113 protein-coding genes and 1 riboswitch (2 of these 114 cut by a window edge) are annotated in these 115343 nt (G+C 38.5%); of the genes, 71 read left to right on the top strand and 42 right to left on the bottom strand.

What is annotated here, in order from left to right; genetic code table 11:
• A protein-coding gene (locus tag ACZ5L8_RS04395; protein ID WP_462598649.1) for a DEAD/DEAH box helicase crosses the window boundary here: on the bottom strand, positions 1–516 show its 5' end (the start). It extends 1011 nt beyond the left edge of the window; the window shows 516 of its 1527 coding nt (coding positions 1–516); the start codon lies at positions 514–516; its stop codon lies off the left edge, out of view.
• Between the two features lie 249 nt (positions 517–765).
• Between ACZ5L8_RS04395 and ACZ5L8_RS04390 the strand changes: the two genes are divergently transcribed.
• Positions 766–1137 carry a hypothetical protein gene (locus tag ACZ5L8_RS04390; protein WP_464440081.1) on the top strand — a complete coding sequence of 124 codons (372 nt, stop codon included), beginning with the start codon at positions 766–768 and terminating at the stop codon, positions 1135–1137.
• 54 nt (positions 1138–1191) lie between these two features.
• Here ACZ5L8_RS04390 and ACZ5L8_RS04385 read toward each other — a convergent pair whose 3' ends face one another.
• From ACZ5L8_RS04385 to ACZ5L8_RS04335, 11 genes are all read right to left on the bottom strand, one after another.
• Positions 1192–2007 carry a prohibitin family protein gene (locus ACZ5L8_RS04385; protein ID WP_464440079.1) on the bottom strand — a complete coding sequence of 272 codons (816 nt, stop codon included), beginning with the start codon at positions 2005–2007 and terminating at the stop codon, positions 1192–1194.
• An 8-nt stretch (positions 2008–2015) separates the two neighbouring features.
• Positions 2016–4049: a vWA domain-containing protein gene (locus tag ACZ5L8_RS04380; RefSeq protein ID WP_464440077.1), complete on the bottom strand. Its 2034-nt coding sequence runs from the start codon at positions 4047–4049 to the stop codon at positions 2016–2018.
• A gap of 15 nt (positions 4050–4064) precedes the next feature.
• The gene (fabG, locus tag ACZ5L8_RS04375) at positions 4065–4811 is read right to left on the bottom strand and encodes a 3-oxoacyl-[acyl-carrier-protein] reductase (RefSeq protein WP_462598653.1); all 747 of its coding nucleotides are present in this window, start codon (positions 4809–4811) and stop codon (positions 4065–4067) included.
• 116 nt (positions 4812–4927) lie between these two features.
• Complete coding sequence (gene sucD / locus ACZ5L8_RS04370) at positions 4928–5800, bottom strand: succinate--CoA ligase subunit alpha (RefSeq protein ID WP_464440074.1); 873 nt, start codon at positions 5798–5800, stop codon at positions 4928–4930.
• A 60-nt stretch (positions 5801–5860) separates the two neighbouring features.
• Complete coding sequence (locus ACZ5L8_RS04365; protein ID WP_462598655.1) at positions 5861–6274, bottom strand: nuclear transport factor 2 family protein; 414 nt, start codon at positions 6272–6274, stop codon at positions 5861–5863.
• Positions 6271–7209, bottom strand: coding sequence for a UDP-3-O-(3-hydroxymyristoyl)glucosamine N-acyltransferase (locus tag ACZ5L8_RS04360; RefSeq protein ID WP_464440072.1), 939 nt, complete (start codon positions 7207–7209; stop codon positions 6271–6273). Before ACZ5L8_RS04360 ends, ACZ5L8_RS04365 begins: the two co-directional genes overlap by 4 nt.
• Positions 7210–7776 (bottom strand): elongation factor P, encoded by a 567-nt coding sequence (efp, locus tag ACZ5L8_RS04355; protein ID WP_462598657.1) that lies wholly within the window; start codon positions 7774–7776, stop codon positions 7210–7212. It abuts the gene before it with no gap.
• Between the two features lie 36 nt (positions 7777–7812).
• Entirely contained in the window at positions 7813–8598 is a 786-nt protein-coding gene (gene lpxA / locus ACZ5L8_RS04350) for an acyl-ACP--UDP-N-acetylglucosamine O-acyltransferase (RefSeq protein ID WP_462598658.1), read from the bottom strand.
• A gap of 2 nt (positions 8599–8600) precedes the next feature.
• The gene (locus ACZ5L8_RS04345; protein ID WP_462598659.1) at positions 8601–10010 is read right to left on the bottom strand and encodes a bifunctional UDP-3-O-[3-hydroxymyristoyl] N-acetylglucosamine deacetylase/3-hydroxyacyl-ACP dehydratase; all 1410 of its coding nucleotides are present in this window, start codon (positions 10008–10010) and stop codon (positions 8601–8603) included.
• A gap of 5 nt (positions 10011–10015) precedes the next feature.
• Positions 10016–11029, bottom strand: a complete 1014-nt coding sequence (gene lpxD / locus ACZ5L8_RS04340; protein WP_462600522.1) for a UDP-3-O-(3-hydroxymyristoyl)glucosamine N-acyltransferase — start codon at positions 11027–11029, stop codon at positions 10016–10018.
• Between the two features lie 24 nt (positions 11030–11053).
• Positions 11054–12283 carry an HD domain-containing protein gene (locus ACZ5L8_RS04335; RefSeq protein ID WP_464440068.1) on the bottom strand — a complete coding sequence of 410 codons (1230 nt, stop codon included), beginning with the start codon at positions 12281–12283 and terminating at the stop codon, positions 11054–11056.
• A gap of 79 nt (positions 12284–12362) precedes the next feature.
• Here ACZ5L8_RS04335 and porX point away from each other — a divergent pair, with 79 nt between their 5' ends.
• From porX to ACZ5L8_RS04300, 7 genes are all read left to right on the top strand, one after another.
• Positions 12363–13916, top strand: a complete 1554-nt coding sequence (gene porX, locus ACZ5L8_RS04330) for a T9SS response regulator signal transducer PorX (RefSeq protein ID WP_464440066.1) — start codon at positions 12363–12365, stop codon at positions 13914–13916.
• Between the two features lie 37 nt (positions 13917–13953).
• On the top strand, positions 13954–14361 hold the full coding sequence (gene tsaE, locus ACZ5L8_RS04325) for a tRNA (adenosine(37)-N6)-threonylcarbamoyltransferase complex ATPase subunit type 1 TsaE (RefSeq protein ID WP_464440065.1): 408 nt from the start codon (positions 13954–13956) through the stop codon (positions 14359–14361).
• A gap of 363 nt (positions 14362–14724) precedes the next feature.
• A complete protein-coding gene (locus ACZ5L8_RS04320) occupies positions 14725–15309 on the top strand; it encodes a hypothetical protein (RefSeq protein ID WP_464440063.1) in 585 nt (194 codons plus the stop codon).
• A 76-nt stretch (positions 15310–15385) separates the two neighbouring features.
• Complete coding sequence (locus tag ACZ5L8_RS04315; RefSeq protein WP_462598664.1) at positions 15386–16582, top strand: alanine dehydrogenase; 1197 nt, start codon at positions 15386–15388, stop codon at positions 16580–16582.
• Between the two features lie 19 nt (positions 16583–16601).
• A complete protein-coding gene (locus ACZ5L8_RS04310; protein WP_462598665.1) occupies positions 16602–16985 on the top strand; it encodes a hypothetical protein in 384 nt (127 codons plus the stop codon).
• A gap of 51 nt (positions 16986–17036) precedes the next feature.
• The gene (locus ACZ5L8_RS04305; protein WP_464440061.1) at positions 17037–18677 is read left to right on the top strand and encodes a helix-turn-helix domain-containing protein; all 1641 of its coding nucleotides are present in this window, start codon (positions 17037–17039) and stop codon (positions 18675–18677) included.
• Between the two features lie 324 nt (positions 18678–19001).
• On the top strand, positions 19002–19406 hold the full coding sequence (locus ACZ5L8_RS04300; RefSeq protein ID WP_464440059.1) for a hypothetical protein: 405 nt from the start codon (positions 19002–19004) through the stop codon (positions 19404–19406).
• A gap of 55 nt (positions 19407–19461) precedes the next feature.
• Here the strand turns inward: ACZ5L8_RS04300 and ACZ5L8_RS04295 are convergent, their stop codons facing one another.
• The gene (locus ACZ5L8_RS04295) at positions 19462–20634 is read right to left on the bottom strand and encodes a proline dehydrogenase family protein (protein ID WP_464440058.1); all 1173 of its coding nucleotides are present in this window, start codon (positions 20632–20634) and stop codon (positions 19462–19464) included.
• 90 nt (positions 20635–20724) lie between these two features.
• Between ACZ5L8_RS04295 and aroB the strand changes: the two genes are divergently transcribed.
• From aroB to ACZ5L8_RS04280, 3 genes are all read left to right on the top strand, one after another.
• Entirely contained in the window at positions 20725–21807 is a 1083-nt protein-coding gene (gene aroB, locus ACZ5L8_RS04290) for a 3-dehydroquinate synthase (protein ID WP_464440056.1), read from the top strand.
• Between the two features lie 71 nt (positions 21808–21878).
• Positions 21879–22232, top strand: coding sequence for a hypothetical protein (locus ACZ5L8_RS04285; protein WP_464440054.1), 354 nt, complete (start codon positions 21879–21881; stop codon positions 22230–22232).
• Positions 22233–22325: 93 nt separating this feature from the next.
• A protein-coding gene (locus ACZ5L8_RS04280) for an IS3 family transposase (RefSeq protein WP_464440052.1) occupies positions 22326–23563 on the top strand; the annotation gives its coding sequence in 2 pieces (ribosomal slippage) (positions 22326–22668 and positions 22668–23563; 1239 coding nt in all).
• Positions 23564–23614: 51 nt separating this feature from the next.
• Here the strand turns inward: ACZ5L8_RS04280 and trxB are convergent.
• Positions 23615–24571 carry a thioredoxin-disulfide reductase gene (gene trxB, locus ACZ5L8_RS04275; protein WP_464440050.1) on the bottom strand — a complete coding sequence of 319 codons (957 nt, stop codon included), beginning with the start codon at positions 24569–24571 and terminating at the stop codon, positions 23615–23617.
• Between the two features lie 211 nt (positions 24572–24782).
• Here trxB and prfB point away from each other — a divergent pair, with 211 nt between their 5' ends.
• From prfB to ACZ5L8_RS04260, 3 genes are all read left to right on the top strand, one after another.
• The gene (gene prfB, locus ACZ5L8_RS04270; protein ID WP_464440049.1) at positions 24783–25889 is read left to right on the top strand and encodes a peptide chain release factor 2; all 1107 of its coding nucleotides are present in this window, start codon (positions 24783–24785) and stop codon (positions 25887–25889) included.
• 2 nt (positions 25890–25891) lie between these two features.
• Complete coding sequence (arsC, locus tag ACZ5L8_RS04265) at positions 25892–26233, top strand: arsenate reductase (glutaredoxin) (protein ID WP_464440047.1); 342 nt, start codon at positions 25892–25894, stop codon at positions 26231–26233.
• Between the two features lie 89 nt (positions 26234–26322).
• Complete coding sequence (locus ACZ5L8_RS04260; RefSeq protein WP_464440046.1) at positions 26323–28851, top strand: TonB-dependent receptor; 2529 nt, start codon at positions 26323–26325, stop codon at positions 28849–28851.
• 127 nt (positions 28852–28978) lie between these two features.
• Here ACZ5L8_RS04260 and ACZ5L8_RS04255 read toward each other — a convergent pair whose 3' ends face one another.
• On the bottom strand, positions 28979–29152 hold the full coding sequence (locus tag ACZ5L8_RS04255; protein WP_462598675.1) for a hypothetical protein: 174 nt from the start codon (positions 29150–29152) through the stop codon (positions 28979–28981).
• A 196-nt stretch (positions 29153–29348) separates the two neighbouring features.
• Between ACZ5L8_RS04255 and fumC the strand changes: the two genes are divergently transcribed.
• The 3 genes from fumC to ACZ5L8_RS04240 all read left to right on the top strand — a co-directional run bounded on the left by fumC (position 29349) and on the right by ACZ5L8_RS04240 (position 31875).
• Positions 29349–30749, top strand: coding sequence for a class II fumarate hydratase (gene fumC, locus ACZ5L8_RS04250; protein WP_464440044.1), 1401 nt, complete (start codon positions 29349–29351; stop codon positions 30747–30749).
• Between the two features lie 109 nt (positions 30750–30858).
• On the top strand, positions 30859–31317 hold the full coding sequence (locus ACZ5L8_RS04245) for a hypothetical protein (protein ID WP_464440042.1): 459 nt from the start codon (positions 30859–30861) through the stop codon (positions 31315–31317).
• A gap of 69 nt (positions 31318–31386) precedes the next feature.
• Positions 31387–31875 carry a VOC family protein gene (locus tag ACZ5L8_RS04240; RefSeq protein ID WP_464440040.1) on the top strand — a complete coding sequence of 163 codons (489 nt, stop codon included), beginning with the start codon at positions 31387–31389 and terminating at the stop codon, positions 31873–31875.
• Positions 31876–31915: 40 nt separating this feature from the next.
• Here the strand turns inward: ACZ5L8_RS04240 and ACZ5L8_RS04235 are convergent, their stop codons facing one another.
• Positions 31916–35164 (bottom strand): cytochrome c biogenesis protein, encoded by a 3249-nt coding sequence (locus tag ACZ5L8_RS04235; RefSeq protein WP_464440038.1) that lies wholly within the window; start codon positions 35162–35164, stop codon positions 31916–31918.
• A gap of 89 nt (positions 35165–35253) precedes the next feature.
• On the opposite strand from ACZ5L8_RS04235, the gene ACZ5L8_RS04230 reads away from it, so the two are divergent.
• The 4 genes from ACZ5L8_RS04230 (at position 35254) to ACZ5L8_RS04215 (ending at position 38669) form a co-directional block, all read left to right on the top strand.
• A complete protein-coding gene (locus ACZ5L8_RS04230; RefSeq protein WP_464440036.1) occupies positions 35254–36045 on the top strand; it encodes a Rossmann-like and DUF2520 domain-containing protein in 792 nt (263 codons plus the stop codon).
• A complete protein-coding gene (locus ACZ5L8_RS04225; protein WP_464440034.1) occupies positions 36026–36556 on the top strand; it encodes a KdsC family phosphatase in 531 nt (176 codons plus the stop codon). Before ACZ5L8_RS04230 ends, ACZ5L8_RS04225 begins: the two co-directional genes overlap by 20 nt.
• Positions 36557–36566: 10 nt before the next feature.
• Entirely contained in the window at positions 36567–37241 is a 675-nt protein-coding gene (locus tag ACZ5L8_RS04220) for a CPBP family intramembrane glutamic endopeptidase (RefSeq protein ID WP_464440033.1), read from the top strand.
• 213 nt (positions 37242–37454) lie between these two features.
• Positions 37455–38669 carry a S8 family serine peptidase gene (locus tag ACZ5L8_RS04215; RefSeq protein ID WP_464440031.1) on the top strand — a complete coding sequence of 405 codons (1215 nt, stop codon included), beginning with the start codon at positions 37455–37457 and terminating at the stop codon, positions 38667–38669.
• A 75-nt stretch (positions 38670–38744) separates the two neighbouring features.
• Here ACZ5L8_RS04215 and ACZ5L8_RS04210 read toward each other — a convergent pair whose 3' ends face one another.
• The 4 genes from ACZ5L8_RS04210 to ACZ5L8_RS04195 form a co-directional block, all read right to left on the bottom strand.
• Positions 38745–39245: a hypothetical protein gene (locus tag ACZ5L8_RS04210; RefSeq protein ID WP_464440029.1), complete on the bottom strand. Its 501-nt coding sequence runs from the start codon at positions 39243–39245 to the stop codon at positions 38745–38747.
• Positions 39229–39858: a hypothetical protein gene (locus ACZ5L8_RS04205; protein WP_464440028.1), complete on the bottom strand. Its 630-nt coding sequence runs from the start codon at positions 39856–39858 to the stop codon at positions 39229–39231. The genes ACZ5L8_RS04210 and ACZ5L8_RS04205 overlap by 17 nt, the downstream gene beginning before the upstream one ends.
• Positions 39859–39931: 73 nt before the next feature.
• Positions 39932–40423, bottom strand: coding sequence for a gluconokinase (locus tag ACZ5L8_RS04200; RefSeq protein WP_464440026.1), 492 nt, complete (start codon positions 40421–40423; stop codon positions 39932–39934).
• A complete protein-coding gene (locus ACZ5L8_RS04195; protein ID WP_464440024.1) occupies positions 40420–41319 on the bottom strand; it encodes a DUF72 domain-containing protein in 900 nt (299 codons plus the stop codon). Before ACZ5L8_RS04195 ends, ACZ5L8_RS04200 begins: the two co-directional genes overlap by 4 nt.
• Before the next feature lie 98 nt (positions 41320–41417).
• Here ACZ5L8_RS04195 and ACZ5L8_RS04190 point away from each other — a divergent pair, with 98 nt between their 5' ends.
• Complete coding sequence (locus ACZ5L8_RS04190; protein WP_464440022.1) at positions 41418–42152, top strand: hypothetical protein; 735 nt, start codon at positions 41418–41420, stop codon at positions 42150–42152.
• Here the strand turns inward: ACZ5L8_RS04190 and ACZ5L8_RS04185 are convergent, their stop codons facing one another.
• Entirely contained in the window at positions 42153–42602 is a 450-nt protein-coding gene (locus ACZ5L8_RS04185; protein WP_464440020.1) for a GNAT family N-acetyltransferase, read from the bottom strand.
• A 104-nt stretch (positions 42603–42706) separates the two neighbouring features.
• Here ACZ5L8_RS04185 and ACZ5L8_RS04180 point away from each other — a divergent pair, with 104 nt between their 5' ends.
• The 6 genes from ACZ5L8_RS04180 to ACZ5L8_RS04155 all read left to right on the top strand — a co-directional run bounded on the left by ACZ5L8_RS04180 (position 42707) and on the right by ACZ5L8_RS04155 (position 53929).
• On the top strand, positions 42707–43783 hold the full coding sequence (locus ACZ5L8_RS04180) for a DNA topoisomerase IB (RefSeq protein ID WP_464440019.1): 1077 nt from the start codon (positions 42707–42709) through the stop codon (positions 43781–43783).
• 83 nt (positions 43784–43866) lie between these two features.
• Positions 43867–46698, top strand: coding sequence for an excinuclease ABC subunit UvrA (uvrA, locus tag ACZ5L8_RS04175; RefSeq protein WP_464440017.1), 2832 nt, complete (start codon positions 43867–43869; stop codon positions 46696–46698).
• 30 nt (positions 46699–46728) lie between these two features.
• Positions 46729–47418, top strand: coding sequence for an LOG family protein (locus ACZ5L8_RS04170; RefSeq protein ID WP_462598690.1), 690 nt, complete (start codon positions 46729–46731; stop codon positions 47416–47418).
• 128 nt (positions 47419–47546) lie between these two features.
• Positions 47547–50402, top strand: a complete 2856-nt coding sequence (locus tag ACZ5L8_RS04165; protein WP_464440015.1) for a gluzincin family metallopeptidase — start codon at positions 47547–47549, stop codon at positions 50400–50402.
• Between the two features lie 196 nt (positions 50403–50598).
• Positions 50599–53004 (top strand): alpha-ketoacid dehydrogenase subunit alpha/beta, encoded by a 2406-nt coding sequence (locus tag ACZ5L8_RS04160; RefSeq protein WP_464440013.1) that lies wholly within the window; start codon positions 50599–50601, stop codon positions 53002–53004.
• Between the two features lie 142 nt (positions 53005–53146).
• Positions 53147–53929 (top strand): carboxypeptidase-like regulatory domain-containing protein, encoded by a 783-nt coding sequence (locus ACZ5L8_RS04155; RefSeq protein WP_464440011.1) that lies wholly within the window; start codon positions 53147–53149, stop codon positions 53927–53929.
• A 34-nt stretch (positions 53930–53963) separates the two neighbouring features.
• Here ACZ5L8_RS04155 and ACZ5L8_RS04150 read toward each other — a convergent pair whose 3' ends face one another.
• The 3 genes from ACZ5L8_RS04150 to ACZ5L8_RS04140 all read right to left on the bottom strand — a co-directional run bounded on the left by ACZ5L8_RS04150 (position 53964) and on the right by ACZ5L8_RS04140 (position 57186).
• Entirely contained in the window at positions 53964–54488 is a 525-nt protein-coding gene (locus ACZ5L8_RS04150; RefSeq protein ID WP_464440009.1) for an SRPBCC family protein, read from the bottom strand.
• A 36-nt stretch (positions 54489–54524) separates the two neighbouring features.
• On the bottom strand, positions 54525–55175 hold the full coding sequence (locus ACZ5L8_RS04145) for a TrmH family RNA methyltransferase (RefSeq protein WP_464440007.1): 651 nt from the start codon (positions 55173–55175) through the stop codon (positions 54525–54527).
• Between the two features lie 67 nt (positions 55176–55242).
• A complete protein-coding gene (locus tag ACZ5L8_RS04140) occupies positions 55243–57186 on the bottom strand; it encodes an autotransporter outer membrane beta-barrel domain-containing protein (RefSeq protein WP_464440005.1) in 1944 nt (647 codons plus the stop codon).
• A gap of 111 nt (positions 57187–57297) precedes the next feature.
• On the opposite strand from ACZ5L8_RS04140, the gene ACZ5L8_RS04135 reads away from it, so the two are divergent.
• Positions 57298–57984 (top strand): SIR2 family NAD-dependent protein deacylase, encoded by a 687-nt coding sequence (locus tag ACZ5L8_RS04135; RefSeq protein WP_464440003.1) that lies wholly within the window; start codon positions 57298–57300, stop codon positions 57982–57984.
• On the opposite strand, the gene ACZ5L8_RS04130 is transcribed toward ACZ5L8_RS04135, so the two are convergent.
• Complete coding sequence (locus ACZ5L8_RS04130) at positions 57947–58420, bottom strand: heme-binding domain-containing protein (protein ID WP_464440001.1); 474 nt, start codon at positions 58418–58420, stop codon at positions 57947–57949. The two genes, ACZ5L8_RS04135 and ACZ5L8_RS04130, sit on opposite strands and share 38 nt — an antisense overlap.
• 35 nt (positions 58421–58455) lie before the next feature.
• On the opposite strand from ACZ5L8_RS04130, the gene ACZ5L8_RS04125 reads away from it, so the two are divergent.
• Genes ACZ5L8_RS04125 through ACZ5L8_RS04115 form a run of 3 tightly spaced genes read left to right on the top strand, consistent with a single transcriptional unit; the run spans position 58456 to position 60624 of the window.
• The gene (locus tag ACZ5L8_RS04125) at positions 58456–59034 is read left to right on the top strand and encodes a hypothetical protein (protein ID WP_464439999.1); all 579 of its coding nucleotides are present in this window, start codon (positions 58456–58458) and stop codon (positions 59032–59034) included.
• Positions 59035–59088: 54 nt separating this feature from the next.
• The gene (gene purB, locus ACZ5L8_RS04120) at positions 59089–60432 is read left to right on the top strand and encodes an adenylosuccinate lyase (protein ID WP_464439997.1); all 1344 of its coding nucleotides are present in this window, start codon (positions 59089–59091) and stop codon (positions 60430–60432) included.
• Entirely contained in the window at positions 60433–60624 is a 192-nt protein-coding gene (locus tag ACZ5L8_RS04115; RefSeq protein WP_464439995.1) for a hypothetical protein, read from the top strand.
• On the opposite strand, the gene ACZ5L8_RS04110 is transcribed toward ACZ5L8_RS04115, so the two are convergent.
• From ACZ5L8_RS04110 to ACZ5L8_RS04085, 6 genes are all read right to left on the bottom strand, one after another.
• Positions 60606–61790, bottom strand: a complete 1185-nt coding sequence (locus ACZ5L8_RS04110) for an acetate/propionate family kinase (protein WP_464439993.1) — start codon at positions 61788–61790, stop codon at positions 60606–60608. The genes ACZ5L8_RS04115 and ACZ5L8_RS04110 overlap by 19 nt on opposite strands.
• 48 nt (positions 61791–61838) lie before the next feature.
• Complete coding sequence (gene pta, locus ACZ5L8_RS04105) at positions 61839–63923, bottom strand: phosphate acetyltransferase (RefSeq protein ID WP_464439991.1); 2085 nt, start codon at positions 63921–63923, stop codon at positions 61839–61841.
• A 144-nt stretch (positions 63924–64067) separates the two neighbouring features.
• On the bottom strand, positions 64068–64622 hold the full coding sequence (locus ACZ5L8_RS04100; protein WP_464439989.1) for a DUF4252 domain-containing protein: 555 nt from the start codon (positions 64620–64622) through the stop codon (positions 64068–64070).
• Positions 64612–65145 carry a DUF4252 domain-containing protein gene (locus ACZ5L8_RS04095; RefSeq protein ID WP_464439987.1) on the bottom strand — a complete coding sequence of 178 codons (534 nt, stop codon included), beginning with the start codon at positions 65143–65145 and terminating at the stop codon, positions 64612–64614. The genes ACZ5L8_RS04100 and ACZ5L8_RS04095 overlap by 11 nt, the downstream gene beginning before the upstream one ends.
• Before the next feature lie 26 nt (positions 65146–65171).
• Positions 65172–65609: a hypothetical protein gene (locus ACZ5L8_RS04090; RefSeq protein ID WP_464439985.1), complete on the bottom strand. Its 438-nt coding sequence runs from the start codon at positions 65607–65609 to the stop codon at positions 65172–65174.
• Positions 65590–66105 carry an RNA polymerase sigma factor gene (locus ACZ5L8_RS04085; RefSeq protein ID WP_464439983.1) on the bottom strand — a complete coding sequence of 172 codons (516 nt, stop codon included), beginning with the start codon at positions 66103–66105 and terminating at the stop codon, positions 65590–65592. The genes ACZ5L8_RS04090 and ACZ5L8_RS04085 overlap by 20 nt, the downstream gene beginning before the upstream one ends.
• A 111-nt stretch (positions 66106–66216) precedes the next feature.
• Between ACZ5L8_RS04085 and ACZ5L8_RS04080 the strand changes: the two genes are divergently transcribed.
• Entirely contained in the window at positions 66217–67674 is a 1458-nt protein-coding gene (locus tag ACZ5L8_RS04080) for a S41 family peptidase (RefSeq protein WP_464439981.1), read from the top strand.
• 75 nt (positions 67675–67749) lie between these two features.
• On the opposite strand, the gene ACZ5L8_RS04075 is transcribed toward ACZ5L8_RS04080, so the two are convergent.
• Positions 67750–69606 carry a TonB-dependent receptor plug domain-containing protein gene (locus ACZ5L8_RS04075; RefSeq protein WP_464439979.1) on the bottom strand — a complete coding sequence of 619 codons (1857 nt, stop codon included), beginning with the start codon at positions 69604–69606 and terminating at the stop codon, positions 67750–67752.
• A gap of 65 nt (positions 69607–69671) precedes the next feature.
• Positions 69672–69948, bottom strand: a riboswitch (cobalamin riboswitch).
• Between the two features lie 87 nt (positions 69949–70035).
• On the opposite strand from ACZ5L8_RS04075, the gene ACZ5L8_RS04070 reads away from it, so the two are divergent.
• The 7 genes from ACZ5L8_RS04070 (at position 70036) to ACZ5L8_RS04040 (ending at position 75682) form a co-directional block, all read left to right on the top strand.
• Positions 70036–71175 (top strand): ABC transporter substrate-binding protein, encoded by a 1140-nt coding sequence (locus ACZ5L8_RS04070; RefSeq protein ID WP_464439977.1) that lies wholly within the window; start codon positions 70036–70038, stop codon positions 71173–71175.
• The gene (locus ACZ5L8_RS04065; RefSeq protein WP_464439975.1) at positions 71168–72193 is read left to right on the top strand and encodes a FecCD family ABC transporter permease; all 1026 of its coding nucleotides are present in this window, start codon (positions 71168–71170) and stop codon (positions 72191–72193) included. The genes ACZ5L8_RS04070 and ACZ5L8_RS04065 overlap by 8 nt, the downstream gene beginning before the upstream one ends.
• Positions 72193–72978, top strand: coding sequence for an ABC transporter ATP-binding protein (locus ACZ5L8_RS04060; protein WP_464439974.1), 786 nt, complete (start codon positions 72193–72195; stop codon positions 72976–72978). Before ACZ5L8_RS04065 ends, ACZ5L8_RS04060 begins: the two co-directional genes overlap by 1 nt.
• A 12-nt stretch (positions 72979–72990) precedes the next feature.
• Positions 72991–73374: a hypothetical protein gene (locus ACZ5L8_RS04055; RefSeq protein WP_464439972.1), complete on the top strand. Its 384-nt coding sequence runs from the start codon at positions 72991–72993 to the stop codon at positions 73372–73374.
• 81 nt (positions 73375–73455) lie between these two features.
• Entirely contained in the window at positions 73456–74844 is a 1389-nt protein-coding gene (locus ACZ5L8_RS04050; protein ID WP_464439970.1) for a DNA recombination protein RmuC, read from the top strand.
• Between the two features lie 3 nt (positions 74845–74847).
• Positions 74848–75213, top strand: a complete 366-nt coding sequence (locus ACZ5L8_RS04045) for a 6-phosphogluconate dehydrogenase (RefSeq protein WP_464439968.1) — start codon at positions 74848–74850, stop codon at positions 75211–75213.
• A 28-nt stretch (positions 75214–75241) separates the two neighbouring features.
• Positions 75242–75682 (top strand): cbb3-type cytochrome c oxidase subunit I, encoded by a 441-nt coding sequence (locus ACZ5L8_RS04040; protein WP_464439967.1) that lies wholly within the window; start codon positions 75242–75244, stop codon positions 75680–75682.
• Positions 75683–75693: 11 nt separating this feature from the next.
• Here the strand turns inward: ACZ5L8_RS04040 and ACZ5L8_RS04035 are convergent, their stop codons facing one another.
• Genes ACZ5L8_RS04035 through ACZ5L8_RS04025 form a run of 3 tightly spaced genes read right to left on the bottom strand, consistent with a single transcriptional unit; the run spans position 75694 to position 77717 of the window.
• Complete coding sequence (locus ACZ5L8_RS04035) at positions 75694–76275, bottom strand: LOG family protein (RefSeq protein ID WP_464439965.1); 582 nt, start codon at positions 76273–76275, stop codon at positions 75694–75696.
• Positions 76276–76326: 51 nt separating this feature from the next.
• Complete coding sequence (gene prmC / locus ACZ5L8_RS04030; RefSeq protein ID WP_464439963.1) at positions 76327–77196, bottom strand: peptide chain release factor N(5)-glutamine methyltransferase; 870 nt, start codon at positions 77194–77196, stop codon at positions 76327–76329.
• Complete coding sequence (locus tag ACZ5L8_RS04025) at positions 77196–77717, bottom strand: GNAT family N-acetyltransferase (protein ID WP_464439961.1); 522 nt, start codon at positions 77715–77717, stop codon at positions 77196–77198. The genes prmC and ACZ5L8_RS04025 overlap by 1 nt, the downstream gene beginning before the upstream one ends.
• On the opposite strand from ACZ5L8_RS04025, the gene ribD reads away from it, so the two are divergent.
• From ribD to ACZ5L8_RS03970, 11 genes are all read left to right on the top strand, one after another.
• Complete coding sequence (gene ribD, locus ACZ5L8_RS04020; protein ID WP_464439959.1) at positions 77706–78758, top strand: bifunctional diaminohydroxyphosphoribosylaminopyrimidine deaminase/5-amino-6-(5-phosphoribosylamino)uracil reductase RibD; 1053 nt, start codon at positions 77706–77708, stop codon at positions 78756–78758. The two genes, ACZ5L8_RS04025 and ribD, sit on opposite strands and share 12 nt — an antisense overlap.
• A gap of 34 nt (positions 78759–78792) precedes the next feature.
• Positions 78793–80580, top strand: coding sequence for a mechanosensitive ion channel family protein (locus ACZ5L8_RS04015; RefSeq protein WP_464439957.1), 1788 nt, complete (start codon positions 78793–78795; stop codon positions 80578–80580).
• A 50-nt stretch (positions 80581–80630) separates the two neighbouring features.
• Positions 80631–81239 (top strand): uridine kinase, encoded by a 609-nt coding sequence (gene udk / locus ACZ5L8_RS04010; protein ID WP_464439956.1) that lies wholly within the window; start codon positions 80631–80633, stop codon positions 81237–81239.
• A gap of 17 nt (positions 81240–81256) precedes the next feature.
• Positions 81257–81586, top strand: a complete 330-nt coding sequence (locus ACZ5L8_RS04005) for an FtsB family cell division protein (protein WP_462598721.1) — start codon at positions 81257–81259, stop codon at positions 81584–81586.
• Positions 81579–82931 (top strand): methylmalonyl-CoA mutase subunit beta, encoded by a 1353-nt coding sequence (locus ACZ5L8_RS04000; RefSeq protein ID WP_464439954.1) that lies wholly within the window; start codon positions 81579–81581, stop codon positions 82929–82931. Before ACZ5L8_RS04005 ends, ACZ5L8_RS04000 begins: the two co-directional genes overlap by 8 nt.
• A 6-nt stretch (positions 82932–82937) precedes the next feature.
• Positions 82938–83579: a hypothetical protein gene (locus ACZ5L8_RS03995; protein ID WP_464439952.1), complete on the top strand. Its 642-nt coding sequence runs from the start codon at positions 82938–82940 to the stop codon at positions 83577–83579.
• Entirely contained in the window at positions 83579–85639 is a 2061-nt protein-coding gene (gene scpA, locus ACZ5L8_RS03990; protein ID WP_464439950.1) for a methylmalonyl-CoA mutase, read from the top strand. The genes ACZ5L8_RS03995 and scpA overlap by 1 nt, the downstream gene beginning before the upstream one ends.
• 11 nt (positions 85640–85650) lie before the next feature.
• Positions 85651–86532 carry an SDR family oxidoreductase gene (locus tag ACZ5L8_RS03985; protein WP_464439948.1) on the top strand — a complete coding sequence of 294 codons (882 nt, stop codon included), beginning with the start codon at positions 85651–85653 and terminating at the stop codon, positions 86530–86532.
• A gap of 121 nt (positions 86533–86653) precedes the next feature.
• A complete protein-coding gene (locus ACZ5L8_RS03980) occupies positions 86654–87268 on the top strand; it encodes an HAD family hydrolase (protein ID WP_464439946.1) in 615 nt (204 codons plus the stop codon).
• Complete coding sequence (locus tag ACZ5L8_RS03975; RefSeq protein ID WP_464439944.1) at positions 87265–88134, top strand: EamA family transporter; 870 nt, start codon at positions 87265–87267, stop codon at positions 88132–88134. Before ACZ5L8_RS03980 ends, ACZ5L8_RS03975 begins: the two co-directional genes overlap by 4 nt.
• A 3-nt stretch (positions 88135–88137) precedes the next feature.
• Positions 88138–88743 (top strand): IMPACT family protein, encoded by a 606-nt coding sequence (locus ACZ5L8_RS03970; RefSeq protein WP_464439942.1) that lies wholly within the window; start codon positions 88138–88140, stop codon positions 88741–88743.
• Here ACZ5L8_RS03970 and ACZ5L8_RS03965 read toward each other — a convergent pair.
• Positions 88740–89144, bottom strand: coding sequence for an acyl-CoA thioesterase (locus ACZ5L8_RS03965; protein ID WP_464439940.1), 405 nt, complete (start codon positions 89142–89144; stop codon positions 88740–88742). The genes ACZ5L8_RS03970 and ACZ5L8_RS03965 overlap by 4 nt on opposite strands.
• A 201-nt stretch (positions 89145–89345) precedes the next feature.
• Between ACZ5L8_RS03965 and dnaA the strand changes: the two genes are divergently transcribed.
• The 3 genes from dnaA to ACZ5L8_RS03950 all read left to right on the top strand — a co-directional run bounded on the left by dnaA (position 89346) and on the right by ACZ5L8_RS03950 (position 92029).
• Positions 89346–90776, top strand: coding sequence for a chromosomal replication initiator protein DnaA (dnaA, locus tag ACZ5L8_RS03960; RefSeq protein WP_462598730.1), 1431 nt, complete (start codon positions 89346–89348; stop codon positions 90774–90776).
• Positions 90777–90844: 68 nt separating this feature from the next.
• On the top strand, positions 90845–91300 hold the full coding sequence (locus ACZ5L8_RS03955) for a low molecular weight protein-tyrosine-phosphatase (RefSeq protein ID WP_464439938.1): 456 nt from the start codon (positions 90845–90847) through the stop codon (positions 91298–91300).
• 12 nt (positions 91301–91312) lie between these two features.
• Positions 91313–92029 carry an SAM-dependent methyltransferase gene (locus ACZ5L8_RS03950; RefSeq protein WP_464439936.1) on the top strand — a complete coding sequence of 239 codons (717 nt, stop codon included), beginning with the start codon at positions 91313–91315 and terminating at the stop codon, positions 92027–92029.
• Between the two features lie 49 nt (positions 92030–92078).
• On the opposite strand, the gene ACZ5L8_RS03945 is transcribed toward ACZ5L8_RS03950, so the two are convergent.
• The 4 genes from ACZ5L8_RS03945 to dapF all read right to left on the bottom strand — a co-directional run bounded on the left by ACZ5L8_RS03945 (position 92079) and on the right by dapF (position 95366).
• Entirely contained in the window at positions 92079–92744 is a 666-nt protein-coding gene (locus tag ACZ5L8_RS03945; RefSeq protein WP_462598733.1) for a peptidoglycan-binding protein LysM, read from the bottom strand.
• A 285-nt stretch (positions 92745–93029) separates the two neighbouring features.
• Entirely contained in the window at positions 93030–94073 is a 1044-nt protein-coding gene (gene mltG / locus ACZ5L8_RS03940) for an endolytic transglycosylase MltG (protein ID WP_464439934.1), read from the bottom strand.
• Entirely contained in the window at positions 94063–94602 is a 540-nt protein-coding gene (locus tag ACZ5L8_RS03935; RefSeq protein ID WP_464439932.1) for a GNAT family N-acetyltransferase, read from the bottom strand. The genes mltG and ACZ5L8_RS03935 overlap by 11 nt, the downstream gene beginning before the upstream one ends.
• Positions 94593–95366: a diaminopimelate epimerase gene (gene dapF, locus ACZ5L8_RS03930; protein ID WP_464439930.1), complete on the bottom strand. Its 774-nt coding sequence runs from the start codon at positions 95364–95366 to the stop codon at positions 94593–94595. Before dapF ends, ACZ5L8_RS03935 begins: the two co-directional genes overlap by 10 nt.
• 138 nt (positions 95367–95504) lie before the next feature.
• Here dapF and ACZ5L8_RS03925 point away from each other — a divergent pair, with 138 nt between their 5' ends.
• The 10 genes from ACZ5L8_RS03925 to ACZ5L8_RS03880 all read left to right on the top strand — a co-directional run bounded on the left by ACZ5L8_RS03925 (position 95505) and on the right by ACZ5L8_RS03880 (position 107457).
• Positions 95505–96908 carry a trypsin-like peptidase domain-containing protein gene (locus ACZ5L8_RS03925; protein WP_464439928.1) on the top strand — a complete coding sequence of 468 codons (1404 nt, stop codon included), beginning with the start codon at positions 95505–95507 and terminating at the stop codon, positions 96906–96908.
• Between the two features lie 122 nt (positions 96909–97030).
• Complete coding sequence (locus ACZ5L8_RS03920) at positions 97031–98242, top strand: DUF748 domain-containing protein (protein ID WP_464439926.1); 1212 nt, start codon at positions 97031–97033, stop codon at positions 98240–98242.
• A gap of 117 nt (positions 98243–98359) precedes the next feature.
• Positions 98360–98968, top strand: a complete 609-nt coding sequence (locus ACZ5L8_RS03915; RefSeq protein ID WP_462598739.1) for a hypothetical protein — start codon at positions 98360–98362, stop codon at positions 98966–98968.
• Between the two features lie 9 nt (positions 98969–98977).
• A complete protein-coding gene (trmD, locus tag ACZ5L8_RS03910) occupies positions 98978–99655 on the top strand; it encodes a tRNA (guanosine(37)-N1)-methyltransferase TrmD (protein WP_464439924.1) in 678 nt (225 codons plus the stop codon).
• A 136-nt stretch (positions 99656–99791) separates the two neighbouring features.
• Positions 99792–100142, top strand: coding sequence for a 50S ribosomal protein L19 (gene rplS, locus ACZ5L8_RS03905; protein WP_462598741.1), 351 nt, complete (start codon positions 99792–99794; stop codon positions 100140–100142).
• Positions 100143–100851: 709 nt separating this feature from the next.
• Positions 100852–103077: an NADP-dependent isocitrate dehydrogenase gene (locus ACZ5L8_RS03900; protein WP_464439922.1), complete on the top strand. Its 2226-nt coding sequence runs from the start codon at positions 100852–100854 to the stop codon at positions 103075–103077.
• A 134-nt stretch (positions 103078–103211) separates the two neighbouring features.
• Positions 103212–105575 carry a TonB-dependent receptor gene (locus ACZ5L8_RS03895; RefSeq protein ID WP_464440912.1) on the top strand — a complete coding sequence of 788 codons (2364 nt, stop codon included), beginning with the start codon at positions 103212–103214 and terminating at the stop codon, positions 105573–105575.
• A complete protein-coding gene (locus tag ACZ5L8_RS03890) occupies positions 105575–106387 on the top strand; it encodes a DUF4249 family protein (RefSeq protein ID WP_464439920.1) in 813 nt (270 codons plus the stop codon). Before ACZ5L8_RS03895 ends, ACZ5L8_RS03890 begins: the two co-directional genes overlap by 1 nt.
• 43 nt (positions 106388–106430) lie before the next feature.
• A complete protein-coding gene (gene murQ / locus ACZ5L8_RS03885; RefSeq protein WP_464439918.1) occupies positions 106431–107249 on the top strand; it encodes an N-acetylmuramic acid 6-phosphate etherase in 819 nt (272 codons plus the stop codon).
• Positions 107239–107457 carry a DUF6095 family protein gene (locus ACZ5L8_RS03880; RefSeq protein ID WP_464439916.1) on the top strand — a complete coding sequence of 73 codons (219 nt, stop codon included), beginning with the start codon at positions 107239–107241 and terminating at the stop codon, positions 107455–107457. The genes murQ and ACZ5L8_RS03880 overlap by 11 nt, the downstream gene beginning before the upstream one ends.
• A gap of 88 nt (positions 107458–107545) precedes the next feature.
• Here the strand turns inward: ACZ5L8_RS03880 and ACZ5L8_RS03875 are convergent, their stop codons facing one another.
• Positions 107546–107800, bottom strand: coding sequence for a type B 50S ribosomal protein L31 (locus tag ACZ5L8_RS03875; protein WP_462598747.1), 255 nt, complete (start codon positions 107798–107800; stop codon positions 107546–107548).
• Positions 107801–107971: 171 nt separating this feature from the next.
• Here ACZ5L8_RS03875 and ACZ5L8_RS03870 point away from each other — a divergent pair, with 171 nt between their 5' ends.
• The 7 genes from ACZ5L8_RS03870 (at position 107972) to ACZ5L8_RS03840 (ending at position 114739) form a co-directional block, all read left to right on the top strand.
• The gene (locus ACZ5L8_RS03870) at positions 107972–108505 is read left to right on the top strand and encodes a DUF4199 domain-containing protein (protein WP_464439914.1); all 534 of its coding nucleotides are present in this window, start codon (positions 107972–107974) and stop codon (positions 108503–108505) included.
• Between the two features lie 9 nt (positions 108506–108514).
• Complete coding sequence (locus tag ACZ5L8_RS03865; protein ID WP_464439912.1) at positions 108515–109462, top strand: glycosyltransferase family 2 protein; 948 nt, start codon at positions 108515–108517, stop codon at positions 109460–109462.
• 54 nt (positions 109463–109516) lie between these two features.
• Positions 109517–111235, top strand: a complete 1719-nt coding sequence (locus ACZ5L8_RS03860; RefSeq protein ID WP_464439910.1) for a phospho-sugar mutase — start codon at positions 109517–109519, stop codon at positions 111233–111235.
• A 46-nt stretch (positions 111236–111281) separates the two neighbouring features.
• Positions 111282–113105, top strand: coding sequence for an ABC transporter ATP-binding protein (locus ACZ5L8_RS03855; RefSeq protein WP_464439908.1), 1824 nt, complete (start codon positions 111282–111284; stop codon positions 113103–113105).
• A gap of 105 nt (positions 113106–113210) precedes the next feature.
• Positions 113211–113729, top strand: a complete 519-nt coding sequence (locus ACZ5L8_RS03850) for an RNA polymerase sigma factor (RefSeq protein ID WP_464439906.1) — start codon at positions 113211–113213, stop codon at positions 113727–113729.
• Positions 113730–113760: 31 nt separating this feature from the next.
• Positions 113761–114261: a hypothetical protein gene (locus ACZ5L8_RS03845; RefSeq protein WP_464439904.1), complete on the top strand. Its 501-nt coding sequence runs from the start codon at positions 113761–113763 to the stop codon at positions 114259–114261.
• A 10-nt stretch (positions 114262–114271) separates the two neighbouring features.
• On the top strand, positions 114272–114739 hold the full coding sequence (locus ACZ5L8_RS03840) for a hypothetical protein (protein ID WP_464439902.1): 468 nt from the start codon (positions 114272–114274) through the stop codon (positions 114737–114739).
• Here the strand turns inward: ACZ5L8_RS03840 and ACZ5L8_RS03835 are convergent.
• A protein-coding gene (locus ACZ5L8_RS03835; RefSeq protein WP_464439900.1) for a WD40/YVTN/BNR-like repeat-containing protein crosses the window boundary here: on the bottom strand, positions 114736–115343 show its 3' portion. It continues 457 nt past the right edge of the window; only the last 608 of its 1065 coding nucleotides appear in the window; its start codon lies beyond the right edge, outside the window; its stop codon occupies positions 114736–114738. The genes ACZ5L8_RS03840 and ACZ5L8_RS03835 overlap by 4 nt on opposite strands.

The raw sequence follows: 115343 nt of genomic DNA, 5'->3' as shown, positions 1-115343 counted from the left end.
AGGAAGTTTTACATTACTACTTAAAGGTGTAGCAGTTACTCCCAGAATAAATGCGTTGTCAAAATAAGTAAACAACTTCCTGAAGCTATTATAATGCGCCTCATCAATAATTACAAGACCTACTTCATCAATATCTATCTGGCCGTCTTGCAATCTATTATTAAGCGTCTCTACCATCGCCACATAACACATATAATGCTCATTACCAGCTAAGGTTTTTACCTTACTGTTTATGATCATATTTGGCACGTTAAAGCCAGTAAGCATTTTACTGGTTTGCTTAGAGAGCTCAATACGGTGTGTAAGAATTACAACTTTCTTCTTCTTTTCGGCGATGTAGCGTCTCACGATCTCAGAGAATATAACCGTCTTACCACCACCAGTAGGTAACTGATAGAGCAGGTTAAAATTATCTGGAGATTCGTCAATACAGGTAAAGATCTTATCTAGATCTTTTATCTGATAATTGTAGAGTTCCTTCTTCTTAGATTGTTTTTGCTTTGTGTGGTCGCTCAAAAGAGAGTTGCTTTCTGTGTTAATCTTACAAAATTAATCGATTTAATGGGCGATTAAAAGAATTACCGCAGGAATTACGGATTTCTTAATTTATGTGCTTCAGTATTTACAAAACCCAAATAGGTGTTACAATTAATAATCGATTTGAAAATAAGACGATGCATTTAAAAGATTTTTAAAAATTTGGCCGCCGAGCCGGATAATAAAGCATCAAAATTTTAACTTTACAACAAAATAAACTCTGATAAATTGAACAATCCACAGGCTATAAAATTGCTCGACAAACTAATTGAAGATTTAGAGCATAACGGCATAATTATTAATACAGTAGTACAAGATCTTAAGGATCTTAGACCTTTTGCTGTAGAAGAAAAACGCCCATTATTGGCAAAAACCATTCGATTAACCTTTGAGCATATTGAAGAAAATGAAACTTTTGCAATAGGTATCCCAGAAGATGAGCCTATTGATGAGGACGAAGAAATCGAGATCGAAGAGGCTGAGCCAAAAGAAAGTCTTTCTTATTTGTTTGGACTGATCAAAGATTCTGAGAATGCTGCAAACAGACTAGACTTGCGTGCTTATGTAGAAGCGATGCAAGAATATGCAGAAGAGAATTAATCTCTTTTTAATGATAAAGAAAAAGCCCGATCAAATGATCGGGCTTTTTTATTGTTAGTTGTTGCCTAGAATAATAGGTAACCCATCGTCGCCAGAACCTACTACAATCACTTTGCTGTTATTTGATTTAGCCAACTCAAGTGTGGCTTCAATACCTTTATCTCTCAAGATCTTATCATTAAGAGATGCGCTCAAGATCTGGTTTGCATCTGCTTTACCCTGCGCCTGTATACGCTGACGTTCAGCTTCTTTTTGCGCTGATACTAATCTAAATTCATACTCAAGCGACTCTTGCTCTTGTCTCAGCTTACGCTCAATAGCTTCTTTAATCGTTGGCGGCAGCGTCACATCTCTAACCAAGACTTCATCTAGCTCTATGTATTGATCATCTACGATTTTCTTAGTTTCTTCAAAGATCTCTGCTTGTATCGCATCACGTTTTGAAGAATATAATTGCTCTGGTGTATAGCGTCCCACAACACTTCTAGCCGCAGAACGTATGGTAGGCAATAGAATTCTAGATAAATAATCTTCACCTATTTCTTTATGCAGTTTGCCTAAGCTGCTATACGTAGGTCTGTACCATACTGATGCTTCTAATTTAATATCAAGACCGTTTGACGAAAGTACATTCATTGTCTCTTTCAATTCTTGACGGCGCACTTCATAAATTATAACCTTGTTCCATGGCGCTACAAAATGAAAACCTTCTCCCATAGGTGGCTGATCTGTAACTACACCATCACCTAGGGTTTCATAAAGCACGCCAGCTTTACCAGCACCAATAGTGATCGTAGATTTAAAAACAATGATTAATACGATGATAAAACCTATTACTATAGGTATACCAATTTTTGGAAGTCGATCCATGATAAAAATTAAATTAAGCCGTTATATTTTCTAAGAAACCATTCCGCGGCAAGCGAAACAGCTATCACTATTAATAGTATACGAAAATCGATCAACGTTACATTCGTTTTAACCGATTTTTGAACAGGGCGATACCTGTCGTCATTAAGAAGTTGATCTAAAAGCGCATCCTGCTGATCTAAAGTAAAGGCTTTTCCCTGAGTTTCTTTCGCCGTAAGGCTCATTCTCGCCCAGTCTGCATTGCTGTATTGATCCTCAATATTATAAGGAACCACGGTAAAAGCGCCGCTTTCTGTGATATTTTGATCATCTACCGCAACAGTGAAATTGTATTTCCCTGGCTCTAGTGTTGGCAAACCAGCCTCATAATAACCGCCTTTTACGATCATGGGTGATTCAAATATTTTTTCTTCGTTTTCACGAAAAATACTCAGATTCAATCGCTCTCCCGGATCAAAAACATAGTTTTTATTAAAGTACTGCGCACTGATCTTTATACCGCTACCGCCATAATAAAAGTTGTCATACTCTAACCTAAGCCTGGTTTTGCGCGTAGTAGAAGCCGCATATTGAACCAGCTTATCAATAAAATTATCAAAAGTCTCAAAGCTACCCAGATTGCGATAACTCTGCGCGCGCCACTTCCAGATGCCTGTACCAAAAATCAAAGCTTGTCTCCTGCCCTGCTCTTCGGCAACAGCGATCAAAGGATTTTTAGTTTGTACACCGCCTATGCTTTGATAAACCGCAATGTCAGAAGAAGCCGAAAGTGTGATTCTGCCAAAATTCGTTTCAAGGGGCGGGTAATCTTCTATCGAGAAATTCTCGATCTGAAAAGAATTAAAATTAGGATTAAAATATCCCTGCGCTTCATCTGCCTGATTAGTGATTTGCTGTTTAAAAACCTCTTGCGCCGAGTTTAAATACGTAACATCAGTATTAGGCCCCATTACAAAAATGGTATTCTTATCTAGCGTATTTAATTCCTCAATAATATTTGCAGAAGAACGATTAGGCTCAAAGAGAATAACAAGATCATATTTGTTCAAACTTGAAACTTCAACAGATGGATCTAGTATCTCAACATTGCGCAGTTTATTGCTTTGTATCGCATTTTTCAAAGCGCCAAGATCAGGATGAATCACTGATGAAATGATAGCCACAGTAGATCGCTGATCAAGAACTTCAACAGCAAATACTTTAGTGTTGTTGTTTGTATTCTTTTCGCTGTCAAGCGCAGTAAGTGAAACAGTATATTCTTTAACTCCTACGCTAGCAGCCGGCAAGAAGAAGTTAAAAATGTGTGATTTTTTATTGGGACTGTAACTTATGTTCTCGCGGTGAACAACTGAGTTTCCTTGGCTTACTACAAGTTGAGAATTTACCTCTGAATCCCCATAATAACTAGTGATCACCTCCACCGGAAACTGATTATCCAAATACGCGTATCGATTAACATTTACACGATCTACCTGCAGATCTTCATATTGCACCGTATCACCCACTGCGAGAAAATAAACCGGCTTATTTTCATCACGAGCTACATATCTGTAATCTTCACCAATATTTGCATTACCATCTGTAATGAGCACCGGCAGGTAATTGCGTTTGCGATATACGGATTTTAAATTGCGCAGAGAAGCCGCAATATTTGTTTGCTTTTCAGCGAAAGCTAAACTATCTAAAACATGAGTAGACTCGCCAAAAGTATAGGTCTCAACATCGAAACGGGAATTGATGCCGTCATTTTCGCGTAAGCGTGATATCGCTTCTTTAACCTGTGCGACATCGCCCATTTTCTCAATAGATGCAGAGTTGTCTATGGCTAGAGCCAAAATAGGTTTTACCGTATAATAATCATTGCTTTTTATAGAAGGATCTATGAGGAGCAAAAGCAACGCAAAAAGCGTGATAAAACGAAAAAAGGCAAACAACATATTAAGTCGTTTACCTTTTTTTGCTCTAAAATAATATTGAAATACAGATACACCCAGCGCTACGATCCCAGCAAGGACAATAAATAAAACGGTAAGTGTATCCATTAAAAAATGTCTGTTTTAGGTCAACATTCCGCCATCTACTTGAAGCGTCTGTCCTGTAATGTAGCTACTCATATCGCTGGCAAGAAAAACACATGCGTTTGCGATATCTTCTGGGCTACCACCACGTTTCAATGGAATTGCAGCTCTCCATCCTTCTACAGTTTTTTCGTCAAGTGCTCCGGTCATTTCTGTCTCGATAAAACCTGGTGCAATAACGTTTGTACGAATGTTACGAGAACCTAACTCTAGCGCCATAGATTTTGAGAAACCTATGATACCAGCTTTAGAAGCTGCATAGTTCGCTTGACCTGCATTACCTTTAACACCTACAACAGAGCTCATATTTATGATGCTACCGTTGCGCTGCTTTAGCATTGTGCGCTGCACAGCTTTTGTCATATTAAAGATAGACTTTAAGTTCACATCTATCACGGTATCAAAATCTTCCTCGCTCATACGCATAAGCAAGTTATCTTTTGTAATACCCGCGTTGTTGATCAAAACATCAATGCTGTCAAAATCTTTTAAAACGCTTGCAACAAGCTCTTGCGCTTCTTCAAATGAAGCTGCATTAGATTTATATGCTTTTGCTTTTACACCTAGCGCTGTAAGCTCTTTTTCAAGTTCTTCAGCTGGGCCGGCAGATGAGCTATAAGTAAATGCTACGTTTGCACCTTGCTCTGCAAAAACTCTGGCGATACCTTTACCAATACCACGGCTGGCACCGGTTATGATCGCGTTCTTTCCTTCAAGAAGTTTCATGATATATTCTAATTTGGTCAGTTGTCAAATATAGCCAAAACACTTTTTGTACTCTGGCCTAAAATGCAAAAAAGCGGATTATTACAACCCGCTTTTTATATGAATTGATTTTTGGCTTAAGCCAAAACTTCTGCGACTTTTTTACCGATCTCTGCTGGGCTATCCACAACGTGAATACCACATTCTGCAAGGATCTTTTTCTTAGCTGTTGCGCTCTCATCTGCACCAGAAACGATTGCACCAGCGTGACCCATTGTACGACCAGCAGGAGCAGTCTCACCAGCGATGAAACCTACTACTGGTTTAGTAACTCCAGATTCTTTGATCCATCTTGCAGCATCTGGCTCAAGTTGTCCACCTATCTCACCGATAAGTACGATACACTCAGTTTCTGGATCATTAGCAAGTAATTCAACAGCTTCTTTAGTTGTAGTACCAATGATAGGATCACCACCAATACCAATTGCTGTTGTAATACCTAGACCTTGTTTTACAACTTGATCTGCAGCTTCATAAGTAAGTGTTCCTGATTTTGAAACGATACCTACTTTACCTTTCTTGAATACAAATCCTGGCATGATACCAACTTTTGCTTCACCTGGAGTGATAACTCCTGGACAGTTAGGACCTATAAGTCTGCAATCTTTATTTTTAATATAAGCGGCTGCTTTGATCATATCTGCAACAGGAATACCTTCTGTGATCGCGATGATAACTTTGATACCTGCATCAGCAGCTTCCATAATCGCGTCTGCAGCAAATGCAGGCGGTACAAAAAGGATTGAAACGTCAGCACCTGTTTTATCAACAGCATCTTGCACTGTATTAAAAACTGGCTTACCTAGGTGCTCTTGCCCTCCTTTACCTGGAGTTACACCACCTACTACGTTTGTGCCATATTCAATCATTTGACCTGCGTGAAAAGTACCTTCACTACCGGTAAAACCTTGTACGATTATTTTGGAATCTTTATTAACTAAAACGCTCATTTTATTATTTGAATTTTATCTTGTAAAAATAGTTGATTATGGGTGAACCTTAAAGTAATTTCAATACTTTATACGGCTATATGCGTCAATATTTAATGGGTCTTCATCACTAGGAAGACTTATTTGATATCCTTTATAAAGTTTACCATCCTTAAGCTCCCAGATCGCCATAAAGTGAATCGTTGAAACTTCTTCATCTGGATTCTCAATGGTTTTAAGGTAATATGTAAGTCGTATACAAACCTTACCATCATCCTCTAGTACATGAGTTACAGAAGGACGTAAAGACACAAATCCTTTACCCATCTCCTTACTCATATTATCTAGATCAGAGTAGGTCATCTTAGAAAAACCAGTTGAAGCATTCCAGTATAGTTCTGCTTCTGGATGTAAATACTTTTGCAAGATCGTAGGGTCATTAAAAAAATCTGACTCGTACATTTCCTGCACCATTTCTTTACCTGTCTTGCTCATGACTCTTTTTTAAGTTTGTTTAAAATCTCTGGGAATTGCTTTGTAGCAGCAAGTTCCCTAAATTTTATTCTAAATTCATCTGCAGGAGAACCAAAGTAAGTCTTATTAGCCTCAAGCGACTTCCCTACTCCACTCTGCGCATAAACCACAGCACCTTTACCAATGGTTATACCACTGATAACTCCCACTTGGCCCCATAAAGTTACATTATCTTCAATAACCACGCAGCCTGCGATACCAGTTTGTGAAGCAATTAATACTTCTCGTCCTATGATCACATCGTGACCCACATGCACTTGATTATCTAACTTAGAACCTTCGCCAATAGTTGTATCTCCAGAAACACCCCTATCAATAGTACAACTAGCACCTATCTCTACATTATCTTTTATAATTACGCGACCAGAAGACCTCAATTTATCAAAACCTTCTTTTCTTTTTTTGTAATAAAAAGCATCTGCACCCAGCACCGTGTTGCTGTGAATAATCACATTATCACCTATTATAGAGTCGTCACCTATACTCACATTTGCATGTATGATGCAATTCTCGCCTATGGTGACATTATTACCTACAAAAGCATTGGGTTGAATTATGCTTCCCTGACCAATTTTGGCGGAAGCCGAAATAGCACTATCACTGCTGCGAAAAGGCTTAAAATGCAATGTAAGCTTATTAAAGTCACGGAATGGATCATCTGAAATTAGTAGTGCTTTACCCTGCGGCGCGTCTACCTTTTTATTGATAAGTACAATGGTTGCAGCCGAATTTAGCGCCTTGTCATAATACTTAGGATGATCAACAAAAACAATATCACCTGGCTCTACCACGTGAATTTCGTTCATTCCTAAAACAGGAAAATCGCTATCACCTACATATTCTGTATTGATGAGCGACGCGATCTCCTTAAGTGTATGTGGTCTTGGAAATTTCAATTATTCCTTGATTCTTTCTTTGTAAGTACCTTTTTCAGTTTCAACCTTGATCTTATCACCTTCGTTGATAAAAAGAGGCACCTGAACTTCTGCACCAGATTCTACAGTTGCTGGTTTTGTAGCATTTGTAGCTGTGTTACCTTTTACACCTGGTTCTGTGTGCGTAACTTCAAGAATTACGTGAGGAGGCATATCTACTGAAAGTGGCGCACCATCTTCTGTATTAATAGAAACGCTTACCACTTCACCTTCCTTAAGAAGTCCTGGTTGATCGATAGCGCTTTCTAAAAGACGAATTTGAGTATAATCGTCTACATTCATAAAGTGATAAAAATCACCATCATTATATAGGTATTGAAAACCATTTGTCTCAACACGCACATCCTCGATCTTATGACCTGCAGAAAAAGTATTATCAAGCACTTTACCTGTCGTAACGCTTTTTAATTTTGTTCTTACAAAAGCAGGACCTTTACCTGGTTTTACGTGAAGAAACTCAATGATCTTATAAATATCGTGGTTATAACGGATACACATTCCGTTTCTAATATCTGAAGTAGTTGCCATAATTATAAAGCTTATTCTAAATTATAAATTTCTTGATTATCCTGCTGAGAAATATCCTTTCATGATACCTCTTTGTGAATTTTTAATGAACTGAAGGATCTCATCACGCTCTGGTGTTGCTTCCATTTCAGCTTCAATGATATTCACTGCCTGACTGTTGTTGTAATTTTTCTGATAGAGAATTCTGTAGATATCCTGGATCTCTCTAATTTTTTCTGTTGTGAAACCTCTTCGGCGTAAGCCTATAGAATTGATCCCAACAAATGATAATGGCTCTCGACCAGCTTTTACAAATGGTGGCACATCTTTTCGCACAAGCGAACCACCAGTTACAAACGCGTGGCTACCTATTGTACAAAATTGCTGTACTGCTGCCATACCTGCTAAAACAACGTGATCTCCTACAAGAATATGACCTGCCAGTGTACTGTTGTTTGAGAAAATACAGTGGTCACCCACGATACAATCATGCGCGATGTGGCTGTATGCCATGATCCAACAATCTGAACCTATCTGAGTTTTCATACGGTCTGTAGTACCACGATTTATAGTAACACACTCACGAATGGTTGTGTTATCTCCTATTATGGTTACCGTATCTTCATCATCAAATTTCTTATCCTGCGGAACCGCACTGATCACTGCACCCGGAAAAATATTTACATTTTTACCAATGCGAGCACCCTCCATAATAGTAACATTTGAGCCTATCCAGGTTCCTTCTCCTATCGTTACATTATTGTGAATTGTAGTGAATGGTTCTATCACTACATTCTTTGCGATCTTCGCTCCTGGATGTACGTATGCTAAAGGCTGATTCATCCTTATTTATTCTTTGTTTTTACTATTTGCGCCATCAATTCGGCTTCTGTGGCAAGTTTACCATTAGAATATGCATAAGCTTGCATATGACAAATTCCGCGGCGTATAGGAGAAATCAACTCTAATTTAAAAATAAGAGTATCTCCTGGATTTACTTGCTGTTTAAATCTTACGTTATCAATTTTCATAAAATACGTAAGATAATTCTCTGGATCTGGTACTGTGCTTAGCGCCAAAATCCCTCCTGTTTGAGCCATTGCTTCTACCTGCAAAACTCCTGGCATTACTGGAGCACCAGGAAAATGCCCTACGAAGAAAGGCTCGTTCATAGTAACATTTTTTAACCCTACCACGTGCGTATCTGAAATCTCAAGGATTTTGTCCACAAGCAAAAATGGTGGTCTATGCGGAAGCATATCCATGATTTCTACCACATTCTTCACTGGCGGCTTAGAAAGATCAAAAGTAGGAACGTTATTACGCTTCTCTTGTCTGATTATCTTTTTAAGTTTTTTAGCAAATTGTGTATTTACAAAATGCCCTGGCTTGTTTGCAATAACTTTACCTCTAATAGCAGTTCCTACTAAAGCAAGGTCACCTATCACATCAAGTAATTTATGACGCGCAGCCTCGTTAGGGTGATGCAAAGTAAGGTTATCTAAAATCCCGTTAGGCTTAACAGAGATATCGTCCTTATTAAAAGCATGTCTTAATTTCTCCATGGTTTCTGGAGACAATTCTTTATCTACATAAACGATCGCGTTATTAAGATCTCCACCTTTTATAAGTCCGTGTTCAAGAAGCATCTCGATCTCATGCAAGAAACTAAATGTTCTAGAGCTCGATATCTCTTCCTTAAATTCGGTAATACTTTTAATACTTGCATTTTGCGTACCTAATACTTTAGTACCAAAATCAACCATTGTAGTTACTTGATACTCGTTTGCAGGCATTAAAATGATCTCGCTTCCTGTAGCTTCATCAAGGTAGCTTATCACATCATTAACAATGTATTCTTCCTTAGTGGCTTCTTGCTCTTCAAGACCAGCTTTTTCTAAAGCTTCTACAAAATACTTAGAAGAACCATCCATAATAGGTGGCTCTGAAGCGTTAAGCTCTATGATAATATTATCAATACCAAGACCTACACAGGCAGCAAGCACATGCTCACTTGTTTGTATAGTTACACCCATTTTTTCAAGGTTAGTTCCTCGCTGTGTGTTAACTACATAATCTGCATTAGCTTCAATAACGGGCTGACCTTCAAGATCAACACGTTTAAAAGCCATGCCTGTATTTTCTTTGGCTGGTTTAAATGTTAGGGTAACATTCTTCCCCGTATGTAAACCAACGCCGGTCAAAGAAATTTCACCGGCGATTGTTTTTTGTTTTGTTTCGGTTTTACCTATCATGGAATTTATTCCTTTTCCAGATTATCAATTCTTTTTACGATCTCTGGTAAGTTCTTAAAATGTACATAAGATTTATTGAATTCGCCATAAGACAAAGCTGGTGATCCTTGTAAAACTTCACCATCTTTAACATTGCGAGCAATACCGCTTTGCGCCTGTATTCTCACATTGTTTCCTATTGTAATATGACCTACAATCCCTACTTGACCACCTATTAAGCAATGCTTGCCTATTTTAGTAGATCCTGCGATACCCGTTTGTGCAGCGATAGCAGTATGCTCTCCTATCTCAACATTATGCGCGATCTGTATCTGGTTGTCTAGCTTAACACCAGTTTTGATCACTGTAGATCCTAGCGTTGCTCTGTCAATAGTTGTACCGGCACCAACGTCTACATTATCGTGAATGATCACGTTTCCGGTTTGTGGCACTTTGCTATACACTCCTTCTTCATTTGGCGTAAAGCCAAAACCATCTGCGCCTATTATGGCACCACTATGAATGTAAACGTTGTTCCCTAGAACACACTCAGAATATATTTTCGCTCCAGCGAAAATAACACAGTCATCACCTATTGTTACATTATCGCCAATGTAAGCATTGGGGTAAATCTTAACGTTATTACCTATCTTAACATTATTGCCCAGATATGCGAAAGCACCTAGATAAATATCGTCTCCATAACTTGCAGATTCTGCAATGTAAACAGGTTGTTCTATCCCGGTTTTATGAAGTTTTACCTTATTATAGTATTCTAGCAGTTTAGAAAATGATTTATAAGCATCGTCTACTCTAATAAGCGTGGTGCTCACTTCTTCTTCAGCCTGAAAGTCTTTACTAACGATAGTAACTGAAGCTTCTGTAGTATAAATGTAAGAGGTATATTTAGGATTCGCTAAAAAGGTTAATGAACCCTTTGAGCCTTCCTCTATTTTTGAAAGTTTAGAGACTTCAGTTTCGGCGTCTCCTTCTATAACGCCATCTAAAATCCCTGCAATTTGTGCAGCTGTAAATTTCATCATCGCAAAAATAGCAAAAAAGGGTCAATCGTTATACTTAGGATAGCAGATATAGTTTTTGTTTATAACCTTAGACAAGGCTTTTAAACTTAGCTGGTCGCTAGCCTTAACAACATCAATGACTTTACCTCTTTTAGTTAAAATATCTATACCGGCTTTTTTACTCGTATATGCTTGATTTGAAATAGTGCCGGTAAAAACAAAATACTTCGCCTCTTCCTTTGTGATATTATAATCTGTGATCAATTTGTTGATGTGCTTTTCTACAGTTTCCTGCGGAATTTCTTTTTTCTTGATCTTGATCGCCAGCAATTTTCTATTGATGATCTTTTTAGAAAGTGTGCTTAGCACAAAATCTTCTTGACTACACCATTCTTTCATGGCGCTTATAATGTCATAATCATCTAATCTTGAAAAAACTTCGAGCGCATTATCATCAAAGGTTTCTTTAGAGACTCTGTTTTTTAAGAAAAATTGCAAAGCTTCGCTTGCGGGTAATTGCGCACCGGCTTCTGTAAGATCTTTTGCTCTTTTAAGCACGCGCACAAGCAACTGCTCTGCCGCAATACCGGTTTTATGCAAATATACCTGCCAGTACATCAATCTTCTTGCAACTAAGAATTTTTCAATGGTATAAACTCCTTTTTCATCTATCATGAGTTTATCATCCTTAACCGTTAGCATGGCAAGAATACGCTCTGTATTTATATTACCCTCTGCCATACCGGTGTAAAAACTATCGCGTTTAAGATAGTCTGCTCTATCCATATCTAGTTGACCAGACACAAGCTGATGCAGAAATGGACGATGATAAGATCCTGTGAAAATTTCTATCGCCAGGGTTAAACTTCCGTTAAACTCAGCGTTGAGAGCGTGCATAAATCTGCGCGAAATCTCTTCATGCTCAATTCCTTCTACAATGCTATTTTCCATCGCATGAGAAAATGGACCGTGACCTATATCGTGTAGTAAAATAGCCACTTTAACTCCTTCCTTTTCTTCAGGAGATATCTCAACACCTTTTCGCTCAAGCACTTCAATCGCTTTAGACATAATATGCAAACAGCCTATCGCGTGATGAAATCGCGTATGATGCGCTCCCGGATACACTAAATACGAAAGTCCCATTTGAGAGATCCTACGCAAGCGCTGAAAATATTTATGCTCTATTAATTGAAAAATGAGACCTCTGGGTATGGTAATAAAGCCATATATAGGGTCGTTAATTATCGTAAGTTTGTTATTGTCTGTCAAAGAGTGTGTGTTTTCTTTTGGCGAAAGCCATCACTTAAAATGGACATCAAAAAATTGATTTAAAACAAAGATAATACATATGAGCACGATAAAAATTTTATGGGTAGATGATGAGATAGATTTGCTCAAACCACATATAATGTTCCTTGAGAAAAAGAATTATGAAGTCTCCACTTGCCAGAGCGGTACTGAAGCGATAGAGATCGTGGCTGAAGAGAATTTTGATATTGTTTTTCTTGACGAAAACATGCCTGGCTTAAGCGGTCTGGACACCTTAAGCGAGATCAAAGCCATTCGCGACACCATACCTGTGGTGATGATCACAAAAAGCGAGGAAGAATATATTATGGAAGAAGCTATAGGCTCTAAGATCGCAGATTACCTCATTAAACCTGTAAATCCCAATCAGATATTATTAAGTCTTAAAAAAAATCTTGATACAAGTAGGCTTGTCAGCGAAAAGACAACACTTAACTACCAGCAAGAATTTAGAAAGATCGCCATGGATATGTCTATGGTAAACACCTATGAAGAGTGGGCAGAATTGTATCAAAAACTCGTGTATTGGGAACTTGAACTAGAAGACATTGAAGATCAAGGAATGCATGAAATCCTTGAATCTCAAAAGATCGAAGCAAATAATGGATTCTTCAAATTTGTAGAACGCAACTATAAGGAGTGGTTTGAAGGCAGTGAAGATAAACCTGTAATGTCTCATACCTTATTTAGAGATTGGGTGGTGCCCCAAATAAAGAAAGACGATGTTCCTACTGTCTTTATAGTAATAGATAATTTAAGGTACGACCAGTGGAAGTCTTTTGAACCTATAATAAGTAACTATTATAAAAAGGAAAGCGAGCGTACCTATTATAGTATACTTCCCACAGCGACACAATATGCAAGAAACGCTATCTTCTCTGGACTTATGCCTAGCGATATGGAGAAGAAACACCCAGATCTTTGGCTTAACGACACAGACGAAGGCGGAAAAAACCAAAATGAAGATAAATTTCTAGAAGCACAATTAAAGCGACTAGGATTAGACCTTAAATGGGATTACCATAAAATAACAAGCCTCAAGGGCGGAAAGAAATTAGTTGAGAATTTTAATAGCGTTAAGAATAATGACCTTACTGTAATAGTATACAACTTTGTAGATATGCTAAGCCACAGTAAAACCGAAATGGAGGTCATTAAAGAATTAGCATCTAATGATAAATCATACCGCAGTTTAACTACAAGTTGGTTTAAGAACTCTCCTTTATTAGAAATGATCCAGAAATCACAACAATTAGGAATGCGCGTTGTGCTTACCACAGATCATGGTACTATTAATGTAAAGAATCCATCTAAAGTAATAGGAGACAAAAACACCAGTCTTAATTTAAGATACAAAACAGGTAAAAGTCTTACCTATGAGAACAAAGAGGTTCTGGCTGCCATAGACCCTAAGAAGATTCACTTACCTACTATTAATATGAGTAGCAGTTTCATATTTGCTAAGGGCGATTTGTTTTTTGCATATCCTAACAATTACAATCACTACGTAAGTTATTACAGAAACACCTATCAACATGGTGGCGTTTCACTAGAAGAAATGATAATTCCGTTTGTAATACTAAATCCCAGATAATTGTTATATTGCACCGCCCTTAAACACTCAGACCCCTATGGTTATCAACTATGCACTGTCTGAAATAGACGACACTGCAAAGCAAATTATTGACAACTCCTCTCACAAGGTAATCCTGTTTACAGGATCAATGGGTGCCGGTAAAACGACATTGATCAAATCTATCGTTAGGCAACTGGGATATAAGGGCGAAGTTTCTAGTCCGACCTTTTCTTTAGTAAATGAATACTCAACAGAAAAAGGTGAACCTATTTTTCATTTTGATTTTTATCGTATAAATGATGTCGAAGAAGCATTTGACATCGGTTTTGAAGACTATTTAATGCAAGGAAAATGGATTTTCATTGAATGGCCTGAAAAAATTAACATTTTATTGGACGATGAGTGTCATTCAGCGAAAATCGAGTCGATAAATGAAAATGAAAGAATATTAAAATGGGACTAAATTTGTTAAAAAATAATTTTATTTTAAATCACAATAAAATAATGTGTAAGAATTTTCTTCAGTTTAACGATTTTGTTTTTTGATGAAAAAATGATTTTTCAAATCCAAAAAAACCAAGTCAAGATTAAAGGAAGAATTTCAAGGTTAAACAGTAAAAAAAAATCAGAGAAGAGTTTGCGAAAATAAGGAATTTTTAAGTTTTGATTGATAGAGTGTTAGCGCCGTATGTTTGTGTCAAACAAAATCATAACACATTAACCTCTAACAATTACATTATGAAACTTAAAGCATTACTTTTCGGACTTCTTATCGCTGGTTCAACTGCATTAACTTACACAGCAACTCAAGATTCAAACGCGGATTATGCAGCGAAAAAAGTCGATAAAACCAAAATCAGAGTCCCTACTCACGGGTAGTCTAATTGCTGTATTTATTATAGCAACACCATATTTATTTTATTTATACGAAGGTTTCCCAGACATCCCCGTTTGGGAAACTGACGTTTTAGGTATACACCTAAAATATACTAGTGGCTTCTATAAGAGTGTAAATGTTACCGGATGGATTCTATTTGGAAAATTTATACCTCTAATACTTCTTCTTATTTGGTTTTTCACCTGTCGCCATTGGTGGTATCACGCACTTCTAATTCCCATTTGCATGTACGTTTTTCAAATTTACATGACATTAAATGATGACAATAGATTTACAGATAGCAGTGAATTTATAGTTCTAGCTCCATTAATATTAGTGATGCTTGTTTTCATGTATACTATAAGAACTAAAATTTTTGACAGAATACACAATATAGATTTAACAGAACTTGACCGCGTGAGTCTTAATGGTCAAATCAAAAAAAAGAGTCTAAATACTCAATCTTTTCTTTTAGATGATAGCACTGACGAGGAAGACGAGGAGGAAGACGAAGAACCATTATTTATGGGATAACGTTACTCTTCTACAATATTCATTTTTGCTCTATTCTTAAAATATATGTAATTTGGATATTCACTAGCTTACATATATGAATCTTGCCAATAGCCCATTTACAAGGGAAGAACTTATTCCACAGGAAGAAAAACTAGAAGTAGAAACTCGTAAAGGTTCTCTATTTATAGGTATTCCTAAAGAAAATCATTTTCAAGAGAAACGTGTTTGTCTTACTCCAGATGCTGTTGCTGCGCTTGTAGCTGATGGCCATAGAGTTCTTGTAGAATCTAAAGCGGGTATTGACGCTCGTTTTTCAGATCATGATTATTCTGAGGCTGGCGCCGAAATTTCAGCCGACACAAAAAAGGTTTTTAGCTGCCCAATGATCCTTAAAGTTGAGCCGCCATCGCTAGAAGAGCTTGACATGATCAATCCCCAATCTGTATTGATTTCCGCTTTACAGCTAAAAACACAAAAAAAAGAATACTTCCAAAAACTCGCATCAAAGCGAATAACTGCTCTTGCCTTTGAGTTTATAAGAGATGAAGATGGCACATATCCTGCAGTTCGCACTTTAAGTGAAATTGCTGGGACTGCCTCAATACTCATCGCTTCAGAATTGATGGCAAAAGAAGATGGAAATGCATTGATGTTTGGCAACATAAGCGGCGTTCCGCCTATTGAAGTTGTAATTGTAGGAGCGGGAACTGTGGGAGAATTTGCAACTAGATCAGCACTTGGTTTAGGTGCTAACGTAAAAGTTTTTGATAATTCTCTTACTAAATTACGCCAACTTCAAACTAATGTTGGTCGCCCTATTTACACCTCTACCGTTCAACCAAAAAATTTACTTAAAGCTTTAAGACGCTGTGATGTCGCTATTGGCGCTGTACGCGGAAAAGACAGAGCCCCGGTTATCGTAACTGAAGCCATGGTCGAAACTATGAAACGTGGATCTGTAATTATCGATGTAAGTATAGATATGGGAGGCTGTTTTGAAACTAGTGAAATAACCTCTCACGACAAACCTGTTTTTACCTGCCACGGAGTAACACATTATTGTGTTCCTAATATTCCTGCAAAATACGCAAGAACATCCTCAATATCAATAAGTAACATTTTTACACCTTATTTATTGAACTTAGCCGAACAAGGCGGATTAGAAAATTCTTTAAGAATCAACAAAGGTCTAAAAAGTGGTTTGTATTTTTACCGCGGTATTTTGACAAACAAATCGGTATCAGACTGGTTTGATCTCCCATATAGAGATAGCAACTTACTGTTTTTTTAGATCAATTTATTTTCTGTAAATGAAGTTAATTCACAGATTTGCCTATTACTTGGGCGGAGCATCAATAGGTATTATTTTCTTAGTTTTCTTTCTTAATGGTAGTGGCACTAAGATCCCGTCTTTTGATTATTTACCTAATGCCCGTGTTTTAAAAACAATTAGAACAAATGGCTACTCACTTTCAGACAATGCTGAAAAGCAACTTAACGCATTAAGTATTGATACTATCATCATAAACAATGTTCTTAAAACAGGTGATGTAGATTTTTCTGAAAGCGACGCACGTAAAAAACCATGCGGTAAGTTTGTCATCAAATCTTCTGATGATCAAACGGAGAACATTATTCTTACCATTGAGAATTGCGACAAGGTTTTTACAATCAATAATATTTCATCTTTCTAAGAAATATTATTCATTAATTTTTATTTTTGGGATTTCCGGAAATAGCTATTAATGATTTTAAAGCGATATTTTTTACTTGTACTTCTTCTAGGAGCAAAATATTCTTTTGCCCAAAATTCAGATAACGATTTAGAAAGTTTTGAGGTCTTAAAATCTAGAATTGAAAAAACTCAGGATACTACTAGAAAAATACTTTATGCTAAACTTTATATTCAGCGAGCTAAAAATCTTAACGATAGCCTTAACATAGCTGAAGGTTTTGCATATCTCTCAGATTTTTTCCCTTCTAAAAAGAATTTAGAATACGCCGATAGCGCTATTCATTATTCAAAAAATTTCAAAACATCTATTTACCCTGAGGCATTATATGCCGCTAAAGGTTATTATCATATAGATCTAGGTAATTACAATAAAGCCTGGGACAATTACCTTAAAGCATTCAATATTGCAGAATTAAAAAACAATGAAGATTATGCTCTACCCTGCTTAGGCATACTCATATATTTTAAAATATATCATACTGATAGTATTACCGATATGAACATGATTCATGATTACCATAATCGTGTTTTAAAACAATCAGAAGAATCAGTCACATATTATGATAATCTATATTACTCTTATACACATTATATAGATGCATACTTAAAACTCAAAAAATTTGATTCGGCTAGAGTTTGGATTGATAAAGGTCTAGAGCAATCCATTAAATCTAAAGAGGATAGACATTACTACAATTTCCTGACTTACAATGCTCGTTTAAATTATGAGACGAGAAATTTCGCTAAAGCGAAAAAGGATTACAACGAAGTCCTCAGTGATTTTGATGATATAAGCCCCTCAATATATTATTACTTAGGTAAAATTGCCGTTTATGAAAAAGATCAAATTGAGGCAATACAGAATTTTAATAAGGTAGATTCTATCTACAAGGCTACAGATAATTTGATTTCTGAACTAAGAGACACATATAAAGCGCTAATAGAAAATGCCAGAATTGAAGGAGATAAGGTCAAACAATTAGAATATCTTAATAAGTTCTTTGAGGTTGATAGTTTGCTTGACGCAGAAAAGATATCTACCTTAAATAATTACCATGAAAAAATTGATATTGCACATCTAGAGTCTGAGCGTAAAGCTCTGGAAGCTGAATTCAATGAACAAAAATCTCAAAACAAAGCTGCCACTTGGATCATCATTATAATTTCAGTCGTTTCAATTGTGGTTTTGATCCTGAATTTTAGAAAATCTAGAATCTATAAAAAACGTTTTGAAGAACTAATGGCTAGAAATTCTGAAACCGAAGAAATAGCAATTCCGGTTTCAGAAAACAAAAGTCTAAACGATGAGATCCGATTTTCGCTTTTGCAAAAGCTACATGCTTTTGAAAGTAATAAAGAATTTTTAGATTCTACAATCTCGCTCAATTCGCTGTCAAAAAATCTAGAAACCAATTCCACATATTTGTCAAAGATCATTAACGATGAACGTGGTAAAAATTTCTCTCAATATCTTAAAGATCTCCGTATTGATTATGTTGTCTCAAAACTAAAAACCGATAAAAAATGGAGAAACTATACCACGGAATCACTTGCTAAAGAGATCGGTTTTAATTCTACAACAACCTTTTATACCGCGTTTAAAGATCATACTGGGATTACTCCTGCTTATTTTATCAAAAACTTAAAATAGAGACTAAAACTTAAAGATGAATGTCTTTGTTATTGAAAATCAGAATTTTAATAATTTTATCTGATTTATCAATTCTTTAAAATCTCTCCAGATTTATAAATCAGGAAACCATTTTCTTGCTTTCGCGAAAATCTCGCCATTTATTTGACTCTAGGATTAAATGTAAAATATACCGGTATGGCTATTTCAAAAAATACTTGGTTTTAAATTTCATTTGATCCAGACCTCTTATACAACTTCAATTTCCTGATTTGAGATGTTATTAATCGTAGAAAGGTTTTAATAAACTTTCTGCTAATACACTCATGTTTATTTTTTATCAGTATGATTACAATAGCTGTAAAAAACTTGTCCTTAAATCATAGATTAGGCAAGGTTAGAATTTTCTCCGGCAAGCAAGAGGTTGCGATTATGGGAAGCAAAGAAGACATCATTATCATTGATGTAGACGAAAATAAAAAGTTATGGGCAAAATCATTTTTCTGCTCATCTAACGCAATCGAAATAGATTGTGATACTGAAGAAGTAAACCTTAATAGCTTCTTTTCTAATATAAATGGCGATCTACTTATAAGTCATTTAATACTTTTTACCGTACTAAACGTTTTTACCAGAATACCTTTCATGTTGCTTTTTCCGGCGATCGCTCTTATTTACACCCTATCCATTCTAACGTTTGGGAGAACGATCTCTATAGAAACGGCAAAAGAAAATGCAATATCATATTGATATTGCATTTATCTTTTTTTGGGTTAACCAGAAAATTTTTAGCCTAAAAAAGCCTCTATATTTTTCGGCGCTTGATCTCTTGTTTCAAGAGCGTTAACTCTCTATTTGTCTGTCCTGCTACTGATGTATTTTCTTCTGCTCTTCTTATAAGATAAGGCATAACGTCTTTTACGGGGCCAAATGGCAAATACTTAGACACATTATATCCTTTCGCCGCTAGGTTAAAAGTAATATGATCACTCATACCATATAATTGTCCAAACCAAACGCGTCTATCATCCTTAGCGAGTCCGTTTTGCTTCATAAGCTCAAGAGCAAGATAGTTGCTCTCTTCGTTATGAGAACCTACAAAAATCTGAATATCATCAAGATGTTCAAAAATGTAAGCCATCATCGCATTAAAATGCGCATCTGTCTCAGCCTTGTCCTTACAAATAGGCGATTGATAGTTCTTCTCCTCTGCTCTGCTGCGCTCTTTTTCCATATAAGCCCCGCGAACGATCTTCACTCCTAGTTTGTATCCTTTTTCTATCGCATCTTCATGCAGCACTTTTAGATATTGCAATCTATCCCAGCGATAGCATTGTAGTGTATTAAATACAATAGGCTTCTCCTTATTGTACTTTTCCATCATTTCTTGCACAAGAAGATCTGCTGCATCTTGCATCCAGCTTTCCTCTGCATCGATCAATAAAGTGGTATCACATTCAGCGGCTTTTGCACAAACTTTATCAAATCTATTTTTGATGCGTTGCCATTCTTCTTCCTCAGCTTGTGTAAGTTTTTCACGCTCTGTGATCTTTCTATACACCTCAAAACGTCCAAAACCCGTAGGTTTAAAAACAGAAAAAGGCATAGATGGCTTGTCTTTAGCAAAATCCATGATCTGGATCACACGCTCTAAAGCGTCATCAAAAGAAGCTTCCTTCTCCTTCCCTTCAACCGAAAAGTCTAGCACAGAGCAAACGCCTTTACTATACATTTTCGTGACAACATCATTACAATCTTTCTCATTCACACCACCGCAGAAATGATCAAAAACAGTAGCTCTTATCAAACCTTCTACAGGCAATTTTGCATTAATAGCAAACCTGGTCATCGCAGTACCTATTTTAACCAAGGGTTGCTTACTTATCATTTTAAATAAGAAATACGCGCGCTCTAGTTCGCTATCAGATTTTAAAGCAAACGCAGTTTCTGTATTGTCAAAAATTCTGTTCTCTAACATAAGCCTAAAAAAATTGTGCGCAAATATACCGGAAATCACACGTCTTATTTCTCAAAAGATATTTAATTTCACCCCCGCAAAACTTAAAAAATGCAACCTGTACAAGCACAAGACTATAAGATCGTTTTTAATCAAGAAGGCTATACGCAACTCAATGCTCTTCTTGCCGCAAAAAACTACAGCATCTTATTCATATTAGTTGACGAAAACACACACGAAAACTGCCTTGCTGCATTTCTTGCAAATGTAGAAACTAACACCACAATAGAGATCATTGAGGTTGACGCTGGCGAGGAGTTTAAAAACCTAGAAACCTGCGATGGTGTATGGAATGCTTTATCAGAACTTAACGCAGATCGCAAAAGCGCGATGATCAATCTAGGTGGCGGTGTGGTTACAGATATGGGCGGTTTTATCGCTTGCACATTTAAACGCGGTATAGATTACATTAACATCCCGTCTACCTTATTAAGTATGGTAGATGCATCTGTAGGTGGTAAAACCGGTGTAGATCTTGGTGCATTAAAAAATCAGATAGGCGTTATCAGCAATCCTCAGATGGTGCTGGTAGATATAAAGTTATTACAAACGCTTCCGCAAAAAGAACTACGATCTGGCTACGCCGAAATGCTTAAGCACGGCTTGATCTCATCGCAAGCATATTGGGAGGCTGTAAAAAAGGAAAGCTTTACCAATATAGAAGGTCTAGCTGAATTAATACAACAAAGTATCACGATCAAAAATAAAGTGGTAACTGAAGATCCTTTTGAAAATGGATTGAGAAAAACACTAAACTTTGGTCACACCTTAGGACACGCCATTGAATCTTACTTCTTAGCACATCCAGAAAAAGAGCGTTTGCTTCATGGCGAAGCTATCGCAATAGGTATGGTTTTGGCCGCTTATCTTTCAGTTGAACTTACAGGATTGAGCAAAGAAGCTTATGAGGATATCGCCTCGACTATAGTTAATACCTACGGTAAGAGTACTTTTAGCGAAAGCGATATAAATAATATTATTGATCTGCTTAAATATGACAAGAAGAATGCTCACGGAAACATTTTGTTTGTATTATTGCAGGAAATTGGCAAGCCGGTTATTGACCAAAAAGTTGATAATGCGTTGATCCATTTAGCATTTAAAGATTATGAAAATTTTAAAGCTAAAAGTTAGATTCTGCTTGCGTTTAGAAAACGTTTTTTTTATAAATTCACTGTTAAACAAAATAATTACAGTAACCCCTTATGCGAAGAATAATTGTTGATTTTAAAAAGCTTACGCCAGAAATTTTGGCGCTGTTAGTCGATAAATATCCTTACGGTTATGACGATGATCATATCATCTCTTTCAGAAATGCCAAAAACGAGCTTATTGAAGCCGTAGAGGTAAGAACTGAAGATACCATCTATCTTGTTAAAGTAAGTAAGAAGCTTGAAAACTCTATGGAAAACTTTGACGTTGATGATTATGATGATGAAGATCTAAATGAACCAATCAGCGAGATCCCAGATAAAATGAAGGGTGAGGATGATGACGATGAAGACGAAGATCTTAACGACATCCCAGAAGAAGAAGCTGATGATGAAGACGAAGATTAATCACAAATAAAAAAAGCGCCAATTTTAAAATTGGCGCTTTTTAATTTTATAGTGTCTCGTCCTGAAATAAGTTGACACAAATTCGACTTATTTATGAAAGACTCAGAAGGAGCTGAGCAGAAACGTACTCAGCGTGATTACAATTTAGGCTTTAAATTGGCGGTTGTATCTCAGGTAGAAAAGGGCGAAATGACTTATAAGCAAGCCCAAAAAGCGTACGGTATTCAAGGAAGGAGTACTGTTTTGGTTTGGTTGCGCAAACACGGTACCTTAGACTGGAGTAAACCAAAGACAAGACTTAGCTGTAATACAATGAAAGAAACACCTGCTCAAAAGATCAAGAGGCTTGAAAAAGAGCTGTCAGATGAGAAGCTTAAGAATAAGATTCTCAACACGATGATCGATATCTCAGATCAGCAATACGGAACTTCTATTCGAAAAAAGTATTTGCCCAATCAATCCAACGAATCCGGCAAGAACACCGACTAAGCCTGTCACGTTGTTGCAGATTGTTTGGGATAAGCAGACAGGCTGTCTATCAAGCAGAAATGCGAGAAAGGACAAGAGCTGATGAACTTGCCTTGATCAAACCGCTGATTTTAAGGGTGCGCCAGCAAATGCCAAGACTAGGTACTCGTAAACTGTATTATTTACTCAACGTTGAGTTTGAAAAGATGAGAGTTAAAATAGGCAGGGACGCCTTATTTGATTATCTCAGGTCAGAATCAATGCTTATAAAACCAAGAAAGAATTACACAAGGACAACAGACTCTCGGCATTGGCTAAAAAAACACCCTAACCTAATGAAAGATGTTACACCCGTAAGACCAGAGCAATACTTTGTAAGCGATATTACTTACATCAAGAGTAGAGAAAGGACACATTATCTTTCCTTGGTGACAGACGCTTTTAGCAGAAAAATAATGGGCTATCATCTAAGTGATGACATGAGTGCAGAAAATGTAGTTAAAGCAATGAAAATGGCTAATAAGAGTAGAACCACATCAAGCGAGGTAATACATCATTCTGACAGAGGCTTGCAGTATTGTTCTTCGTTGTACCAAACTCAATTGAAGCGATCAAATGCGATCCCCTCAATGACAGATGGATATGACTGTTATCAAAATGCATTAGCAGAACGAATTAACGGGATATTGAAGGGAGAGTTCTTGATAAACAAATGCAATACAGGCAAAGAACTTAGCCTGCTAGTTCAGCAGTCTATTAAAACTTATAATAATCAAAGACCACATCTAAGCCTTAACTACAAAACACCTAATTTTATACACAACAAAAAATCCCTTGAAGCTAGCTCCAAGGGATTGATTTAAATTATTAAAAACTGTCAACCTATTTTAGGACGACTCATAGACTTTATCTTGTTAAGCCTCTACTGAAGTTTCTACTTCGGCAAGGTAACGCTCTGCATCTAGCGCAGCCATACAACCTGTTCCTGCTGCTGTAATTGCCTGGCGATATTCTTTATCTTGAACGTCTCCACTAGCAAAAACACCTGGACGGTTTGTTTTTGTAGATTTTCCTTTTGTTACGATATAACCAGTGTCGTCCATATCGATCTGACCTTTAAAAAGATCTGTGTTAGGTTTGTGACCTATCGCGATGAACAATCCTGTGATCTCAATAGTGTGTTTAGAATTGTCTGTATTATTAAGGATTCTCAATCCATCAACAACCATCTCTCCTAGCACTTCATCAACTTCTGTGTTATAAAGAACTGTAATGTTTTCTTTACTATTTACTCTGTGTTGCATTGCTTTTGACGCTCTCATTTCGTCTTTACGCACAAGCATAGTTACATGCTCACAGATATTTGCAAGATAAGTTGCTTCTTCTGCAGCGGTGTCACCACCACCTACGATCGCCACACGTTGATTTTTATAGAAGAATCCGTCACAAACCGCACAAGCCGAAACTCCGCCTCCACGCAATCTTTGCTCGCTAGGTAAACCTAAATATCTTGCTGATGCTCCAGTAGAAATAATAACGGTCTCTGCTTCTAGTTCTGTCTTGTTATCAACAGTTACTTTATGAATTCCTCCTAGCTCATCACTAAGCTCTACACTAGTAACCATACCTATACGAACTTCAGTGCCAAAACGCTCTGCCTGTTGTTGCAATTGCACCATCATCGTTGGTCCATCTATACCTTCTGGATATCCCGGGAAGTTATCTACCTCTGTAGTAGTTGTTAATTGTCCGCCTGGCTCAAGACCAGTATACATAACAGGTTTAAGATCTGCTCTTGAAGCATAGATAGCAGCGGTATATCCCGCTGGTCCTGATCCTATGATAAGGCATTTAATTCGCTCTACAGCCATTGTATATTCAATTTTGTTTGTTACAAATTTACGTTAATCTTCAGCGGTTCAAAACTTGCTCAATAATCATTTTTTATAGCTTTATCAACAATAATTTAAAGTTTACTGTAAGGATTAATGCGATATTATGAAAAACTGAGATTTTGTTAATTAACTTTGTTGTTTGTAAATCGCTTTCGCGGAAGCGACACCTAAAAAATATCACCATTTAATGATTACTACAGATCAAATTAAGGATCTTAAAGAACGTCTTGATACACTTAAGACACACTTATATATAGACCAGAAGAGAATTGAAATCCAGAATGAGGAGGAAAAAACCTTTGACCCTAATTTTTGGAATAATCCTAGAGAAGCTGAGGCTTTTATGCGCGCTTTACGCGGAAAGAAAAAATGGGTAGAAGGCTATGAAAAGGGTTTAACGCAAGTTGAAGAGCTAGAGGTTCTTTATGAATTCTATAAAGAAGGTGACGCCGAAGATGAAGATGTAGAAAATCAATACAAAAAGATCCTTACCTTAATAGAAGACATGGAATTTAAGAACATGCTCTCTGAAGAAGGTGACGATCTTAGCGCTGTTTTACAGATCACAGCAGGCGCCGGCGGTACTGAGAGTTGTGACTGGGCTTCTATGCTGATGCGCATGTATCTTATGTGGAGTGAGAAAAACGGTTATAAAGTAAAGGAGTTAAACTATCAAGAAGGTGACGTTGCTGGTATTAAAACCGTGACTTTAGAGATTGATGGTGAATTTGCTTTTGGCTGGCTTAAAGGTGAAAACGGTGTGCATCGTTTGGTGAGGATTTCTCCATTTGACAGCAATGCAAAAAGACACACCTCATTTGCATCTGTTTATGTTTATCCACTTGCTGATGATAGTATTGAGATAGATATTAATCCTGCAGATATTAGTTGGGATTTTGCTCGTAGTAGTGGTGCCGGCGGTCAAAACGTTAATAAGGTTGAAACAAAAGCTATACTTACTCACCACCCTACTGGTATTATAATTCACAACAGTGAAACACGCTCTCAACTTGAAAATAGAGAAAAAGCAATGCAAATGCTTAAATCTCAATTATACGAGATCGAACTTAAGAAAAGACAAGCTGCGCGTGATGAGATAGAAGCTAGCAAAAAAAGTATAGAATGGGGTTCACAGATCAGAAACTATGTGCTACATCCATACAAACTTGTAAAAGACGTGCGCACCGCGGAAGAAACAGGAAATACAGATGCTGTTCTAGATGGTGACATTAATGCATTTTTAAAAGCCTATCTCATGATGATGGGTCAGGAAGAAGAAGAAAACGAATTGTAATTATGATCAAGATATATCACAATCCTAGATGTAGAAAAAGTAGAGAAGGTTTACAGATTCTTGAAGAATCTGGTAAAGAGTTTGAAGTTGTAAAATACCTAGACACTCCACCTTCTTATATAGAACTTGCCGCAATCATAGGTAAATTAGGTTATCATGCAATAGACCTTGTAAGAACAAACGAGCAGATCTGGAAGGATAACTTTAAGGGCAAAGATCTTACTGATGAAGAGATCATTCAAGCAATGGTGGATAATCCAAAACTTATCGAAAGACCAATAGTAATTCACGATAATACAGCCGTTATAGGCAGACCTCCAGAAAAGATCAAAGAGGTGCTTTAAGCGTTAATTTAGTTTTAACAGAATATTAACCAATACTGTTTAAACTAAGTCCTTTCTCCTAGTCTAAAGAGTGAACCGATTTAGTTACTATGAGAATAAAAATTTTATTACTGCTTACCCTTTTATTTAATTTAAACTTGGCTCTGGCTCAGGGCAATAAATATAAAATCACTGGTAAGGTGGTTGACACACAAGGCGGTGTTCCACTAGAGTATGCCACTATTACACTTACAGATGTAAGCGATCCTTCAAGCGTTAAAGGAGGAATTACAGATCCAGATGGTAACTTTTCACTTGAAGTTCCAGAAGGTAACTACAATATCAGCGTTGAGTTTATTTCGTTTCAAACGAAAAACTTTAACAACCGTACCGTTAACAAAGATCTTGATCTTGGTACTATCCAATTAGAATTTGCAGCTTCTGACCTTGATGAAGTTACTGTTATTGCCGAAACTACAACGGTAGATGTTCGTCTTGATAAGAAGATCTACAATATAGGTAAAGACCTTACCACAAGTGGTGGTACAGTAGCAGATGCACTTAACAATGTACCATCTGTAAACGTGGATATTGAAGGGAGCATTAGCTTACGCGGAAATGAGAACGTTAGAATCCTTATTAATGGTAAGCCTTCTGCAATGGCTGGTTTTGGATCAACTGATGTATTAAGCCAACTTCCGGCGGATGCCATTGAAAGAGTTGAAGTTATTACTTCTCCATCTGCACGTTACGATGCTGAAGGTACTGCAGGTATTTTGAACATTATTCTTAGAAAGGAAAAAACACTAGGTTTCAACGGATCATTAAATCTTACCGGTGGTCATCCTGCAAATGCTGGTATTACAGGTAACATTAACTACCGTACAGAAAAATTCAACCTTTTTAATACCACAGGCTATCGCTACAGAGAAAGCCCAGGTAATGGATATTTTGATACAGATTATCTTACAACACGTCAAGATGCATTTTTAGATAGCATTGCATACAACAAAAACATAGAAGAGCGTGATATGGATCGTTCTAACAAAGGTTTCAACACAAACCTTGGTATGGAATACTATCTTAACGACAAATCTTCTTTAACAGGTACTGTTTTTTATAGAAATGGTCTAGGCGATGATCTTACAAGAAACCGCAACGATTATTTCCTTGACGGAAGCGAGCAAATAGGTACGCTTCGTAGCGAAAGAGAAACAGAGGATGAATACAGCTACCAGTTTGCATTAAACTTTATCAATAGATTTAATGATACAGGTCATCAGTTAACGGCAGATTTTCAATACGATGTTGATAATGAAGAAGAAGCTTCATTTATCAATGAAGATGTGCAATACAACAATACTGCAAATACCAATGTAAATATCCCAAGCGAACAGACATCAAGAGATCAAAAGCAGAAGGAATATTTATTTCAAGCAGATTATGTTTTGCCTTTCGGCGAAGATTCTCAATTTGAAGCGGGTTACCGTGGTAACTTTGAAAACACCGTTACAGACTATGTTCTTAGACAAGAGAATGCAAACGGCGAACTTGAAATTAACTTGAATCAAACAAACATCTTTGATTATACAGAGAACGTTCAAGCGCTGTACACGCAATACGGTACTAAACTAGGAAACTTCAATATCCTTACCGGTCTTCGTTTAGAAAACACGCAGTTAAAAGGTAAAATCAATTCTGAACTTACAGAAGCAGAACTTCAAGAAGAATTCTCTTTTCCTGTTAGTACAGATTTTGACAATAATTACTTAGGACTTTTCCCTACGGTAAACATTATTTATGAACTAGGAGAAAGCGAGAATATCTCTTTAGGTTATAACAGAAGGATCAACCGCCCACGTGGTTGGTTTATTAATCCATTCCCTTCTAGAGATAGTAGAACAAACATTTTTCAGGGTAACCCTAACTTACGTCCTGCATTCTCTAATGCGTTTGACTTAGGTTATCTTAAAAGATGGGGTAAAAACTTAACGTTAACATCTTCTATTTACTACCAGAGAGAAACAGATGCTTTTCAACGTGTACAAGAGCAAGTTATCATTACAGGTCCTGGAGGATCAGATGTACAAGTAACACGTAGCTTACCATTTAACTTAGCTACAAATGAGCGTTCTGGTGCAGAGCTTGGTATTCTTTACAATCCTTTTCAATGGTGGAGACTTAACGGTAGCGTTAACTACTTCAACTTTAAACTTGATGGAGAATTTAACGGTGTAGATTATAGCCAAGAGAACAGCAGCTGGTTTGCTCGTATGAGTTCTAAGATAACCTTACCCGGTAAGATCGACTGGCAAACTAACGCTTTCTATCGCGGAGCTTCTCAAGAAATTCAAGGATCTTCAGACGGTATCTTGAGTGTTGACCTTGCCTTTAGCAAAGATATCTTAAATGATAACGCAACCATTTCTGCAAATGTGAGCGACTTATTCAACTCAAGAAAAAGAATGGGTTACACATTTACAGATGACATCAATCAATACAGCGAGTTTCAGTGGAGACAACGCCAGATCAATGTTTCATTGATGTATCGCTTCAATCAACAGAAAAACGAACAACGCAGACGTAATCAAGGTTCAGACTTTGAAGACGACGGTGAGGGTTTTGAAGGTGGAAAGTAATTACTGATTACATCCCCATAATGACGGGCCGCTCTTGCGGCCTTTTTTTTGCTTTTGGCTTAAAGCCAAATAAAAAAACCACCCTTAGCAGAGGGTGGTTTTTTCTTACTTAAAACTATATTGAATATTAGGAATCTTCTCTTTCAGCACGTTTGCGCTCTTTGCGCTCCTTAAGTATTTCTCTGATGTTACCTCCTAACCAGTAAGGAACGATTCCTACTAAGAATAACATTACCCAAAATCCTATGGTAAAAATCATTAAGAAAGCTAGCCAGCCTAAATATTGGTCAAATTCAAACATGCGTTAGTTTTTTATTTCTGCAAATTTAATTCTTAATATCTTAAAATGCCAAGATTATTTACATTAAGTTATCGCAAGAATGTTAACAATTGTATGGGGCTTTTTGCCGTGTTCCGTATTTTTGTAGCATACAATAAATTGAAAAAGAATTTATTCTTAAAAATATACAATTAACCCACAAGCATACTATTTCACAATGGAATTTAGGATTGAAAAAGATACCATGGGCGAGGTTAAAGTACCCGCTGATAAACTTTGGGGAGCGCAAACAGAGCGTAGCCGCAATAATTTTAAAATAGGTCGTGCGGCAAGCATGCCATTAGAAGTTGTTTATGGCTTCGCTTATCTTAAAAAAGCTGCTGCATACACAAACTGTGAACTTGGGGTTCTTACTGAAGAAAAAAGAGATTACATCGCTCAAGTTTGTGATGAGATCCTAGAAGGTAAGCATGATGATCAATTCCCTCTTGTGATCTGGCAAACAGGTTCTGGTACTCAAAGTAACATGAACGTAAATGAAGTGATCGCTAACCGCGCACATCAACTTGCTGGTAAAAAATTAGGTGAAGGCGATAAAACGCTTGCGCCAAATGACGATGTAAACAAGAGCCAGTCTTCTAACGACACCTTCCCTACCGGTATGCACATCGCTGCATATAAAAAAGTGATGGAAGTTACTATGCCAAAGGTTATCCAACTGCGCAACGTTCTTAAAGAGAAGTCTGACGCATTCATGAACGTGGTAAAAATAGGTCGCACGCACCTTATGGATGCTACTCCACTTACCTTAGGTCAAGAATTTTCAGGTTACGTAAGTCAGCTAGATCACGGCTTAAAAGCATTAGAGCACACCATGCATCACCTTGCAGAGCTTGCTCTGGGCGGTACAGCTGTAGGAACTGGTATCAATACTCCAGAAGGTTATTCTAAAACGGTTGCTGATTACATCGCAAAATTTACAGAACTACCTTTTGTAACTGCAGAAAATAAATTTGAAGCACTTTCTGCTCACGATGCGATCGTTGAAACTCACGGTGCTTTAAAGCAATTGGCAGTTTCACTTAACAAAATAGCGAATGACATTCGTATGCTTGCTTCTGGACCGCGTTCTGGGATCGGTGAGATCATCATTCCGGCTAACGAACCAGGAAGTTCTATCATGCCAGGTAAAGTAAACCCAACGCAATGTGAAGCATTAACAATGGTTTGCGCGCAAGTTATAGGTAACGACGTTGCGATCACAACTGCGGGTATGCAGGGGCAATATCAACTTAACGTGTTTAAACCTGTTATGGCGGCCAACTTCTTAGAGTCGGCTGAGTTGATAGGTGATGCTTGTGAATCTTTTGCGATTCATTGTGCAGAAGGTATCGAGCCTAACCACGATCGCATCAAGCAACAATTAGAAAATTCATTGATGCTTGTTACTGCGCTTAACACAAAAATTGGCTATTACAAAGCTGCTGAGATCGCAAACACAGCACACAAAAACGGAACTACACTTAAGGAAGAAGCCGTAAATCTTGGTTACTTAACCGCCGAAGAATTCGACGAGTGGGTAAAACCAGAAGATATGGTAGGAAGCTTAAAGTCATAAGTATTTCGCTTTCGCAAAAAGTAAACCCTCACGTTATCGTGGGGGTTTTTATTTGGCTTTAAGCCAAATAAAATAGCATTGTGTATTTTTAAAACCGTAAAATCAAAATATGGCAATACATCAACTCACCATAAAACCCAATCCTGAAAACAAAAAGCTCAATAACCAGATCTCTCAATTCAATAACTTAGTTGAAGCGCTAAATAAAAAAGATATCCCTAAGAAGTTTGAAGACTTATTTAATGCTAAGATTCACGATCTTAATTCGGGCGGGATTAACGATAAGTTGCGCAAGAAAATAAAGAATACTGAAGTTGAGATCTTAAAGATCGTGGGCAAAGAATTACAATTATTTACTAAAAATCATCACCGCAATATTTGGTTTCCGCTGGGGCTGGCGGCTTTTGGTATTCCGCTGGGAGTTGCGCTTGGCACTTCTACAGGTAATATGGGATTATTGGGTGTAGGATTACCTATAGGCTTTTCTTTGGGTTTAACCATCGGTACCGCAAAAGACAAGAAAGTTGAAAAAGAAGGCAGGCAATTAGATGTTGTTATTAAGCACTAGCCTACTCTTTGCAAATTAATGAAAGCTATTTACATTTGTATCGACAAATGTTGTGCAAACAAATAAAATATGTCAAACACTTATAAAATTCCAGATCAAACCAGAATAGGTCACGTTCACCTTAAAGTTTCAGATTTGCAAAAGTCACTGGACTTCTACTGCGGCATTTTAGGATTTGAGTTGATCACAATGTATGGCGACCAAGCGGCTTTTATTTCTGCAGGTGGCTATCATCATCATATTGGTTTAAATACTTGGCAAAGTAAAGATGGTCCGCCAGCGCCAAAAAACAGCCCAGGATTATATCATACCGCTATTCTCTACCCTACCCGTAAAGATCTTGCAGAAATTTTTGTGCGTGTGCAAAATGCAGGATATCCTTTTACAGGTGCTGCAGATCACGGAGTTTCTGAAGCTTTGTATCTTGACGATCCAGATAAAAATGGCGTTGAATTATATTGGGACAGACCAAAAGAAGAATGGCCAAAACAGCCCGATGGCAGCATCGAGATGTTTACAAAACAATTGGATATTCAAGGCTTATTAAAAGAGCTTTAAATAAAAAACCTCACAGTTTAAAGTTGTGAGGTTTTTCATTTTATTTCTTGTAGTACTTCTTATACTTGGGCAGCGCGATCAATGCGAATATAATTATCCCAACTGCTATTCCGATGGATTTATTCAAGTTTAGAATGTTATCTCCACTTGCGTAACTATGCAATCCTGATAGCCAGAAATTCACCCCAAAATACGTCATCATAATACTTCCATAAGCTAAGATCGACATCAGGTTAAACAACCATTTGCTTCTTAAACCAGGAACTAAACGCATGTGGATCACAAAAGCGTAGATCATAATACTAATCAGCGCCCAGGTTTCTTTTGGGTCCCAACCCCAATAACGACCCCAACTCTCATTTGCCCATTGTCCTCCTAAGAAGTTACCAATTGTAAGCATTACAAGACCTACTGTTAGTGACATTTCGGTGATGATCATGAGCTCATCTACATTGAGCTTCATGCGTTTTTTATTATTTTCTGTGGTAACTATCATGAGTAAAAGCGTCACGATACCTAAGATCATCCCTAAAGTAAACGGACCATAACTTGCCACGATCACAGCTACGTGAATCATTAACCAGTAACTATCAAGCACAGGTTGCAGGTTTGCGATCTCTGGATTCAGCCAGTTCATACTCGCACCCCACAAAATAAATCCTGCTACAAATGCTGTACTTGCAATGGTAAGCGAACTCTTCCTACCGAATGCTAAACCAAAGAACATCGTTGCCCAGCCTACATATAAAATACTTTCATAAGCGTCACTCCACGGCGCATGCCCAGAAAGATACCAGCGCCAGATCAATCCTGCTGTATGTAATGCAAAAAGAAGGATCACAGCTGCCGTAGAAAGCCAAACCATGCTCTTTATAAACTTGTTATCTTTAAAGATACGGGTGATCACAAAAATGAACATCACCACACTTGCAAGAAGATATAACCAGTATAACTTCGTGAAAATATCGTGTTTATTGTAGTAGACCTCAGCGTCAATTTTGCTTTGGCTAGGCATTACCTCGCCACCATAATTCTTTTGATATTTTTTAATGCCTTCCATCCAGCGGTCTGCGCCAGAGTAATCTCCCGTAGCATTACCTTTCTGAACGGCATTAAAATATAATTGAAGTACATTTTTCACAAAAAGCGAATCGTTACCTTTAATTCCTGCAGTGCCAAGTTCTGGGTAAGAAACCCATTTGTTATTCGGGCTGTTTGGGATAGGGAAAATCTTTAATATCTCGCCACTTAACGCACGATCTAACAATGCAAGACGCTCTGCAATATCAATAAAGTCTTTATCGAAGTTATTTTTAGCTTCCGCTTGATACGCTTCTTGTAAATATGGAGCGATCTTTAGATTTCCTTGCGCATCGATAAAATCAAGAAGACGCACATATTTTTGACCTTTCGGCACACCAATGATCCCGCGAATGCTGTCATTTGCTGGTTTTAAGTAAATAAAATCTGTATTTACCCAAAGCATCGGACTTTGAACCATGCTATACAGTGCTTGATCCGCATTCAATCCTTGATATTTATCACTGCGGCTTAGCTTTCGCATCAGCTTACTTGAGAAAGTATTTACCGGCATCATACGCCCACGATCATCCTGAATAACCAACTTACCAAATTCAGCGGCCTTATCTTCTGGAATTCTCGTTGCTTGTATCAAACTATCCACATTCGCACGACTTATCATCGTATGTGATTCTTCTTCCTCAGCGCGTGTAAACTGCCCGGGAATCAGACTTTCCTCCGAGTGCGCCTCATTAACCACAGTGGTGTTACCATTCTCAACAATTACCTCTTGCTCCTGCGCTGTTATGTTTTGGCTTAAGCCAAATAAAATCAATAATAACGGCAGTGCTGCTTTTTTAGCTTTTACTTTATCTAATCTTCTTTTTAAGAATCCGAAGCGGCTTCCTTTGTCAAAAAGGATTAGCATTAAACCAAGGTAAAGTAGAAAATAACCTGCATACGTGATCCAGGTTCCCCAGCGATCATGATTTACCGAAAGTACAGTTCCCAACTCATCTGGATCAAAACTCGCCTGAAAGAATCTATAGCCTTTGTGATCTAAAACGTGATTCATGAAAATATCATAATCAAATTGCTCCTGCTCGCTGTCTATTACGGTGATCTCACTTTTGTAAGATGAATACACCTTCTCTGTTCCTGGATATTTATCTGCGATAAAGTCGTTAAGTTTTAAAGCAAAAGGAAGTTCAACAGGTTCGCTTCCATACGCAAGGTGAATTGAAAGATCACCAAGCTCAATAGACTCCATATCTGGATTAAAACCTTTACCGCCCAGAAGTCCTACCGTTTCTGTTTGGCCTTGAGCCGTAACATTTACAAAAAGCGCATCTGCCTGTCCTTTAGTTTTTGGGAAAGCCTCCACAATTCCGTTTGTACCACGAATCGCAGGTTCTGGAATCACAAATTGCATATCGCCCACTTGATAAAGAGCACGCAGCTTAAGTTCTTGCAAAGAATCTTGCGCGACTTGAAATGTTTCTTGAGTAGCCATCACAGTCGTCTGACCAGCAAAAGGAGACTTTATAGTGTAATCTCCATCTGCATACGTGATATTAATCGCACCTTCTTGCGCATAATTCAATGTGAAAAGCACATTGTGAATGTCGCTTACTTGCCCTTCTTGTATGTAATGCTCATGACGATTACCGTCACCAGCTTCAACGATTTTTAATTGGTATTTACCTTCAGTATCTTCAATAAGACCTTCTTCTGCACCGTCAATAAATTTGCTATATGAGATCGAAACCGGGATAGTGTCAAATTCTGTCTCAATAGTAAACTCATTATCTAAGCGTGTTGATAGATTCATTTCCCATTTTTGATTGCGACGCATCGGGTTACCGTCTCGTTCACCATCTATAAAAATGCGTAAATATGTTTCTTCACTAAGAAAAGTGTTTTCAGTTGCACCTTCTCTAATAGGCATAATTCCTTCAAAACCTATGTAACGTGTTATCGCCGCTCCCACGATGATAAGTATAAAAGCAAGGTGCAAAACTAGCGTGCTCCATTTGTCTTTTTTCCAGAGTTGGTAGCGCTTAATATTTCCTAAAAAGTTAACTACAAATAACACATGAATAAGTTCAAACCACCATGCGTTATAAATGATTTCTCTGGTGTAAGGAGTAGGTGAAGTTTCTTGACCTGCATCTAGAATTGTACCTGTCGCCATCGCCACTGCATAGACGATAAAAAGTATTGCCATTAAGCGTGTGGAGAACAGGATTTCGGCTAAACGTTTTTGCATTATAAAAGGTGCTTATTTTGCTGGCGCGAAGATACGACACGCAAGACCATTAAGAAAGTTTTTAGAAAGGTTTCAACCCTGCTTCTGCCTTGGCAATTTTACTTACTTTTGAACCCGTGATCGGGATCTCTATCATAGGCACAGGAAATGTTGCAACACAGCTTGCAAATGCTATCGCAAAATCGCCACTTTTAAGGCTAGATTGTGTGTATGGACGTAGTGAAGTAAAGCTTGAATCTTTTAAAAAAATTACCTCAACCAAAACTTCACTTGATAATATGCAAAATACTGGTTTACTTGTTTTTGCAATTCAAGACGATGCGTTAAAAAGCATGACTGACAAAATTGCAGTGGGCGATATTCTCACCGTTCACACCTCTGGCAGTGTGAGCGTGAACGTTTTTAAAAAATATGAGCGTTATGGTGTGTTTTATCCTTTGCAAACCTTTACCGCTGGACGCGAAATTGACGTAGAAAAAATTCCGTTTTGCCTTGAGGCGAAAAATAAAAAGGACCTAGATATCCTTAAAAATGTCGCTGGAGCTTTGGGCGCAAATCACTATGAAGTGAATAGTGAACAACGTGCCAAATTACACCTTGCTGCCGTGTATGCAAACAACTTTGTAAATAGTATTTTGGCGGAAGCCAAAAAGCTATCTGAAAAAGCAAATTTGCCCTTTGAAATTTTGCAACCCTTAGTGGAAGAAACGGTAAAAAAAGGTTTTGAACTAGGACCAAAAAATGCACAAACCGGCCCGGCAAGAAGAGGTGATCATGAGGTCTTAAAAAAGCAAATAGACGCTTTAGATCTTGATCAAAAAGAACTGTATAAAACACTAACAAATTCTATATTGAAACGCTATGAGCGAGAAGAGTTATAAAGAATATTTAAAGCATATCACAACATTTGTTTTTGACGTTGATGGCGTGCTTACTGATGGTACGATACAAATTAACACAGATGGCGAAATGTTGCGCACCATGCACACAAAAGATGGTTATGCGTTAAAAACTGCCTTGAACGAAGGTTTTAATATCTGTATAATTTCTGGCGGTAAGAACAAGGGTGTTCGCGCTCGCTTAAGCGGACTAGGAATTACTGATATCTATCTGGGCGCTCACATAAAAACAGAGCAGCTTAATGAGTATTTTAAAAATCACGACATTAAGGCTGAGAATGTTTTGTACATGGGTGACGATATCCCAGATTATCCTGTAATGAAAATGGTAGGCTTACCATGTTGCCCGCAAGATGCTGTGAAAGAGATCAAAGAAATCTCAAAATACGTAAGCCACAGAAAAGGTGGTAAAGGTTGTGTGCGCGACGTGATAGAACAAGTGCTAAAAGTACAAGGCAAGTGGATGCGAGAATTTGACGCGCAATACGATTAAAAACACCTCATTGGATTTTGCCGAAAAAATAGCAAACCTCATCAAGGGCTACTTTCATATAATAGCCCTTTATATCATTTATGGACTAGCGATAAGCTTCTTCTCGCAATTCTTCCCATCTATGGACACGTCCATGTATGATCAAGAAGGCATTGCAGAACTTATTACTAGCAATCCACTAAAAGCCGGATTTATGATCTTGATCCTCGCTCCTGTTCTAGAAGAGGCGATGTTCAGGACGTTGATTAAGCCTAGTCATTTTGATCTAATGTTGTTTTTTGCGATCTGGCCCACGGTTTTGATCAATGGATTTATCCCCTCAGAAACTCACTGGACGATCAATGCGCTCTTTATTATTGTATTGCTTTTTACACTCAGTTATGTTCTCTCACTGCTCATCCCTGAGAAATACACTTTGAAGATCAGAGCTTTTTTAGAGCGGTTTCATATTTCGATTTGGGTGGTGAGTTCTGTGATTTTTGGGCTAGTTCATATCTCCAATTATGTGGATAGTTTCACCTTTAATTTAGCATTGTTCATTCTTACTGCACCACGCATCATCGCCGGTTTTATGATGGGCTGGGTTAAGATCAAGAACGGCGCAATTTACTGGAGCATGGCATTGCATTTTATGAATAATGCACTTCCATTTCTACTAGCGCTCGCGGCACAGGGTCAGCGATAATTTGGCTGCAGCCAAAAGAAAAAATCAATAATTCTACTTCTCACTGTTGATCTTACAACTCCATTTTCAATTTTTTCGTTAACCAAATATTATGTGAAAATGTGCATTTTTTACTTGTAAAATATTAATAAGGGTTAAAGTTGGTTAAGTGAGAATTAAAGTTCAATGAATGGCTGAAGTCGGTTATTACTTTTGATGCAAATCAAAAATATTATGACTTTAAACTTACCCCGAAAATTCAAATTTATTATTACCGCTTTTTCATCTATCGCCCTAGCAACGGCGTGTTCTTCTGATAATGCAAATGACAACACGAATAACGCTGGTGCGATCTCATCTGTTGGCGATATGCAAGTTCAGCCGATAGAAGGCCAATATATCGTAGTTTACACAGACGATATGAAAGCTGAGTACGACAGTCAAAACATGAATTATGACGATGGTATTGAGTGGCTTTTTGAAACCACAAACTCTATAATGGATGAGCTAGATCTACCAATTCTTAATGAAAAAGCGGTTTTTGGTAACGCACTTACCGGTTTTGTGGCAAATATTACTGCAGAAGAAGCTGCGATGCTAAGCAATGATGATCGTGTAGCATATGTTTCTCAAGATTATATTATGGGGTATTCTCCGTTTTCATTTGGAGACCTTTTTGGTAACTCACCTTCTCAAAGAGTTCCTTATGGTACAGAACGTGTAGGTTTAGGCAACGGAACAGGAAAAACAGCCTGGGTTGTTGACACAGGGATCGATCTTGATCATGAAGACTTAAACGTAGATACTAACCGTAGCGTTTCTTTTGATGCAAATTCAATTACTGCTGATGACGATAATGGTCACGGTTCGCATGTGGCTGGTACGATAGGCGCAATTGATAATTCTTTTGGTTCTCGTGGTGTGGCTGCAAATGCAACGCTTGTAGCAGTAAAAGTGCTAACCTCTGATGGTAGCGGACAATTATCTGACGTAATCCAAGGTGTTGATTATGTTGCTGCAAATGCTAGCGCAGGCGATGTTATGAACCTTAGTCTTACAGGCGGAACTTTTAGACCTCTAGATGAAGCTGTAGCAAACACAGGACAACGCGGTATTTATGTAACTCTTGCGGCCGGTAACAGCAGCGATTCTGCGACGCAATATTCTCCTGCCAGAACAAATGCTACAAACGTTTATTCTGTAAGCGCAATAGATAGTAATGATGATTTTGCACGATTTTCAAACTTTGGTTCGCCAGTAGATTATGCTGAGCCGGGTGTTGATATTTACAGCACATCTTTAGACAATTCTTACGCAACATTAAGCGGCACATCAATGGCGGCGCCACATTTAGCCGGTGTTCTATTGATCACAAATGGTAATCCTAACACCAGCGGAACCGCAGACGAAGACCCTGACGGAAATGCAGATCCTATAGGTGTGCAATAATCAAGATCTTTTAAAATATCAAAAAGGCATAAGTTTTCTTATGCCTTTCTTTTTTTTGGCTACAGCCAAAATATCTTATCTCTTAAAAACAGGATCTTCAACTCTCTCTATTCCCACAATGATTCCGCTTCTTGGCGCTTTGATCAAATGAAAGTAAGTATCCTCAATCGCCTGGTTGTAGATATTTGCATTTACGCGATAGCTACTCTCGCCCATTATGAGATAATAATTTGTGCGTGAAGGATGATTCTCTGCTCCCGTTCTGCTCGTGTTTCCTGTATTTGAAAAATTAGCTCTTGTTACCTTTTGCGTGATGTATCCTTTTACTATTTCTGGTTTATTTTCTCTGAGGTCAAGAAATATCTTCCTCATAGAAAACATAAAGGCAATTAGCACAGCAATTGGTATCGCAACCGCACCTATCTTAAACAACAACGAACCCTGAAAAATATAAGCCGCTAGAAGAAAAAACGGCACGACAAGTACAACTGGGATCATAATGCATCCTCCGCTTCTTAATTTTCTGCGCTCTTGCTTAGTGTATCCTCGTATTACCATATTAATTAGTGTACTCAATAGTTTTCCAAATGGTCGAGATACAAGCTTTATCTGCAAAATCCTCAAATTCTACCACGCCTCTACCCTTTTTCACCACCATGATAACGATGAGTGAAGCAAGCTCTGGATTAGGATTTTCTAGGATCACGGTATTAATTAAATAGTCACCATCAAAAGTTCCACCAGGATTAGAAATTTTTCCATGCGATTGAAAAACGGGATACTTTTTACCGTCAAAGATTTTCATACCTAATTTAGGATCTTTCAGTGTGTATGCAGATGCAAAAAGCGTTTTTATAAACTCAAGCATACCTTTAGCATGCTCTTCAAAAGTTCCGCCATCATAAGTAAGATGACCTAGACTTAGCATTTCAACCTCTGTACCGTCTTCTTCTATCGCAAAATAATTATAGCTTTTATTATCCTTACCTTCTTCCGCCGGTCTTGCTTTTATATTTTCTGGATATTGTAAAGTGAAGTCTATTTCTGGCAGGTCAGCATTTTTGGCGTAAGCCTTATCCATTTTAAACTCCTTAAGCGCGCCACAATCTTTTGTGTTCAGTTTTTCTTTTTCTTGACACGATAAAGTGGTGAGTAAAAATAGGCTTAGTAAGAGTGTAATTGATCTCATGATTTTTATGTTTTGGTTTACACCAAATTTCTCACGAAATCACCGCACTTAAAATAGGGCAATTGCCGTAAAATTAGTCTGTGCTCTCAGCGATTTGCTTCATCGCATTATCTACCATTTCTTCTGGCGAATTTGTGATATCTAGATGAATGCCATAATCTGCTTGCTCTAGATCAGCAAATTGTGATTTGAGCATATCTGCTTTAAAATAATGGTTTTTACGGCTACTCATACGGTTAAAAATAGTCTCGTAAGAACCATCAAGAAATACAAAAGTCACATAATCTCTATTGAGCACTTCTCTGTATTTTTCTTTTAACGCAGAGCATGCGATCACACAACCGCCTTTTTTATGTTGCATATCAATAAGATCTGACAACGCTTCTAACCACGCTTTTCTATCCTGATCATTTAGTGGATGACCCGCAGCCATTTTATCAATATTCGCCTGTGGATGATAATCGTCGCCGTCAAAAAATGGGATGTTTAGCCTTTCGGCCAAAAGTTTACCTATTGTACTCTTACCGGATCCTGAAACACCAGCAGCTATATAAACGGCACTCATAGATCTAATTTTAAAGGGCTACGATCATTATCAGAACCTGGGATTTTAAGTGAAGTTCCTAATTGCGCATTCAGCTTCTTGATAAAATACGCCGATAGCAGCGGTGATTCTTTCTCTATATTCTGGTGAATGAAAAAATTAACTTGGTTAATTCCCTGATCACACCACATTGCAATGCGCTCAACCCATTTATCTAACCTGTCATAATCTGAAGGATGATTTGCTCCTACATAACGCACAAAAGCTTCACCATTTGTTAATCGCATGTGTAGTAGATCGCGTCTTCCTGCGGTGTCAACAATAATATTTGAGATATTGTTGTCTTCAAGGAGATCAAACAACTTTTCGGCGACAGCCTGCTCATTAAACCAATCTGTGTGTCTAAACTCTACCGCCAGCGGAACTTCCTTAGGCCAGTGCGCAACAAATGCTTCTACTCTATCAAAGTCCTTTGGTTTAAAATTATTGTGCATTTGTAAAAAGATCGTGCCCAGCTTTTCTTTAAGCAAAAGTGTGTGATCTAGATATTCATCCACACGTGGCGCAGCGTCAATAAGTCTCTTTAAATGACTAATGTTTTGTGTGATCTTAGGGAAAAATCTAAAATTTTCTGGCACTTTTTCTCGCCAGGTCTCGAACTGATCTTTAGGAAAAAGTCTATAAAATGTGGCGTTGAGCTCTATGCTATTAAACTGTTTTGAGTAATATCCTAACTCATCTTTTGTGCCTCGCGGATAAAAATTCTTCAGGTCTTGTTTATTCCATTTTGCGCAGCCCACAAAAATCCTAGGTTTCTTGCCGTCGTCATATTTTGCTAGTGCTCCCGCGGTATCTTTGTGATCTGCTGGCAGTGTGAAATCTACAGTTTCTGGATGCTCAACTTTACCAAATTTCATAGAATTTATTTTTGGTTGTAACCAAATATACCCTAATTATAACACACCTCAAGAGTATTTCATAATTTAGGCGCTGTATTTAAGCTATCTCAAAACAGATGAAAAGAATCGTTGCTTTTTTAATGCTATTGACAGTCGCAGTTTTTTCCGCGAAAGCGCAAACAGCTGAAGAAATCATAAACCGCTACATCCTTAATGTAGGCGGACAAACATGGGGCGAACTTGATGCCGTAAAAATGAAAGCGGTCTTAAAACAAAACGGTATAAATAGACCTATTACTATTTATCAAACGAAAGATGGCAAACAAGCGGTTACCACAAAGATCAATGGTGAGACGGTAACTCAACTTGCCTTTGACGGCCAGAATCTATGGCAAACCGACTTTAACAGTAAAAAACCTGTGCTTCTTTCTCCAGAGGAAACGCGCATTTTCATGGAATCTTTTCAGGATTTTCCTTCACCGTTTTACAAATGGCAAGAAAAAGGATATAAAGTAAAAAATCTAGGAACGGTTACTAAAGATGGTATTGAGACCTTCAAGATCTCATTAAAACAACCTTCTATCTACGTAGATGGAGAGGAAACTTCTACGATAAGCTATTTCTACTTTGAGAAGCAAAACTACATGCCTATCGTGATCGAAACGATCAAGGCAAACAAACCAGATATTATTTCGTTAGGTGATTTTAGATACTTAGAAGGTTTTTACTTCCCGTACAGTATTTCTCAAAATCTGTATCCTATTGCTATTAAAGAGATCCTGATCAATCCTGAGATCGATGAGAAGATCTTTAACTATCAGGATCCAGAAGAGAAAAAAGATTCTGAGTAATTAAATAGACATCTCAAAGCAAACGCTGTTCTCCACACCAGCGTATTGACCATAATTTTCTATGATCTTAAAGCCGTTCTTTTTATAAAGAGCAATTGCTTCTGGTTGGCGTATTCCCGTTTCAAGGATGCAGCGCTTGTAGCCTAATTCTTTTGCCCATTTTGTAAGTTCGGCAAGGAGTTGTGATGCTAAACCTTTGCCTCTACTTTCAGGAGTGGTGTACATGCGTTTTACTTCCGCGGAAGCGTAATCAAAGCGCTTGATCGCTCCACAAGCCACAGCTTTGCCATCCTCATAAAATACTACGGCATATTTTATAGATTCAATACCATTATACTGATTATAGAAAGCGTGTTCATCACCATCGCGTATTGCAAGATCAGCATCAAGTTTAGCTACCAGAGCTTTAAAATCTGTGTTTGTGGCGTCTGTTCGTAATATTTTTTTCATGGTTTTCACCAAAAGTGGATCGCCTGCTAAATTAATGAAGTCTTAGCTTTTTTTCACATTTCCTTATCAACAATGGGGCGGTTTTAAATCTAAATTTGAATACCATGACAATCTCTGAAGACAATCTAGAAGAATTACTCACCAGCCCAGAAGAGGCTGCTCGCCTCGCCGATCTTATTTATGTTACACCGTCACACCTCACCATTGAGCGTAAAAAACACGGTAGAGGTTTCCGCTATTTACATAAAGGTAAGTCACTGCAAGGAAAACGTATTTTAAAACGTATTAAAGGTCTAGTGATCCCGCCTGCGTGGCAAAATGTTAGGATCGCTGAGCCAGCAAATGGTCATATACAAGCCGTGGGACGCGATGATAAAGACCGCAAGGTGTATCTCTATCACGAGACTTGGAACAAGCTTAGAAACGAGACTAAATTCTTCAAATTAGCTTCATTTGCTAATGTGTTGCCGCAGATAAGAAAACAGGTTGACAACGACCTTGACGCTAGCGAAATGTCAAAGCGCAAAGTGCTAGCGCTCGTTATTAGATTGATGGAAGAAACACACATACGCGTAGGTAATTCTTGCTATGCAAAACGCAACAAAACCTACGGACTGTCTACATTGCGCACACGTCATTTAAAAACCACAGAGAGCGGATTGCGATTTAAATTCGTAGGTAAAAAAGGCAAAGAACATGATATTGCGATCCTTGATGAACAACTTGTAGAACTTGTGAATCAATGTGAAGAAATCCCAGGATGGCAGCTTTTTCAGTTTTATGATGAAAACGGAAATAAAGATGTTGTAGACAGCACCATGATCAACGATTACATCCATGAATTAAGTGGCGATATGTTCTCTGCAAAAGACTTTAGAACCTGGGGCGCGACAAAGATATTTTTTGAAGCTTTACGCGAAATGGACTATCCTGAGGAAGAAAAGCTCAAGGAGAAGAATATGATTAAAGCTTATGACGCTTCGGCGGAAGCACTAGGAAACACAAGAACTGTGTGTCGCAATTACTACGTACATCCTGCCCTGCCTGAAAGATATATAGATGGTTCTATCCTACCGTACTTTGAGAAAGTAAAATCTACCGATTGTAAAAAAGGAGAATTACTATCGCAAACTGAGAAAGTGATCACAGAATTATTGAGTAACTACGAGGTAGAAATCTAGTCACACACTTTAACTTTACTACGCTTTAGGCTTACAAAGTTTTCTCATTCAATATGAGTAACTTTGCAAACTTGAAAAGAAAAATGGCCGAAACAGAAGAATTGATCGAGGTTTATGGTGCACGAGTGCACAACCTTAAGAATATAGATGTTAAGATTCCGCGAGAGAAGCTGGTTGTAATCACCGGTCTTTCTGGTAGTGGGAAGAGTTCACTGGCTTTTGACACCATTTATGCAGAAGGTCAGCGGCGATATATTGAGACCTTTTCGGCGTATGCCAGACAATTTTTAGGAGGATTAGAGCGCCCAGATGTAGATAACATTCAGGGGCTTTCTCCTGTGATCGCTATTGAACAAAAAACTACAAGCCGCAGCCCACGCAGTACTGTGGGAACTATTACAGAAATTTATGATTTTCTCCGTTTACTTTATGCTCGTGCAAGCGATGCTTATAGTTATGAAACGGGCGAAAAAATGGTGAGTTATAGCGATGAGCAGATCAAAGATCTTATTCTTGAAGATTATGCTGGTAAACGCGTTAATATTCTGGCGCCTGTAATTAGAAGTAGAAAGGGTCATTATCGTGAACTTTTCGAATCTATCGCAAAACAAGGTTTTGTAAAGGTGCGTGTAGATGGTGAGATACTAGATATCACAAAAGGTATGAAAGTAGATCGCTATAAAACGCATGATATTGAGATCGTGATCGACCGTCTTAAGATCGAAGATAGCAAAGACATGACAAAACGTTTGCTAGAGACGATCAATACAGCGATGTATCACGGTGAAGATGTACTTATGGTGATTGACCATGATAGTGGCGATGCGCGATTCTTCAGTAGAAGTTTAATGTGTCCTACTTCTGGGATTTCTTACCCTAATCCAGAACCTAATAATTTTTCTTTTAACTCGCCAAAGGGTGCTTGCCCTACTTGTAACGGTATTGGTGAACTACGCGTTGTAAACGTAGATAAGATCATTCCTGATCCTAATAAATCTATTGCCGCTGGTGGACTTGATCCTCACGGACCGCAGAAGAAAAACTGGATCTTTAAACAGCTCGATCTCATCGCGCAGCGTTTTGGCTTTAGCCTAAATGACCCAATTAAAGATATCCCGAAAGAAGCTATGGAGATCATTCTTCATGGTGGCAATGAGCGTTTTGAAGTTGAATCAAAATCGCTGGGAATCACGAGAGATTATAAAATAGATTTTGAAGGTGTTGCAACTTTTATAGAAGGCACTTACAACAATAATGATTCTGCTTCTTTAAAGCGCTGGGCAAAGGCGTACATGGATAAGGTGTCATGCCCAGACTGTGAAGGTTCGCGATTGAGAAAGGAGTCGCTTTATTTTCGTGTAAACGAAAAAAGTATCGCTGATCTCGCAAGCATGGATATCATTGATCTGGCTGAATGGTTTAAAAACCTGCCAGAGTCGCTTAGCGATAAACAAATGGCCATTGCTGGCGAAATCCTGAAAGAAATTAATTCTCGCATCAGCTTTTTAATAGATGTTGGGCTTACTTATCTTACTTTAAATAGAAGTTCTAAATCACTTTCGGGTGGTGAAGCACAACGTATACGACTAGCGACGCAGATAGGTTCGCAACTTGTGGGCGTTCTTTATATTCTTGATGAGCCAAGCATTGGTTTACACCAAAGGGACAACGAGAAGTTGATAAACTCTCTAGAATCACTTCGTGATATTGGTAATTCTGTGATTGTTGTAGAACACGATAAAGACATGATCTTGCGTGCAGATCACGTGATCGATATTGGCCCGAAAGCTGGTAAACATGGTGGCGAGATCATAAGCGAAGGCAGCCCCGCAGATCTGGAGAAGCAAGAGACGCTTACAACCGCTTACTTAACCGGAAAACAAGAGATCGCAATACCAGAAGAGCGTCGCAAAGGAAATGGCAAAAAAATATCGCTTAAAGGCGCTACCGGAAATAACCTTAAAAATGTAAGCGTTGATTTCCCATTAGGAAAAATGATCGTGGTTACTGGTGTTTCAGGAAGTGGGAAGTCTACTTTGATCAATGAGACGCTCTACCCTATTATGAACGCGCATTACTTTAATGGTGTAAAAGTTCCTAAGCCGTATAAAAGTATTTCTGGACTGGATAACTGTGATAAAGTGATCGATATTAATCAATCGCCTATTGGTAGAACTCCACGTTCTAATCCTGCTACATATACAGGTGTTTTTGGCGAGATACGTAGTTTATTTGCTAAGATCCCAGAAGCGATGATACGTGGTTATAAACCGGGACGCTTCAGCTTTAACGTAGCTGGTGGTCGTTGCGAGACTTGTAAAGGTGGCGGTCTGCGTGTGATTGAGATGAACTTCTTGCCAGATGTTTATGTAGAATGCGAAACCTGCCAAGGCAAGCGTTTTAACCGCGAAACGTTAGAAATTCGCTATAAAGGAAAATCTATCGCTGATGTTCTAGAAATGACGATCAACGAAGCTGTTGATTTCTTTGAACATATCCCGAAGATCTATCGCAAGCTTAAAACAATTAAAGATGTGGGACTGGGATATATTTCTCTTGGTCAGCAATCCACAACACTTTCTGGTGGTGAAGCGCAGCGCATAAAATTAGCGACAGAACTCTCTAAACGCGATACAGGAAATACGTTCTACATTCTAGACGAACCTACAACAGGTTTACACTTTGAAGACATCAGAGTTTTAATGGACGTTCTCAATCGCCTTGTAGATAAAGGAAACACCATTCTCATCATTGAGCACAACATGGATGTGATCAAGATGGCAGACCACATCATAGACATTGGATATGAAGGTGGTAAAGGCGGTGGTGAGCTTATCGCGAAAGGAACTCCCGAAGAAATAATAAAGAAGAAACGTAGTTATACTGCTCAATTCTTAGCAAAAGAGTTATCTTAGACTCCTTTTGCTTATAAAATTACCTATTGAATGAGAAATGAAATCAGACCAAAACGCTGGAATGAAATAAAGACAAATGACTCTTGGGCGATCTTTAAGATTATGGGAGAATTTGTAAATGGCTTTGAAAAATTAAGTCGTATTGGGCCTTGTGTTTCAATTTTTGGAAGCGCACGTACAAAGCCAGATATGAAATATTACAAACTGGCTGAGAACATTGCAAAAAAGATCGTAGAAGGCGGTTATGGTGTGATCACTGGTGGTGGCCCTGGTATTATGGAAGCTGGTAATAAAGGTGCTCACCTTGCCGGCGGGACTTCAGTAGGACTTAACATTGACCTTCCTTTTGAACAACATGACAATCCTTATATAGACAGCGATAAAAGTCTAGATTTTGACTATTTCTTTGTGCGCAAAGTAATGTTTGTAAAGTATTCTCAAGGTTTTGTTGTGCTTCCTGGAGGCTTCGGGACGCTTGATGAATTGTTTGAAGCGGTAACACTTATCCAAACACATAAGATCGATAAATTCCCTATTATTCTTGTGGGAACAGATTTCTGGAAAGATCTTCTTGCGTGGATAAAAAATACGCTTCTAGATTCTTTTCAAAATATAAGTGATGGCGATATTGATCTACTTTATCTTGTAGACACAGAAGATGAAGTACTTGACGCGCTTAATGACTTTTATTCTAAGTATCAGCTAAGCCCTAATTTTTAATTTGGCTTTAAGCCAAAAAACCATCTAAGTTATTTTTACGTTTAGGTATAGAAATTGCTAGTTCTAAATACCGCACCAAAAAATCAAATCGTTAGCAATAAAGAAGAATTAAAAAACCCATCACACCCTTGAGCAAACCTTTGCCCCTGGTTTTAATCGTACTATTTTGCATTCCTGTTATGCTTTTTGGTCAGCAGTCAATCACTATTAATGGTAGCATTGACCCTGAAACCAGAACCATAAAAATGGGAGAAGATGTTGTTTTTACAAACACATCACAAGACAAGCTTAGCGAAATATATTTTAACGACTGGGCTAATAGTTTTAGCGAGAAGCGCACAGAACTGGGTAAACGATTTGAGGCAAACTATGATCGCAGCTTTCACCTTGCTAAAGAACGTGTGCGTGGAAACACCTTTATAGAGCGCGTTACAAATGAAACGTATGACGATCTTAAGTTTGACAGGCCAGATGGTATTGCAGATGTTTTGCGTGTTACACTTAGAAAACCGCTACTTCCCGGACAAAGCGTTAAAGTGCGCCTTTTTGCACAAGTTAAACTTCCAGATAGCAAATTCACGGGGTATGGCGCGCTAAACAATGGTGATTATAATTTACGTTTTTGGTATTTGTCGCCTGCTGTTTATGATGGCAAATGGAATTATTACAGCAACAAAGACTTAGATGATCTTTATGCACTGGCGACAGATTTTGACATCACATTATCTGTGCCTAAGGAGTATGAAGTGATCACAGAATTAGACAAGCGCAACAACGGCACTTCTTATGTTAGTGATCACCATATAATTTCGCTCAATGGCGAAAAAAGAACAAATGCGACCATTTATCTACGTCAAATCTCAAATTTTGAAAGTGTAACCACAGATAATCTTGAGGTTGTAACAAACATTGTAGATAGCAAAGTTTCGCAAATTAACCGAGTGCTGATCATTGACAAGATCACCTCCTATCTCAATGAAGAATTAGGTAATTATCCTTTTGATAAACTGCTTATCTCTCAGCTGGATTACAAGGAAAATCCGGTGTATGGGTTAAATCAATTGCCTGATTTCTTGAGCCCGTTTCCTGATGATTTTCTTTACGAACTTAAGATCTTAAAAACTACGATCAACGATTATGTAGACAATGCGCTGATCTATAATCCGCGTGATGATCGCTGGGTTGCAGATGCCATTAAGATCAATTTGATGATGCGCTACATGGATGAATTTTATCCTAAGGCTAAAGTTCTAGGTAATCTTACGAGGTTTTGGGTAGTGCGTCAATTCAATCTTTCTAAGGTTGAGTTTAACGATCAGTACCCGCTGCTTTATCTGCACATGGCGCGATTAAATCTTGATCAGCCGCTTACGCAGCCGTACGACAGTTTGATAAAATTCAATAAAAACATCGGGAATCCTTATAAAGGTGGCGCTGGTTTAAAATATCTTGAGGATTATGTAGACGGCGATGTTGTGAACAACACCATTAAAGAATACTACGCAGACAATGTACTAAAACCCACAAGCTCTTCGAAGTTTGAAGAAATGCTGCGTGAGAATATTTCGCTTAAAGCGAAAAAAAATGCGACGCCACAAAATCTAGACTGGTTTTTTAATGAATACATCAATACCAGGCAGAAGATCGATTACAAATTTAATGAGGTAAAAGAACGAGGAGATTCTATTTATCTCACGATAAAAAACAAGCGAGAAACGGCTTTTCCTATTCCGGTTTATGGGATGAAAAAAGATAGTATCGTCTCAAAAAAGTGGATCAACGGTTTTAAAAAAGATACTACGATCGCTATCGCTTCACAAGGCGTAGATCGCGTTGCGCTTAACGCAGAAGGCATCGTGCCAGAATATAATAGAAGGGATAATTATAAGAAAGTTCATCCATTTTTATTTAAAAAACCTATACAGTTTAAACTGCTTCAGGATATTGAAGATCCATCTAAAGATCAGGTGTTTTTTATGCCCATTGTGGAATATAACTATTATGACGGTGTGCAGCTGGGGATCAATATGTATAACAAAACGGTGCTGACAAAGGCTTTTAATTACAGTATTGAGCCTATTTACGGTTTTAAATCTGGTAATTTTTCTGGAGGTGGCGGTTTACGCTACACACAAAATATTGAAGAAGGAAATTTGTATGCTATACGCTATGGTTTTGGCGGTTCTTCTTCTTCTTACGCGCCAGATGCATATTACAGGAAGTTCACGCCTTATATCACCTTTGGTTTTAGAACAGACGATTATCGCAGTGATAAAAGACAGTTTCTTAGCATCAGTAGCATAAATGTTTCACGAGATGAAAGTAATCTGATCGTGAATGATGATCCTAATTATAGCGTCTTCAACGTTAATTATGAGAACCGAAATCCTGGTGTGATAAAATCTTTAAACTGGTCTACAAACTTTCAATTAGCGCAGAAGTTTAGTAAAATAAGCATGACAGCTCGTTATAGAAAGCTCTTCTTAAATAATCGTTATTTGGATTTACGCTTGTATGCCGGTAGCTTTATTTTTAACGACAGTCGTTCTGAAGGAGACTATTTTAGCTTTGCGCTAGACAGACCTACAGATTACCTTTTTAATTATAATTATTATGGTAGATCTGAAAATAGCGGGATCTTTAGTCAGCAATTAATCCTTGCTGAAGGTGGTTTTAAATCAAAACTAGACACTCCTTTTGCAAACCAGTGGATCGCTACAGTTAACGCCAGCACAACCATTTGGAATTTTCTTCACGCTTATGGCGATATAGGTTTTGTGCATAATAAGCAGTTGCCTACAGAGTTTGTTTACGACAGTGGAATTCGCGCTAGTTTAGTGGAAGATTATTTTGAACTTTTCTTTCCTGTCTATTCTTCAAATGGTTGGGAGATCGCTCAACCTGATTATGATCAAAAGATTAGGTTTATCGTGACCCTTGATCTTAGAACTTTACTCGGTCTTTTTACAAGAAAGTGGTATTAGATCTTTTGGCTGTAGCCAAATTACCAACTCCATAGTTTTTTGTGGATTTTTTAAATTATAATTAGTAAAACCGTTTTTAAATACAAAATCCTTAATAAATCTGTTTTTTATTAAAATTTTGACATCACTCTAACGTTTTAGATATTGTACGGTATGTGCCTTTTTTTTATTTTTGCAGCATAATGAAAATTTCATAATGGCTATTAAAACTGAATCACAGAGTGACTTGACTTTTGAAGAATTCAAAAAAACTGTAATCGACGATTACAAAGCAGCGGTCACAAGTAGAGAATGTAGTTTGCTAGGTAGAAGAGAGGTTTTAACTGGTAAAGCTAAATTTGGAATTTTTGGCGATGGTAAAGAAGTTCCTCAACTTGCCATGGCCAGAGCCTTTAAAAAGGGAGACTGGCGCTCTGGTTACTATCGTGATCAGACGTTTATGATGGCGCTAGATCTACTTAATGTAGAAAACTTCTTTGCAGGTCTTTATGCACATACCAGTATAGATCATGATCCTATGAGTGCTGGTAGACAGATGGGCGGTCACTTTATGACGCACAGCATTAATGAAGACAACTCGTGGAATAACTTCACACAACAATATAACAGTAGTGCAGATATCTCTTGTACTGCAGGACAAATGCCTAGACTTGTGGGTCTGGCAGAAGCTTCTAAGCTTTTTAGAAAATTAAATATCCAAGACGAAGCATTATCTAACGGTGGTAATGAAGTTGCTTGGGGAACTATAGGAAACGCAAGTACCAGCGAAGGTATGTTCTTTGAATCTATCAACGCTGCGGGTGTGCTTCAAATACCTATGGTGATCTCTGTGTGGGATGATGATTACGGTATTTCTGTACCAAGTAAATATCAAACCACAAAAGAAAATATTAGCGAGATCCTTTCAGGGTTTCAGCGCAATGAAGAAGAAAAAGGATTTGAAATTTTACGTGTAAAGGGATGGGATTATCCTGCGCTTATATCCACTTTTGAACAAGCTGGTAAAGTCGCAAGAAATGAGCATGTACCGGTTATTATACACGTTACCGAACTTACACAGCCGCAAGGTCACAGTACTTCTGGATCGCACGAGCGTTACAAAAGTCAAGACAGATTAGCGTGGGAAAAAGAATTTGATTGCAATCTCAAAATGAGAGAATGGATGATCGCAAATCAAATCGCCACTGATGAAGAGCTTGTAGATCTTGAGAAGAAGATCAAACGTAAGGTTCGTGAAGGTAAAACAAACGCATGGCAGTCTTTTATCAACCCGATAAAGAAAGATAAAACTGAGATCCTAGACATTATCGATGCTGTAGTGAAGCAAAGTGCTAATGCAAGTTTTATAAAGCCATTGCGAGATACGCTAGCTTCAGAAAAAGAGCCACTAAAGCATGATCTGCTTACTGTTGCTCGTAAGACTTTGCGATTTATAGTAAAAGAAAATTTCGCCGCTAAGGCAGACCTACAAAACTGGATTAACACCTATACAAAGGACAATCAGCCTAACTTTAGTTCACATCTTTATAATGAGGGTGAAAACAGAGCTACCAATATCGCTGAAGTATTACCAGAATATGATGGTGACACTCCTGTAGATGGAAGAGTTATTTTAAGAGATAACTTTGAAAAGATCTTTGAAACCAATGACAAAACGCTAGTTTTTGGTGAAGATTCAGGAAATATTGGTGACGTAAATCAAGGATTAGAAGGTTTACAGAAAAAATTCGGGAAACTGCGCGTTGCCGATGCTGGTATTAGAGAAACTACGATCATTGGTCAAGGTATTGGTCTTGCCATGCGTGGCTTCCGCCCTATCGCAGAGATCCAGTATTTAGATTACATATTCTATGCGATCGCTACGCTTACAGATGATCTTGCAACATTGCGTTACAGATCTGCTGGTAAACAAACTGCTCCGCTTATTGTAAGAACTCGTGGACACAGATTAGAAGGTATTTGGCATAGTGGTAGCCAGATGGGTGCTTTGATCCATCTATTGAGAGGTATGTACATTCTTGTACCTCGCAACATGACTAAGGCTGCTGGTTTTTATAACACTCTTTTAGAAAGTGATGAACCAGCACTTGTGATCGAAAGCTTGAATGGCTATCGCCTTAAAGAGAATATGCCAAAAAATCTTGGCACATTCAAAACACCAATAGGTAAAGTTGAAACCGTAAAAGAAGGAACTGATATTACAGTTGTTTCTTATGGTAGCACATTAAGATTAGTAGAAGAAGCTGCAAAAGAACTTCTTGCGGTAGGCATTAATGCAGAAGTTATAGATGCTCAATCTCTATTGCCTTTTGACATACATCACGACACGGTAGAAAGCGTTAAGAAAACTAACCGACTTTTAGTGGTTGATGAAGATGTTCCTGGTGGTGCTTCGGCTTACATTTTAGGAAAGATCACAGAAGAACAAGGAGCTTACAAATATCTTGATAGCGCACCACAAACTTTAACGGCAAAGCAACACAGACCAGCATTTGGTTCTGATGGAGATTATTTCTCAAAACCATCTACAGAAGATATTTTTGAGAAGATCTACAGCATTATTCATGAAGCTAAGCCAAAGGAGTTTCCGGCGCTTTACTAGTAGCGTTTAGCACTTTATATCTGGATTTACATCGGGAGTTTAAACTTTTGATCTATCAACGGGTCAAAATATTTACGAAATCTGACGGAAAACGCAACATTTGGTATGATTTTCCCGTCTCTTTTTCTAAATTGGCTGCCCCATGAGAAGAGCACTTACATTCCTTTTATTTTTTACATTTTCACTTGCTGCGCTTGCGCAAAATCAAGATGATGAAGACCGCTACATAATAGAAGGAACTGTCGTGAATTCTAAAGACGATCAGATTCTTGACAACGTTAACATCATAAACCTTAACACCGTTAAAGGAACCATTAGTGAAGACGATGGTAAATTTCAACTTCGCGCTAAGGTTAACGACACGCTATATTTCTCATTTTTAGGTTTCAAAACACTACAAGTTCGCGTTACGAATGACTGGAAGAAATTTGGTGACGTTAAAGTAAAAATGACAGAAGTAGGCATCGCGCTAGAAGAGGTTGTGGTTAAAGAGGTAGAACTTACTGGCTATCTAGAGATCGATGCGATGAATGTGCCGGTATTTAAGAACGTGCGTTACAGCATTTCTGGGCTTTCTAGCGGTTATGAGGCCGGCGACAGTCAACCTAGCGCCATTAATAAAGTCCTAAGTTCTGTATTTAATCCCGCAGATTTTCTCTATAATATTTTTGGTAAGCGACCGCAACAAATGCGCAAATTGCGCAAGATCAAAGAAGACGATAAGATCAGAGAACTCCTAAGTCAAAAAGTAGATCGTGAAACGCTAGCGGCTTTACTGCAAGTTACCACCGTTGATATTGAAGAGATTCTTAGACGCTGTGACTATTCAGAGAGTTTTGTTCGCACTGCTAACGATCTTCAAATTCTTGATGCTATCAGTAGCTGTTATGAAGAATACAGAGCTATAAACAGAGATCGCAAATAAGTTTTTTTCGCTTTAAGCGAAAAGGACTTCTACCCTATTTCTCCAACTTTTGTTTTAAGTTCTGAAGGCCTTCTTCAAAGTCTTTGCCTATCATTTTGTCCATATTCATGAACAGCATGAAAATGCTAGATGGAAATTTGTTCTCACCATCAAAACCCCAAGTGACTTCGGTTTGAGCATCTTCTTTAGGTTCTACAACCATAAAGGCATTGCTTGTGCTTTTCCAAGGTTTTAAGAAGCGCAACTCAGATTCTATGCGTTTACCCTCAAAGATCTCTGTGATCTCTTGCTCGCCGCTTCCTACGTCTTTATTTCCATCCCATTTTGAGACAAAACCCACTTCGCCATCTACACCAGTAAATGTCTTTATCATATCTGGATCTTTTTTACTCCACGGCGACCAATCATCCTGATTTTTGAGATATTTTAAATATTCAAAAACTTCGTGAGAAGGCTTTTTTACTATTATACTACGACTTACGTGATAAGTTTTTGGGGCAAGAAGAGCCAAAATAAAAACAATGACTACTAGGGCAAGAATTACATATAAGAATATCATAGATAGAGGATTAAGATATTCTAAATATAATGAAATTTAAGACGCGTTGTATCGCTCCATAACTTGTTTAAGACTTTTGATGTTGTCTTTAGTCCACTGTAATTGCAGCGCTTTCAGTTCATCTTCCTTTAATTTCCAATCGATATCAGAATCTTTCAGGCGATGCATCAAATCTTGAATTATTATTGCCGCAGAGACTGATATATTTAGACTTTGGGTGAACCCAAAAGTAGGAATGTAGATATAATCGTCAGCTTTGTCTATTACATTTTGGCTTAAGCCAATGGATTCTTTACCGAAAAACAAAGCAGCTGGTTGTGTGATATCAAAATCTGCCAAAGTATGTGCCTCATGATGTGGCGTGGTCGCTACAATGCGATATCCTTTTTCTCTAAGCTCGTCCATCACATTATCTACAGAAGCATGACGGTGAATAGACGTCCACTTCTGAGCGCCCATAGCGATCTCTTTATCTATGCGTTTACCGCTTTTTTCGTCGATGACATGCACATCTTGCACGCCAAAAGCTTCACAGCTACGTATCACAGCGCTAGTATTGTGTAGGTGTCTTAAACCTTCTGTAACCACAGTAAAATGCCTGGTTCTCTGTGAAGAAACCTCAGTGAATTTATCTTTTCGCTCCTGCGTGAGAAAGCTTTGCAAATAGTTTAATAGATCATTGCTCATAACGCGTGAAAATAAAAAAACCTGACCAAATCTGGTCAGGTTTTTAATATAGGGAACTTAAAATTTATTAGTCTGCATTTACACCCACATTACCTTGAGCGATAAGTGTTGCAAGATCTGAAACGCTATTATGCACATTTACATAACCATCAATTGCGATAAGTTGATCATAATTTATTGCATCACCGTTGTTATAAGCAGAGATATTAGTTTTGCTCATTCCGCTAGCGCCTACCACCGAGCTAAGAGTAATAAGGATATCGCCTGGAGCATTTGCTACGCTTCCTGCATGAATATGCGCTGGATGATCGCCTCCTGTAATTGTTCCTGAAAGATCAATTGTAGCAAGAGCCTCACCGTTCACACGCTCTTCAAAAAGAATTGAACCTGAAATACCTGGAACATCTACAGTTCCTAGAGAATATTCTTGAGACTCTCCAGTTAACTCATTCTGACCTATGTCGCCTTGAGCAACTAGAGTTCCAAGATCTGCAGCACTGGCGTGTACATTGATATATCCGTCAAAATCTAATAGATCATCATAAGTAAGAGCATCACCGTCATTAGTAGCCTCAACTTGAGTTTTTGACATCCCTGTAGCTCCAACCACTGAACTTAAAGTCACAGCGATACCACCACCTTCTGCAGCTGTATTTACATGAATATGCGCTGGATGCTCACCATCAGCCGGAGTTCCATCTAACATAAGGGTTACTAATGTAGTTCCATTAACACGCTTAGAGAATTTTGCTTCACCAGAAATACCCTCAACATCTACCGTTCCTAAAGCGTATGCCTTTGTATCACCTGTTAATTCATTTTGTCCTATATCTCCTTGAGCAACTAAAGTTGCAAGATCTGCAGCACTTAAATGCACATTAATGTAACCATCAAAATCTAATAGATCATCATAGGTAAGAGCATCACCATCATTAGTAGCCTCTACTTGAGTATAAGACATACCTGAAGCTCCAACAACAGAATTTAATGTTACAGCAATACCACCACCTTCTGCAGCGGTATTAAAATGAATATGTGCTGGGTGCTCACCATCTGCTGGAGTTCCATCTAACATAAGCGTTACCAAGGTTGTACCATTTACACGTTTAGAGAACATTGCTTGTCCAGAAATATCATCAACAGCAACTGATCCTAATGCATAAGCCTTTGTATCTCCAGTTAACTCATTTTGACCTATGTCTCCTTGAGCAACTAATGTAGCTAGATCTGCAGCACTAGCGTGTACATTAATATAACCGTCAAAGCTTAAAAGATCATCATAAGTTAAAGCGTCTCCTCCTGTTGTAGCTTCTACTTGAGTATAAGACATACCAGTAACGCCAGCCACTGCATTAAGAGAAACTGCAATATCACCACCTTCTGCTGCTGTGTTAAAATGTATATGTGCAGGATGCTCACCATCATCTGGCGTACCATCTAGCATAAGAGTAACTAAAGTTGAGCCATCTACTCGTTTAGAAAAAGTAGCAGAACCATCAATACCATCTACCGCTTTTGTAAATAAGCTATACATTTTTGTATCACCGGTAAGATCATTTGTACCTATATCTCCTTGAACGATTAACGTTGCAAGATCTGCAGCACTTTGATGCACATTAATATAACCATCAAAACTTATAAGTTCTTCATAGGTAATAGCAGAACCGTTATCAAGACTTGTAATTACTGTTTTACTCATACCGCTTGCATCCACAGGCTCTAGAGACATTGCAATTTCTCCACCTTCAGCTGCGCTATTAACATGAATGTGAGCTGGATGACCACCACTAACATCTCCGTTAAGAGATAAAGTTACTGTTGAACTACCGTCTGTATTTTTTTCTACAGTTGCTGTACCTGTTACATTTGAATCAAAGTTGGTAGAAAGATCAAATGACATACTCTCGCCGGTACCCATCGGGCCGTCATCTGTCATCATAATATTATCATCATCATTACTACACCCTACTAAGAGAGGAATCATAATTAAAAAGTAAATAATTTTTTTCATAATTGTGTTTTAAAAGATTAATCGTCATTGGTCGACGTTATTGATAATTACGACGATATTTACATCACAGTTTTAAATATTTTGTTAAAATTTGATTATAACACTGAGAATATGAAAAAGTTGGTCGTCTTAAGCGGCGCTGGTATGAGTGCAGAAAGTGGTATTAAAACCTTCAGAGATGCTGATGGACTCTGGGAAGGACACGATGTTATGCAAGTTGCTAGTCCTCAAGGATGGGAGGCAGATAATGCCTTCGTTCTTGATTTTTACAATCAACGTAGAAAACAGTTACTCACTGTAAAACCTAACGCAGCACATTTGGCTATAGCCAAATTAGAAAACCTCTTTAATACAACTGTAATTACCCAAAACATTGATGATCTACATGAACGGGCAGGAAGTAATAACGTGCTTCATCTACACGGCGAACTACTAAAAGCTAGAAGCACAGTAGATGAATCTCTCGTTATAGATTGGAAAAAAGATATCACGTTTGAAGATCGCTGCTCAAAGAATAGTCAGCTACGGCCGCATGTGGTTTGGTTTGGTGAAGCTGTGCCTATGTTTGAGCCGGCGTTAGAGATCACTGCTCGAGCAGATTTTATCATAATCGTAGGAACTTCTATGCAGGTTTATCCCGCAGCAAGTCTTGTACAATATGCTAAAGAAGATGCTAAGATTTTCTTTGTAGATCCTAATCCTAGCGTGGCACCATCTAAAAATCTTATGGTAATTCCTGAGAAAGCAACCGTTGGGATTCCTATTGTGGTTGAGGAGCTGAAGAAAGTTGCAGTCTAGCAGCCTTTGCCCAATTGATCAACAACTCTTTTTGATCTGCTGTTAGATCTGCATCACCATGCATGAGCGTATAAGATACAAGAGGCATTTCGCCCTCCTCGATCATCTCAATGGTTTCGTCAAGTTTATGGTCTTTGCGCTTAGCATTCCACTGTGACCAGTCTGAAAAATTAAGGTGTCTTTTTCCATCTTTTATATGGCTTGCAAGCCAAAAGTTTACCGGCGCAACATCTGCATACCAAGGATAGATCGTTTGATCACTATGGCAATCATAACAGCTAGCTTTAAGGATCTCTTGAACTTCAGCTGAAGGTTTTGTCTCTGCGATAAATGCATCAAGAGTTTCATAACCGCTCTCATTTCTATCTACAGGTATAAATTGTATTACTACTAATGCGATTAAGGCTAAAACTAAAAATCTCTTGATCCAAATCATATTATCTATATTTATAGTAGAAATTTAAACATTTTATGACACTAGAGGAATTTTGTGATCATATAAATTATTCTGGCAAAGCTCCCGCCGAAAGAAAAAGTATTGCTCAAGATATCATAGATGATCCTGAACTTGTGTCTTATTGTTTCCAACTGATTAAAAATAAACACAGTAAATCTTCTCGAGCAGCGATGCTATTAGAAATGGCTTGCAAAAGGCAACTTTCAATCATTTTTTCATTTCTTGATGATTTTCTTGAAACTATTCCGTTTTTAAAAACGCATGGTGCAAAACGGTCTTTTGCAAAAATGGCCGAACTTCTCTCCTTCTATCACTTCACACAGAAGTCTAAGATCTTTTCGCAACAGCATAAAAAACAACTTACAGAACACGCATTTGACTGGCTGATTAATGATAACAAAACTGCAACACAGGCACATGCAATGACCATTTTGTTACTATTAGGCATGGAAGCAGAATGGATACACACAGAATTAAAAGCATTGATTAACAAAGATATGCATCACAAAAGCGCGGGCTTCCAAGCGCGTGGCAGAAATACCTTAAGGTCTATAGATCAATTTTATAAATCAAAGAATTCAATAAAGATTTGATACTACGGTTGTGCTAAGGTATCTTTGCCATTTTTAAAGCAAAAAGAGCAAAACATGGCAATCTCAGCATTAGAGGCGATCTCACCCATTGACGGAAGATATAACGGTAAAACAAAACAACTTGCAGAGTTTTTTTCTGAAAAAGCACTCATAAAATATCGAGTGATCATCGAGGTTGAATACTTTATCGCGCTTTGCGAATTGCCACTACCTCAACTTGATGGTGTTTCTTCAAGCCTTTTTTCTAGTCTGAGAGATATTTATAAAGAATTTACACTAGAAGATGCACAAGCTATTAAAGACATCGAGAAGGTTACAAACCATGATGTTAAGGCTGTAGAATATTTTATAAAGCAAAAGTTTGACGAACTGGGATTAAGCGAATACAAAGAGTTTATTCACTTTGGGCTTACTTCTCAAGACATTAATAACACAGCGATACCTTTAAGTATTAAAGACGCTGTCGCGAAAGTTTATCTGCCGCAATTGCTTGAGGTGATAGATCATCTTAAACAGCATGCAGACGACTGGAGCAACATCCCAATGCTTGCAAGAACACACGGTCAGCCGGCTTCTCCTACTCGCTTAGGAAAAGAATTAAATGTTTTTATCGTAAGACTTGAAGAGCAAATTAAATTGCTTGAAAGTGTACCACATGCAGCAAAATTTGGAGGAGCAACTGGTAATTACAATGCACACAAGGTTGCATATCCAGATAAAGATTGGAAGGAATTCGGTACAGACTTCGTTGAAAAACGTTTAAAACTGTATCACAGTTTCCCAACTACACAGATAGAGCATTACGATCACATGGCTGCGCTTTTTGACACATTAAAGCGTATCAATAATATTCTTATTGATCTTGACCGTGACATCTGGACGTATATCTCTATGGATTACTTTAAACAAAAGATCAAGGCTGGTGAAGTAGGATCTTCTGCGATGCCGCATAAAGTAAATCCTATTGACTTTGAAAACAGTGAAGGAAACTTAGGTATTGCAAATGCTATTTTTGAGCATCTTGCGGCAAAACTTCCTATCTCAAGATTGCAACGCGACCTTACAGATAGTACAGTCTTAAGAAACGTAGGAGTACCACTAGGTCACACTGTTATTGGACTACAAAGCACAATTAAAGGTCTTAACAAGTTACTGCTTAACGAGGCAAAATTTGCTGAGGATCTAGAGAAAAACTGGGCTGTTGTTGCAGAGGCAATACAAACCATATTAAGAAGAGAAGGTTATCCTAATCCTTATGAAGCGCTTAAAGGTCTTACCAGAACAAACGAAGCGATCACGCAACAAAGCATTGCTGCGTTTATTGATACGCTAGATGTAAGCTCTGAGATCAAAGACGAGCTTAAGGCTATAAGCCCTTCAAGCTACACAGGTATTTAAATGAAGAACAAAGCGGCAAATGTATATCTAACCATAATACTGTTTGGCGCCATTATTATTGCCGGACTAGGTAATCTTTTTCAATACAAGATTACCTGGGTGGCTATTACTATCTACTTTGCTTTTTTATTGCTTAACATCATCCTCACAGATAGACATAACAGCAAGAAAGATCAGGAAACTAAAGAGTAAGCTTGTTCTGCAATTTCTAGCTCTTCGTTAGTTGGGATCACAAGAATTTTCACTTTGCTTTCTGAAGATTGTATCTCTCTAATTTCTTTAGAACGCACAGCATTTTTCTCTTCGTCTAGCACGATACCTAGATAATCCATATCTGCGCAAACCATCTTACGAAGCGTCGAACTGTTCTCTCCTATCCCGGCAGTGAATATCAAAACTTCTATTCCGTTGAGGGCAGAGGCATAAGAACCTATGTATTTTTTAATTCTATACGCGTTCATGGCTAGCGCGATCTTACACGATTCATCACCATTTGCTGCGGCTTCTTCTATATCGCGCAAATCGCTTTTCCCGGTAAGTCCAAGCATTCCACTTTTTTTGTTGAGCAATTCGTTTACCGCTTCTGCAGAATATCCTAATTTATCTATCAAGTAAAAAATAACTGACTGGTCAATGTCGCCACTTCTCGTTCCCATAATAAGGCCATTTACAGGACCAAAACCTAGTGAAGTATCCACACAATCTCCATCTTTTACAGCAGCAGCACTACAACCATTACCTAAATGCAAAGAGATCGCTTTTTTTGGCTTAAAGCCAAAATACTTTGCAGCAGCTTCATTCACATATTTGTGGCTTGTACCATGAAAACCGTATGCTCTAATATTCCACTCATCTAAAAACGAAGGTTCAATCGCATATTGATACGCTTCCTGCGGCATCGTCTGATGAAAAGCAGTGTCAAAAACAGCCACCTGTTTTGCAGCGGTAAAAATCTTCTCAGCAACCTCGATCCCGGTAAAATTCGGTGGATTATGCAAAGGTGCAAGCGAAAAGAGCCTTTTAATATTTGCCTTCACATTATCATCTATCAACATCGTTTCGGTGAATTTACGCCCACCATGCACCACGCGATGTCCCACAACGGCAACATCTTCTACATTCTTGATCACACCATTTTCAGGATCAAGAAGTAGGTTTGAAACCGCATTAAGGGCATCTGTATGATCGTTGATCTGCTTTTTTAAAGAAAGCTCTGCAGATGCAGTTTTGTAATGTACCTCGCTACCTTCAATCCCTATACGCTCTACCATTCCCGAGGCGAGCACGGTTTTTTGAGGCATCTCAAAGAGTTGAAATTTTAATGAAGAACTTCCTGAATTTATAACAAGTGTAAGCATGAAAATTGTTTCGAGTGTTTGTGTTTCGCTTTCGCGGAAGCGTAAAAATTATAATCCCTGAGCTTGTATCGCAGTAATGATAACGGTGTTAAAAATATCGTCTACCGTGCAACCGCGGCTTAAGTCGTTTACCGGTTTGTTAAGTCCTTGCAGCATAGGCCCAATCGCCAAAGCGCCAGTCTCTCGCTGTACGGCTTTGTAGGTATTATTCCCCGTGTTAAGATCAGGAAATATCAATACAGAAGCTTGACCAGCAACTTCAGAGTCTGGCAATTTACTTTTACCCACACGAGGATCAACCGCCGCATCATACTGAATCGGACCTTCGATCTTAAGTTCTGGTTTTAGCTTTTTTACGATCTCTGTTGCTTCTCTCACGCGGTCTACATCTTCACCTTTACCAGAAGTTCCCGAAGAATAACTAAGCATAGCAACCTTAGGCTCAATACCAAATGCCATACTACTTTCTGCCGATGAAATTGCGATCTCAGCAAGCTCTGTCGCTGATGGATTAGGGTTAATTGCACAATCGCCAAAAACCGAAACACGGTCTTCAAGACACATAAAAAACACAGAAGAAACCACTGAAACTCCGGGCTTTGTTTTTATGAATTGAAGCGCAGGTCTAATGGTATGTTGCGTTGTATGCGCCGCCCCAGAAACCATACCGTCTGCATGATTTTTATAGATCATCATCGTCCCAAAGTAGGATACATCTGCCATCCAATCGCGAGCGATATCCATATTCACATTCTTGTGTTTACGCAGTTCATAGAAGGTCGCCACGTAGTCTTCAAACCACTCTGATTCTACCGGGTTGATGATCTTAAGCTTATTCCAATCTACGGGGATACCGTGCAATGTTGCTTTCTTCTTGATTTCATTTGCGTCACCTAGTAAAGTAATTTCAACTAGATTGAGTTCGGTTAATTTGGCTGCAGCCAAAAGAACACGCTCATCTGTTCCCTCAGGAAGAACGATGTGTTTTTTTGCCTTGCGAGCGCGTTGCATCAAACCATATTGAAACATGCGCGGTGTGATTCCGCCAGGAGCAAGATTAATAAGACGCTCTACCAGATTATCCATCGGCACGAGTTTCTCAAATAAGGTAAGAGACGTGTCTATTTTTTGACGGCTATCTGCGTAGATACGAGATTTGATTCCGCCTACTTTATTAGTTACTGCAAATGTTCCTTCTTGCACTGAAACAATAGGCACAACCTGAGAAAGACCTTCTATAAGTTTTAAAATGGGCTCTTCTGGCAATAATCCGCCAGTGAGAATAATCCCAGAAATACGCGGATAGTTGCTAGAGATATTGGCCTGCAAAGCGCCCAAGATAATATCTGCTCTATCTCCCGGAGTGATCACAAGGCTATCTTCTTTGAGGTGTGTAAGGTAATTGCGCAATTGCATCGCTCCTACTCCATAATTACCAGATTGATTATTCAAGAAATCTTCACCAAATAATACCTTACCATCTAGTGTGTCTACAATTTCTTTAATTGTAGGATGCGCTAGTTTCTCTATAAAGGGTACGGTAAAAACCTCAACGGTTTCAGGGAGAAATTCTCGTAATGCGTGAATTACAGTTTTTTCGTCTTGCACTTTATTTGCTACAACTGCCACTACTGAAACATCTCTTTCAATAAACGAGTTGTATGCCACGTGCAAACTGCTCATAAGTTGGTCTTTAGTTTTATCAAGACCACTAGCTACGAGAATCGTTGGGATGCCAAGATTTTTCGCGATAAGCACATTTGTATCAAACTCAAATACGCTGCCGTCACCAGTAAAATCTGAACCTTCTACCAGCACAAAATCAAATCTACTTTCTAGCGCTTTGTATTTTGTGATTATGGTATCGAGAATATCTCCAGAACGAATGTTGCGCTTCTTGATAATATCGGCACGTGTAAACGCATAGGCTTCATCGTATTTAATATCAAGATCAAAGGCTGACATAACGGTATCTAGATGGTTGTCTTTCTCACCATCTTTTTTATGATCTACTATAGGTCTGAAGTAACCTACTTTTGCCGCTTTACCCAGCAATGTGCGCATTAGTCCCAGTGAAACAACACTTTTACCACTGTCTGGTTCTAGCGTTGCGATATAGATCCCCTTATTCATAGTTTTTCTGGTTGTAATTCTGTGCAAAATTACATCATGACAATTAGGAAAAGCTGTCTTATGTCATCATTTTAAGTTATGATAAAATGAAAAAAGCGAATACTTGTGGTATTCGCTTTTAACTGATTGATGAATGTAAATTTATTATTGATTGAAAACATCCATGATGCCTTCAAACTGAGAGATGTCTACTTTTGCATCTCCGTTTTCAAAAGATTTTATCATGCTAGACATATCGCCTATGTTCATGTCATCTCCTAAAACTCTAGCTAGCAAGAAACCTTTAGCATTATCGTTTACAAAAACAACGATCTCATCTATGGCTTCTTCTTCACCTTTAAAGTAAAGTCTCATATTCTGGTCGCCGTGACCTACCGTCATTAACTCTTCATAATCGTCACTAGAGAGAATGGTTTTTACATTTTTGACCTCTGTGTCATAACGATCTTTAGTTTCGTTATCTAGTTTATAGGCCATCATGTTTATCTTCTTCACTGTTGAGAGCACCTTTTTTTGCTCTTCGTCTAGCATCTGGCTATCTGGACTTATCAAACTAGTAGGAATATCAACCAGAACAAAGTTGGGATCTTCCTTATTGTCCACATAATACTCTTGTAGCGATTGTCCATTCTTACAGCTTACAACTGCAAGCGCTAGGAATGCTCCAAAAAGTATCTTGAAAAAACTCTTACTTATCATCACCATCTACATTTTTAAGTTTATCTCCACCTGGGAAGTTAAGATCGTTAGCCAATTTTGCTACTTGATTAAGATCAATATTCCCGGTAAGTTTAAAGATCACAACACGATCATCGCCGTCTATGTTACCATCTATGAACATGAAGAATTCTTTTACAAAATCATCGTTCTTACCTGGTATGTAATAGAACTTAGCATTCTTATCTTCATGCTTCACACGCATTAGCTCTTCCATACCTGTGCTGCTGATATATGATGAAACTTCTTTGCGCATTTGATCTTTGATAGACGCATTTGTACTGGTGTACATATTAATTGTCTCAAGATTATCTACAAGATCTATGTAAGACTGCATTTCTGGATCTGATGTATTAAGGTCTAATTTTGCGGCTAGCTTAAAAAGCTTAGGCTTCATGCTCATGAAAGAAACCTCTTTCATGTCTGAGAATTTATCAAACCTGTCTTGGCCATAACTCATACTGGTCATAAAAAGGGCCACTGCGATAACAAATAGTTTTTTCATTTTTCTTTGATTTAAATAGGGGTGTTTTATTTTACGTATTCTTTAGTTGTTTTTGAGAACTCATCGATCACTTTAAGTTGATCTGTTCCCTTATTCATAAAGTTTGACATCATCACGATGGCTTGCTTTGCTTTAAGCGCGGCTACATCTGCGTCTTGATAAGTGCCATAATCATTATTGTTGTTAAGGCTTCCGCCAAAAAAAGCAAAGGCTCCTATAATTACTGCGATGCTTGCTGCAACGGGTATCCAGTATAATCTTCTTTTTTCTTGGGGAAGATCAATGGTACCTGTGAACTTTTCGCCTTGAGCGCTAACAAAGGCATTAAACATAGGCACGTATAGCTCAAGATGTGGAGCGATATCTGCTCCTGAAAAATAATCTCTTAGCTCCTGCTCCTGCTGCACCGTTGTCTCGCCCTCAAAATAGGCATCAAGCAAATCTTCAATTCTCTTTAATCCCATAGCTGTGTTTTTTTATTAGACCGTCGCGAATCGCTTTACGAGCTCTAGAAAGCGCTACTCTAACGGCTGTTTCATTCATATCAAGTTGTTTTGCGATCTCTGCATTGTTAAACTGCTCTACGTCTCTAAGCTGCAAAATGATCTTTTGTTGTTCTGGTAGCGTTTCCATTAGTTTAAAAACGTGATCTACCTGATCTCTTGCTTCGGTTTGACGGGCAGTGTCGTAGCTGCTATCTTCATAATTGCTGTGTACAATTTTAAGATTGTTGCTACTTTTTGCCTTGAGCTTGTCATAACAATAATTCTTTGTTGTAGTGATGGCAAATGCTTCTACACTACGATACTCTTTGATCTTTTGTTTTTTAGTCCAAAGTTTTAAAAGAACCTCTTGAACCGCATCCTTCGCCTCAGCCTCAGAGACAAGCAATCTTCTTGCCAGCCTGTAAAGCTTATCCTGAAATGGCGAAACGATTTTTAGAAATTCGTTCTGATTCATTGTTCTGTTGTGGTTAGTTACAAGGATGACGACCCACTGTGTATTTTGTTACAAAAGATTTTCATTTAACAATAATACCGTAATTTTAAGGTTCTAAAGAAAAAGAAAATTATGAAGAAGATTTCCCTAATTCTATTGGGTTTTTGTTTGTTACTCACCGCATCATCTTGTTTTAAAGACAGAGATGATGAAGTTCAACCGGCTTCTGATCTTGAGATCAATGATTTTATCTGGAAGGCGATGAACATATGGTATCTCTACAAACCCAATGTTGCTGTACTTGCAGATGATGCATTTGAGACTGATGAAGAGTATACAGCTTTTCTTAATAGTTATGATTCGCCAGAGAGTTTCTTTTATGATGGATTGGTAGATCAAAACAACGATCGCTTTAGCTTTATCACAGACGATTATATTGAGCTTGAGAATTCTTTTGCAGGAGTTACTCTGCAAAATGGTATTGATTTTACACTAAGACTTCAACCAGGAAGTAGTGTAAATGTTATGGCGGTAGTGCGCTATGTTGTACCTGGCAGTCCGGCAGATCAAGCAGGAATTGAGCGCGGCGATATTTTTAATAAAATTGATGGCCAGCAATTAACTGCAACAGGCAACTCTTTATCAAACGCTTCGCGCGTGTTACTTAGTCAAGACAGCTATACCATTGAACTTGCAACTTATAATGGTTCTACCGTTCAATCTACCGGCGAAACCATAGATCTTAATAAAGTAGAACTTACTGAGAATCCTATTCTCGTTGCTAAGACGCTAGATGTAAATGGCGAGAAAATAGGATATTTAATGTATAACTCATTCACAGCAAACTTTGATAAACAGCTTAATGATGCTTTCGCGGAATTTAATTCTAACGGAGTAACTGATCTTGTTTTAGACCTACGTTATAACGGTGGTGGTTCTGTGCGCACAGCAACAGATCTTGCAGCGATGATCACAGGTCAATTTGATGGAGAAATATTCTCAACTGAAGTTTGGAACCCGCAAATCCAAGAAATATTTAGACAACAAGATCCTGAAACGCTTAATAACAGATTTAATACAAAAATCAAAACGGGTGAAGATATTAATAGCCTAGAGCTAGGACGTGTTTTCATTATCGCAACAGGAAGTTCTGCTTCTGCCAGCGAGCTTGTAATTAACGGCTTGACTCCTTATATAGATGTAACTCAAATAGGGACAACTACTGTGGGTAAGTTTCAAGCGTCAACTACATTTTATGATAGCGAAGCGCCAAACTTTCAGCGTAATGATGCAAATCCTAATCATACTTATGCAATTCAGCCATTGATCTTTACTTCTGCAAATGCTGCGGGTACAACTGGTTTTGTAAATGGTATTGATCCTGATGTTGAAGTAGAAGAAAATGTATTTGATCTAGGTACGCTAGGTGATGTGAACGAACCACTTTTGGCTGCAGCCTTAAACGAAATAACTTCTACGCGCTCGTTTACCAAACAAAGAGCAGACTTTAAAGTTTTACCAACTGTTGGTGAAAAAGGTATGGAAAACCTCACGTATCAACGCATGTACGTAGATGTCGTGAAAAAATAAAACTCAATTATAGTCAATAAAAAATCCGATGAGCGATCATCGGATTTTTTATTAATCTTCATTTTAGAGATTCATTTAGAACTCCATGTTGAAACCAAATCTAAAGTTTCTTCCTTTTGTAGTGTAGCCTACCAGCTCAGTATATTGCTCGTTAAAAATATTACTGAAACCCCAGAAGATATTCACTTTGTCCTCAAGAATTTTTCGACTTACGTACAGGTCAACAAGGTTAAAAGCATCAAGTTCTACGTTTCCGCCGTTTACAAAGTCAGCATCTGTGCGACTTCCGGTATATTGATAGCTCACTTGTGCAAAACTCTTTTTGTCAAGATCAATACCTAAAATCGCATTGGCTTTATGTTTCGGGATACGCAGCCCTTGACGGTCTAGACTTTCCACGAAAGTGTAATTTGCTCTAAAACGCAACCAATCTGTTGGGTTAATTTCAGCCTCAGCCTCTACTCCACTCACGGTAAAATCTTCGTCAACGTTAAGGTAAAGTGCCTCATACGTGTCAAAATCGATCGTCACATAATTGATATAATTTTGCTCAAGACGGTTAAAGTAGTTTGCGCTTACGCGGAAAATACCTTTGTTCAACTCCACCCCACCTTCAATGGTTCTGTCTTCTTCTGGCTCTAGCTCAGGATTCGCTCCATACGGACCGTACAATTGTGAAAGCGACGGCGCAATGTAAGAAGTCGCATAACTCCCGAAGAATTTCACATAACCATCATTGATATCAAAACGATATGACGGATTTAAATTATAAACCGCGTGGCTACCATAATCGCTATGATTGTTAAGACGAGCGCCAGCATTTACATTCAACCCAAAGTCTGAAACGTAAACCACATTTGCATACGGATCAGCATTTGTGCTACTTTTTTGTTCGCCATATTCTGTGCGACCTTCCACATAATTAAAACCAAAAACGGTATAAAACTGCTCACCAAACGTGTAACGGTTATACAGATCCAGCACATAGCTATCTGCTTCATAAGCGCTAGGATAGTTAGATTCAAAAGCGCGGTCAATAGTATTGTATGCTGCATTTAGAACGATTTTACCATTATTGTACCCAAAGTCACTGGTAAGACCTATACGCTTCTGCTCGCTAGTAGCGATAAAATCTGCATCCTCCAGCGGAAAAGAATTATCATAAGCGGCATCATACGTTTCATAATCTGCATAAACACCCACGTTAAGATTTTGGCTTAAGCCATAACCCACTTTTGCATTATAATTTTGACGACTAAAGGGATCAGACTCAGTTCCCTCAACCGCCGAAAGCCCGTCAGTTTTTTGATGACCAAAACCAACCTGATACGTGAATTTATCAAGCGAACCGCTCACATTAATATTATTACGAAAATCTGCCAATGTAAAATCGCGGTCATCCTGCGCTTCGTTAGTTCCCGTAACACTTGTCACGCTCGCATGAATACTATTTTCTGAAGCTTTTTTAGTAGTAATATTAATTACTGCAGCTGCAGCGCCGCTACCATACAATGTACTCGCAGCACCTTTAATGATCTCGATACTTTCAATAGTATTTACATCTAGCAGACGCAAATCATAATCATTTGCGATTTGCGATGGGTCGCTCATTTGCACACCATCAATCACCACAAGAACCTGGCGATTATTCCCGCCGCGCACATAGTAACTCAAGTTTTGCCCGGCGTTGCTTCGGCTACCGTTAATTTCCATTCCGCTTACAGTGTTGATGATCTCTGCAAGCGACTTCCCAGGATTTTGTTTTAGTTCTTCCTGCGTGATCTTTACAACAGCTTTACCACTGTTTTCGCGTTTAAGCGGCGTCTTAGAATCTGTCACCACTACTTCACTAAGTTCTTCTGGTTGCTGTTGCGCAAACCCAGAAAAGCAAGCCAATACACCGGCTGCAAACACATACTTTTTTGTGTTCATTTTTAAATTGATTAATACGGAAAAAGGCATGAAAATCTCTCATGCAAACCTTTATCCCGAAGGTTTTACAATAGTGAAAAATGGCAGGTCTCCTGGCTCGCCTGGTGCACGGCCTTCCCATCACGCGAGGTGAAAGTGGCTGGAGTGTGCATTTTTCGCTTAAAGCGAAAGGCATACAGTTGCGGGAACAGCGCAGATTAAAAAGAAAAAGAGTTAGATTAAGGAGAAAAGACGATGTCTAATATCTCATTTCTATATTCTCAAATCTCATTTTTCCTGCTTCCCTTTTAATGACGTATCTCAAAAAAATTGAGGTAGTCAACCAAAATTCGGCGGCGAAGGTATGGCAAATAAGTTTGCAAGCATATCAAATCGCAGGATTTTGTTGAATGATTATTGCATACTTTTGAACAATAATTAAATCACGTTTTGAAAATAACGAGACTACTTACTCTTTTTTCGCTGTTTTTGGTTTTGGCTTGCGCCAAAAAGAAATCCAATGAAATCCAGCTTAAATCCGGAAAACAGATTGAAATAAAGCATGCTGACGGTTTTAAAATCACAGAATTTGAAGGTTTTAAAATCATTACAGTTACCGAAGCTTTCCCTGATGCAAAGAAAGATTTTGTGTATGCTTTAGTAGAAGAAAATATAACGCTACCAGATTCTATAAAAGCAGATGCAACGGTTAAAATTCCGGTGAAAAACATTGTGGTTACAAGCACCACACATATTCCCTCGCTTGAAATGCTTGGCGTGGAGAACACCTTAAATGGCTTCCCTAATCTTGATTTTATTTCTTCAGAAAAGACCAGAGCGCTTATCAACGCCGACAAAATTGAAGAGTTAGGACAAAATGAAACCATCAATACAGAAACCACGATAAATCTCAATCCAGATGTTGTTGTAAGTTTTGGCGTAGAAGGAGAAAACAAAGCGCTGGAATCTCTCAAACGTGCAGGAATTCCTGTGGTTTATAACGGTGATTGGGTTGAGCGCGACCCGCTAGGTAAAGCTGAGTGGATTAAGTTTTTTGCCGCTTTCTACAATAAATTAGAAGTTGCTGATTCCATTTTCTCTGAAATAGAATCAGAGTACGTAAAAACTCAAAAACTTGCCGCTTCCGCGAAAGCGAACCCAACGGTATTAAGCGGTGCTTTATTTAAAGATGTTTGGTATTTGCCTCGAGGCGAAAGTTGGGCAGGCCAACTCATAGCTGATGCAAATGCACAATACATCTACGCAGATTCTGAAGGAACAGGAAGTCTTTCTCTAAGCCTGGAAGAAGTGCTCGACAAAGCACAAAACGCTGATTTTTGGATTGCCCCCAATGCCTTTGAATCGTACACCGAAATGAAAAATAGCAGCGATGCTTATGCGCAGTTCAAAGCCTTTCAGGAAAAGAAAATCTATGGTTTTGGGTCGGCAAAAGGAGAAACCGGCGGACTGCTCTATTATGAAGTCGCGCCAAACAGACCAGATTGGGTTTTAAAAGACCTTGTAAAAATCTTTCATCCTGAACTGGTTCAGGAATATGAACCTCATTTTTTCAAGCCATTAAATGATTAGTAAAAACTACACAAAAACGTTTCTATTTCTGGGCGCCCTAGTGATGATTGTCTTCTTGGCAAATCTCGCTTTGGGCTCTGTTTGGATTCCGCTTGATGAAGTTTTGAGTATTCTTTTTGGCGGTCAAGCCAAAAAATCAGCTTGGCAATATATCATCTTAGATTATCGCTTGCCTAAAGCCATTGCTGCTATTCTCACAGGCAGTGGGCTCGCAGTCGCCGGACTCATGATGCAAACGTTTTTCAGGAATCCTCTGGCGGGACCATTTGTTCTAGGGATAAGTAGTGGCGCGAGTTTAGGGGTTGCACTTTTGATTTTAGGCAGCGCAGCAATTGGTGCTTCTACATTTGCCACAACAGGAAATTGGGGTACGGTAATCGCAGCGAGTTTGGGAAGTTTTTTAGTGTTGAGCATCGTCATGCTCGTGGCCGCAAAAGTAAGAGACGCCATGGCGCTTTTAATCATTGGGTTGATGTTTGGGAGTTTGACGGCTGCCGTGGTAAGTATTTTAGCTTATTTCAGTCCGGCATCAGAATTACAGCGGTATATTTTTTGGTCTTTTGGTAGCTTGGGCGATATCTCATGGCAAGGCACAGGAATTTTAGCGCTTTGTTATTGTATTGGTCTTGCGCTCGCTGTACTTTCAATAAAGACGTTAAACAGCCTTTTACTTGGCGACCAGTACGCACAGACTTTGGGCGTAAGCCTTAAAAAAAGCCGCTTCATCATCATAATCGCCACTAGTATTTTAGCAGGAAGTCTCACGGCATTTACCGGTCCCATTGCCTTTGTTGGTCTTGCGGTACCGCATTTGATTCGGCAGGTTTTTAAGAGCAGTAATCACTGGATTTTATTGCCGGCATGCATGCTAGGCGGAGCCTTGCTCATGCTTATTTGTGACAGCATCGCGCAAGCGCCATTAAATAGTTTTACGCTTCCCATCAACGCCATAACTTCGCTTGTGGGCGCTCCGGTCGTGATCTGGTTGCTCGTTAGAAAACGTAAATTGATATTTTAATGTCTAGCCCAGAAAACATATTAAGCACTCAAAATTTGAGTATTGGTTACAGCAAAGATTCGGTGGTTGCGCGGGATATTAATTTGGCTTTCGCCAAAGGAGAAAACATCGCAGTAATAGGTGTCAACGGCTCTGGGAAATCAACATTGCTACGCTCTCTTTCCGGGCTTTTGCCAGCGTTATCAGGTGAGATTCGCTTTCGCGGAAGCGATATACAGAGTTTTGCTCCTGAGACTTTGAGTCAAAAACTAAGCATAGTGCTTACTTCGCAACCTATTTCAAAAAATCTAAGTGTTAGCGAACTTGTAGCTCTAGGAAGGCAACCGTATACAAATTGGCTGGGTCGCCTGACGCAAAATGACAAAAAAGCGATTTATGACGCGCTCGAAGCGACGCAACTTCTTGAACTAAAAAACAGAAAATGCCATACGCTTAGCGATGGTCAATTGCAGCGTGCCTTGATTGCTCGCGCTCTTGCTCAAGATACAGACATCATAGTTCTTGATGAACCTACAACACATCTTGATTTGCACCATAAAGCATCTATTTTTCAGCTGCTGAAAAAGTTCAGCCAAGAGTTGGGCAAAACCATGATTTTTGCCACGCACGACATAGAATTAGTGCTGCCGCTGTGTGATAAAATGGTAATCATCAAAGACGGAAAAACCATTTTTGACACACCAGAAAATCTCGTGAGCTGTGGACATTTTGATGATTTATTCCCGTCTAAAATCGTTGCTTTTGATAGAGAGCAGAAAAGGTTTTTGATAAAAGATAACTCTTAATCTTCACAATAAATGAAAGATAAATTTCTTGTTTTTGGAGGATTATTCATGTTCATCGTCAGCCTAATCGGGGTTAGGAATGGTTATCTAGATAATGAAACCTTAAAATATAACCATAAGGTAAAAGTCAATATAATAGGCTTTTCAAAATACCGGAGAAACGACTATTTTCTCGATATTGTATACAAAAGCGATACAATAATAAAGAGTACCAATGGTCATTTTTACAGAAAATATAAAGATGCAAAGCAAGTTGAAATGTATAGAAGCGCAGATGGTAAAACCTATATTTTTGATGGAGAAATAGAGAGCGATAATGATTATGCTTTTGGAATCATTTTGACTGCAGTCAGTTTAATAATCATTTATAAAGGCTGGAAGGGTTCTAAACATTAAAATAACTTTTAATAAAATCTTGCAAAGGCATTTATTAACCTGTTTTACAAAATGTATCTTTGATTCAAACCTAATTTTCGCATGAGCGACACATTAATCACACTCATCACAGCCGTGATCTGCTTGGGAATCGGCTTCTTTTTTGGCAACCTAATCGCTGGGCTAAAAACCAAGTCGGCTACTAGTTCACTAGAAGAAAGGCTTAACAGCCAGAAACAAAATCTAGAGCGTACGGAGCTTGCTTTCCGCGAAAGCGAAGAAACCAGAAACAATCTGAATAGCGAGATCTCTGCATTGCAAAACAAACTTACAGCGCGCAACGTAGAATATGAAAATCTGGCTACGCGACTGCAGGAAAACAAAGACGAACTTGAAAAACTTCAGGAAAAATTCACTAAGGATTTTGAGATCGTAGCTAATAAAATACTAGATGAGAAGTCCAGTAAATTCACGCTACAGAACAAACAAAATCTTGATATTCTGCTGAAGCCGCTTCAGGAGAAAATAAAGACATTTGAGGAAAAAGTTGAGCTTTCTAACAAAGAAAGCATTGACCGCCACAGCGCCATGCGCGAGCAACTTAAAAATCTTGCCGAACTCAACCAGCAAATGAGCAAGGACGCCGATAACCTGACCAAAGCGCTGAAAGGCGATTCTAAAATGCAAGGAAATTGGGGCGAGCTTATTTTGACAAGAGTCTTAGAAAAATCTGGACTGGAAAAAGACCGCGAATATACTGTTCAAGATAGTCATAATACTGAGGATAACAAACGCCTGCAGACTGATGTACTCATTCATCTACCCGATGGTAAGAAGATGATCGTGGATAGTAAGGTTTCGCTAACGGCCTTTGAGCGTTTTGTGAGCGAAGAGGACGAAATGCAAAAAAAACAATACCTGCAGCAGCATATCAATTCCATCAAATTGCACGTAAAACAACTGAGTGAAAAGAACTATCATCACTTGATCGATGAAAGTCCAGACACGGTTTTTATGTTTATCCCAATTGAGCCGGCATTTGCGATCGCTTCTGCAAACGAGCCTAATTTATATGAAGATGCGTTCAGCAAACAGGTGATTATTGTAACGCCTTCTACCCTGCTTGCCGCATTGCGTTTAGTAGATAATCTTTGGCAAAACGACCGTCAAAAGAAAAATGCGATTGAGATCGCTACCCAAGCTGGAAACCTGTATGATTCTTTCACTTTGCTAACCGACGAACTTCTAAAACTTGGTCGCCAATTAGGGACAGTTTCTAACACCTATGAGAGCACGATGAAGAAGCTTACCGGTCGTGGAAATATCATAAATCGTGTTGAGAAACTTCGCAAACTAGGTGCAAAAGCAAGTAAGCAGATCGATTCTAAACTTGTGAAACGTGCCATCGAAGAAGACATTGATAATGACGACGACGATACGCAAATGATCGATGCACCTAAAAACGAAGGCGATAATTTATTTAATAGTTAAACCATGAAAAAAGCCCTTTTTATAATCCTTGGCGTTATTCTAGCCTTATTTATCGCTTTCTACACCATCGCCTATTTTGCGACTTATAGCGAGGGAACACGTGCTGGCGAACTCATAAAATTTTCACATAAAGGTGTGATCGTAAAAACATGGGAAGGTCAGATCAGTCAAGGCATTAGCGGTGCGCAGATTTTTGATTTCTCCGTGATGGGTGGTGAAGATGAAGTTGTGCAAAAACTGCAAGAATATCAAGGAGAATATGTTAAGCTCACTTACGTGGAAAGGTTTACCACCTTTTTCTTTTGGGGCGACACCAAGTATTTTATCACTGATGTTGAGTTAGCCCAATCGCCGCATTTTAGGAGGTGATTTTAAATACCAGTCAACCACTTGCTGAATGAACAAATTAATTGAAAAACCACATTTGATTTTCTTATTTGCAATTCCAATAATTATGCTGATTGGAATTTTAAGTGGAGATGCACTGTTTGACATAAATGTTCACGACACCTATTATGTAATTGCCTATTCACATTTGACGATTTTGATTTCAATATTTTTAGGAGTAATCGGGATCGGATATTGGGTTATGCAAAAATCTAATAGAAAATTATCAAAGAGGCTGAATTGGACTCATATTGCAATAACTTTTGGCGGACCTTTAATTGTCTGGGTTTTGACCAAATTTTATCGTCCTGAAATTATGGAATATCGATTCAATGATAATCTGACTTTCATAATCACGATTATTATTTTACTTATACTTATCGGCCAAATCATTTTTCCGATCAATATTATTTACGGAATGATATCAAAGAGAAATAAAACAAGCCGCTAAAAAATTCTTTATCAAGTCCTATCCAAGTCTAACCACTTAGGCGCAGGTAAGGGTTTGTAGTTTTTCATTTTTTCTAGCAAGCGGTTGATGTCATCATCTACAAGAAGCATGTTATAATTCTCGATTTTCAGGAAACCGCGTTTTACCATTTGATCCATCAACTCGATCAGAGAATCATAAAATCCATTGATATTTAATAATCCTATGGGTTTTCCGTGCAGGCCCAGTTGACCCCAAGTGATGATCTCAAAAAGTTCTTCCATGGTGCCAAAACCTCCCGGAAGCGTAATAAAACCATCGCTCATCTGTTGCATTTTAAGCTTGCGCTCATGCATGGTTTTTACAGAGATCAATTGGGTTAAACCTAGATGAACAACCTCCTTCGTCTCCAAAAATCCAGGAATTATGCCGATCACCTTTCCGTTCGCGTCAAGAGCGGCATTTGCAAGTTTGCCCATCACTCCGCGCTTAGCACCGCCGTAGATCAACGAGATATTTTCGCTGGCAAGCGTTTTTCCTAACTCTTCAGCTTTAGTGATGATTTCTGGATCATTCCCGTCACTGCTTCCGCAAAAAACACAAATGGAGTTCATAATTATTAGTTTATCGTTTTTGATCTTTTGTAAAATGCAGACTGAAACTGCCTACCGTAAACTGGATTTTATCATGCGGTCATTGCCAAACATATCCCTTCTCAATTCCACTTCAGCAAAACCTAAATCCTGAATCAATTTTACAGTCTCAGCACCTAGATATTGATTGATCTCATAATACAGCGATCCATCTTTTTTCAACGCCTTTGTGGCAAATTCAGCGATACTTTTATAGAATTTCAACGCATCTTCATCTGGGACAAAAAGTGCTGTGTGCGGCTCGTTATTTAAAACGTTAGGCTTTATTTCAACCTTTTCCAGTTCCCGAACATAAGGCGGATTAGAAACCACAATGTCAAATCCTGACAAAGCAGCATTCTTCCATAATTCCTCTGTATTTAGAGCATCACCTTTAATGAAAGTCACTTTAGCTTCATTCAACTCCGCATTTTTCTCTGCGGTTTTTAACGCTTCCGCGGAAATATCTACGGCATAAACATCAGCATCTAGATTCTTAGCGAGACTGATCGCGATACAACCAGAACCCGTGCCGATATCCAGAATTTTTAGTTTATTCTTAACCGAATTCTGTTTACAATCATTGATGATCCATTCAACCAATTCTTCAGTTTCTGGCCTGGGAATCAAAACCGCAGGATTCACTTTAAAAGGCAAACCATAAAATTCGGTTTCTCCTAAAATGTATTGCAACGGCTCATGCGTTTTCAATCTTTCGAGCGCAGTTAGCATTTGTCTTTCCTGCTCTTCTGGTAACGCTTTTTGACGATTTAACGAAATGTCAATACGTGACATATCTGCGTAGTTTTCGCAACAGCGAAAGAAAAAATTGCGTGCTTCTTCCTCCGGATAATCAGGATGCAAATCTTCTACAAACCGTTGTCGCAGCTGGTCTAACGTCATTATAAAGTTTTAAGCAAATGCACAGGGCAACTGCTGTGACCTGTATTTCCCATCGGTCCGTCGATGTAGTCAAAACCGCTACGGCAATAGAGTTTTTGTGCTGCTTCCATGTTTGGCATAGTCTCGATATAAACCTTTTCAAACCCGTTCTCTTTGGCGAAAGCTAGGCAAGTATCCATCATTTTTTGACCTATTCCCTTGCCGCGAATGTCATTGAGAAAGTACATTTTTTGCAGTTCGCAAATAGGACCGTCATAATTTTCTAGTTGGGCGATTCCTGCTCCACCTAGCAATTTTCCGTTTTCTTCAACGACAAAATATTCTGCCTTAGGTTTTTGATAAGTTTCAAACATTTCATCCAGCGCTTTGTCTGCGTATGCCGTGCCCACTTTAGGCACATTCATCTCAATAAGCACCGTGCGGATAACTTTTGCGATTTCTACGTTATCTGATTTTTTGATAGGGCGTATCTCCACGATTTGTGAAATTTTAAGGGTATTTTTGAGGCTGTGAAGATACATGAAAAATACATGAAGCGCTGCCTGCAGCTCGCTAAAAACGGACTAGGAACAACCTATCCTAATCCCATGGTGGGCAGTGTAATTGTTCATGACGACCGTATTATTGGCGAAGGTTGGCATCTCAAAGCCGGTGAACCTCACGCCGAAGTAAATGCTGTAAACAGCGTTAAAAATCCTGAATTGCTCAAAAATGCAACCATTTATGTAAGTCTTGAACCTTGCAGTCATTATGGTAAAACGCCACCTTGTAGCGATCTAATCATTGCAAAAGGTATCAAAAAAGTAGTCGTAGGAACGGTTGATCCCTTTGCCGAGGTAGCTGGCCGCGGAATCAAAAAACTTCTCGATACGGGCCACGAAGTAATCGTGGGTATTCTTGATAAAGAATGCCAGGAGATCAATAAACGGTTTTTTACTTTTCATCAGAAGAAGCGTCCTTATATCATTTTAAAATGGGCCGAAAGCGCTGATGGATTTATCGCTCCGTCACCAGAAACGCGGGACAATAAAGAACCTGTCTGGATCACAAATACCTATTCAAAACAGCTAGTGCATAAATGGCGCGCCGAAGAACAAGCGATCCTTGTGGGCACGCAAACGGCACTTGCGGATAATCCTGGTTTGACAACGCGAGATTGGGCTGGCTGCTCTCCTACTCGTATAGTTTTGGATAGAAAAAATACGCTTCCGCGAAATTTAAAAATCTTCAACAACGATGCTCCTACAATAGTTTTTACCGAAGCTGAAAGTAAGGAAGAAGACAATGTGAAGTTCGTTCAGATTGATTTTGGCTCAAGCCTAATAGACCAAATCTTAGAAAAGCTTTACGAAAATGGTCTACAATCATTGATCGTTGAAGGCGGCGCAAAAACATTGCAAAGTTTTATTGATGCAAATCTTTGGGATGAAGCCAGGATTTTTAAAGGAGAAAGCGTTTTTAAAACCGGCATCTCAGCGCCAGTGTTAAACACTACTAAACAAGACGTTAGATTTATCTTAAAGGACACGTTGACGACCGTGGTTAACGAGCAGAAGTCGTAAATTACGATTCAAGCTAATCAACCACCTCTATTACATGCGAAAATTCACTTTGCTGCTCACCCTGCTGTGTTATATCTGCACGTCAGCGCAGTCAGAAACGGTAAAAGACACCACAGATAAAAAACCAGAATTACCCTCAGCAGACTCCACTTACAGCAGTAAAGCGCAATATGGTGTAAACGCTATTCGCGAATACAATGAGGCATATTATGTGCTAAGTCGCATAAATAATAATATTGGGCTTCCGCCAAATAGACTAAACTTCCAGACACCACAAGCGACTTTAGAATCTTTTATCACCAGTTGTAGAAAGAAGAATTTTGAAGATGCTGCTTATGCCTTAAATCTCAATTTACTCCCGAATAATCTTACTAAAGACCAAGCTGGAGAACTTGCTGAGAAATTATATTTCGTCATAAGACAACGTGTAAAAATAGACTGGAATGGCTTGCCAGATAGACCCGATGGTCAGATAGACATTTACACAACCGCAAATCAAGCGATCGCTGGTAGCCCGCGGCGCAGTGTGGTTTTTGGCGAAGTTCTATTAAATGACATTGACGTTGTTATGCGTTTACAGCGCGTGAAGTACAAAGACTTTGGCGCATTCTGGTTGATATCTGCAAACACAGTAGAAAATATTGACGGACTTTATAAAGAGTACGGTCCAAGAAAATTAGATCGCTCAATGCCAGATTGGGCAAGAATTCAGCTATTTAGTATCCCGATCTGGAAGATGACAGGAACTTTGATCTTGATCTTCCTGTGTTATTTTCTCGGGAGGTTTTGCACAAGAATCTTTAGAAAATTATTTATCAAATCACACAAAGCATGGATGAGCACGATCGCTAATCGACTCGCTGTTCCTGCAGGTTTTGCAATTGGTGTGCTCTTCTTTTACATGATACTTAATTATTTAATCTCCTTTACAGGGAAATTTGCCAGCACGCTGTACGCTGCTATTCTTATTGTTGTGGTTTGTGCAATCACATGGTTTATCATGCGACTTATAGATGCATTTATGATTTATGTGGCCGAAAATAAAATAGGCGATGCAGACCCTGAAGAAAACAGAGATGCAAGAATGATGATGACGTATATTTCGGTGGCGCGTCGTGTGATCACCTTTATAGTTATAATTATTGGGATCACAATTATAATGTCTCAGTTTAGATCTTTTGAAAAATTAGGAATTTCACTTCTTGCTTCAGCAGGTCTTGCTACGGTAATTCTAGGTATCGCAGCACAAAGCACTTTAGGAAACATCATTGCCGGTATACAGATCGCGATAACACGTCCAGCACAAATAGGCGACACAGTTATCATAGAAGACGAATGGGGTTATGTAGAGGATATACGATTTACATACATGGTCGTGCGCACTTGGGACTGGCGCAGGCTGATCGTTCCGCTTAAGGATATCGTTTCTAAGACATTTGAGAATTGGTCTATGACCAGCGCTCATCAAATACGTCCTATCGTTCTGTATGCAGATTACAAGATCGATGTTCAACTGGTAAGAGATTATTTTGAAAAGATCTTAAATGAAGCCGAAGATTGGGATGAAGACAATGCTCCTATCACGCAAGTCGTTGATATGACTGAAAATTCGATTAAAATAAGATGTCTATGTAGTGCAAAAGATGCAAGCAGCACTTGGAGTTTACATTGTGAATTAAGAGAAAAACTAGTCCGATTTATCGCTGATATGGAAGATGGTAAACATCTCGCAAAATCGCGTATTCTTATAAATGATCGTGAGAGATCGAGTGAGAGTAGCTTTCGCGAAAGCGATAAAAACACAAACGATATCAAAGATTAACAGGCCAATTTTTAAAGCGTATTCTTACTTTTGCAAAAAATTAAAATTTAATGCTCATAATAGGAATTGCGGGAGGTACCGGTAGCGGTAAAACCACCGTTGTAAACCAGATCGTTGATGAATTACCCACGGGTGAAGTTACTGTGATCTCACAGGATTCTTACTACCGTGACACGTCGCATTTAACGTATGAAGAACGTGTGAAGATCAACTTTGATCATCCTAAATCTATTGATTTTGAGTTGTTGCATGATCATCTTATCGCGCTTAAAGAAGGTTTGACAATAGAGCAACCTTTGTATTCTTTTAAAGAGCATAACAGGCTGCAAGAAACCGTAACTACTAAACCGCGCAAGGTGGTAATCGTAGAAGGAATCTTGATCCTTACACACCCTGAAGTTCGTGAGCTTTTTGACATAAAACTGTATGTACATGCAGATAGTGATGAGCGTTTGATACGCCGTCTTAAGCGTGATATCGCTGAGCGCGGAAGAGATCTTGACGAGGTTCTTACTCGTTATCAAACCACATTAAAACCTATGCATCAGCAGTTTATAGAACCTACAAAAGAGTTTGCAGATCTTATCATTCCGTATAACCGTTATAATACTGTGGCTATTGATATCGTTAGAACGATTATCAATCAGCGTTTAGTTTAATTTCAGTATTTTACAGCATGGTGAGGAAGCTAAAACAAAAGCGATGGTTTAAGATTTTAAGCAATAAATATGTGCTTATTCTTACCATTTTCATCGTTTGGATGGTCGTTTTTGACACAAATTCATGGTTTATTCACCACGAACTAGATAAAGAGATCGATAAACTCAACGGCAATAAAGAATATTTTTTGCGTGAGATGAAGGCAGACAAAGAGCTGATACAACAGCTTAATGATAGCGAAGAGCTAGAAAAATTTGCTCGCGAAGAATATAAAATGAAAAAAGAAGGCGAAGAGATCTTTATCATAGAATACGAAGACAGCATTAGCAATCAAGACAATGACTAAGACGCTTTTTGAAGAATTTGCACCAGTTTCTGCCAAGGCTTTCAAACAGAAAATCCAGTTTGATCTTGACGGCGCAGAATATAACAAAACACTCGTTTGGCATTCGCCCGAAGGGATTGACGTTAAGCCGTTTTATCATCGCGAAGAAACCACAACTTTAGACGTTCCTGGCTTTCCTAAAAGCTGGAAAATAGGTGAAGAGATCTATATCTCCAGCATTGAAAAAACCGTTGAAAACCTTAACGAACTAGCAATTTCTGGCGTTGAAGCATTTTATCTCAAAGCAGATAAGAAGTTTGATATAAACACGATTCTCTCGGCGATCCCGGTTGATTTTCCTGTTTATTTCAATCTTTCTTTTTTTGATACCGCTTTCGCGAAAAGCATTCAAACACAAGCGCAAAAGTCTGGACATTCTATTTTTTTAAACCTTGATCCCATAGGCAGATTAGCCGCAGACGGTAATTGGTTTGACAAAATGGACAAGGATTTTGAAAACCTTCAAGGTTTACTTTCCAGCGAAAAAAAAATAAATACTATCTCCATCGATGTAGCTCTTTTTCAAAATTCGGGAGCGAACATCGTACAGCAGTTGGCATATGCTTTGGCGCAAGCCAATGAATACTTAAACCGCTATGGAGAGAAAGTTGGCCAACTCACTTTTAAAGTCGCTGTGGGCTCTAATTATTTCTTTGAGATCGCAAAGCTGCGTGCGTTACGAATTCTATTTGCAACGCTTGCAAAAGAATACAACGTCGAAGAAAATTGTAACGTTATAGCGCAACCCACAAAGCGCAATAAGACCATTTACGATTACAACACAAATATGCTGCGCACCACGACAGAATGTATGAGCGCGGTGCTGGGCGGTGCGGATACGATCGTGAATTTGCCGTATGACGTGGTTTATCACAAAACAAATGATTTTGGCCAGCGCATTTCTCGCAATCAGTTATTGGTATTAAAGGAGGAAAGCTATTTTGACGCTTTAGAAAATCCGGCGCAAGGCACTTATTATATTGAAAGTTTAACGCAACAATTTGCTGATAAAGCGCTCGCTCTTTTTAAAGAAATTGAAACCGGCGGCGGATTTCTAGCTCAACTCAAACCCGGACTTATTCAAAAGAAAATTAAAGAAAGTGCGGCGCAGGAGCAGGAACTTTTTGACAAAACCGAGAAAGTTTTGCTAGGTACAAACAAGCATCCTAATCCTGAAGATAGAATGCAAGGAAATCTAGAATTATTCCCTTTCGTGAAAACGAAACCCAGAAAAACATTGTTAGAACCCATCGTGCCTAAACGCCTAGCCGAAGGATTAGAAAAACAAAGACTTGACAAAGAATAAGCACTGATGAGAACATTAAAAATAATATTTCTTCTTGCCCTTCTAGTTTCATTCTATGCTTGTAAACAAGTTGTCGATGCAGCTCAAAACTGGACTACAGCCGATGAGTCTACTAAAGTTGAAGGCAAATACCACACGTTAGAAGATGATAATTTAAGGATATTTTTACCTAAAGGTTTTGAGCGTAAAAGTATACAGCAATACAGCGAAGCTATTGACTCGATAGCCACTGATAAAAAGGCAAAAAACCAGATGATCAAGAATCTTCAAGCAACGAAAGATATGTCAAAAGGCAATTTTTATCTTTTTTATAATGCTGAGTTTATGTCTGAGTACTATTTAATGACAACACCTTACTTTGATTTTAATCGTCAGGATGCTAAGTCTATTTTAGGAATGATTACTCAAGTACATAATGTGCCAACTAACGTAACAACAAATTTTGAGAAAATCCATGCATCATTTAGAGCTACAGATGATGTGAAGATTTTTAAAGCGATATATAAAGTTCATAATGTCGAAGTTAATAAGTTTTTCTACAAGTCATATTATGTGCTTAGCACATCTACTAAAAAAACAATGCAAATTGTTTTAACGACACCTTTTGAAGTAGATTTTGACCCTTTTATTGCAAAAACAAAGATTTAATGCAGCGCAAAGACGTTCAACATATTAATCTCGATTCGTTTAAAAAATCAGCTGAATATCCAGAGCTTGAGCATCTGGATTTTGCTGCCGGTATTCCGCCGTATTTGCGTGGTCCTTACAGCACAATGTACGTGCGTCGCCCGTGGACAATTAGGCAATATGCAGGTTTCTCAACCGCCGAAGAAAGCAACGCCTTTTACCGTCGTAATTTGGCTGCGGGTCAAAAAGGACTTTCTGTGGCTTTTGACCTTGCAACGCATCGCGGTTACGACAGCGACCATGATCGCGTGGTGGGCGATGTGGGTAAAGCCGGCGTAGCGATTGACAGCGTAGAGGATATGAAAATCCTTTTTGACGGCATTCCGCTTGATAAAATGTCGGTTTCAATGACCATGAATGGCGCCGTTTTGCCCATCATGGCCTTTTATATTGTTGCGGCTGAGGAGCAAGGCATTTCACCAGAGAAGTTGAGCGGCACTATACAAAATGACATTCTTAAAGAATTTATGGTGCGCAACACTTACATCTACCCGCCTACTCCGTCGATGCGCATAATTTCAGATATTTTTAAGTTCGCTTCCGCGAAAATGCCTCGTTTCAATTCCATTTCTATTTCTGGTTATCACATGCAAGAAGCCGGAGCAACCCCTGAAATTGAGTTGGCTTACACCTTAGCAGACGGACGAGAATACATAACAACAGGTATCACCGCCGGAATGGACGTTGATAAGTTCGCTCCAAGACTTTCCTTTTTCTGGGCCATTGGGATGGATCATTTTAGAGAAATCGCAAAAATGCGTGCAGCGAGAATGCTCTGGTCAAAGATCGTGAGCGAATTCAACCCAAAGAATCAAAAATCGCTTTCCTTAAGAACGCATTGTCAAACCAGCGGATGGAGTCTCACAGAGCAGGATCCTTTCAATAATGTTGCCCGCACAACCATTGAAGCAGCCGCGGCTGCTTTTGGGGGAACCCAAAGTTTACATACCAACGCGCTTGATGAAGCCATTGCTTTACCCACAGATTTTTCGGCGAGGATTGCAAGAAATACACAAATCTACCTTCAGGAAGAAACTGAGATCACTAGAACGGTCGACCCGTGGGCAGGAAGCCATTTCGTTGAAAAACTTACCGATGAGATCGCGCAGAAAGCATGGGAACTTATCGAGGAAGTTGAGGAACTTGGCGGAATGACAAAAGCCATTGAAAAAGGCATCCCAAAACTGCGTATCGAGGAGGCTGCCGCCAAAAAACAAGCCCGAATAGACAGTGGTCAAGATGTAATTGTGGGCGTGAATAAATATCGCCTTGCGGCAGAAGAGCAATTGCAAACACTGGAAGTGGATAACGATCAAGTGCGCCGCTCACAAATTGAACGACTCAATGCGATAAAGACTTCGCGTAATTCTGAGAAAGTGAATGATGCTTTAAAAGCATTGACAGAAGGCGCAAAGAATAACAAAAATTTATTGGAATTAGCCGTGGAGGCTGCTCGTGAAAGGGCTACCTTAGGGGAAATTTCAGATGCGCTGGAGGAAGTTTTTGGCAGACATAAAGCCGAAGTTCGTTCTTTTAGCGGAGTATACAGCAAGGAAGTGAAAGACGATAAATCGTTTCAAAAAGCACGAGAACTGGCAAATAAGTTCGCTGAACTTGATGGTCGCAGACCCCGCATTATGATTGCAAAAATGGGTCAGGATGGTCATGACCGTGGTGCAAAAGTGGTTGCCACAGGTTATGCTGATGTGGGCTTTGATGTAGATATTGGTCCGTTGTTTCAAACGCCGGCAGAAGCTGCAAGGCAAGCCACAGAAAATGACGTTCATATTTTAGGTGTTTCTTCACAAGCCGCCGGTCACAAAACTTTGGTTCCTCAAGTAATCGAAGAATTGAAGAAACTAGGCCGCGATGATATTATGGTAATCGTAGGTGGTGTGATTCCGCAAAAGGATTATGAATTTTTATTTGATGCAGGTGCCGTGGCTGTTTTTGGTCCTGGAACCAAAATAAGTGACGCCGCGATCGCTGTTTTAGAAATATTGATACAAACCGTAGAATAAAATTTTAAGTTATGAGCTATAAACAAGGAATGCTAAGAGAAGATGCCCTTTCAGGGAAAGTTTTTGTGATTACCGGTGGCGGTAGCGGACTGGGAAAAGCCATGACTAAATACTTTCTTGAGCTCGGCGCTAATGTTGCCATAACCTCAAGAAACCTTGAAAAATTAAAAGTTACCGCTGAAGAACTCGAAAAAGAAACCAGCGGAAAAGTATTGCCCGTGCAATGTGACGTGCGTCATTATGACCAGGTGGAAGCAATGCTAAAAGCCTGTCTTGACGAGTATGGTAAAGTTGATGGTTTGCTTAACAACGCCGCGGGGAATTTTATTTCGCCTACAGAGCGATTATCTGCAAATGCATTTGATACGATAATTGATATCGTTTTAAAAGGTTCAAAAAACTGTACGCTTGCCTTTGGTAAACACTGGATTGACACAAAACATGAGACCAGCACAATTTTAAATATTGTGACAACCTATGCCTGGACGGGTTCTGCCTATGTTGTACCAAGTGCAACAGCAAAAGCCGGAGTTCTTGCTATGACGCGTTCGCTGGCTGTTGAGTGGGCAAAATATGGTATTCGTTCTAACGCTATTGCTCCAGGCCCATTTCCTACTAAAGGCGCTTGGGACAGACTATTGCCCGGTGATTTAAAGGATAAATTTGATCTTGCTAAAAAAGTACCGCTTAAACGCGTAGGCGACCATCAAGAATTGGCAAATCTGGCAGCATATTTAATGTCTGATTTTTCTGCTTATGTGAATGGCGAAGTGGTGACGATTGATGGCGGTGAATGGCTTGAAGGTGCTGGACAATTCAATATTTTAAAGCATATCCCAGAAGAAATGTGGGATCAGCTGGAAGCAATGATACGAGCTAAAAAGAGTAATTAGAAGTTAGACGTGAGTATTGAGATATTAGATATTAGACTTTAAACATCAATTAATTCTAGTTAAAAGCTAATTTGCTCATTACCCCATTCGCTAATCAACTAATCGACTAAACAACCAACCATTGATCAAGAACATCATTTTTGATTTTGGTGATATTTTCATCAATCTCGACAAGAAAGCGCCAGAAATAGCCCTGCAAAAATCAGGAATTGAAGAGATTGACGAGAAAATGCAAACCGTCATTGATAATTATGAAAAAGGGTTGCTTACTGATGAGCAATTGATCTCATATTATACTGAGCGCTTCCCTACGCTATCGCCAGTTGCGTTTACACTTGCGTGGAATTCTATCATTCTTGATTTCCCAGAACATAGATTAAAATGGATCGAGTCGCTTTCGCGAAAGCGAGAATATCGCCTTTTCTTACTGAGCAATACAAATGACCTACACATTGAGCAGGTGATAAAAAATATGGGAGCTGTGCGCTTTGCCCGTTTTCAGCAGTGTTTTGAAGAATTCTATCTTTCTCAAAAAATGAAAATGCGCAAACCAGATCTTGAGATCTTTGACTTTGTGCTCAAAGAAAATGATCTTAAACCCACCGAAACGCTTTTTATAGATGACACTTTAGTGAATACGATGGGCGCCGCTTCGCTAGGAATTCAAACGTGGCATTTGCACGCAGGTCAAGAAGATGTTACCGATTTATTTACCATTAAAGCAGACTTGTTTTGATCTTTTTACTTTGTAGCATTCTCGCCTCAACCCTTATTTTTATTGCGTTTAAGCTGTTTGCAAAATTCAATGTTGACACCTTTCAGGCGATCGTGGTGAATTATCTTTTTGCGACAATTTCTGGAGTTGTAGCTTTTGAAGGAGAAATAAAACCTAGCGAGATCGCTCAACAGCCTTGGATCTATGGTTGCCTTGCTCTAGGACTTCTTTTTATCATCATTTTTAATCTCATGGCTTTAACTACGCAGCGCAGCGGTATTTCTGTTGTTAGCGTTGCCACGAAAATGAGTGTCGTAATTCCCATTGCGTTTGGGATTTTCTATTATGGTGAAGAACTTGGTATTTCTAAAGGCGTGGGAATTATTCTCGCTTTAATCGCCGTGTATCTTGCATCCATTAAAAAATCTGAAGGTTTAAAGATCGAAACGAAGAATCTAGTTTTTCCAGTTTTGGTTTTCTTAGGCAGCGGTATTATTGATCTTAGCATAAAATATCTTGAAGACAGCTACGTCGCAGAAAGTGATATTCCTATTTTTTCGGCTTCTATATTTGCCACTGCTTTTGTCGTGGGTGTTTGTGTTTTGATCGTTCAAATGATTCAGGGGAAATTCAAGTTTCAACTGAAAAATTTGATAGGCGGTATTTGCCTCGGGATCCCTAATTATTTCTCTATTTACTTTCTGGTAAAAGCGCTTCGATCCAATGGTCTTGACAGCAGCACGGTCTTCACGATAAATAACGTTGCAATTGTGATGGTGTCAACGCTCGTGGGTATTGCGCTTTTTGGCGAAAGCCTATCAAAGAAAAACTGGGCAGGAATTATTCTTGCGGTTTTAAGTATTGTTCTGGTAACATTAGCTTTTTAAAATATGGAGGAAGGCGTGTATAGAACTTTGGCGAAAGCCAATGAAGAAACCTTGTTCACTGAGAAAGGAAGTAAATTCTTGGGGTATGCTTTTCCCGTTGCCACGGAAGAAGAGATCAAAGAAAAACTTGAGGAGCTTTGGTCTCAACATGCAAAAGCAACACATATTTGTTACGCATGGCAGCTAGGCGCTAATTATGAAAGTTACCGTGCAAATGACGATGGTGAACCCAGCAATAGCGCCGGAATGCCCATTTATGGACAGATACAAAGCTTTGAACTTACCAATGTTCTTGTTGCAAGTGTGCGTTATTATGGCGGCACAAAACTAGGCGTAGGCGGACTGATCACTGCTTATAAAAACAGTGCAAAACTTGCTCTTGAAGCTTCTCATATCATTATTAAAGAAGTTACGGCACAAGTAAAATTGAGTTTTGGCTATGATAAACTCAGTGTTGTTGAACGTCTTATTGAACAAAATCAGCTTGAGGTCATTGATCGCAAAATGGAAATGAATTGCGATTTTGTTTTAGAATATCCTATTAAGGACGAAGTGAAAATTAAGGATATTTTTAACGGACTTTACGGTGTGGATGCCGATTTTAATTAAGAGATTGCCTGTAGTTTGTCGAGTATATATTGAGGACATCGTGTGGGACGATTATTTTCCATATTTACAAAGACTAATCGCGTAGATGCGGTTGTTAATAACTCGTTCTTTTCGTTATAGATTTTATAGTCAAATTCTATGGTTGACCTTGGGGTTTTATCCATGATGACTTCTACCTTTAAAAGATCGTCAAAATAAGCGGGCCTGTGATAAGAAATTTTCATTTCGTGAACAGGTAGCATAATCCCGTTTTTTTCCATACTTTTATAGGAGATGCCTAATTCTTCGAGCCAAGCGATGCGCGCAAGTTCCAGATATTGAGCGTAATTCCCGTGATGCACGACTCCCATTTGATCAGTTTCTGCATATCGTACCTTTACGAAAGTTTGGCTTTTAAACATAGATTATTAACAATAAAATTAGATATTCTTTTCGTTTCAAGATTATGCAAAAAAAATTCTAGAAAAGCAATGTGATATTTTTTTTTATTTACAAATTTTGTTCACATATTTGCCCCGTGCTGATTGAAACGAAAAGCCCTACATTTTCTCACTTTTCGGCACCCTTAGCCTAAAAAAACAATAATAAAATTCAACCTAAAAATGAGTGTGACTGCGCAATCGGTATGGGATAACTGTCTATTATTTATACGTGACAATATTACCCCGCAGGCATACAAAACCTGGTTCGAACCTATCAAAGCTGTAAAGCTAACTGACAATGCTTTGAGCATACAGGTTCCTAGTAAATTCTTTTATGAATGGCTAGAAGAACATTACGTTAAGTTACTTAAAGTATCACTTACACGTGAGTTAGGCGAAGGGGCAAAATTGGTTTATGTAATTAAGATGGAAAATACCTACGGGAACCGCCATCCTTTTACAGAGAAGATACCTAGCTCAAACAGAGCTAACACAATGAAACCTCAGGATGTAGATGCTCCTCTAAAGAATAAAAGTCCTGAACTTAAAAATCCTTTTGTAATTCCTGGCATTCGTAATCTTGAGATAGAATCTCAACTGAATCCTAATTACAACTTCGATAACTTCTTAGAAGGAGATTCTAACCGTCTTGCGAGGTCTGCTGGTTTAGCAGTTGCAAACAAGCCTGGTGGAACTTCGTTTAATCCACTACTTATCTTTGGTGGCGTAGGTCTTGGTAAAACGCATTTGGCGCATGCCATAGGAGTACAAATTAAAGACAAGTATCCTGAGAAAACGGTTCTTTATATCTCTGCAGAGAAATTCACGCAGCAGTATATAGAGTCTGTTAAAAAAAATAATCGCAACGACTTTATTCACTTTTACCAGATCATTGACGTTCTTATTGTAGACGATATTCAATTACTATCTGGTAAGGCAGGAACACAGGATGTGTTCTTCCATATTTTTAACCATTTACATCAAAATGGAAAACAGGTTGTTTTAACAAGTGATAAAGCTCCTGTAGATATGCAAGATATTGAGCAACGCTTACTATCACGTTTTAAATGGGGATTAAGCGCAGAATTGCAACAACCTGGTTTTGAGACAAGAATATCTATCATCAAAAACAAATTATATCAAGATGGTGTGGAAATGCCAGAAGATATCATCGAGTTTCTTGCTAATAATATTAAAACGAACATCCGCGAGTTAGAAGGTGCTATTATTTCGCTTATAGCGCACTCTTCTTTTAACCGCAAGGATATTACACTAGATCTTGCCAAGAAAATTGTTGAGAACTACGTGAAACAAACTAAGCGTGAGGTTTCTATAGATTATATTCAGAAGGTAGTGAGTGATTACTTCCAGATGGATGTTGAAACATTACAATCTAAAACCCGTAAGCGCCACATCGTGCAAGCAAGACAACTTGCGATGTTCTTTGCTAAGAAATTAACAAAGGCTTCTCTTGCTAGCATAGGCTCACAAATAGGTAAAAGAGATCACGCAACCGTACTTCATGCCTGCAAAACGGTAGACAATTTATCATCTACTGATAAACAGTTTAGAAAATATGTAGAAGACCTAAATAAAAAGCTTACAATGTAATTGTAAGCCTTAGGCTTTTATGTAATTTGCGCCCTTTAAATCAATAGGCACAAGAAAATTTTAACCTGATGAAAACCAGGATACTCATGGTCTGCTTAGGCAATATTTGCCGCTCTCCCCTAGCAGAAGGATTGCTGAAATCTAAACTTGACCCAGCAAATTTTATCGTCGAAAGTGCTGGAACAGGTCCTTGGCATGTGGGTAAATCACCAGATCCCAGAAGCGTTGAAGTCGCTAAGAAAAATGGAATTGACATCTCAAATCAAAGAGGAATGCAGTTTAAATCAGACTTCTTTGACACCTACGATCACATTTTTGTGATGGATAATTCTAACCTAGTTGACGTGCTAGAAATGGCAACAACACAAGAAGACAAAGACAAGGTAAAACTTATCTTAAACGAAATTTTCCCTGATGAAAATGTAGATGTACCAGATCCTTATTATGGCGGCGATGACGGTTTTGATAAGGTTTTTAGCATGATAGACGATGCCACAACCCGCATCGCAAATAGACTTTCTTAAAAAAACTTCTTTATGAGCAGCGAGAATTATGGCAAACTATACATGATCCCCACAACTTTGGGAGAAAGTGATCCTTTAGCTGTTTTACCCCTTTCGGTGAAAAGTACTATTGAAAGTCTAACCGAATTTATTGTTGAGAACGAAAAAAGTGCTCGCCGATTCATAAAAAGTATTGCGCCTGAAGTAAAGCAGCCAGAATTAAAACTTCATGCATTAAACAAACATACAGATGTTGCGGATATTCCTTCCTTTCTTAATTCATGCCTAGAAGGAAAAAACATCGGTTTGATATCTGAAGCTGGAGTTCCTGGAATTGCAGATCCAGGTGCAGATGTAGCAAAACTTGCTCACGAAAAGGGAATTAAAGTCGTTCCACTAGTGGGGCCGTCTTCTATAGTAATGGCAATGATGGCCAGCGGAATGAACGGTCAGAATTTTGCTTTTAATGGTTACTTACCCATTGACGATAAAGAAAGAAAAAACGCTATAAAACGTTTAGAAAAACTTTCAGGAGATGTAGATCAATCTCAATCTTTTATTGAAACTCCTTATCGCAATAATAAAATGCTAGATGTTTTGTGTAGTGTTTTGGCGCCAAGCACAAAATTGTGCATCGCTTGTGATATAACATTACCTACCGAATTTATAAAAACAGCGCCCATACAATTCTGGAAAAAATCAAAACCAGATCTACATAAAAGACCAGCGATATTCATCATACAGAAATAAAAAAGGGCAATCAATTGATTGCCCTTTTCCGATCTATAAACCTTAGTGATTATTTCTTGTCATTAAACGCAAGACCATCAAGATCAACTTTTGCGTTACGATCTGGCTCTATAAAAGAAACCTCATAACCCGAAAATTTCTTGAGGTAACTTCTGATAGAAGTCCCGAAGGCATCTCTAAAACCTTCTACTCCACCAGACCTTAGATAGCGTTTTACGCTTCCTGGTCCTGCTAAGTGTGCAGCCGCAAGAATCCCAGATTCTGTAACCTTCACACCATTAATAGTTTTACCTGCATATCGCTTAATATCTCTACGAAGTACCCATTTATTTCTTTTGGCATTAGCCAAAAAAGTTCTCTCTTGAAGAAGTGGGTTGTTGAGAAATTCATCAGTATCAGTTACACCTAGAAGTCTTAATGTACTTCTGCCAAACTGATATTTACCAAGATAACCATACTTGTTGATCTTCTTATAATCGTTTTGAGATTCTTTGAATCCCAACGCCTGCTTGAAGCCGGTAAAAGATTTACCAGTAGCTCCTACATTTGCGATCGTCTCATTTACTTCAAGCTCGTCTGCGTGGGGAGCGGTATAAAAAAGCTCTAATCCCTCAGTAGAATCTACAGTGCTCTGTGTCTCCTTTAAGCTTGATGCCAATGCCACAATACCAAAAACTGATGGCAATGCTGCAAGTTTAATTATATTTCTATTCATATAAGTTTTTTCAGAAAGGCTTCCAACGCATGGAGTGTCACACCCTTTCCTATTCAGCGCGCAAAGATACAACTATTTTTTCAATACACTGTATGACAGTGATTTATCGATTTAGTTCCTTGCATTATTCACAACAAAACTCATGAATAACGAATAAATTGCAGTTAAATTATTCGTAAAACTTATGGACTATACCATAAAGTAAAGTTAAATACTGAAAATCCTTTAATTTTCCCGGCTTTTCAGGGCTTCAGAAACACGTATTCAATTAAAATTAACTGAATATTAACGATTTATGCCCTGCTTATTGATCCACTCTACATACTGGCGCTTGTTTGCGTTATGCTGCGCAGCGGTCTTTGCAAACATGTGGTAACCGGGCTTTGAGACATTTGCTACAAAGAAAATATAATCGTGATCCTCGGGATTAAGAACAGCATCAATAGCTGACACGTCTGGCATAAAAATAGGCCCTGGAGGCACACCTGTGTATTTATAAGTGTTATACGGAGAATCGGTCTCGAGGTCTTTATATAGCACACGCTTGATCACGATATTAAAATCATTTTTCTGCTTTTTAACCGCGTAAATTACCGTAGGATCTGCGTCAAGCTTCATTCCGCGTTTTAATCTGTTTACATAAACTCCGGCAACTCTGGGACGCTCATCAACCTTTGCTGTTTCCTTTTGCACTATAGATGCCACGGTGTAAACTTCTTCTGGAGTGAGATTTAATTTTTTGGCTTTAGCCAAACGATCTTCGTTCCAAAATCTGTCATGCTCCTTCTTCATTCTGTCTCTAAAGGCTTCTGCACCTGTATTCCAGTAAAACTCATACGTATTAGGAATGTACAATGAAAGTGCAGTTTCTTGATCTAGTCCGTTTTTTGCCAGAAAATCTTTATCTGTAAATGCTTCAACCAGCGCAGCGCTATCTGCCTCGATCTGTTGAGAAACTCTGCCCGCAAGATCCACAAGGCGTTCTTGGTTATTGAATGCGATCTTCACTGGGATGTTTCCACTTCTTATAGAATTAATGATCTCATGATTACCGCTGTTCTTTTTAATAATAAAGTGACCAGGTTTGATGTTGTTTGTGTAGCCTTTTCGCTGAGCGACAGCGTCAAGCGACTCCATATCTTCTATAAGCGGTTTTAATTCTTCTCTTACTTCACTATAGCTCGCACCAGTTCTTATATAAACATGTGCAACATCATTATTGAAGGTTGTGTTAGGGTCAAAGAATTTACCATAAATGGTGTAAGCAAAAATTCCGCCGCCTACTACGCCTAGCAAAGCGATGATCAATAGTATTTTTTTAATGTACATCTGTATGTATAAGTTGGTATAAAAATTCGTTACGATACTGGCCTTCTATTCGCAGCCAGTCTTTTTTTAAGCCTATTTGTTTAAACCCTTTATTCTCAAAAAGTCTAATACTTGGCAAATTGTCATCTATGATATTTGCATACAGCTGATGCATATCAAGATGCTTAAAACTATAATCTATGAGTAAGGATAAAGCCTCTGTAGCGATACCTTTACCTCTATCTGCTTGTTCAAAAATAAGAATGCCTACTCCTGCTCTTCTGTGCTTAGGATCATAATCAAAAAGATCAATCATCCCCAACGCTTCGTCATTCTCTTTTGAGGCAATTATTAATCTAAGCTGTCTTACCTCAAAAATATCTCGGTATGCATTCTCAAGATATTCAGTAATGGTTTGCTTTGAGAATGGTGCTAACGTGGTGCTAAGATGCCATAGGCTCTCATCGTTCTCAACTTTGAAAACAAGATTAAGATCTTCTGGCTCAAGCGCTCGAAGCTTTATGGTATTTCCTGTAAGTTTTATGGCCATACTCCTTCAAAGACATTTTCGGCAGGACCTATGAGATAGATATTTTTATAACCGGTGTCAACCTTTTCAAAAGAAACCTCAAGTGCTCCACCTTCTACAGCTAGTTTCACTGAGTTTCCTGAAACTTTATTTAAAGTATCTAAAGCTAAAGCAACAGCAGTCGCTCCCGTACCACAACTTAGTGTTTCATCTTCTACACCGCGCTCGTAAGTACGCAAAGCAAAACCTTCTTCCTTTTTTTCTACAAAATTGATATTGCTTCCGGCCTCGCCATATAATTCACCATATCGTATTGCAGAACCTCTTTCAAAAACTGGATAACCAGCAAGATCTTCTACAAGTTCAACGTGGTGTGGAGAACCGGTATTTGCAAAAAGATACGTTCCATGATCTTCCACTTTGTCTACATCTATCATTTTAAGATGAACTTTTCCATCAATGATCTTTGCCTCATGCTCACCGTCTACAGCCATAAAGGTTGTGTTATCAGATATGATGTTTAGCCTTTTGGCGAAAGCTACAATACAGCGACCGCCATTGCCACACATACTACTAGGGTTACCATCTGCGTTATAATAAACCATGGTAAAATCTAGTGTTTCGTGATTCTCAAGCAAGATCAATCCATCTGCACCTATGCCAAATTTTCGGTCGCACATGGTATTGATTAGTTTGGTATCATTTTTGGAAAATATACCCTGACGGTTATCGATCATGATAAAGTCGTTACCCGTACCTTGATATTTGTAAAATGGTATGCCCATTTGATCTCTTATTATTTTAAAAACAAAAGTAAGAATTGCTTAAATTTTAAGAGGTGTTAAATCAACGTTAAATGGTGCAACATCTGACGACATCAAGCGTAATTATTAATGTTTAAGTTCTAAAAGATTTATAGTACAATGAAGAAATTTGCCAGTTTACTGTTTGTAGCCATCCTGGGTGGTGGTATTACATTGGGCGCCTATAAACTAATAGACGACGATCACAATGCTGATCCTTACCCTATTGCTACAGATCAAAAAGATTCTAACTTCTTGCCCGTTTCTTATTCAGGACCGCCTGTAAGCAGCACAAATGCTGACTTTACCGAAGCTGCTGAGCGATCTGTTCATGCGGTGGTACACGTTAAAAATGTTCAACTTGCAAGAGTAAGACCGCGCACAATGCGCGAATATATTCAAGGTGGCGGTGAAATAAGACCTAGCCTGCGTGGAACTGGTAGCGGCGTGATCGTTTCGCCAGATGGATATATCGTGACAAACAATCACGTGATCAATGGAGCAAACGAGATAGAAGTTTCTCTTAATGATAACCGCACGTATAGCGCAGAAGTTATAGGAACTGATCCTAATGCTGACATCGCTTTAATTAAAATAGATGCAGATGATGATCTGCCGTATCTTCCATTTGGAGATTCTGATACTGTGCGCGTAGGAGAATGGGCTCTTGCCGTGGGTAATCCTTTTAATTTGACAAGCACAGTTACTGCAGGGATTATTTCGGCGAAAGCCAGAGATATAAACGAATTTGATAAAAATCCACAAGCTTTTATACAAACTGATGCTGCGATCAACCCTGGAAACAGCGGCGGTGCGCTTGTAAACATAAACGGCGAATTAATCGGCATAAACACTGCGATCACTAGTCAAACAGGTAGCTATGTGGGTTATTCTTTTGCCGTGCCATCTAATGTTGCTAAGAAGATCGTGAGCGACTTTATAGAATATGGCGATGTACAAAAAGGAATTCTGGGCGTAAGCGGAATTAGCTTAAATCCTACAATTGCTCAAAAGCTTGAAGTTAATGAAGTAGAGGGCGTTTATGTAGAAGGCCTTGAGCCAGATGGTGGTGCAGATAAAGCCGGCATTGAAGAAGGTGATGTCATTAAAGAAATTGATGGAATTAGAGTTAAAGGTTTCTCTGATCTTACAGGCTATCTTAACTCAAAAAGTCCTAATGATATCGTTAATGTTAAGATCATTAGAGATGGTGATGAAAAACAAGTTTCTGTAAAACTTATAAAACTCGAAACGCTAAATCTTGCCGATCTAGGTTTTGAGATCCGTAACGCGACTTCTGCAGATCTAAGCAACATTAATCTAGAAAATGGTGTTGTAATAAATAAGGTGAAAAATAAGGAAATAGAGCGCTATCGTCCTTTTATTCTTACTGCGATTGACGACAAGGAAGTAAAAGACATTAAAGATGTTGAGCGTATCATGAGCAAGAAAAGTAAAGGCGATCCTATAAGCATCACTTTTATTAATGAAGCTGGTGAAGTAAACCGTCTTATAAAGCAATAATTGTATTTGGCTTTCGCCAAAAGTAAACCCATCCGTCCCGGCAGATGGGTTTTTTATTTTGTGAGTTCGTTAACTGGCAAACACTTGATTTTCGCCGACTTTTAAAACTCGAAATTGCTGCTATGACGAAGAACACAGAAGAAAAAAGCAAAAAAAAGAAAAGAAAAGCCTACCGAAAAAAGCGTTTTATAATTCCTACGATCATCATCATTGCTTTGATAATTTTTAGGATTATGCTTCCCTCGATCGTTAAGAACAACATCAATAAAGTTCTTGCAGATATCCCGGGTTATTATGGCGAAGTAAAAGATGTGGATATCGCTCTATATCGCGGTGCCTACGTCCTCAACGGACTTTACCTTAATAAAGTAAACGCAAAAACTCAAGTACCATTTCTCAACTTTCCTAAGACAGATATTTCAATTGAATGGAAATCTCTCTTTAAGGGGAAGATCGTGAGCGAGATAGAAATGTTCAGTCCAGAGGTTATTTATGTTTTTGAAGATCAACAAGCAACCTCTGAAGAAGGTGACGCAGATACAGAAGATTGGACCAAAGCGATCACAGAGATCGTACCTATTGACATCAACCATTTTGAGATCTATGATGGTAAAATGGGTTTTGTAAAACTTCAAACAGAACCAGACATAGATCTTTATCTTGATAAACTATCGCTCACGGCAGATAATCTAAGAAACGTGCGCGAGAATGGAAAAAAACTCCCCTCGCCTATCACAGCATCTGCTGTTAGCATTGGCCAAGGGAAATTTAAACTAGATGGCGCATTAAATATTATCAAAGAAATTCCTGATATGGATCTTAATATTTCATTAGAAAATGCAAATGTCACTGCAGTAAATGATCTTACAAGAGCTTACGCTGGGATTGACTTTAAAAGCGGTGATGTTTCAGTTTACAGCGAGTTTGCAATAGCTGATGGTCACTTTAAAGGGTATATAAAACCAATGCTCAAAGATTCTAAAATGATCAGTAAAGAAGATGGAATTCTAGGTGTGATCTGGGAAGGTTTTGTAGGTATGTTCAAGTTCATTCTTAAAAATCAAGGCACAGATACTATCGCTACAGAAGTTCCGCTAGAAGGTGATCTCAATAATATTGAAGCTGGCATTTTACCTACGATCTTTAACATTTTTGAGAATGGGTGGTTTCATGCTTTTAAAACAGACATCAACGACGAGATAGAATATAAAGATGCTTTTCTTGATAAAGATCCTGACGATATGACAAGAGAAGAAAAAAGAGAGTATCGCGAACTTAAACGCCAAGAACGCAGGGAAGAACGTCGTGAGGAAAAAGAAAATGATTCTATTTAGGGTATTTTAGGACTTTTGGCGAAAGCCAAAAAGGTTTTGTGTAATTTTGCAAATTCATAATAACGGCGATTATTAACCGTTGTTACGAGATAATGAAAAAGTCCAAAACCAATTAAAATGATCAATAAGAATATATTTTTCTTACTCCTTATATTAATTTCTTCTGCAGCTGTTGCACAAACTGAAATTTCAGAACCAGCGCAAAAACGTGTTAATACCATTGATAATCAATTTGACGATCTTATTGAGAGCTCAAATAATTATCAAGAATATAAGGTGATTAAAAAATACGCGATCAATGAATTGCGTAAAAACACCGGCGACACGATAAATATGTTGCAGCAACGCATAGGCGATCTTAATGTGAAGATCAAGGAGCAAAATTCACAGATCACTGGATTAAAAGACACACTGGGCAGTACAAACAAAACGTTAAGTGACACGCGCGAAGAAAAAGATAGCATTGAACTTTTTGCAATGCCCATGAGCAAAGGCGGCTACAAAAGTCTGATGTGGGGAATTATTGCTGTGCTTGCGCTAGCTACGATTTTCTTTGCAATGCGCTTTAAATCTAGCAACGCACAGACTAAAGAGGCAAAACACAAACTTGCTGACACAGAATCTGAATATGAGGATTACCGTAAAAAAGCGCTAGAAAAAGAACAAAAAATGGGCCGTCTACTTCAAGATGAGCGCAACAAGCAAATAAAGAATTCTAAAGGCTAAAATCCAGCCATGCGCATAGATATTATTACCGTAGTTCCAGATTTGTTAGAGAGTCCGTTTCAGGCATCTATCATGCAACGCTCTATAGAAAAAGGACTTGTAGATGTTCATCTTCACAACCTTAGAGATTACACCAGCAACAGCTATAAGCAAGTTGACGATTATCAATATGGCGGCGGTGCAGGCATGGTGATGATGATAGAGCCTATAGACAAATGTATTTCTGCGCTTAAAGCGAAAAGGAATTATGATGAAGTAATTTACATGACTCCTGATGGTGAGACTTTAAATCAAGGCATCGCCAATCAAATTTCCATTCAAGAAAATATTATCATCCTTTGTGGTCATTATAAAGGAGTAGATCAGCGCGTGCGCGATCATTTTATTACTCGTGAGATCTCCATAGGTGATTATGTCTTGAGCGGTGGCGAGTTGGGAGCACTAATACTTTGCGATGCGGTTATCAGACTAATTCCTGGTGTTCTGGGTAATGAAGTAAGTGCTTTGACAGATTCTTTTCAAGATAATTTGCTGGCTCCACCTATCTACACACGTCCTGCAGAATACAATGGCTGGAAGGTTCCTGAAATTTTAACTTCAGGTAACACGGCAAAAATTGAGCAATGGCGTGAAGAGAAAGCCTATGAACACACGCAAAACAGGCGTCCAGATCTTCTGGAAGATTAGATTTTGCTGCAGCGAAAACTAATTATTTACAACTGTTGCCAGATTTGTAATTAGTTGTATCTTTGCGCCCTCATAAGGCTAACCTCTGGCGATGTTCGTGCATGTTGACCTTTGTAAACCTTTAAACTTCTGTAAAATGGAAGACTTAATTAAATTTGTTCAAGACGAATTCGTAGAGAAAAAAGATTTCCCTGAATTTGGTGCTGGTGATACCATCACTGTTTATTACGAAATTCGCGAAGGTGAAAAAAAACGTACGCAGTTTTTCCGTGGTGTAGTAATCCAAGTAAGAGGAACTGGCGCAACTAAGACTTTTACTATCCGTAAGATGTCTGGTACAGTAGGTGTAGAACGTATCTTCCCACTTAACTTACCTGCTCTTCAAAAGGTAGAGATCAACAAGAAAGGTAAAGTACGTAGAGCTCGTATTTTCTACTTTAGAGGTCTTACTGGTAAGAAAGCAAGAATTAAAGAGGTTAGAAAATAATCTCACTTCTTTTCTTAAAAGCTTTAAGGCTCCCAAATGGGAGCCTTATTTTTTGAACAATTGTTAATAACTGCAGTTCATAACCGTTTGAAAACTAAATTTTTGAGGTTTTAAAAAAGTAAGTGTTTTCTTCACTATCTTAGTAAAACAATTAGATAATGCTTTAATTGCAACTTAAAACGTTCTTTGTGATATTAAATGAGTTGACCGTTTCTGAAAATTAAACGTCATCTTTTTTAAGACTCACTTTTGCTGATGATCTTAAGATTGACCAATGCGGTTTTTATGTCTTGGTTTTTGAAGTTTCTCAAGAGTTAAACTCCTGAAACAAGATAAAATCTACAATAGACACGTAATTAAGATCACAGTATCGGGAAATTGCGGTGCAGATAATTAAGATTTGAAAACCAATATTTCTCAATGAGTTGCTTTACGGTGCAAGTACTAATATTCTTGCTTGTAGAACTTCAAGGGTTCACCGGTAAAAAAGCAAATCATTAGAAGCCATGTCAAGGTACTTAGTACAATGATATGGCTTTTTTGTTTTCGCCATACGGCAAAAATTTCACAACGTTTTCTTAATCTACTTCTCATCTGTTAAAACCGGCTGCAAAATCCTATATTTGCAAACCAAAATTTTCAGTAAAGACTAATAAATATAATTCCCGGCTTACCTACATAGCGGGAAGTTTGAAAAAGTTTAATGAACATGTCAAATAGCATTTCTACTATTGTTTATACAAAAACAGATGAAGCTCCTGCTCTAGCTACCAGATCGCTTCTCCCTATTATTCAAAAATTCGCAAAATCTGCTAACATAAACCTTGAGACTAAAGATATCTCACTTGCAGGTCGTATTCTGGCAAACTTCTCTTCTTATCTTAAAGAAGATCAGATCGTGCCTAACGCGTTAGAAGAACTAGGAGAACTGGCAAAAAGTCCAGAAGCAAACATCATCAAACTTCCAAACATTAGTGCTTCAATTCCTCAGCTTACTGCTGCGATCAAAGAATTGCAAGCTGCTGGTTTTGCCGTTCCTGATTATCCTGAAGACGCTTCTACTGATGAGGCTAAGGAAATCAAAGCAAAATATGCTAAAGTTCTAGGTAGTGCTGTTAACCCAGTACTTCGTGAAGGTAACTCAGACCGTCGCGCACCTAAACCGGTAAAAGAATTTGCTAAGAAAAATCCGCATAGCATGGGGCCATGGTCGTCAGACAGCCAGTCTCACGTTGCAACCATGTCTCATGGAGATTTTAGACATAACGAAAAATCATTAACGCTAAGCGACAGCACAAACGTAAGTATCGAGCTTACCGGCAAAGATGGCAGCACAACTGTTCTTAAAGAAGGTTTAGCACTTCTTCCTGGTGAAGTGATCGATGCTACAACATTGAGCAAAAACGCGCTTGAAGAGTTCTTAAAAGAGCAAGTACAAGACGCAAAAGACAAAGGGATTTTATTCTCTGTTCACCTTAAGGCTACAATGATGAAGGTTTCTGACCCTATCATTTTTGGTCATGTGATGAAGGTTTTCTTTGCTGATGTTATCTCAAAACATGCAGACGCTCTTAAGTCTGTTGGGTTTGACCCAAAAAACGGACTTGCTGATCTATTAAGCGATATAGAAAATCTACCAGAAGCTAAACGCACTGAAGTAGAAAACGATATTAAAGCTGCTATTGACAATGGCCCTGACCTTGCAATGGTAAACAGCGATAAAGGAATTACAAATCTTCACGTACCAAGTGACGTGATCATTGATGCATCAATGCCAGCAATGATTCGTAACAGTGGACAAATGTGGAACAAAGATGGTAAATCTCAAGATACTAAAGCTGTAATTCCAGATAGTAGCTACGCAGGTATTTATGAAGAAACCATAAACTTCTGTAAAGAAAATGGTGCATTTGACCCTACAACAATGGGAACTGTTCCTAACGTGGGTCTTATGGCTAAAAAAGCTGAAGAATATGGTTCTCATGATAAAACTTTTGAAATCGCTACAGCTGGTAAAGTAGAAGTAAAAGACGCACGTGGAAAAGTTCTTCTTTCTCACGATGTAGAAGAAGGCGATATCTGGAGAATGTGTCAAACTAAAGATGCTCCTGTTCAAGATTGGGTAAAACTTGCTGTAAATCGTGCAAAAGCTACTGGTGTTCCTGCGATTTTCTGGTTAGATAAAAATCGTGCGCATGATGCAGAATTGATCAAAAAAGTAAACACATACTTAAAAGATCACGATACTGAAGGTCTAGACATCCAGATCATGTCTCCAGTTGAAGCTACTAGATTTTCGCTTAAGCGCATGAAAGATGGTCTTGATACGATCTCTGTAACAGGTAACGTATTGCGTGATTATAACACAGACCTTTTCCCAATTTTAGAAGTAGGCACAAGTGCAAAAATGCTTTCTATCGTACCGTTAATGAACGGCGGTGGACTGTTTGAAACTGGCGCTGGTGGTTCTGCTCCTAAGCACGTTGAGCAGTTTACAGAAGAAGGTCACCTGCGTTGGGATTCTCTTGGTGAGTTCCTTGCGCTTGCAGTTTCTTTTGAGCATGAAGCAGAAGCAAACGGCAACAACAAAGCTAAAGTTCTTGCAGCAGCTCTAGACGAAGCAACGATCAAATTCCTTGACAACAAGAAATCTCCTTCTCGCGTAGTTAACGAGATCGACAACCGCGGTAGCCACTTCTACCTTGCTCTTTATTGGGCAGAAGCTCTTGGCGCTCAAGAAGAAGATAAAGAACTTCAAGTGCATTTTGCTGAGATGGCAAGCGAACTTAAAGCTAACGAAGAGAAGATCCATCAAGAATTGTTAGACGCTCAAGGATCGCCAGTTGATCTTGGCGGTTACTATCTTCCATCAGAAGATAAGGCAAACGCTGCGATGCGTCCTAGCACAACGCTTAATGCAATTATCAATTCATAAGCATTGATATTATAAATATTGAGAGCTCTGTATTTTTACAGGGCTCTTTTTTTTGGCTTTAAGCCAAAAGAAATCTCTTACAGAAATACGTGATTTACTGAAGAAAGACCTTTATTTTTATAAAAAAAAGCTTGATCAAAAAATTTACATCGCTACTGGTTTTTCTTTTTGCGATCACCAGTGTATGGGCGCAAGAAAGTTTTACTGTAAGCGGTACGATCACCGCCGAAGCTTCTAGCGAAACGTTAATAGGTGTAAATGTTCTATTCCCAGAATTAGGAAAAGGAACCACAACAAATGAATACGGCTTCTACTCTATTACTTTGCCTGCCGGATCATACGAGCTACAAGTGCGATTTTTAGGCTTCTCGCCTATCACAAAAAAAATCAACCTAGATCAAAACCTCAAAGCCGACTTCAGCTTGCAAGAATCTACCGAGATGCTTGACGAAGTTTTGATCGAGGAAGACATTGAGAAGATCAATATCAGGAAGCCGCAAATGAGCGTTAACAGCCTTACAGCTTCTACGATCAAAGAAATTCCTGTGGTTTTTGGCGAGGTAGATGTGATTAAATCTATCTTGCTTTTACCAGGCGTTACAAGTGCTGGCGAAGGCGCTTCTGGTTTTAACGTACGCGGTGGCGCTGCAGATCAAAATTTGATCTTACTGGATGAAGCTATTATTTTCAACTCTTCACATTTGTTTGGATTTTTCTCGGTTTTTAATCCAGATGCTATCAAAGATCTTAAACTCTACAAAGGCGGAATCCCCGCGCGCTATGGCGGCCGTGTAGCTTCGGTGCTTGATATTTATCAAAAAGAAGGAAATGGCAAAGAGTTTCATGCTAATGGCGGTATTGGCGCAGTAGCCAGTAGATTATTGCTTGAAGGTCCTATTGTTAAAGACAAATCGGCTTTTTTGATAGGTGGTCGTGCTTCTTACGCGCATCTTTTTTTACCACTTTTTGACATTGACAACTCGGCTTACTTTTATGATCTCAATGCAAAGATCAATTACCGAATCGACGAAGACAACAACCTTTATTTATCAGGATACTTCGGGCGAGACCTTTTTGGCGTAAGCGATAGTTTTATAAACACCTATGGCAACACAACGCTCAACCTGCGCTGGAATCACGTTTTTACAGACAAGCTTTTCTCAAATCTCTCCTTGATCTATTCAGATTATTACTACGGCCTTTTACTGGATTTTGTGGGTTTTCAGTATGATTCTGGAATTCGCAATTTCAACTTGAAATACGATTTTCAGCATTATTTGACTAGCGAACTAAAATTGACTTACGGGATCAATAATGTTTATTATCGTTTTAATCCCGCGACGATCGAGCCTAACCGGCCAGATTCTGGTATCTTACCATCACAGCTCACACATAAATTTGCAAATGAGTTTAGCGCTTACGCGGAAATGGAACAAGACATCACCTCAGACCTAACCTTAAGATACGGTCTGCGCGTGAGTAATTTTCAGCGATTGGGGCAGGATTCATTTAATAGGTATGCAAATGACAACCCCATACTTTTTGATCCTAATTTAAAGATCTATCAACCAGCCATACCTAGTGAGGTTGAAACCAACACAGAGAATCTTGCGAGTTTTACAAATCTAGAACCGCGAGCATCTTTGGCTTGGGCATTTAGTGACAAAGCATCTTTAAAAGCGAGTTACAATCGCATGGCGCAGTATCTGCATTTAATTTCTAACACAAACTCTCCTACTCCGCTAGATGTTTATGCTCCCAGTGGCCCGTATATCGAACCGCAACTGCTAGATCAATATGCAGTAGGCTATTTTACCGAAATTAAAGATGGTGACTATTCTCTAGAAACTGAGGTGTTTTATAAAGACATAAAAAATAGATTAGATTATCGCAATGGTGCACAGCTTATAGCAAATGATGCTATTGAGGGCGAGATTCTTCCGGGAATTGGCAGAGCATATGGTCTTGAAATTCTCGCTAAGAAAAACAGCGGAGATTTCACCGGATGGTTAGCGTACACTCTTTCGCGCAGTGAGCAAAAAACTCCTGGTCGCACTCCGGTAGAAACAGGAATTAATAATAGTAATTGGTATCCTTCAGCTTATGATAAAACACATGATTTTAGTGCTTTTGCCAGTTACAAAATGAGCAAAAAATGGAGTTTCAGCGCTAATTTTGTTTTTCAAACTGGGCAGCCCACAAATTATCCTGTGAGCCAATCAAAATTCCAAGGCATCACAATTTCTAATTATGGTGAGCGTAATTCAGTAAGATTGCAGGCCTATCACCACCTTGATGTTGCGGCTACGCTTACGCCAAAAAACAACCAAAACAAAAAGATAAAAGGCGAATGGGTTTTTAGCGTTTATAACCTTTACAACCGCATGAATGCTGCTTCTATTAACTTTAGACAAAATGAGGATACTGGCGAGAATGAAGCAGTAAGGACGTCTATTTTTGGGATTCTTCCCTCAGTAACCTATAATTTTAAGTTTTGATGGAGCGCTTGATTAAATATTGCATGTTGATTTTTGGCGCAAGCCTAATGATCATAAGCTGCCAGGAGGTTGTAGATGTTGATCTACCTCCTACTGATAAACGTCTTGTAATTGATGCGCTAATAGCGGTTCCTGATAATGAATCAAACAATATTGTGGCAAGCGTTAAACTCACTGAAACTGCAGATTACTACGCAGATTCTGTGCCTAATGTTAATGGAGCGACGATAGATCTTAAGGGTGGGACGATCACTTACAGGCTTAACGAGCAAGGTAACGGGTATTACGCAGCCGCTGTGCCTCGCCAATTTATCACCTCTCAACCCATTGATCTTATCGTAAATTATAAAGAAGAGACTTATTCTTCAACTTCAAATTACATTCCGGCGGTACCTATAGATTCTTTAAAACAAGGCGATAATGGACTTTTTGCTGGTGATGAGACAGAGGTGATTTTATATTACACAGACGCGCCAGATCGTGATGATTATTACCTTTTTAACCTAGATCGCGGTCAATTTTTAACCAGCGAAGACACATTTTACAAAGGTCAGGCGTTTTCGTTCAGTTATTTTTATGAGAATGTGAAACCTACAGACACGTTAAATGTGCAGCTGTATGGCATCACAAAACCATTTTATGATTACATGAGCATCGTGATCAATCAATCTGGTCAAAACTCTGGAAATCCCTTTGCTGCTCCGCCTTCAGAGGTTCGCGGTAATATAATTAACGAGACAAATGCGGCGCATTATCCGCTGGGATATTTCAGTATAAGTGCCGTGTACTACAATGATATAATTATTGAATAGTTTAAATTGCCTTTCGGCGAAAAGACAACTTGCAAAACCCATTATGAGCTTTACAAAAACCACTGAGCAAGACTCAAAATACAACCATCTAGAGAAGATGGAAATCGCAGAATTGCTTGAAAATATCAATAAAGAAGATCAAACCGTTCCTTTAGCAGTTGAGAAGGCATTACCGCAAATCAACACCTTGATGGAAAAAGTGGTTGCTCAAATGAAAGCCGGCGGAAAACTTTTTTATATGGGCGCTGGCACTAGCGGAAGATTAGGAATTCTTGATGCGTCTGAGTGTCCGCCTACCTTTGGCGTGCCGCATGAGTTGGTTGTAGGATTAATTGCTGGTGGTGATTATGCCATTCGCAAAGCGGTAGAATTTGCTGAAGATGATACAGCTCAAGGTTGGAAAGATCTACAAGAACACAAAATAACCGAAAAAGATTTTGTTATCGGGATAGCAGCTTCGGGCACCACGCCTTATGTGATAGGTGCTTTAAAGGCTTGCAACGAAAATAATATTCCTACCGGTTGTATTACTTGCAATGCAGGAAGTCCACTTTCCGCGGAAGCGAAATACCCTATAGAAGTGATCGTAGGACCAGAATTTGTTACGGGTAGCAGCCGCATGAAAGCAGGAACCGCACAAAAACTTGTACTCAACATGATCTCTACAACAGCTATGATACAGCTAGGCCGCGTGAAAGGAAATAAAATGGTCGATATGCAATTGAGCAACGACAAACTTGTAGACCGCGGCACTCGCATGATCATGGCAGAACTTAATATTGCAGAAAAAGAAGCAGCTTTACTTTTAAAGGAATTTGGTAATGTGCGCGCTGCGATAAATTCATATCAAGATGGCAAATAAAGAACTTTTGTCTAAAGGTGTGCGCACCATGGTGATCTCGCTATTATTTATGTTTCTTGCTCCCGGCTTGATCTATGAGGCAGCGAGCAACCGGTCGCATGCCCTTTTTATTCCTGTATTGATCTTAGGCTTGGTTGCAGCTTTCTTTGCGATCTTCTTTGCATTTAAAGGCCTTAACCGTATTTTAAAATCCATTTTTGATCGGTAAATTTTTCTTTTGGCTTAAAGCCAAAAAAATAAAAGCATAAAAAAACCCTTGATCATCAAGGGTTTCTTTATATGATATTGCTAAAAGATTATTTCTTAGCAAATTTCTTGTATTTGTTTTTGAACTTATCAATACGTCCAGCAGTGTCAACAAGTTTTGTCTTACCAGTGTAGTATGGGTGAGAAGTTCTAGAAATTTCAAGTTTTACAAGCGGATATTCCACGCCATCCACTTCAATTGTTTCCTTAGATCCAGCTGTAGACTTAGCAAGAAAAACATCATCGTTTGACATGTCTTTAAAAGCCACTATTCTATAGTTTCCTGGGTGTATGTCTTTTTTCATTTTTTGATATACTTTAAATCCGCTCAAATTTTGAGGTGCAAATTTAGAAATATTTTATTTTCTGGCAATGATTTATAAAAAATAAAATTCAACCTTTTAAAAATAGTGAATAAACCTATGTAACGTTTTTTTACCTTTGTGTACTAATGGCATAATTCAAATTTAAAAATCATGACCGAACCAGTTAAAGTGAACAGTAAAAAAATTATGCTTACCTATGGAGCGATCCTTGGTGTAGTTTCAGTACTATTTGGAGTTATCTCTTATGTGATGGGAAATACGTTTCAACCGCATTGGAGTATGCAACTTCTAGGATTTCTAGTTCTTATTCTATTTATAGTATTAGGACTTAGAGAATTTAAAAAACAAAACAGCGGATTTTTAAAACTTAGTCAAGCTTTAAAAACAGGAATTGGTATTGCTGCAATATCTGCTGTAATTGGTATTATTTACTTTGTGATTTTCACAAGCGTTATAGAGCCAGATTATTTTGAACAGTATATAGAATTTCAAAGAACAACAGCTTTAGAAAATAACACTTCTGCAACGCCAGAGCAAATAGAGCAAGGTCTTGAGATGTCAAAACCATTTATGAATACAGGTTTCTTTGCAGGTATTCAATTTATAATGGCAATATTCTTTGGTTTTATAATTTCGCTTATCGCAGGTTTAGCGATGAAAAGAGAAAACCCACACGCTATTTAAAAAAGCTTAATGCAATTATCCATTGTCATACCCCTTCTTAACGAGAAGGAATCTATAAAAGAATTATATCACTGGCTTGTAGATGTTCTGCAAGCCAATGGTTTTTCTTATGAAATCTTATTTATTGATGACGGCAGCACAGACGGCAGCTGGGAAGTTATTTTCGCTTTAAGCGAAAAGGACACCGCCGTAAAAGCCATACGCTTTAACCGTAATTATGGTAAAAGTCAAGCGTTACACGCCGGTTTTCTTGAAGCCAAAGGTGATGTGGTCATCACAATGGATGCAGATCTACAAGACAGTCCGGATGAAATACCTGAATTATACCGCCTCGTTACTGAAGAAAATTATGACTTAGTAAGTGGCTGGAAGAAAAAAAGATTTGACTCTGTTCTTGCAAAAAATTTACCTTCTAAGCTTTTTAACGCCGTTGCCCGCAAAACCAGCGGACTCAAATTACACGATTTTAATTGCGGCCTGAAAGCTTACAAACTAAAAGTTGTAAAAAATATTGACGTATATGGTGATATGCACCGTTACATTCCGCTACTGGCAAAAAACGCTGGTTTTTACAACATCACAGAAAAACCCGTGCAACATCAAGCCAGGAAATACGGTCAGACAAAATTTGGCGCAGACCGTTTTATAAAAGGATTTCTTGATCTTTTGACCATTTGGTTTGTAACGCATTTTGCAAAGCGACCTATGCATTTGTTTGGTACGCTGGGCGCATTAATGGTTTTTATAGGTTTTGTTTTTACCGCCTGGTTAGGTATAGATAAATTATTTATCACGCCCACCGGCAGATTAATAACACAACGTCCACAATTCTATCTTGCACTAGTAAGTATAGTGATCGGGGTACAACTTTTTATCGCTGGCTTTTTAGGAGAAATGATCCTGCGTAGCCGCAAATCTTCACCTCGTTATTTGATAAGTGAGAAAATAGGATCTTAATATCCCAGTCTCATTAGTAAATGTTTATTTTTGTCTTTTAACAAATCACAATCCATGGAACCAGAAATCAAGATCAAAACAGACGCTTGGCTTACAGATACTTTTGACGCAGAAACCCAAAATACGATCAAAAAATTAAGGGATGAAAACCCAGAAGAACTAAAAGAAAGCTTCTATAAAAATCTTGAATTTGGTACCGGCGGAATGCGCGGTGTAATGGGTGTAGGTACAAACCGCATCAATAAATACACGCTAGGTAAAAATACTCAGGGCCTTTCAAACTATCTTAAACAAACCTTTACTGGTGAAGAAATTAAAGTAGCGATCGCTTACGATTGTCGCAATAACAGTAAAGAACTTGCTCAAGTTGTTGCTGATGTGTTTTCAGCAAATGACATTAAAGTATTTTTATTTAGCGATCTAAGAGCTACTCCAGAACTAAGTTTTGCTGTAAAGCATTTAGATTGTCATTGCGGTATTGTTTTGACGGCTAGTCATAACCCGCCAGAGTACAACGGTTATAAAGTGTACTGGCAAGATGGTGGTCAATTAGTACCACCACAAGATGGTGAGATCATTAAGGTGATCGAGTCGCTGGATTATGACGAGGTTAATTTTAAGGCTAAAGCCAAATACATCGAGTACATAGACACTGACGTTGATGAAGCATTTATTAAAGCTTCGCTAGAAAACGGAAGTTTTAAAGAGCTTGATGAGCACAGAGATAAGACAACTATTGTTTTTACACCGCTTCACGGAACATCCGTAACAGCAGTTCCTCAAGTTTTAGAACAAGCTGGTTATAAAAATGTACATATCGTTGAGGAACAAAAAACTCCTAACGGAAATTTCCCAACGGTAAAGTCACCAAACCCAGAAGAACCAGAAGCATTAGAAATGGCTATGAAATTAGCCGAAGAAACTAATGCTGATATTGTAATAGGTACAGATCCTGACTGTGATAGATTAGGTATTGCTGTGCGCGACACAAATGGCGACCTGAAGTTACTTAATGGTAACCAGACCATGGTGGTGATGACAGATTTCTTGTTGAAGAAATACTTTGAGAATAACGATCGCAAAGGCAATGAGTTTATAGCTTCTACTATTGTTTCTACGCCTATGATGGATGTTTTAGCAAAAGCATATGATGTAGAATGTAAACTGGGTCTTACCGGTTTTAAATGGATCGCTAAAATGATCAAAGATTTCCCAGAGCAACACTTCATCGGTGGTGGTGAAGAAAGTTTTGGATATATGGTTGGTGATTTTGTGCGTGATAAAGATGCTGTAACCTCTACCCTACTGGCTTGTGAGATAGTAACTTTGGCGAAAGCCAACGGCACATCATTTTATGAAATGTTGCTAGAAATGTATGCAGAGCACGGTTTGTATATGGAAGATCTCACTTCGCTGGTTAAAAAAGGAATTTCTGGTGCAGAGGAGATCAAACAAACAATGATAGACTTGCGTGAAAATCCTATGACCGAGATCAATGGTGAGCGTATCATAAAGATTGACGATTACGCAAGCTCAAAGTCTCTTAATGTAACTACTGGAAACAGTACAGATATTGAGATACCAAAATCTAACGTTCTTGTTTACCATACAGAAAAAGGTTCTAGAATTGCTGCTAGACCTAGTGGAACAGAACCAAAAATTAAATTTTATATAAGCGTTAATGAGGATCTAGAAAGTGCATCAGATTTTGATAATACTTTTGCCTCTACTCAAGAACGCATTGCTGGTATTAAAAAAGAGCTGGGACTTTAATCTTCCCAGCTTTTTTTTATAGAATACTTGTCCCTTAAGAATTACTATGAACTACTTTAAACAAGTACTGAGGTTTGCATTTCCATATAAGCGTTATGGACTCTTCAGTATTATCTGTAATATTTTTTACGCGCTTTTTAGCACGCTTTCCTTTTTGGCTTTAATGCCGGTTATCAATATTCTTTTTGAAGAAGAAAATCGTGTTGATTCCGCTCCAGAATGGACCGGGATCACTGGCTTAAAAGAATATGCCATGGGTAACTTTAATTACATGGTTACTCAAAGAGTTCAGGATAACGAGCTTGATGCGTTGATGCTTGTTTGCGTTGTAGTTATCATTCTGTTTTTAGCAAAAAATTTCTTCGGGTATCTGGCAAATTTCTTTCTTACATTTTTGCGTAATGGTGTTATGAAAGACGTACGCGATGCCATTTACGAGAAGCTACTTACATTGCCTGTGAGTTATTTTAGCGAAAAGCGTAAAGGCGACAGTATCTCTAGAATTACTGCAGATGTTAACGAAGTAGAACGTTCTTTTCTATCGGTTTTAGAATTGTATGTTAGAGAGCCACTTACTATAATTTTTACGATAGGTGCGATGCTTTTGCTTAGCGCGAAACTTACGCTGTTTGTATTCATTTTCCTTCCCATTGCTGGTTTTATAATCTCAAGAATAGGTAAATCCCTAAAAAAGAAATCACATAAAGCGCAGGAAGAAAACGGCTATTTCCTTTCGATAGTTGAAGAAACCTTAGGAAGCCTTAAGATCATCAAAGGTTTTAATGCCGAAGGTATTATGCGTGATCGCTTTCAGGATTCTACCTCACGATTAAATAGAATTCTAAACAGCTTAGTAAATCGCCAGAATCTTGCATCTCCTACAAGTGAGTTTTTAGGAGTATCAGTAATTACTGTTATTCTTTGGTACGGTGGTAAATTGGTGTTAGTAGACGGTTCAATGCAGCCGGCAGATTTCATTGCATTTCTTGGTTTATCTTACCAGATCTTAACTCCGGCAAAACAGATAAGCAAAGCCTCTTACAGTCTTAAAAGAGGTAACGCTGCCGCGGAAAGGATCTTTAACGTATTGCATACTGAGTCGACGATCACAGACAAACCTAATGCTTTAGAAAAAGCTTCATTTGACGATAAACTTACGATCGAAGGTATTTCTTTTAAATATGCAGATGACGAAGTGCTGAAGAATTTTAGCGCAAGCGTACCAAAAGGAAAAACCGTAGCTCTTGTAGGACAAAGCGGTAGCGGTAAAAGTACCATCGCTAACCTTGTAACTCGCTTTTACGACGTAACAGCAGGCGCGATCAAAATTGACGGCAACGACCTTAGAGATATTACAAAATCATCTTTGCGCAATTTAATGGGCTTAGTAACGCAAGACAGTATCTTATTTAATGACACTGTGCGTAATAATATCATTCTAGGAAAACCTGACGCATCAGAAGATGAGATCATCGAGGCTTTAAAGATCGCAAACGCTTGGGAATTTGTAAAAGATCTACCTAAAGGTCTTGACACAAACATAGGCGACAGCGGTAACAAATTAAGCGGCGGACAAAAACAACGTTTAAGTATTGCGCGTGCCGTGCTTAAAAATCCGCCTATCATGATCCTTGACGAGGCGACTTCTGCCTTAGATACAGAGAGTGAGCGTTTGGTTCAAAAAGCACTAGAGAATATGATGAAAAATCGTACCTCTATTGTGATCGCGCACAGATTGAGTACTATTCAAAATGCAGATCAGATCATCGTTATGCAAAAAGGTGAGATCGTAGAGCAAGGCAAGCATGACGAACTATTAGAACTTCAAGGAACATATAGCAAGCTAGTCGCTATGCAGTCTTTTGAATAAAATCAAAAGTCTTAAGAAAACCCTAAAAATTAATTCTTTACCTTACCGCTTTAAACTTAAAGCAAAAACCTTAGTCATAGTATATGTAAGGTTAACGCTTAAGAATTGCAGAAACTTGTAAATACATCACAAGGTTTGGTTTTTGAAGACCTAGTAAGAGATTATAAAGAAAAACTCTACTGGCACATCAGACGCATGGTTTTGTCGCATGATGATGCTGATGATGTATTGCAAAATACCTTTATTAAGGTTTACAAGAACTTACCCAATTTTAAAGGAGACAGTCATGTGTACACCTGGCTGTATCGCATTGCGACAAACGAAAGCCTTACATTTTTAAAGAAACGAGCAAAACGACTGCAGATAAGCGATGAAGCCCTGCAGCAAACCATGGTGCGCAATCTGGAAGCAGATCCGTATTTTGATGGTGATAAAGCTAAGTTAAAATTGCAAAAAGCAATAGCAACATTACCAGAGAAGCAAAAGCAAGTTTTCTTGCTAAGGTATTATGATGAGATGCCTTACGCAGAAATGGCCGAAATGCTTGAAATATCTGAAGGATCGCTTAAAGCTAGCTATCACCATGCGGTAAAGAAAATAACAAATTTTGTAAAAGAGGATTAAACCCCTGACAATCATTTAAGTCAAAAAAGTGATGAATCCACTTGATAACCATAACAAAGAAAACGGTCTACATCTGCCTAAGGGATACCTGCAGCAGTTTGATGAAGATCTTTTTGCAGAGCTCAAACTTAGAGAGTTGATGCCAGAGCATGATGGTTTTGTGGTGCCGCAAGGCTATTTTGAGAAGTTTGCTGATAGGCTTAAAGCCAAAATTTCTCAGCCTAAAACTAAAGTGATCTCGATATTTAAGAGCAAAGCTTGGATAGGCAGTGCAGCTGCAATTGCCGCAATACTTATTCTTGCATTGATCGCAATCTTCCCTAAAAATCAAATAAGTGACTTTGATGACCTCACGGTTACCACACTTGAAAATTATTTACAGGAAGAAGGTATACTAGAAAAAATGTCTGAAGAAGATCTTGACGAAATAGAAAATGGCATTCATTTTTCTGAAGAAACGATCACTAACGACGCCATCCTAGATTATGTTGATATGAATATCCTGGATGAACCCAAACAAGAAGATAAATAACACACAAATTGTGAAAAGACTAATAGTAATAATATGCTTGCTTTTTACTTTTTCTGGATATAGTCAGAATAGTGACGACTTCCATAAAAGAATTAAAGCACTTAAGGTTTCTTTCATAACTGAAGAGCTTCAGCTTTCTCCTAAAGAAGCTGAAACCTTCTGGCCCATCTATAATGCTTATGACGAAAAAATGGATGCGCTAAGACATGAAGAAAGAGCGCTTTGGCGTAAGCTATATAAAGAAAAGGATGTGAGAGCGAACCTCTCAGAATCTGAGGCTGATAAACTTATTGCAGAGTATAACAATCTTTGCCAAAAACGTGTATCGCTGCAGAGCAAATTGCTTAACGATCTAAGAGGAAATTTATCGCTTAAAAAAGTGGTTTACCTTCCTGAGGTTGAGCAAGATTTTGGAAAAAAACTCTTTGAAGAATATAAAAAACGCAAAGAGCAAGAAAAAGGGAAGAGTATGCCTTAATTATTGATCCCCTCACCCCTGATCAGTTTTACTAAGGCTATTTTTCCGTTACCCGCTGCAAACGCAGTATCTTCATCAATAAAACGAATAGTAAAGAACCCTTGCTCTGCGAGGGTTTTCCATTTTTTACCGCCGTCGTTGCTGTAGCTTATTCCGGTAAATCCTATTGCTATAAGTTCTTCACCATTGCTGCCAGGCACATATTGCACACAACTCTTGTAGCCAGGGTCTTCGCCATCTGCGATTAATGACCAAGTTTTACCTCCATCTTTTGTAATTGCTTTATTACCCGTATTGCCTTCAGGATTTGTGTAATCTCCGCCAATTATAAAACCGGTATTTTCATCATAAAAATCTAGACTGTATCCGCCAGCGGTTTCAATACCTTGCTTGAGCGGCGTGTCATAAGCTTCCCAAGTTTCACCTTTATCACCAGAGTAAAAAACACGAGACTTCATTCCGCCTGTGATGATCCATGCTTTATCGCCCATGATCTCAATATTCGTATTACTTGCTGCAAAACCGCCTTCTTCTGCCGCTGGCAAAACAGAACAATCAAGCTTTTTCCAAGAATTACCACCATCACGCGTTATGATAATAGAAA

The organism is Leeuwenhoekiella obamensis, from assembly GCF_055391795.1.
Note: the sequence above shows the minus strand (reverse complement) of the source record. Positions and strands in the feature narration are given on the sequence as shown.

Coding starts and splice junctions, on each gene's coding strand:
- ACZ5L8_RS04225 (WP_464440034.1), top strand. CDS start 36,026: ATGAGCGAGAAGAGTTATAAAGAATATTTAAAGCATATCACAACATTT.
- ACZ5L8_RS04310 (WP_462598665.1), top strand. CDS start 16,602: ATGAAGTTAATTCACAGATTTGCCTATTACTTGGGCGGAGCATCAATA.
- ACZ5L8_RS03870 (WP_464439914.1), top strand. CDS start 107,972: ATGACCGAACCAGTTAAAGTGAACAGTAAAAAAATTATGCTTACCTAT.
- ACZ5L8_RS03880 (WP_464439916.1), top strand. CDS start 107,239: ATGGCAAATAAAGAACTTTTGTCTAAAGGTGTGCGCACCATGGTGATC.
- ACZ5L8_RS04005 (WP_462598721.1), top strand. CDS start 81,257: ATGGTGAGGAAGCTAAAACAAAAGCGATGGTTTAAGATTTTAAGCAAT.
- ACZ5L8_RS04085 (WP_464439983.1), bottom strand. CDS start 66,105: ATGAATCAGAACGAATTTCTAAAAATCGTTTCGCCATTTCAGGATAAG.
- ACZ5L8_RS03900 (WP_464439922.1), top strand. CDS start 100,852: ATGTCAAATAGCATTTCTACTATTGTTTATACAAAAACAGATGAAGCT.
- ACZ5L8_RS03985 (WP_464439948.1), top strand. CDS start 85,651: ATGAGCTATAAACAAGGAATGCTAAGAGAAGATGCCCTTTCAGGGAAA.
- ACZ5L8_RS04025 (WP_464439961.1), bottom strand. CDS start 77,717: ATGTATCTTCACAGCCTCAAAAATACCCTTAAAATTTCACAAATCGTG.
- porX (WP_464440066.1), top strand. CDS start 12,363: ATGAGCACGATAAAAATTTTATGGGTAGATGATGAGATAGATTTGCTC.
- ACZ5L8_RS04195 (WP_464440024.1), bottom strand. CDS start 41,319: ATGAAATTTGGTAAAGTTGAGCATCCAGAAACTGTAGATTTCACACTG.
- uvrA (WP_464440017.1), top strand. CDS start 43,867: ATGGCCGAAACAGAAGAATTGATCGAGGTTTATGGTGCACGAGTGCAC.
- ACZ5L8_RS04095 (WP_464439987.1), bottom strand. CDS start 65,145: ATGAAAAAACTATTTGTTATCGCAGTGGCCCTTTTTATGACCAGTATG.
- ACZ5L8_RS04015 (WP_464439957.1), top strand. CDS start 78,793: ATGCGAAAATTCACTTTGCTGCTCACCCTGCTGTGTTATATCTGCACG.
- ACZ5L8_RS03890 (WP_464439920.1), top strand. CDS start 105,575: ATGGAGCGCTTGATTAAATATTGCATGTTGATTTTTGGCGCAAGCCTA.
- ACZ5L8_RS04215 (WP_464440031.1), top strand. CDS start 37,455: ATGACTTTAAACTTACCCCGAAAATTCAAATTTATTATTACCGCTTTT.
- ACZ5L8_RS04150 (WP_464440009.1), bottom strand. CDS start 54,488: ATGATATTCTTATATGTAATTCTTGCCCTAGTAGTCATTGTTTTTATT.
- ACZ5L8_RS03915 (WP_462598739.1), top strand. CDS start 98,360: ATGATCAATAAGAATATATTTTTCTTACTCCTTATATTAATTTCTTCT.
- prmC (WP_464439963.1), bottom strand. CDS start 77,196: ATGACGTTAGACCAGCTGCGACAACGGTTTGTAGAAGATTTGCATCCT.
- ACZ5L8_RS03950 (WP_464439936.1), top strand. CDS start 91,313: ATGAGCAGCGAGAATTATGGCAAACTATACATGATCCCCACAACTTTG.
- arsC (WP_464440047.1), top strand. CDS start 25,892: ATGATCAAGATATATCACAATCCTAGATGTAGAAAAAGTAGAGAAGGT.
- ACZ5L8_RS04380 (WP_464440077.1), bottom strand. CDS start 4,049: ATGGATACACTTACCGTTTTATTTATTGTCCTTGCTGGGATCGTAGCG.
- ACZ5L8_RS04035 (WP_464439965.1), bottom strand. CDS start 76,275: ATGAACTCCATTTGTGTTTTTTGCGGAAGCAGTGACGGGAATGATCCA.
- ACZ5L8_RS03995 (WP_464439952.1), top strand. CDS start 82,938: ATGAGAACATTAAAAATAATATTTCTTCTTGCCCTTCTAGTTTCATTC.
- ACZ5L8_RS03945 (WP_462598733.1), bottom strand. CDS start 92,744: ATGAATAGAAATATAATTAAACTTGCAGCATTGCCATCAGTTTTTGGT.
- aroB (WP_464440056.1), top strand. CDS start 20,725: ATGCAACCTGTACAAGCACAAGACTATAAGATCGTTTTTAATCAAGAA.
- ACZ5L8_RS04045 (WP_464439968.1), top strand. CDS start 74,848: ATGAAAAAAGCCCTTTTTATAATCCTTGGCGTTATTCTAGCCTTATTT.
- trxB (WP_464440050.1), bottom strand. CDS start 24,571: ATGGCTGTAGAGCGAATTAAATGCCTTATCATAGGATCAGGACCAGCG.
- udk (WP_464439956.1), top strand. CDS start 80,631: ATGCTCATAATAGGAATTGCGGGAGGTACCGGTAGCGGTAAAACCACC.
- ACZ5L8_RS04130 (WP_464440001.1), bottom strand. CDS start 58,420: ATGATTTGGATCAAGAGATTTTTAGTTTTAGCCTTAATCGCATTAGTA.
- ACZ5L8_RS04115 (WP_464439995.1), top strand. CDS start 60,433: ATGAAGAACAAAGCGGCAAATGTATATCTAACCATAATACTGTTTGGC.
- fumC (WP_464440044.1), top strand. CDS start 29,349: ATGGAATTTAGGATTGAAAAAGATACCATGGGCGAGGTTAAAGTACCC.
- dnaA (WP_462598730.1), top strand. CDS start 89,346: ATGAGTGTGACTGCGCAATCGGTATGGGATAACTGTCTATTATTTATA.
- ACZ5L8_RS04300 (WP_464440059.1), top strand. CDS start 19,002: ATGATTACAATAGCTGTAAAAAACTTGTCCTTAAATCATAGATTAGGC.
- ACZ5L8_RS03935 (WP_464439932.1), bottom strand. CDS start 94,602: ATGGCCATAAAACTTACAGGAAATACCATAAAGCTTCGAGCGCTTGAG.
- ACZ5L8_RS04315 (WP_462598664.1), top strand. CDS start 15,386: ATGAATCTTGCCAATAGCCCATTTACAAGGGAAGAACTTATTCCACAG.
- ACZ5L8_RS04055 (WP_464439972.1), top strand. CDS start 72,991: ATGAAAGATAAATTTCTTGTTTTTGGAGGATTATTCATGTTCATCGTC.
- ACZ5L8_RS04100 (WP_464439989.1), bottom strand. CDS start 64,622: ATGATAAGTAAGAGTTTTTTCAAGATACTTTTTGGAGCATTCCTAGCG.
- dapF (WP_464439930.1), bottom strand. CDS start 95,366: ATGGGCATACCATTTTACAAATATCAAGGTACGGGTAACGACTTTATC.
- tsaE (WP_464440065.1), top strand. CDS start 13,954: ATGGTTATCAACTATGCACTGTCTGAAATAGACGACACTGCAAAGCAA.
- ACZ5L8_RS04125 (WP_464439999.1), top strand. CDS start 58,456: ATGACACTAGAGGAATTTTGTGATCATATAAATTATTCTGGCAAAGCT.
- ACZ5L8_RS04140 (WP_464440005.1), bottom strand. CDS start 57,186: ATGAAAAAAATTATTTACTTTTTAATTATGATTCCTCTCTTAGTAGGG.
- ACZ5L8_RS04060 (WP_464439974.1), top strand. CDS start 72,193: ATGTCTAGCCCAGAAAACATATTAAGCACTCAAAATTTGAGTATTGGT.
- rplS (WP_462598741.1), top strand. CDS start 99,792: ATGGAAGACTTAATTAAATTTGTTCAAGACGAATTCGTAGAGAAAAAA.
- ACZ5L8_RS04145 (WP_464440007.1), bottom strand. CDS start 55,175: ATGAGCAATGATCTATTAAACTATTTGCAAAGCTTTCTCACGCAGGAG.
- ACZ5L8_RS04305 (WP_464440061.1), top strand. CDS start 17,037: ATGATTTTAAAGCGATATTTTTTACTTGTACTTCTTCTAGGAGCAAAA.
- ACZ5L8_RS04260 (WP_464440046.1), top strand. CDS start 26,323: ATGAGAATAAAAATTTTATTACTGCTTACCCTTTTATTTAATTTAAAC.
- ACZ5L8_RS04185 (WP_464440020.1), bottom strand. CDS start 42,602: ATGAAAAAAATATTACGAACAGACGCCACAAACACAGATTTTAAAGCT.
- ACZ5L8_RS03875 (WP_462598747.1), bottom strand. CDS start 107,800: ATGAAAAAAGACATACACCCAGGAAACTATAGAATAGTGGCTTTTAAA.
- purB (WP_464439997.1), top strand. CDS start 59,089: ATGGCAATCTCAGCATTAGAGGCGATCTCACCCATTGACGGAAGATAT.
- ACZ5L8_RS04065 (WP_464439975.1), top strand. CDS start 71,168: ATGATTAGTAAAAACTACACAAAAACGTTTCTATTTCTGGGCGCCCTA.
- sucD (WP_464440074.1), bottom strand. CDS start 5,800: ATGAGCGTTTTAGTTAATAAAGATTCCAAAATAATCGTACAAGGTTTT.
- ACZ5L8_RS04080 (WP_464439981.1), top strand. CDS start 66,217: ATGAAGAAGATTTCCCTAATTCTATTGGGTTTTTGTTTGTTACTCACC.
- ACZ5L8_RS04090 (WP_464439985.1), bottom strand. CDS start 65,609: ATGGGATTAAAGAGAATTGAAGATTTGCTTGATGCCTATTTTGAGGGC.
- ACZ5L8_RS04295 (WP_464440058.1), bottom strand. CDS start 20,634: ATGTTAGAGAACAGAATTTTTGACAATACAGAAACTGCGTTTGCTTTA.
- ACZ5L8_RS04345 (WP_462598659.1), bottom strand. CDS start 10,010: ATGATAGGTAAAACCGAAACAAAACAAAAAACAATCGCCGGTGAAATT.
- ACZ5L8_RS03965 (WP_464439940.1), bottom strand. CDS start 89,144: ATGTTTAAAAGCCAAACTTTCGTAAAGGTACGATATGCAGAAACTGAT.
- ACZ5L8_RS04190 (WP_464440022.1), top strand. CDS start 41,418: ATGAAAAGAATCGTTGCTTTTTTAATGCTATTGACAGTCGCAGTTTTT.
- ACZ5L8_RS04160 (WP_464440013.1), top strand. CDS start 50,599: ATGGCTATTAAAACTGAATCACAGAGTGACTTGACTTTTGAAGAATTC.
- ACZ5L8_RS03855 (WP_464439908.1), top strand. CDS start 111,282: ATGAACTACTTTAAACAAGTACTGAGGTTTGCATTTCCATATAAGCGT.
- ACZ5L8_RS04205 (WP_464440028.1), bottom strand. CDS start 39,858: ATGAGATCAATTACACTCTTACTAAGCCTATTTTTACTCACCACTTTA.
- ACZ5L8_RS04180 (WP_464440019.1), top strand. CDS start 42,707: ATGACAATCTCTGAAGACAATCTAGAAGAATTACTCACCAGCCCAGAA.
- fabG (WP_462598653.1), bottom strand. CDS start 4,811: ATGAAACTTCTTGAAGGAAAGAACGCGATCATAACCGGTGCCAGCCGT.
- ACZ5L8_RS04240 (WP_464440040.1), top strand. CDS start 31,387: ATGTCAAACACTTATAAAATTCCAGATCAAACCAGAATAGGTCACGTT.
- murQ (WP_464439918.1), top strand. CDS start 106,431: ATGAGCTTTACAAAAACCACTGAGCAAGACTCAAAATACAACCATCTA.
- lpxD (WP_462600522.1), bottom strand. CDS start 11,029: ATGAAATTTACAGCTGCACAAATTGCAGGGATTTTAGATGGCGTTATA.
- ACZ5L8_RS03970 (WP_464439942.1), top strand. CDS start 88,138: ATGGAGGAAGGCGTGTATAGAACTTTGGCGAAAGCCAATGAAGAAACC.
- ACZ5L8_RS03925 (WP_464439928.1), top strand. CDS start 95,505: ATGAAGAAATTTGCCAGTTTACTGTTTGTAGCCATCCTGGGTGGTGGT.
- prfB (WP_464440049.1), top strand. CDS start 24,783: ATGATTACTACAGATCAAATTAAGGATCTTAAAGAACGTCTTGATACA.
- ACZ5L8_RS04040 (WP_464439967.1), top strand. CDS start 75,242: ATGAACAAATTAATTGAAAAACCACATTTGATTTTCTTATTTGCAATT.
- ACZ5L8_RS04245 (WP_464440042.1), top strand. CDS start 30,859: ATGGCAATACATCAACTCACCATAAAACCCAATCCTGAAAACAAAAAG.
- trmD (WP_464439924.1), top strand. CDS start 98,978: ATGCGCATAGATATTATTACCGTAGTTCCAGATTTGTTAGAGAGTCCG.
- ACZ5L8_RS04385 (WP_464440079.1), bottom strand. CDS start 2,007: ATGGATCGACTTCCAAAAATTGGTATACCTATAGTAATAGGTTTTATC.
- ACZ5L8_RS04285 (WP_464440054.1), top strand. CDS start 21,879: ATGCGAAGAATAATTGTTGATTTTAAAAAGCTTACGCCAGAAATTTTG.
- ACZ5L8_RS04365 (WP_462598655.1), bottom strand. CDS start 6,274: ATGAGCAAGACAGGTAAAGAAATGGTGCAGGAAATGTACGAGTCAGAT.
- efp (WP_462598657.1), bottom strand. CDS start 7,776: ATGGCAACTACTTCAGATATTAGAAACGGAATGTGTATCCGTTATAAC.
- ACZ5L8_RS04200 (WP_464440026.1), bottom strand. CDS start 40,423: ATGAGTGCCGTTTATATAGCTGCTGGTGTTTCAGGATCCGGTAAGAGT.
- mltG (WP_464439934.1), bottom strand. CDS start 94,073: ATGTACATTAAAAAAATACTATTGATCATCGCTTTGCTAGGCGTAGTA.
- ACZ5L8_RS04050 (WP_464439970.1), top strand. CDS start 73,456: ATGAGCGACACATTAATCACACTCATCACAGCCGTGATCTGCTTGGGA.
- ACZ5L8_RS03860 (WP_464439910.1), top strand. CDS start 109,517: ATGGAACCAGAAATCAAGATCAAAACAGACGCTTGGCTTACAGATACT.
- pta (WP_464439991.1), bottom strand. CDS start 63,923: ATGAATAAGGGGATCTATATCGCAACGCTAGAACCAGACAGTGGTAAA.
- ACZ5L8_RS04075 (WP_464439979.1), bottom strand. CDS start 69,606: ATGAACACAAAAAAGTATGTGTTTGCAGCCGGTGTATTGGCTTGCTTT.
- ACZ5L8_RS03955 (WP_464439938.1), top strand. CDS start 90,845: ATGAAAACCAGGATACTCATGGTCTGCTTAGGCAATATTTGCCGCTCT.
- scpA (WP_464439950.1), top strand. CDS start 83,579: ATGCAGCGCAAAGACGTTCAACATATTAATCTCGATTCGTTTAAAAAA.
- ACZ5L8_RS04255 (WP_462598675.1), bottom strand. CDS start 29,152: ATGTTTGAATTTGACCAATATTTAGGCTGGCTAGCTTTCTTAATGATT.
- ACZ5L8_RS04320 (WP_464440063.1), top strand. CDS start 14,725: ATGCAGCGAAAAAAGTCGATAAAACCAAAATCAGAGTCCCTACTCACG.
- ACZ5L8_RS04000 (WP_464439954.1), top strand. CDS start 81,579: ATGACTAAGACGCTTTTTGAAGAATTTGCACCAGTTTCTGCCAAGGCT.
- ACZ5L8_RS03920 (WP_464439926.1), top strand. CDS start 97,031: ATGACGAAGAACACAGAAGAAAAAAGCAAAAAAAAGAAAAGAAAAGCC.
- ACZ5L8_RS04135 (WP_464440003.1), top strand. CDS start 57,298: ATGAAAAAGTTGGTCGTCTTAAGCGGCGCTGGTATGAGTGCAGAAAGT.
- ACZ5L8_RS04235 (WP_464440038.1), bottom strand. CDS start 35,164: ATGCAAAAACGTTTAGCCGAAATCCTGTTCTCCACACGCTTAATGGCA.
- ACZ5L8_RS03865 (WP_464439912.1), top strand. CDS start 108,515: ATGCAATTATCCATTGTCATACCCCTTCTTAACGAGAAGGAATCTATA.
- lpxA (WP_462598658.1), bottom strand. CDS start 8,598: ATGAATCAGCCTTTAGCATACGTACATCCAGGAGCGAAGATCGCAAAG.
- ACZ5L8_RS04170 (WP_462598690.1), top strand. CDS start 46,729: ATGAGAAATGAAATCAGACCAAAACGCTGGAATGAAATAAAGACAAAT.
- ACZ5L8_RS04155 (WP_464440011.1), top strand. CDS start 53,147: ATGAGAAGAGCACTTACATTCCTTTTATTTTTTACATTTTCACTTGCT.
- ACZ5L8_RS03845 (WP_464439904.1), top strand. CDS start 113,761: ATGAATCCACTTGATAACCATAACAAAGAAAACGGTCTACATCTGCCT.
- ACZ5L8_RS04110 (WP_464439993.1), bottom strand. CDS start 61,790: ATGCTTACACTTGTTATAAATTCAGGAAGTTCTTCATTAAAATTTCAA.